This window comes from Actinomadura hibisca NBRC 15177, assembly GCF_001552635.1.
Classification (GTDB): Bacteria; Actinomycetota; Actinomycetes; order Streptosporangiales; family Streptosporangiaceae; genus Spirillospora; species Spirillospora hibisca.
In genome coordinates, this window is the sequence record NZ_BCRO01000060.1 from 1 (window position 1) to 88,978 (window position 88,978).

Genomic DNA, 88,978 nt, shown 5'->3' on the forward strand with positions numbered 1-88,978 from the left:
CCGGCAGGGGGCCCACCCCCTACATCCCCGGAACAGCAGAAGGGCGAAGCCCTGCTGTGTTTACTTACCGAGGCGGGGGCTCCGCCCCCACACCCCCGGAACCGGCTCCGCCACACAACCACGTCACGGTGGCGCGGGAACAACCGGGTTCTAGGGACGTGAACTGTGCAAGGTCTATAGAAGACGAACCGTGCAAGCTCTGTAGGCATGGTGTTGTGTGGGCTGGTAGGGCGGGCGGAGCCGGGGTGGCCTTGAGGGGTGCAGGGGGCGGAGCTCTCTGTCAGGGGGTTGTAGGGGGACGGCGTCCCCCTGCCGGGGTTCTAGCGAAGGCGCTTATCCCTCCGGTAGTCGCTCCAGCACCACCAAAGGAATCTCCCGCCCCGCCTTGGCCTGATAGGCGTTGTACTGCGGGAAGATCTCCGCCATCGTGCGCCACAGCTCCGGTCGCTCCGCCGCCGTCGCGTCGCGTGCCCGCGCGCGGAACTTGTCGGCCCCGACCTGTAGGTGCACTTCCGGATTCTCGGACAGGTTCAGGTACCACGCCGGGTGCCGGGGCGCGCCGCCGTTCGAGGCGACCAGCAGGAGCCGGTCGCCGTCGCGGCCGTAGATCAGCGCGGTGCGCCGCAGCTTGCCGGACCGGCGGCCCCGCGTGGTGAGCAGCAGCGACGGCAGGCCCTGGTACATGTGGCCCTTCGCGCCGTCGCTCTCGACGTAGGTGCGGATGTGCGCGGCGACCCAGCCGGTGGTGTTGTCGATGACCTCTTCGTCGTGCGTCGTCACGGGCGCTCCTTCGCGGTCAATCGGAAGACGGGGATCAGGACGGCCGCGACCGCCACGTGTGCGAGCGCCAGTACGGCCTTGCTCCCGCCGGTCGCCTCCACGGTGAACAGTGGCACGAACGACAGCAGCAGGAAAAGTGAGGCGACGACCGTCCAGATCGTGGCGGCGCGGCGCGCCACCCGCTCCAGCACGGCGAGCAGGCCCCAGCCCAGCAGCGAGAACGCCAGGGCCATCACGATGAACGCGGCCGCTCCCAGGTCCTGCGGGTCCTGGCCGGGCGAGGAGACGACCAGGTCGTTGCCGAGCAGCGGTTCGCCGACCGCCCATACGACGGCGCTCGCCACGGTCGCCCCGGCCACGGCGAGCGCGCGTCGGCCGCGGCGGGCGCTCGTGCCGATGCCGGTGGTGCTGAGTGTTGCGGACACGGCTCCTCCTTGAGTGACTACATAGTTGGGGTTCTCAAGTTTTTGAGGAGCGTAACCCACATACTTGAGAACCTCAATAATCAAGTGGGTGAAGGAGAACGTAGGATCGGGGCATGAGCGTTACGCCGATCGTCGCCGAGCTGACCGACCTCGTCTTCCAGGTCGCCGGGCGGCTGAGCGCGGAGTTCAACGCGGCGGCGGCCGAGCTGGACCTGCCGCCCGCCCAGGCCCTGGCCCTGTCCACGCTGTGCGAGCCGGTCCCGATGCGCGAGATGGCCGACCGCCTGCACTGCGACGCCTCGAACGTGACCGGCATCGTGGACGGCCTGGAGCGCCGCGGCCTGGTCACACGGCAGCCCGCCCCGCACGACCGGCGGGTCAAGCACCTGGTGCTCACCGAGGAAGGCGCGCGGCGGCGGGACCTGCTGCTGGAGCGCAGCCAGGCCGAGGCCGCCGAACTGTTCGCCTTCCCCGACGCCGACCGGCGCCACCTGCGCGACCTGCTCGCCCGCGTCGTGGATGCCCGTGCCTGAACGCCATATCCGGCCGCTTGCACCTGAACGCCGTCCCTGGACGCTCGCGCCCGAACGCCGTCTCTGGACGTCGGCGCCTGCAGGCCGTCACAACGCAGGAAGTCCCTCGCAATGCAGAAAGCCCCCGGACCCACACGGATCCGGGAGCCTCCCCCTAAGCCCTACCTACAACGGAATGTTGCCGTGCGTCCCCCGCGCCGGGATCGCCTCGGCGATGGCGCGCGCCAGCGCCATGCGCGTCTCCGTCGGGCTCACCATCTCGTCGATGACGCCCAGCTCGCGGGCCCGCTCCAGCCCCCCGGAGAGCTTCTCGTGCTCGGCGGCCAGTTCCGCCTCCAGCGCCGGGCGCTCCTCCTCCGAGACGGCCGCGAGCTTGCGCCGGTGCAGCACCCGCACCGCCGCGACCGCGCCCATCACGCCGAACTCCGCGCTCGGCCAGGTGAACACCTTGGTCGCGCCCAGCGAGCGCGAGTTCATCGCGATGTACGCGCCGCCGTACGCCTTGCGCGTCACCAGCGTGACCCGCGGGACCGTCGCCGCCGCGAACGCGTGCAGCAGCTTCGCCCCGCGCCGCACCACGCCGTCGTGCTCCTGGCCCACGCCCGGCAGGTAGCCGGGCACGTCCACCAGCACCACCAGCGGCACGCCGAACGCGTCGCACATCCGCACGAACCGCGCCGACTTCTCCGCCGACGTGGCGTCCAGGCAGCCGCCCAACCGCAGCGGGTTGTTGGCGATGATCCCGACCGTGCGGCCGCCGAGGCGGCCCAGCGAGGTCACGATGTTGGGCGCCCACTTGGGGTGCAGCTCGACGTAGGAGTCCTCGCTGTCCACCACGCCCTTGACCAGCGGCATCACGCTGTAGGCGCGGCGCGGGTTGTCCGGCAGCAGCGTGGAGAAGTCGCGCTCGACGACCTCGTCGGTGCGCAGCCGCCCCTGGTGGCCGAGCAGCACCGCGAGCTTGCGGCCCTGCGCGATCGCCTCGGTGTCGTCCTTGGCGACCACGTGCACCACGCCGGACTTGCGGGAGTGCGGCTCGTGGCCGCCCAGGCCCGCCATGTCGATCTCCTCGCCGGTGACCGAGCGGACCACGTCCGGGCCGGTGACGAAGATCTTGCCGCCCTGGGACAACACCACGATGTCGGTGAGCGCCGGGCCGTAGGCGGCGCCGCCCGCGGCCGCGCCGAGCACCACCGAGATCTGCGGGACGATGCCGGACGCCCGCGTCATCGCCGCGAACACCTGGCCGACGGCGTGCAGCGACTCCACGCCCTCGGCCAGGCGCGCGCCGCCCGAGTGCCACAGCCCGATGATGGGCAGCCGCTCGCGGACGGCGTGGTCGTAGGCCGCCACCATCGCCTCGCAGCCCGCCGCGCCCATCGCGCCGCCCTGGATGCGCGGGTCGGAGGCGAACGCCACCACCGGCAGGCCCTCGACCCGCCCGACGCCGGCGAGCGCGCCGCTGCCGTCGTTCTCGTCGTTGATCGGCCGGAAGCTGCCCTGGTCGAACAGCGCGACGAGCCGGAGCCGCGGGTGCCGCGGGTCGAGGTCGGCCTGCTGGTCGGTGGCCGGGGTCAGCGGCCGGTTGTCGAGAACGGTCACGGTCGGAAGCTCCTTAGGTCACTGCGCGCACGGCGGAGCGGGTCTCGCTCAGACGGCGCGGCGGAAGGCGACCGACACGTTGTGGCCGCCGAAGCCGAACGAGTTGTTGAGGGCGGCGAGCGGGCCGTCGGGCAGCTTGCGCGGCTCGCCGCGCACGATGTCCAGGTCGACCTCGTCGTCCAGGTCCTCCAGGTTGGCGGTGGCGGGCACCAGGCCCTCCCGCAGCGTCAGGATGGTGATCACCGACTCCAGCGCGCCCGCGCCGCCCAGCAGGTGGCCGGTCATCGACTTGGTGGCGGTGACGTTGATGCGGGCGGCGGCGTCCTCGCCGAGCGCGGCCTTGATGGAGTTCAGCTCGGGGACGTCGCCGGCGGGCGTGGAGGTGGCGTGCGCGTTGACGTGCACGATCTCCTCGGGCCGCAGGCCCGCGTCGGTCAGCGCCCGGCGCATCGCCTTGGCCTGGCCGCCGCCGCTCGGGTCGGGCAGCACGATGTCGTAGGCGTCGCCGGAGTAGCCGGCGCCGGCCGCGATCGCGTGGATGCGGGCGCCGCGCGCGCGGGCGTGCTCCTCGGACTCCAGGATCATCACGGCCGCGCCCTCGCCGAGCACGAACCCGTCGCGGTTCTTGTCGTAGGGCCGGGACGCGCGCTCGGGCTCGTCGTTGCGGGTCGACATCGCGCGCATCGCGCCGAAGGACGCCATCTGCAACGGGTGGATGCACGACTCGGTGCCGCCGCAGATCACGACGTCGGCGCGGCCCGCGCGGATCATGTCGATGGCGTAGCCGACGGCCTCGCCGCTGGAGGCGCAGGCGCTCACCAGGGCGTGCGAACCGGCCATCGCGCCGAACTCGATGCCGACGTGCCCGGAGGCGCCGTTGGGCATCAGCATCGGCACGGTGAAGGGCGAGACCCGCGACCAGCCCTTCTCGCGGAACACGTCGTAGCTGTTGAGGGCGGTGTGCAGGCCGCCGATGCCGCTGGACAGCACCACGCCGAGCCGGTCGCCGTCCACGGTGGCGCCCTCGGGCGCGGCCGCGGCCTCCTCGGCGGCCTTGCGGCCCTTCTTGGCGGCGGGCGGCGCGTACCCGGCGTCCGCCCACGCCTCCCGCGCGGCGATCAAAGCGATGGCCTGGTTGCGGTCCAGGCGGCGCAGCTGCGGGCGCGGGATGCTCTCGGCCGGGTCGACCTTGAGCTGCGCGGCGAACCGCACCGGCAGCTCCTCGACGCCTTCCCAGTCAAGGTTGCGCACCCCGGACTCGCCGGCGAGCAGCGCGGACCAGGTCGACGGCACGTCTCCGCCGAGCGGTGTCGTGGCGCCGAGTCCGGTCACGACGACAGTGGTCGGGCTGTTGCTCATAGTGAGTGCTCCTCGCAAACTGGGGGGTGCGGTGGCGGCGCGCCGTCGGACCGGGGCGGGGCCCGGTGGGCCCGCGCTGGGGGTCGGCGGCGCGCCGCTCCTGCGGCTAGCCCTGCTGCTGCAGGTTCTGGACGAAGTTGATGACGTCCTTGACCGTCTTCAGGTTGCGCAGCTCGTCGTCGGGGATCTCGACACCGAACTGGTCCTGCGCGGCCACCGCGATCTCTACCATCGACAGGGAGTCGATGTCGAGGTCGTCGATGAAGTTCTTCTCCGGGGTGACCTCGGACTTGTCGATGCCGACGATCTCGTCGATGATCGCGGCCAGGCCGTCGAGGATCTCCTGCTCGGTGGCAACTGCCATGGTGTTTCCGTTCTCCTTCGTGGGTTGGTCCAGAGCCGGCGCGGACGGCGCTAGGGGATCTGGATGACTTGGGCAGCGTAGGCCAATCCGGCGCCGAACCCGATCAGCAGGGCCGGGGCGCCGGACGGCACGTCGCCGCGTTCGATCATGCGGGCCAGCGCCATCGGGATCGAGGCGCCCGAGGTGTTGCCCGAGCGCACGATGTCGTGGGCGACCACCGCGTTGACGGCCTTCACCTTGCGGGCGATGGCGTCGATGATGCGCAGGTTGGCCTGGTGCGGCACCAGCGCCGCCAGGTCCTCGGGGGCCACCCCGGCGCGCTCGCACGCCTCCAGCGCGACGGGCGCGATGGCGGTGGTGGCCCAGCGGAAGACCGCCTGGCCGTCCTGCAGGATGAACGACTGCCGGTTCTTGACCTGGATGCGGTCGGACTGGTCGCCGGCGCTGCCCCACACCACCGGGCCGACGCCCGGCTCGGCGCTGCGGCCGACGACCGCGGCGCCCGCGCCGTCGGCGAAGATGATGCTGGTGGAGCGGTCGGTCCAGTCCAGCCACTGCGACATCTTCTCGGCGCCGATCACCAGCACGTTGCGGGCGGCGCCGGTGCGGATCGCCGAGTCGGCGGCCGACAGCGCGTAGCAGAAGCCCGAGCAGGCGGCGTTGAGGTCGTAGGCGCCGGGGGCGGGGATGCCCAGCCGGTGCGCGACGGTGGCGGCGTTGTTGGGCAGCGGCGTCTCGTTGGAGCAGGTCGCCAGGATGACCAGGTCGACGTCCTCGGCCGGGAGCCCGGCCGCCGCCAGCGCCTTGCCGCCGGCGTGCACGGCCATGTCGGCGATGGTCTCCTCGGGGCCGGCGATCCGGCGCTCCTCGATGCCGACGCGGCTGCGGATCCACTCGTCGTTGGTGTCCATCAGCTTGGCCAGGTCGTCGTTGGTGACGACGTTGGCGGGCTGGTAGTCGCCGAAGGCCAGGACGCGGGAGCCGGGCGCGAGCTCGGGCATGCGCAGCCGGAGCGGTCTGGGGGCGCTCACGAGGTGTGCGCCTTGATCAGCTCGCGGGCCTTGTCGAGGTCCTCGGGGCTCTTCAGGGCGAGCAGCTCCACGCCCTTCAGCTCGCGGCGGGCGAGGCCCACCAGCGTGCCCGCGGGCGGCAGCTCGATGATCGCGGTGACGCCCAGCTCGCGGATGGTCGCCATGCAGGCGTCCCAGCGGACCGGGGCGCTGACCTGGGCGACCAGCCGCGCCAGGTAGTCGCGGCCGGAGTCGACGACCGCGCCGTCGCGGTTGGACAGCAGCGTGATCGCCGGGTCGGCGACCGGCGCGCCGGGGGCCAGCCGCTCCAGCGTCGCCACGGCGGGGGCCATGTGCTCGGTGTGGAAGGCGCCCGCGACCGACAGGGACCGCAGCCGCGCCTTGGCGGGCGGCTCGTCGGCGAACCCGGCGAGCTGCGCCATGGTCCCGGCGGCGACGACCTGGCCCGCGCCGTTGACGTTGGCGGGGGTGAGGCCGTGCTTCTCGATGGCGGCGAGGACCTCGTCGGCGTCGCCGCCCAGCACGGCGGTCATGCCGGTCTCGGTGACGGCGGCGGCCTCGGCCATGGCGCGGCCGCGCTCGCGGACCAGCACCAGCGCGGCCTCGGGGGACAGCACCCCGGAGATCGCGGCGGCGGCCAGCTCGCCGACGCTGTGCCCGGCGACGGCGTCGGGCCGCCCGCCGTCGGGGTAGAGGGCCTCGTAGGCCGCCAGCGCCGCGCCGACCAGCAGGGGCTGCGCGACGGCGGTGTCGCGGATCTCCTCGGCGTCGGCGGTGGTGCCGTAGCGGACCAGGTCCAGGCCCGTGACCGCCGACCACCAGGCGAGCCGGTCGGCGACTCCGGGTACCTCAAGCCACGGCTGCAGGAATCCGGGGGACTGGGCGCCCTGGCCGGGCGATGCGAGGAGAATCACAGCGATAAGCCTGCCCGTTGCGGGCGGGCCCTGCCGATGCGGATCGGTACGAAGTTTCGCCGGAGGGGTTTGTACGACCTCTACAAGGCGGGAGAAGGGGACATTCCGTGGCGCGGATGGCCCGCGGGCCCCGGGAGGCGCGCGTCAGGTGCGCGGGAGGCGGGCGGCGAACCGTCCCAGGACCAGCGCGATCCGCAGCGTGAAGGCGTTGCGGCCGTCGGTGGGGGCGAGGCCCGTCAGCTCGGTGACCCGGCGCAGCCGGTAACGCACCGTGTTGGGGTGGACGAACAGCAGCCGCGCGGTCGCCTCCAGTGACGAACCCTGCTCCAGGTAGGTGGCCAGGGTGTCCAGCAGCGGGGCCCCGGCGGCCTTCATCGGGTTGTAGACGTGCTCGACCAGGTAGCGGCGGGCGGCGTCGTCGCCGTCCAGGGCCCGTTCGGGCAGCAGTTCCGAGGCCAGCACCGGGCGCGGCGCGTCCGGCCAGCCGGCGGCGGCGCGCAGCCCGGCCATCGCGGCGCGGGCCGAGACGGTGGAGTCGTACAGGTCGTCGACCGGGGGGCCGACCACGACGGGGCCGGGCCCGCACTTGGCGGCGATGGGGCGGGCGGCCTCCAGCGGGTCGTCGGCCCCGCCGACGATCACCACGACGCGGCGGCCCTGCACCCCGGCCAGCACGTCCACCCGCGCGCGGCGGGCGGCCAGCTGCATCTGGTCGATGCTGACCTCGGGCTCCTCGTCCTCGGAGGTGTACCCGGCGATCACGGTGACGGGCTTGGAGGTCCAGCCGAGCGCGGCGGCCCAGGAGTGCATGCCGTCGTCGACCTCGCCGCGCAGCACGGCGTTGACCACCAGGGCCTCCAGCCGGGCGTCCCAGGCGGCGCGCGTCTCGGCGGCCTGGGCGTAGACCTGGGCGGCGCCGAACGCCACGTCCCGGGTGTAGCGCAGGATCGCCTCGCGGAGCTGGGGCTCGCCGCCGGGCGCGGCCAGCTCGCCCAGCCGGGTCTCCACCACGTCGATGATCACCCGGACCATGTCGATGGTGTGCTTGAGCTTGATCGCCCGCATCAGCTCCCGGGGCGCGGTGCCGAACACCTCCCCGGCGATCGCCGGTTTCGACTGCTCGGCGCTCTTGAACCACTCGACGAACGCGGCGATGCCCGCCTGGGCGACCAGGCCGATCCAGGAGCGCTGCTCCGGCGGCATCCGCCGGAACCAGGGGAGCTGCTCCTCCATGCTGGCCAGCGCTGCGGTGCCGAAGGTGCCCATGGCCTTCTCCAGGCGGGCGGTCGTCTGCTCGCGGATGGCGGCCTCGTTCGCGGTGTCCACCCGACCAAGGGTGCCATCACCCGGGCGATGGCCCGGCACGACGGGCCCGGACGCGCCGCCGGGAAAGGGCGGGAGCGACGGCCGCCGTGGGGCTCCGGCGGACCGGTGGCCGGTCCCGGTCAGTGCCGGGACACCTCGGCGGAGTGGCCGAGGGCGATGGCGGTGAGGTTGCGCAGCGACGTCGATCCGGGGGCCAGGTAGTCGCTGTGACCTGCGGTCCCGGCGTCGAAGACGCGGGCGCCGAACGGTCCGGAGACCGGGTCGGCGCCCAGGCCGAGGCCGAGGAACCGCACGTGCGGGACGCCCTCCATCCAGTCGCCGCTGCCGCGCCCGGCCCAGACGCGGGCGGTGCGGCCGAGCTGGGAGGCGCGCACGGCGGTGGTGCCGGGGCTGCCGAACAGGGCGATGTCGGTGACCGCGCGCCAGGCCGCCCCGTCCGGCCCGCGGCCCTCCAGCGCGGCGCGGCCGCACACCACCGAGCCGTAGCTGTGGCACAGCAGCCCGAAGCGGGCGCCGGGGTTGACGCCGTGCACGCCCACCAGGAAGCGGCGCAGTTCGGCCGCGCCCTGCTGGGCGCGCTCGTCGGTCAGCACGTCGCTGCTGAAAGTTTTGGGGGAGGCGTAGCCGAGCCAGGCGACGACGGCGAGGTCGGTGGCGGGGTCGGTGCCGGGGGAGGAGCGGCGCGCCTGATCGTAGACGGCGCGGATGCCGCCGCCGGGCGCGGCCCAGGGCCGTCCGGCCTTGAAGTCGAAGCCGCTGAGGGTGGTGTCGGCGCCGGGCACCAGCAGCGCCACCCGGCGGGCGCGGGTCAGGTCGCCGACCACCTCGACGGCCTGGCCTCGGCCGCGCGCGTCGAACGACAGGAACCGGCGGCCCGGCTGGAGGAACGCGCCGAGCGCCTTGGCGCGGTCGCGGTCGTGCACCTTGTGGGCGGTCTCCAGCGCCAGCTCGATCGAGCGGCGCTCGGCGGCGTACCGGGCGTCCAGGGTGGACGGCGCCAGCGTCGGCACGGGCCCGGGGGCCGCGTACGGGTCGGCGTGGCCGGTCCCGGCGGTCGTCAGCAGCACGCCGCCGATGGTGACCGCGCACGCCAGGAACCGGCGCAGGCGGCGGGCGCGGCGCGGCGGGGAGGCGGGGCGGGCCGGCAGGCGTGCTGGGAGGCGGCTCGGCAGGTGGGGCGGCATGGCCTGTCTTTCTACCGGATGTCCTGGGGTGCTCCGGGAAACCGGGGGTCGGGCAGCGTGTTCGGGGACGCGGCTCCTCCATGAGATGTACGGAGCGGCCCGGAAGTTTGGCTCAAGATCGTTCCGATCGGCGGCGGCCGTGCGCTAGGGCGGCGAGGCCCGCCAGCGCGAGCGCGAGCGCGAACGCGGGCAGCCACAGCAGCCTCGCCAGGGGCCATCCCGGGTCGTCGGGGCAGTCGTGCAGGCCCGGCAGCGGCCCGGCGGCCAGCAGCAGGACGACGGTGACCGACATCATGGCGGTCTGGTGCCACAGGAAGACGGTCATCGCGCCCAGGTTGGCGGCCGCGACCGTCGCCCAGGCGCGCGGGCGGCGCGTCCAGCGGGTGAGCGGTCCGCGCAGCAGCAGAGCGAGGCCGGTCTGCGCGAGCCCGAACGCCACGGCCGCCAGCGTCGGCGGGTTGAGGTTGGAGACCTCCGCGCCCGGCACCCCGACCATGCTGGCGGGATATCCGGCCCACAACACCAGACCGACGGTGGCGAGCGCGCCGCCCACCAGCAGGAAGGCGGCGGCGCGGACGCCCGCGAACGCGCCGTGCGCCCACGCCACGCCCAGCGAGAACGGCACCAGCCAGCCGGTCAGGACCGTCGCCCAGCCGAGCCAGGCCGGGCCGTCCAGCCCGAAGCGGACCACGTCCACCAGCGCCGTCGCCGCCACGGCCGCGACGGGGAGCCGCCACCGGTACCGGAACCAGGCCACTGAGACGAGCGGGGCCAGCGCCGTCAGCACGCCGTAGACGATCAGGAACCACAGGGGGCTGAGCACGAGCTTCACCAGAGTCCGGACCGTGCCGGGCGGGAAGCCGCCCAGCCACAGGGCGAGCGCCGCCGGAACCCAGACGATCAGCAGCAGCGGCACCGGCCGCCACAGCCGCGCCAGGCGTTGCTTCGCCCAGGCGAAGGGGGCCACACCCGGCCGCAGGCCCTTGGCGGCCCCGTATCCGCCGACCAGGAAGAAGACCGCCAGGGTCTGGAGCACCCAGGAGACGGGCGTGAGCGCGGGCCGCTCGGCCAGCGGGCTGACGGTGCGCAGCCCGCCGCCGGTGGCGGTGAGCGCGGTGATCAGCCAGTGGCCGAGGACGACGCCGAGGATCGCCAGGGCGCGCAGGGCGTCCACGGCCCGGTCGCGGTGGGCGGGGGTGGCGGCGTCGACGCGCGCGGCGAAGCGGTCGAACGCGCTCGCCGGGCGGTACCCATTCGGGTGGGGCTCGTTCGGGCAGGACTCGTTCGAGCGGGGTTCGCTCAGGCGCTGGTAGCGGGCGGCGTGCCAGGCGGGCAAGCCGAGGACCTTGGCGGCGCGGGGGCTCTCGTGGTCAGCCATGCCGCACCTCCGCGTCCCGGCCGAGCGCGATCAGGGCGAGGTTGCGCAGCGCGGTCGATCCGGGCTTGAGGTAGGCGCTGTGCGGACCGGCCCCGGCGTCGAAACGGCGCGCGCCGAAAGCGGGGGAGAGCGGGTCACGGCCGAAGCCCAGCCCGGCCATCCGGACTTTCGGGATGTACTGCATCCAGTCGCCTCGGGCGCGGCCCGCCCAGACCTTGGCGGTCGTCCTCAGGTCGGCGACCGATCCGGCGGTGGTGCCGGGGCTGCCGTAGAGGGCGATCTCGTCCACCGGCAGGCCCTTGGCGCGGCCGCACACCACCGAGCCGTAACTGTGGCACAGCAGGCCGATCCTCGCGCCCGGACTGGTCCTGCCGAACCCGGCGATCAGGGTGCGCAGGTCGCGGGCCGCGTCGTCGGCGTGCCCGGTGCCTAGGACGGCCGGGCTGAGCGTGGACGGGGAGTCGTAGCCGAGCCAGGCCACTACCGTCAGCCGCGTGCCGGGCGCGGTGCGGCGGGCCTGCTCCTGGAGGGCGCGTGCGCCTCCGCCCGCCCACTTCCAGGAGTCGAAGTTGGTGAGGTTGCCGTCCGCGCCGGGGACCACGACCGCGATCCGGTCGGCGCGTCCGAGGTCGCCCAGGACCTCCACGACGCGGCCGTGGCCGCGCGCGTCGAACGACAGGAACCGGCGGCCCGGCTTCAGGAAGGCCCCGAGGGCGCGGGCGCGGCCGGTGTCGCCGACGCGCTCGGCGGTCGCGCGGGCCCGCCCGATGTCGTGCCGGACGGCGTTGTAACGGGCCGCCAGCGCGGACGACGACAGCTCCGGCAGCGCGGCGGGCGCGGCGTAGGGACCCGACCCGGCCTGCGCGGAGGTGACCGAGGCCGTCACCGCCAGAACCGCCGATACCGCCGCGTACCTGTGCATCAGGGGGCCTTCCTGGTCAGCGGAGTGCGTTCACCAGGAAGCTAGAAATCGGGACCCCTCGTGCAGATCAACCGGCGGTGCCGTCTTCGGACGTACCACCGGGGTATGACGCGGTCTACCGGCAGGCGTCAATCGCCGGGTCGCACCAGCCCCACCTCGTACGCGTAGACGATCGCCTGCGGCCGGTCGCGCAGGCCCAGCTTCATCAGGATGCGGCCGAAGTGCGTCTTGACGGTCTGCTCGGCCACCACCAGCTCGGCGGCGATCTCGCCGTTGGACAACCCGCGCGCCACCAGCGCCAGCACCTCGGTCTCCCGCTCGGTCAGCGCCTCCAGCCGCTCGCGGGACGGGGCGCGCGGCGCGCCCAGCCGGGAGAACTCCGCGATCAGCCGCCTGGTGATCGACGGCGACAACAACGCGTCGCCCGCCGCCACCACCCGCACCGCCTCGGCCAGCTCCCCGGCCGAGGCGTCCTTGAGCAGGAACCCGCTGGCCCCGGCGCGCAGCGCCTCGTAGACGTAGTCGTCCAGGTCGAAGGTGGTGAGCATCAGGACCTTGGGGCGCTCGGCGTCGCCGGGCTCCGACAGCAGGGCGCGGGTGGCGGCCAGGCCGTCCATGACCGGCATCCGCACGTCCATCAGCACCACGTCGGGCCGCAGTTCGGCGATCACGCGCAGGCCCTCGGCACCGTTGACGGCCTCGCCCACCACCTCGATGTCGGGCTGGGCGTTCAGCAGCACGCCGAAGCCGGTGCGCACCATGCCCTGGTCGTCCACGATCACCACGCGCACGCTCATCGGGGGTCCTTCACGGGCAGGGCGGCGGTCACGGCGAATCCCCCTTCTGGCGTGGGCCCGGCGGCCAGCGTGCCGCCCAGCATCGCGGCCCGCTCGCGCATCCCGACCAGGCCGTGCCCGCCGCCGGGGGGCGAGGGGGTCGGCCGCCGGCCGGGCGGGGCGGGCCCGTTGACGATCTCCAGCCGAAGTATGCCGCCCGCGCGCTCGGCGTTGAGCCGGACCCGGCTGCCGGGGGCGTGCCGCATCGCGTTGCTCAGCGCCTCCTGGACGATCCGGTAGGCGGTCAGGGCGACGCCCGGCGGCAGCCGGTCCAGGTCGCCCGCCCGGTGCTCGGTGACGGCGAGGCCGGTGCCGCGGGCGTGCGCGACCAGCTCGTCCAGCCGGTCGAGGCCGGGCTGCGGCGCGGTCTCGGCGCCGTCGGCCGAGCGGAGCACGCCGAGGACGCGGCGCAGCTCGGTGAGGGCGTCCAGCGCGGTCGCGCGGATCTCGGCGAGGTCGGTCCGGGTCTCGTCGGGCAGCTCGGCGACCTTGTAGGGGGCGGCCTCGGCCTGGATGGCGATCATCGACATGTGGTGCGCGACCACGTCGTGCAGCTCGCGGGCGATGCGCTGGCGCTCGGTCAGCACGGCCTCGGCGTCCTGGTGCCGCTTCTCCTGCTCCGCCAGCGCGCGCCGGGCGGAGGTGCGCAGCCGGACGGTGTAGCCGACCAGCAGCGCGAGCAGCAGCAGCAGGATCGCGCCGGGCGCGCTCTGCGCGTCCTTGATCAACGCTCCCGCCAGCGAGATCAGCCCCGCCCCGACCGTGACGTTCCGGGGGCAGCGCACCGCCACCGTGTACAGGCAGGCCATCGCGACGAACGACCCGGCGGGGACGTAGGGGACCGTCAGCCAGTCGCCGACGTCGACCAGCGCCATCGCCAGGAAGCTCAGCCGCCAGGCGGCCAGCGGATGCCGGTCGCGCAGCAGCAGCGGCAGGCACACCAGGGCCGCCGAGAACAGCAGGGTGCGGTCGCCGGGGTGCAGACCGCGCCTGGCGGTCTCGGTCTGGAGCAGCGAGTACGAACCGGCGGTCAGGGCGACGGTGAGCCCGATGCCGACGAGGGCGACCACCAGGCCGTAGGGCAGGCGGCCGACGCCGATCCAGCGTGTCCAGGCCAGCCAGCGGGGCCAGGGCCGGTGCGCGGGGACGGGATCGGCCCTCCCGGTCACGGCGGCGTCCAGCACGCCCACCAGCAGGGTGCGCAACCTGCCCGTTTCGTCGGAGTTCTCGCCGGTCATGGTCACAGGGTAGGGACCGGGCGGGCGCCGCCGGATGACACCGGGGAGCCAGGTGGCGTCATACCGGGGTAGGGGGTCGCCGCTTCGCCCACCGCCGGTCGAAGGGCGTGCATCCGGGCGGACTAGCGTGGACCGACCGCCACCGGGAGGAAACGATGACCGAGATCACGCACCGCTCCGTCACGTCGGCCAGCGGGCTGACCATGCATGTGGCCGAAGCCGGGCAGGGGCCCCTGGTCCTGCTGCTGCACGGTTTCCCCGAGTGCTGGTACTCCTGGCGGCACCAGCTCACCGCCCTGGCCGAGGCCGGTTTCCACGCCGTCGCGCCCGACCAGCGCGGCTACGGGCGGACCGGCGGGCCCGACGCGGTGGACCAGTACTCGATCCTGCACCTGGCGGGCGACGCCGTCGGGCTGATCGACGCGCTCGGCGAGGAGCGGGCCGTGGTCGTCGGCCACGACTGGGGCGCGCCGGTGGCCTGGGCGGTCGCGCAGCTGCGGCCCGACAAGGTCAGGGGAGTGGCGGCGCTGTCGGTGCCGCACCGGCCGCGCTCGTCCAGGCCGCCGGTGGAGACGATGCGCCGGGTGTTCGGCGACGGGTTCTACATGGTGCACTTCCAGCGGCCGGACGTCCCCGAGGCGGAGCTGGAGCGGGACCCGGCGGCGACGTTCCGGGGCCTGCTGTACGCCGCGTCCGGCGACGCGCCCGACTTCCTGCCGTTCATCCCCGAAGGCGGCGGCTTCCTGGACGTGTGCCCGCAGCCCGCCGAGCTCCCGCCGTGGCTGACCGAGGACGACATCGCCGCCTACGTGGCCGAATACGCCGACAGCGGCTTCACCGGCCCCCTCAACTGGTACCGGAACCTGGACCGCAACTGGGACCTGACGGCCGCCTGGCACCGCGCCCCGATCACCCCGCCCGCCCTCTACATCACCGGCGACCGCGACATGGTGGCGGTCGGCGCGCGGGACGCCATCGACCGGCTGAAGACCTTCGTGCCGGACCTGCGCGACACCGTCTGGCTGCCCGGCTGCGGCCACTGGACGCAGCAGGAGCGGCCCGCCGAGGTCAACCGGGCGCTGCTGGAGTTCCTGCGCTCGCTCTGAGAAATGTCGGAGGCGGCGCGTACGGTCGCGGCGTGAACCGCACCGACCGGTTGTACGCGCTGGTGGAGGAGCTGCGCGCCTGCGCGCCCCGCCGCCGGACCGCCCGCGAGCTGGCCGCCCGCTACGAGGTCAGCGTCCGCACGATCGAGCGCGACATCGGCGCGCTCCAGCAGGCGGGCGTGCCGATCTACTCCGACGTCGGCCGCAGCGGCGGCTACACGCTGGACAAGAGCCGCACGCTGCCGCCGCTGAACTTCACCCCGGCCGAGGCCGTCGCCGTCGCGATCACGCTGGGCCGCGCGCAGGGCTCGCCGTTCTCGCGCAGCGCCCGCACCGCCCTGCACAAGATCGTCGCGGCGATGTCGGCGGCCGACGGCGCGACCGCGCGGCGGCTGGCCGGGCGCATCCGCTTCGTGGAGGCGCCGGACGAGCCCGCCCCGGGCTCGGTGCCCGCGGTGCTGGAGGAGGCGATGGCGGCCCGGCGCGTGGTGCGGCTGACCTACGTCGACGGCTCCGGCGCCGAGACCGAGCGCGACGTCGAGCCGGTGGCCTTCACGGCGGCGTCGCTGCGCTGGTACCTGATCGGCTGGTGCCGGCTGCGCGGCGAGGGACGGATGTTCCGGATCGACCGTGTGCGCCGGGCCGTCCTGCTGGAGGAGCCCGCGCCCGAGCGCGCCTTCGAGGACGTGGCCGACGGGCCGGCCGCGCTCAGCATCCGCGCGCTGGAATTCGTCTGAGAAACACCGACACAGGGTTGTCGCCCACCTGTTCGACCCTGAGGGGGAAGGCACACCCACCCGAACGGAGCGACCCATGACCACCCCCGCCTACGACACCGTCAACTGGTTCCAGATCGGCACCGACGACTCGGCGACGGCCCAGCGCTTCTACAGCGAGCTGTTCGGCTGGAAGTTCACCCTGGACCCGAAGGACGCCTACTCGCTGATCAGCTTCCGGGGCGACGAGCAGCCCAGCGGCGGCATGACGGCCACCGACCCCGAGAGCAACCACGCCAACTTCCTGGTCGTGGTGCGCGACGTGGCGGCGGCCTGCGCCAAGGCGGAGGCGGCGGGCGGCAAGGTCGTCGTGCCCGCGATCACCGCGCCGAGCGGCCTGGTGTTCGCCACGATCGCCGACCCGGCGGGCAACGAGTTCGGCGTCTACTCCCCGCCCCCGTCCCCCTGACGGACCGCCACCCACCCCCTTCACCTTCACCGGCTTCATTGCCTCCGTCGTGCGGTGGCCCCGGACATGCGGAAGGGCCCTCCGAAGGCTTCGGAGGGCCCTTCCCGGGGCGGGTCACCAGATCACGGCCTACACCTCCGTGATCCCGGCGGCCTGCCCCGGTGTCAGCACGCGCCGCCGGTCAGGACTCGCCGCCGGTGTTGCTCTCGGCGGTCTGCACGCCGCCGGCGAACACGGTGCTCACGTCGGCGTCGAGGCGGTAGCGCTCGATCGCCTGCTGGAGCACCTCGTGCTTGACGTCGCCCTGCGCCGCCAGGCGGGTGAGCACGGCCAGCACGATCGAGGCCGAGTCCACGTGGAAGAAGCGGCGGGCGGCGGCGCGGGTGTCGGAGAACCCGTACCCGTCGGTGCCGAGCGAGGAGTAGTCCCCGGGCACCCACTGGGCGATCTGGTCCGGGACGGCCCGCATGAAGTCCGACACCGCGACGATCGGCCCCTGCGCGTCGGCCAGCTTCTGCGTGACGTACGGGGTGCGCGGCTCGGCGTCGGGGTTGAGCAGGTTCCAGCGGTCGGTCGCGGCCGCGTCGCGGGCCAGCTCGTTCCACGAGGTCGCCGACCACACGTCGGCGGCCACGCCCCAGTCCTCGGCCAGCAGGCGCTGCGCCTCCAGCGCCCAGCGGCCCGCCACGCCCGAGGCCAGGATCTGCGCCCTGGGCGCGTCGCCGTTGCCCTCGACCGACCCCTCCTGGAAGCGGTACAGGCCCCTGACGATGCCCTCGGCGTCCATGTTCTCCGGCTCGGCCGGCTGCTGGTACGGCTCGTTGTAGACGGTGAGGTAGTAGAACACGTCCTCGCCGTGCGGGTGCTCCTCGGTGGAGCCGTACATGCGGCGCAGCGCGTCCTGGGTGATGTGCGCCAGCTCGAACGCCCAGGTCGGGTCGTAGTGCACGCAGGCGGGGTTGGTCGCCGCGATCAGCGGGGAGTGCCCGTCGGCGTGCTGCAGGCCCTCGCCGGTCAGCGTGGTGCGGCCCGCGGTCGCGCCGAGCAGGAAGCCGCGGCCCATCTGGTCGCCCAGCGCCCACATCTGGTCGCCGGTGCGCTGGAACCCGAACATCGAATAGAAGATGTAGACCGGGATCATGTGCTCGCTGTGCGTGGCGTAGGCGGTGCCGGCGGCGATCATCGACGCCATCGAGCCGGCCTCGCTGATGCCCTCGTGCAACATCTGGCCCTGCTCGGACTCCTTGTACGACAGCAGCAGCTTGCGGTCCACCGCGTCGTAGGTCTGCCCGTGCGGCGAGTAGATCTTCGACGTGGGGAACATCGCGTCCATGCCGAAGGTGCGGTACTCGTCCGGCGCGATCGGCACGAAGCGGGCGCCGATGTTCCCGTCCTTGATCAGGTCCTTGAGCAGCCGGACGAACGCCATGGTGGTGGCGACGTTCTGCTTGCCCGAGCCCTTCTTCAGCTCGCTGTACACCGCGTCGCCGGGCAGCTTCAGCGGCTTGGCGCGCACCACGCGCTTGGGCAGGAACCCGCCCAGCGCGGCCCGCCGCTCGCGCATGTACTGGATCTCGTCGGAGTCCTCGCCCGGGTGGTAGTAGGGCGGCAGGTCGCCTTCGAGGGCGGAGTCGGGGATGTCCAGATACAGACGGTCCCGGAACTCCTTCAGCTCGGCCTTGGTGAGCTTCTTCATCTGGTGGGTGGCGTTGCGCGCCTCGAAGTCCGAGCCGAGCGTCCAGCCCTTGATGGTGTGCGCCAGGATCACCGTCGGCTGGCCCACGTGCTCGCGGGCGGCCTTGAACGCCGCGTACACCTTGCGGTAGTCGTGCCCGCCGCGCGACAGCTTGCGCAGCTCGTCGTCGGACAGGTGCGCGACGATCTTGCGCAGCCGCGGGTCGTCGCCGAAGAACTTGTCGCGGATGTACTCGCCCGACTCGACGGTGAAGGTCTGGAACTGGCCGTCGGGGGTGGTGTTCATCTTGTTGACCAGCGCGCCGTCGGCGTCCTGCGCCAGCAGCGGGTCCCAGTCCCGGCCCCAGACGACCTTGATCACGTTCCAGCCGGCGCCGCGGAAGAACGACTCCAGCTCCTGGATGATCTTGCCGTTGCCGCGCACCGGGCCGTCGAGCTGCTGGAGGTTGCAGTTGACCACGAAGGTCAGGTTGTCCAGCTCCTCGCGGGCGGCCAGGCCGATGGCGCCCAGCGACTCGGGCTCGCCCATCTCGCCGTCGCCCAGGAACGCCCACACGTGCGAGCGGGAGGTGTCCTTGATCTTGCGGTTGTACAGGTACCGGTTGAACCGGGCCTGGTACACCGAGTCGATCGCGGTGAGGCCCATGGACACCGTGGGGAACTCCCAGAAGTCCGGCATCAGCCGCGGGTGCGGGTAGGACGACAGCCCGCCGCCCGGGTGCGAGATCTCCTGGCGGAACCCGTCCAGCTTGTCCTCGGGGAGGCGGCCCTCCAGGAACGCGCGCGCGTAGATGCCCGGCGCGGCGTGGCCCTGGAGGAACACCTGGTCGCCGGACTCGCCGTGGTCCTTGCCGCGGAAGAAGTGGTTGAAGCCCACCTCGTACAACGAGGCGGCCGAGGCGTAGGTGGCGATGTGGCCGCCCACGCCCAGGTTCGGGCGGTTGGCCCGGGACACCATGATCGCCGCGTTCCACCGGATGTAGGCGCGGATGCGGCGCTCGACGTGCTCGTCTCCGGGGAACCAGGGCTCGCGCTCGGGCGGGATGGTGTTGATGAAATCGGTGCTGCGCAGGCTGGGCACGCCGACCTGCTGCTCGCGCGCGCGCTCCAGCAGGCGCAACATCACGTAGCGGGCCCTGCCGCGGCCCTCGGTCTTGATGACCGTGTCCAGCGACTCCAGCCACTCCCGGGTCTCGTCCGGGTTGATGTCGGGCAGCTGGCTCGGCAGGCCGTCGCTGATGATCGAAAAGCGTTGACGTCCGGAAGCCACGGGGTCCCCTCTGTCCTTACCGTCTTCTGCAAAACGACTGTTCGTCGCCATGGTTCGTGATCCATCGTCGCCGTTCGTGGCGGCTAACGCATCTCTACCAACCGGTAACCATTCTCGCCGGTCAGCCCCGATGAGCGAACCGGCGGGCCCGGAATTTTCGGGGAGTTTCGTGTGGATCGTCCCGCTGCCCCGCCACTACCCCTCGACGCCGCCCCCGAACCGTACGAGGGTGGAGTCCTCGACACGCCCGGACGGCCTCCCGGGAGGCCCGCGCGCCTGGGGAGGACGGCGATGAACGCATCGGTCGGCGACCGGCTGCACGTGCACGGCAACACGGTGGGGCAGCCCGATCGGGCGGGGGAGATCGTCGAGGTGCGCGGCGCGGGCGGCGGCCCGCCGTTCGTGGTGCGCTTCGACGACGGCCGCACGGCCCTGGTCTTCCCGGGCCCGGACGCGGTGGTGGAGGAGGGCCCGAGGAATCTCGGCCGCACGATCGGGTAGACACCCGATCATGAAGAGCGTCGTGGTCCAGGTGACCACCGGGAACCGGGAGGTCGTGCACGACCTGACCGCCGAGTGCGGGCGGTTCGCCGCCGAGGCCGGCGGGGACGGGCTGCTGCACGTGTTCGTGCCGCACGCCACCGCGGGCGTGGCGATCCTGGAGCTGGGGGCGGGCAGCGACGACGACCTGCTGGCCGCCCTCGGCGACCTGCTGCCCGCCGACGACCGCTGGCGGCACCGGCACGGCTCGCGCGGGCACGGCCGCTCGCACGTCATGCCGGCGCTGATCCCGCCCTACGCCACCGTGCCGGTGCTGGACGGGGAGCTGGCCCTCGGCACCTGGCAGTCGATCGCCCTGGTCGACCTCAACGTGGACAACCCCGAGCGCCAGGTGCGCTTGTCCTTCCTCGCGGGATGAGCGTGGGTTGTTACGCTCTGGTGGTGTCCGATGACGCGGGACCGTGCGATCGGGCCAATGAGGCCACCAAATGCCGGGAAGACACTTGCGCTAGGGGCCCTTACTTGTGTGGACTGTCCCGCAAACCACGCGGTGATGCCGGAGCGGGCCGCCCCGGACCGGGGCCGTACCAGGGTCCGGCGCACCGCGGACTATCGACCATGGGAGGACTTTCGTGAGCGCGACCGCGGGCCAGGCGCAGTCTGAGCGCAGCCTGGCCGATCGGCTCGGTCTCAAACCGGGCCAGGTGGTGCAGGAGATCGGCTACGACGACGACGTCGACGAGGAGCTCCGGGAGGCCATCGAGGCCGTCACCGGGACCGAGCTCGTCGACGAGGACTACGAGGAAGTGGTCGACGTCGTCCTGCTGTGGTGGCGGGAAGAGGACGGCGACCTGTTCGACGAACTCACCAACGCCATGGGCGCCCTGACCGACGGTGGCCACATCTGGCTGCTGACGCCCAAGGCGGGCCGGGACGGGCACGTCGAGCCGAGCGACATCGGCGAGGCCGCCCAGACGGCCGGGCTGTCCCAGACCAGCAGCGTCAGCGCCGCCCAGGAGTGGTCCGGCACGCGCCTGGTCGCACCGAAGGTTCGCAAGTAGGCCGACCGGTCCCGGTCCCACGTTCGCGGGCTCCGGGGCCGGTCCGGCCACGACCGCGCGACCGCCCGGCGCGCGGCCGGTGCCCCGCTCGACGGCCACCGGCCCGTGACGGCGGCGCGCCCACCGCGCCCCACGGCGACGTCCTGACGTCCGCCAAGGGGCCTGTTCTGCATGGGGTGAAGGCGGTTCCCCGCACCGCCGCTCCACCCTGACGCCTCGCGACCGTCCTACGGCCGCCCAGCGCCGCCTGGCACTACCCCACGGCGGCTCCCGCCCACCGGCGCGGCTTCCCGCTCTGCTGGCACGCTTCCCGCCCTACTGACGGGGCCTCCCGCTCTACCGGCACGCTTCCCGCCCCACCGGCGGAGCCTCCCGCCCCACCGGCGCGTTCGCCTTCCTGCGGTGGGTGGCAGACTGACCGCCGTGCCCACGCCCGTGGGCGCGCACGTTCCCGCCTCCGGGGCGGGATCTCTTAACGCGGGAGAGGCATTGGCGGTCAACGTAGGCGACCTCGCGCCGGACTTCGAGCTGAAGGACCAGCACGGCACGCCGGTCAAGTTGTCGGACTTCCGGGGCGACAAGACCGTCGTCCTGGTCTTCTACCCCCTGGCGTTCAGCGGCGTGTGCACCGGTGAGCTGTGCGCCATCCGGGACGAGCTGCCCACGCTCGGCGGGGACGACGTGCAGGTGCTGGCGGTCTCGGTCGACTCGGTGTTCGCGCTGCGGGCCTGGGCCGACCAGGAGAAGTACCAGTTCCCGCTGCTGTCGGACTTCTGGCCGCACGGCGGCGTGGCGCAGAGCTACGGGGTGTTCGACGAGACGAAGGGCCTGGCCACGCGCGGCACCTTCATCATCGACACCGAGGGCGTCGTCCGCTGGAAGGTCGAGAACGCCATCCCGGACGCCCGCGACCTCGACGAGTACCGCAAGGCCCTCGCGGCCCTGTGATCCCGGGCCTTCCGGCCGTCCCCGCCCCCGAAACAGCGGGCGCGGGGCGGCCGGAAGGATCCGCCGGTCTTGACGATTGATGTCCGTTTTGTCAAGCTGCGACGCACCTTCCGCACGCACCCGACAGGACGGCCGCCGATGCCGTATCTCCTCCTGCGGCTGGCCCATCGGATCGCCGCGCGCTCCTGGCGCGCGCCCGCGCTGGTCCTGCTGCTCGCCGGCCTGCTCGGCTGGCTGCTGATCGCCGCGTTCGAGCCTCCCGGCTCGGAGCTCAAACAGCCGCTGCACTACCTCTGGTACTTCTTCGTCAGCGGCACCACCACCGGCTACGGCGACCTGTCGCCCACCACGCCCGGCGGCCGGATCGGCGGCGCGATCGTCATCGGCGCCGGGCTCACCGCGGGGCTGATGTTGTTCGCGGAACTCACGCTCTGGATGGCGAAGGGCAGGACCATGAAGGCGACGGGCCGGGCTCGGCTGCACCACGAACGGCACCTGGTGGTCGTCGGCTACGAGCGCGCGGGGTTGCGCGCGGTCATCGGCCAGCTCCGCGCCGACCCCGCCTACGCCCGCACGCCGGTGGTCGCCGTCTTCTGGCCGGACCAGCTGTCCGGTGAGAATCCCGACCCTGACCTGTACGACGTCGTCGCGCACGACGACGGCGCCTACGACCGGGCCTGCCTGGCGGCGGCCCGCACCGTGCTGGTCATCGGCCGCACCGACGACGAGACCGTCCGCGTCATGCTCGGCGTGCAGGCCCACCTGCGCCGCGCCGGGTCCGCCCGGCCGCACCTGCTGGCGGGCGTGCACGACGGCGGCCACCGCGCCGAGATCGCCGAGGCGCTCGGCCTGATCGACCCCGACATCGAGCCGGTGGACGTGGACGACCCGGCCGTGATCGCCGTCGCCGTCCGCAACCCGGGCGTCGCCTCGATCTACCACAACCTGGCCAGCACGCTGGACTCCGACTCGACGTTGTTCCGGGTGGACGTGCCCGAGGGCGCGGGGGAGTGGGCCCGCCTGGACGTGGCCGTCTTCCTGCTGCACCGGGGGAGCACGCTGCTGGCGGTCGGCGACTCGCACCGTCCCAACGCCCACTTCCGGCTGGCGGCCGAGCCCGGCGAGACGGTGCGCGGCGGCCAGTCCCTGGCGATCGTGGCGCCGGACCGTCCCGAGATCGACTGGCGGTCCCTCGCGGCCGGATAGGAGCTTTTGCGGCCCGGCCCGTTGGGCGATGGCCGGGCCGCAAAAGCCCTGGAAGGGAACGCGCGGCCCGGGAACCGGGGCCTCCCCGCGCGAACCGTGGTCTGTCAGGCGGCCTGCCGCCGGTCGGCGTCGAGCAGGTGGTACAGCAGCAACAGCTGGGTGATGGCGAGCGGGTCGCTGGTGTCCGACTCGCCGAAGCGGCCCAGCGAGTCGGGGCTCAGCAGGCCGTTGCCGGTCCGCGTGCCCAGGCGCTCCCAGATGGCCTTCTTGACGACCTGCGACTCCTCCGGCGACACGTAGCCGTGCACGTGCAGCGCGTCCACCGGACGGCCGTCGGTGTCGCGGTGCAGCCGCAGGTGCATCGCGGTGTCGCCGCCGCCCGGCGCCGCCCCGTCCAGGACGGTGCTGAGTTCCGGATGGTCGATCGTGGGGCGCAGCAGCAGCTCCGCCGACAGCGGCGTCCCCGGCGGGTCGACGCGGCCCGCCACCGGCGCGAACCGCACCACGATGTCGGCCCAGCGGCGCTGCGGCCGGATGTAGGCGGCGCTCTCCGGCTCGCGCCGGTCCAGCTCGGCCATGACCTGCTCGGGCGTGTAGCCCCGCTTGTCGCAGTCGCGCTTGACCTTCCACGAGTGCCGCAGCGGCTCGGGCGGGTCGAGGTAGACGGTGATGTCGAAGCAGGCGCGCGCCAGCCGGGTGTGCAGGGGCAGCAGCCCCTCCACGATCACGAAGTCCTTGGGCTTGACCAGCTCGGGCCGGACCAGCTCCCCCGTGGAGTGGTCGTAGACCGGCTTGAGGATGGGCTCGCCCATCGACAGCAGTTGCAGGTGCTGCTCCATGATGTCGATGTGGTTGCAGTCGGGGTGCAGCGCCGTGAACGGCCTGCCCGCCCGTTCCGCGCGGTCGTAGCGGTGGTAGTCGTCCACGCAGACCGCGGTCATCCGGTCCGCCCCCAGACACTGCACGAGCCCCCTGGTCAGTGTCGTCTTGCCCGCCGCGCTGTCCCCGGCGATAGCGAGCATGACGGGGCGGCGTCCCGAGCCGCGCGCCCGGAGCATATGCACGATCCGATGGGGCACCTGGCCTCCTAGCGTGCCGACGGCATGTCCGAACGGACGGTAGGACGGCCCGCCCGCCGGGGCGTCCCCCGATTGGGTGACGCGCGGGGTGAATCGCCGCGAAGCCCGGCACCACCGGGGCTACTGGTGAGTAGCTTGCGGTTGTTATCGTGCCGGGATGAGCGTGCCGGTGCGCGTCGTCCTGGTGGACGACCACGAGATGATCCTCGCCGGGCTGCAGGCGATGCTGGCCGGGTTCGCCGGGCGCGTGCGGGTGGTGGGGCAGGCCGGGACCTCGGCCGAGGCCACCCGGCTGGTGACCTCGTTGCGGCCGGACGTGGTCCTGCTGGACGTGCGGCTCGGGCCCGAGAGCGGCCTGGACCTGTGCCGCGCGCTGACCGGGAGCGTGCCCGAGACGCGGGTGGTGTTCCTGTCGGTCTACGACGACGAGCAGTACGTCTTCGAGGCGCTGCGCGCGGGCGCGGGCGGCTACCTGCTCAAGCGCGTGGACGGCCCGGAGCTGGTGCGGCGGCTGGAGGAGGTCGCGCGCGGCGAGACCGTCGTCGATCCCACGCTGGCCGGGCGGATGGCGGTCACCGCCGCCCGCCTGACCCGCGGCGAGTTCTGGCCGGGCGCCAACCGGGGGCTCACCCAGCGCGAGAGCGAGGTGTTGTCGCTGCTGGTGGGCGGCCTGTCCAACAAGGCGATCGCGGCCCGGCTCGTGCTCAGCGAGGAGACGGTGAAGAGCCACCTGCGCGCCCTCTACCGCAAGCTGGAGGTGACCGACCGGTCGGCGGCCATCGCCGTCGCCCTGCGCGAGGGGTTGTTTCGGTGACGCCCGCCGCGCTGGAGCTGCTGGCCGGGCGCGGCCCCGACCTGCTGCTGCGCGTGATCACGGTGGCCTGCGCCGACCGGGAGCTGCCCCGGCTGGCCGAGGAGCTGGCGGGGCTGGTGGTGCGGTCGGCCGAGCGCCTGGTGTTCTGCGACGTGTACGTCCTGGACGAGGACGAGCGCGCTCTGGCCGGTACCGGCCCGCCGGTCGCGCTGGGGGAGGGCGACGTGGGGTGGGTCGCCGCGCACGGCCGTCCCCGCGAGCACGCCGACGGGCGCGGCGTCGCCGTCCCGGTGCACAGCGGCAACGCCACCGTCGCCGTGCTGGACGTGCGCGCCGCCGGGCCGTGCCCGCCCGGGGACATCGCGCTGGTCACCGCGCTGGCGGAGCTGTTCGCGCCGGTGCTCTGCTCGTGCCGCCGGCTGCGCACCGCGCAGGAACGCGAGCTGGCCGCAGAACGATTCGCCGAGCGCGCCGTCCAGGCCCAGGAAGCCGAGCGGTCGCGGCTCAGCCGGGAGATCCACGACGGCATCGCCCAGCGCCTGGCCGGGCTCGGCTTCCACCTGTCGGCGGCCCTGGCGGCGCTGCCCGCCCACCATCCCGAGGCGCTGGCGCAGATCGTGCACGCCCGCGAGCTGTGCGACCTGGCCGCCGCCGAGTCGCGCGCGGCGATCGGCGGCCTGCGCCCGCCGGTGCTGGACGACCTCGGCCTGTCGGCGGCCCTGGCCACCCTCGCGCGCGAGGCGGGCGGCCCGGCCGCCGGGCCGCTGGACGTCGGCGTCACGGTCACCGGCGAGCTGGACGCGGCCCTTCCCGACCACGTGCAGACCGCCCTGTACCGGATCGCGCAGGAGGCGGTCGGCAACTGCCTGCGGCACGCCCGCGCGGGCTACGTGGACCTGCTGCTGGAGCACGACCGCGACCGGGTGCGGCTGACGGTCACCGACGACGGCGACGGCTTCAGCATCGCCGACGTGCTGGCCCCGGGCCGCCGCCCCGACTCCTACGGCCTGCGCGGCATGGCCGAACGCGCCGAGCTGCTGGGCGGCCGCGTGACCATCACCAGCAGACCCGGCGTCGGCACCACCGTCGAGGCGGTCATCCCCATTCCCAAGGCCTAGGAGTGGATCACCCGGAAGGTGAGGCCCGCCTTCTGGAGGCGGTCGATCAGGGCGTCGCCCATCGCGGTGGCCGTGGTGACCTGGCCGGCGGTGTCGGGCAGGTCGTCCTGCGCCAGGCACAGCGCCGACTCGGCCAGCATCACGGCGGTGCCGCCGTAGCCCGGGTCGCGGCCCGCCACCTCGGTGACCACGCGCTTGCCGCCGCCCTCGCCGACGAATTTCACGCTGAACCAGTGCTTGGCGCGCTTCTCCGCCGACGGCCCCTCGCCGGGCGTGCGCAGCCGCAGCAGCAACGACCGGGTCGGCGGGAGCTGGGCCAGCGCGATGGCGGCCACGGACCCGGCGGCCATGCCGACCGCGACCGGCAGCCGCTTGAGCGCCACGTAGGCGCCGTAGCTGAAGTCCGGGCCGTACCGGTCCAGGGCCAGCGCCGACCGCTCGACGATCTGCGGGTCGACGGTCGGCAGCGGCAACGTCCAGCCCGACACCCCGGCCTTCGGCACCGGCCGCCGCGAGATGCGCGCCCGCCGCCCCTCCGGGCGCGGCTCGACCGCGCGGCGGTCGCGCTCGGCGCGGTACAGGCCGGGCAGGTCGGCGAAGATCCCGACCGCCGAGTGCAGCGTGCCGCCGGAGGCGTCGCCGCTGGCCCGCACGAACGCCTCCACGTGCAGCGGCACGCCCTCGGGGAGCTGCTTGACGGTGTAGTAGGCGCCGAGGTCCTGCGGGATCGAGTCGAACCCGCAGGCGTGCACGATGCGCGCTCCGGTCCGGACGGCCTGCTCGTGGTGGCGCAGGTACATCCGGTCCACGAAGGTGGGCTCGCCGGTGAGGTCCACGTAGTCGGTCCCGGCCCGTGCGCACGCGGCCACCAGCGGCTCGCCGTACTGCACGTACGGGCCGACGGTGGTGATGACGACGCGGGCGGCGGTGGCGACGGCCTCGATCGAGGCGGTGTCGTCGGTGTCGGCGTGCAGCAGCGGCAGCTCGGCGCAGGCGGGGTCGATGGCGGCCAGCCGGTCGCGGACGGCGGCGAGCTTGGCCTGGTTGCGGCCGGCCAGCGCCCAGCGCAGGCCCGCGCCGGCGTGCCGGGCCAGATACTCGGCGGTCAGCCCGCCGGTGAACCCGGTGGCCCCGAACAGGACGATGTCGTACGGCCGCTCGGCGGTCATAGGTGCCCCTTTCGCTGTAGAACCCGATTCTGTCGCGTCCCCGATCCGAAGGCATCCACCCGCGCCGGACGTGTGACCGAGGCCACGCCGGGCTGCCGCCGCGCCGCCATCGTGCCGCCACCGGGTCACCGCCGGGGCCGCGCCGTCCGGACCGTGTCAGGGCGCCGACCAGCCCGGCGCCTCCAGCAGGTGCGCCACGAACAACATCGTCGTCGCCGTCGGGGCCGCGCCCGCCACCGCGTGCCAGGGCCGGTGCAGCGGCGCGCCCGGCGCGTCGATCACCACCAGGCGGCCGTCGTCCAGGTGCGCGCCCACCGCGTCCCGCGACAGCAGCGCGACCCCGAGCCCGGCCGCCGCGCCTGCGACGACCGCGCCGTTGGAGCCCAGCACCAGGCGGGGCGGCGCGACGTCGTGCTCGGTCAGGTACGCCTCGGCGGTCGCGCGCGTGCCCGAGCCGGGCTCGCGCATCACCCACGGCGTCGAGCCGAGCGCGAACCCCTCCGCCAGCGCGGGCGCGCCCACCACCACCAGGTCGTTGGGCCGCACCGCCAGCACGGTCGCGGCGGCCTCGGCGGGCGGGCGTCCCGCCAGCACGAGGTCGGCCTCGTGCGCGGCCAGGCTGCTCCACACCTGGCGGCGCGGCCCCACCTCCAGCGCCAGTTCCACCTCCGGCCAGCGCGCCCGAAATGAGGCCAGCAGGTCAGGCAGGATCTGGTCGGCGGCCGTGGTCACCGCCGCCAGCCGCAGCGGCCCCCGTCCCGGGTCGGCCGCGCCGCGCGCCGCCGCCCGTCCCTGCTCCAGCAGGCCGAGCACCTGCCGCGCGTACCCGGCGTACACCGCGCCGGACGGCGTCAGCTCCAGCCCGCGCCCGGCCCGCCGCACCAGCGGCACGCCCAGCTCCCGCGTCAGCGCCGCGACCGCCGCCGACACCGCCGACTCCGTCACGTACAACCGCCGCGCCGCCTCCCGCACCGAGCCGGTGTCGGCGAGCGTGACGAGGGTGCGCAGCCGCGCCTCGGTCATGATGGTTCAACCATTCGTTTGAGGGTCGCCCCGAAACACTTGATGGACAGTGCAAGTATCGCCGGGGCACGCTCGAACCGTCCACGGACCAACGTGGCCGGAACCCGGCGCGCCGTCCCCAGGCCCCCTGGGACATGCCGTCCTTCTCGGGACGGCGCGCCGCGGGCCCGGCCGGACAGGAGACGGCGATGAGCGCGGGCAGATGGTCGGCGGGCGTGATCCCCTACGCCGAGATGGGCTACTGGCGGCCGGACTACCAGCCCAAGGACAGCGACATCCTGGCGGCCTTCCGGATCACGCCGCAGCCCGGCGTGCCGCCGGAGGAGGCGGGCGCGGCCGTGGCCGGCGAGTCGTCCACCGCCACCTGGACGGTGGTGTGGACCGACCGGCTCACCTCCTACGAGAACTACCAGGCCAAGTGCTACCGCGTGGAGCCGGTCCCCGGGCAGGAGGGCCAGTTCATCGCCTACATCGCCTACGACCTGGACCTGTTCGAGGAGGGGTCGATCGCGAACCTGACCTCGTCCATCATCGGCAACGTCTTCGGGTTCAAGGCGCTGAAGGCGCTGCGGCTGGAGGACATGCGCATCCCGCCGCACTACGTGAAGACCTTCCAGGGCCCCGCGCACGGCGTGGTGATGGAGCGCGAGTACCTCGGCAAGTTCGGGCGGCCGCTGCTCGGCGCGACCGTCAAGCCCAAGCTGGGGTTGTCGGCGCGCAACTACGGCCGGGTGGTGTACGAGGCGCTGCGCGGCGGCCTGGACTTCACCAAGGACGACGAGAACATCAACTCCCAGCCGTTCATGCGCTGGCGCGACCGGTTCCTGTACTGCATGGAGGGCGTCAACAAGGCGCAGGCGGCCTCCGGCGAGATCAAGGGCCACTACCTGAACGTGACCGCCGGGACGATGGAGGACATGTACGAGCGCGCGGAGTTCGCCCGCGACCTCGGCAGCGTCATCGTCATGATCGACCTGACCATCGGCTACACGGCGATCCAGTCGATGGCGAAGTGGGCGCGCGCCAACGGCGTCCTGCTGCACCTGCACCGCGCCGGGCATTCCACCTACACCCGGCAGAAGACCCACGGCGTCAGCTTCCGGGTGATCGCCAAGTGGATGCGGCTGGCCGGGGTGGACCACATCCACGCCGGGACCGTCGTCGGCAAGCTGGAGGGCGACCCCAACAGCGTCGCCGGGTTCTACGACACCCTGCGCCAGGACAAGATCGCCGCCGACCCGGTCAAGGGCCTGTACTTCGACCAGGACTGGGCGTCGATGCCGGGCGTCATGCCGGTGGCCTCCGGCGGCATCCACGCCGGGCAGATGCACCAGCTGCTGCACTACCTGGACGAGGACGTGATTCTCCAGTTCGGCGGCGGCACCATCGGCCACCCCATGGGCATCGCGGCCGGGGCCGCCGCCAACCGCGTCGCGCTGGAGGCGATGATCAAGGCGCGCAACGAGGGCCGCGACTTCCTGGCCGAGGGCTCCGACATCCTGCGCGCCGCCGCCAAGCACAGCCGCGAGCTGGACGTGGCCCTGGCCACCTGGGGCGACATCACCTTCACCTACGAGTCCACCGACACCCCCGACGTCGTCGAGACCCCTGTGAGCGTCTGATGCGAGTCACCCAAGGCACCTTCTCCCACCTGCCCGACCTCACCGACGACGAGATCACCAAGCAGATCGCCTACGCGCTGGAGCGCGGCTGGCCGTGCTCGGTCGAGTTCACCGACGACCCGCACCCGCGCAACTCCTACTGGGAGATGTGGGGCCTGCCGATGTTCGACCTCACCGACCCGGCCGGGGTGCTGTACGAGGTGAACGAGTGCCGCAAGGCGTACCCGAGCCTGTATGTCCGGCTGAACGCCTACGACGCCCGCTACGGGCGGCAGACGACCGCGCTCCAGTTCATCGTGCAGCGGCCCGCCGAGGAGCCGGGCTTCCGCCTGGAGCGCGAGGAGACCTCCGACCGGCGCGTCCGCTACCGGATCCACCCGTACGCCCTCGACCGTCCCCAGGGTGAACGCTACTCATGAGCCAACGGTCCGGATTCGGGATGCGTCCCGCCCCGAACGGCGCGCCGGAGGAGGAGGCCCCCTCCTCCGGCGCGCCGCCCCTGCCGCCCGACGCGAGCGTCGACCTGGCCAAGGAGCGCGCCGACTCCCAGGTGGACGGGGTGCTGGACGCCCTGGACGCCGAGCTGGTCGGCCTCGCCCCGGTCAAGACGCGCATCCGGGAGATCGCGGCGCTGCTGCTGATCGACCGCGTCCGGGCGCGCTTCGGCATCGACTCGGCGCGTCCCAACCTGCACATGTCCTTCACCGGCAGCCCCGGCACGGGCAAGACGACAGTGGCGCTGCGGCTGGCCGAGCTGCTGCACCGGCTCGGCTACGTGCGCAAGGGCCACCTGGTGTCGGTGACGCGCGACGACCTGGTCGGCCAGTACGTCGGCCACACCGCGCCCAAGACCAAGGAGGTCCTGAAGCGCGCGATGGGCGGCGTCCTGTTCATCGACGAGGCGTACTACCTCTACCGGGCCGAGAACGAACGCGACTACGGCCAGGAGGCCATCGAGATCCTGCTGCAGGTCATGGAGAACCAGCGAGACGACCTCGTCGTCGTCCTCGCCGGCTACAAGGACCGGATGGACTCCTTCTTCGCGTCCAACCCCGGCATGAGCTCGCGCATCGCCCACCACATCGACTTCCCCGACTACGACACCGCCGAGCTGGAGGCCATCGGCCACCTGATGCTGGCGCGGGAGGGCTACCGGCTGGCCCCCGAGACCGAGCAGATCTTCCGCGACTACCTGGAACGCCGCCAGGCCCAGCCCCGTTTCGCGAACGCGCGCTCGGTGCGCAATGCCATCGAAAGGGCCCGCCTGCGGCACGCCAACCGGCTGCTCGCCGGGTCCGCCACCGTCGATCGTGCCGCCCTGACCACGCTGCTGCCCGACGACTTCCTGGCCAGCCGCGTCTTCGGAGTGCGACCCTGATCACATCCGATCCAAGGAAGGGACCCGTCATGTCCTAGGGTTAAGGAGAGCGACATGTAGAGGTGGGGGAGACGGTGCTTAACCCTGAGGATCTGTACCAGCTCGACGCCGACCTGCCGGAGCTGAGCGGGCCGGTCATGCTGCACAGCCTCGACGGCTTCGTGGACGCGGGCTCGGTCGGGCGCCTGGTCCGCGAGCACCTGCTGGAGACGCTGGAGCACCGCGTGGTGGCCCGCTTCGACGTGGACGCGCTGATCGACTACCGGGCCCGGCGGCCGATGATGACCTACGACCGCGACCACTGGTCCTCCTACGAGGCGCCCGAACTCGTGGTGCACCTGATGCGCGACGACATCGGCACCCCGTTCCTGTTCCTGACCGGCCCCGAGCCCGACCGGCTCTGGGAGGGCTTCACCGCCGCTGTCCGCGACCTGGTGGAGGACCTGGACGTGGGCCTGGTGGTGGGCTTCCACGGCATCCCGATGGGCGTGCCGCACACCCGCCCGGTCGGCATGACGTCCCACGCGACCCGCCCCGAACTGATCACCCGCTCCTCATGGTTCGACAAGGTGCAGGTGCCGGGAAGCGCGGCGGGCCTGATGGAACTGCGCCTGGGCGAGGCGGGCCACGACGCGCTGGGCTTCGCGGTGCACGTCCCGCACTACCTGGCGCAGGCGGCCTACCCGGCGGCGGCGGTGGCGGCCCTGGAATCAGTGGTGGGAGCCACGGGCCTAGTCCTCCCGACGGACAAGCTGCGCGCGGCGGCGGCCGAGACCGACGCCGAGATAGCCGAACAGGTGAGCGGCAACGACGAGGTGGAAAAGGTCGTCCGGGCCCTGGAGCAGCAGTACGACGCCTTCGCCGGAGCAGCGGAACGTGACAGCCTCCTAGCAGAAGCTCAGGAGATGCCGACCGCCGAGGAGATCGGCGCGCAGTTCGAGCGCTTCCTGGCGGAACAGGAAGGCCCCGACACCCAGCCCTGAGCCGACGAAAACCCGCACCCGGCTGCGTAATCCGTTTCGCGAACCCCCCGGGGAACCAGGTACGCTTGCCCGGTCACCGGGGGCGTGTAGCTCAGGGGTAGAGCACTCGCCTTACAAGCGAGTGGCCGCTGGTTCGAAACCAGCCACGCCCACCTCCGAGAAGACCCCGTTTCCGACCAAGGAAACGGGGTCTTCGCATTCCAGCAGCTCACAAAGCTCCTAGGGCAGCCCCACCATCAGCGAGCACGCCCTCGCAGCAGCCGGACCCAAAGATCCTCGACAGAGCGCAGCCGGTTACGTGGCGACTCCCATACCTCGTCATCCACCGGCCCGCGCACCGTGCGCCGGATGAAGTACACCCCGCCCACCGCGCACAACTCGTACAGCGTCGCCAGGCATTCACAGGTATGAGAGACCACCCGGAACCGTTCCTTGGACCCCAGCACCGGCGCCTCTGCCCCTCGCACCCGCCGCCACTGGATCGCCTCAAAGCCAGGCCGCCGCATCGCCACATGCGGCCCGTGGAACTCCTGGTCCTGCTCGCTAGTCCACGGCACCTCGGCGAAGAACCCAGAACGCCACAGCCGGTACTCAGCCGCGGCGGCAGATTCAGCCTTCGCCGCTCGCTCAGGCCGCTCCGGGACAGGCGTCTGTTGCGGCGCGGTCACGATGACACCCGCCACGCAGACCCATCACACGACCCCGCCCGGTTCGGCCACATCCGTGCCTGGACGATGACCTGCTCCAACTCCTCAGCGTCGCAGGCTTCGACCAGGCACCAGCGGCCGCACCACACCAGCGCCCACCAGGACCCGGTATAGAGCCCGTACCAGACCCGGACGCCCGGATACCGACGCTCGATCTGTTGAGCAGGCGACAGCCGAACCACTGCCACCACCTCCGCCGTTGGAAGCGGAACTGGGGACGCGAGGCCATGACCGCCCATCCCATGCAGCCCAACGGGGGAAGGACCGCGCTGTTCAGCCACCCACACCACGTCACTGGCCCCGCAGTTCATCACGCAGCCCGCAGTCGGCCAGGCGGCGTACGCGCCAGACAAGCCGAACGCTGAGGCCCCGGCCCGCTCTCGGCACGAGGCAGGCCCACCAGAACAGCCCGCCGAGGATGGTTGAACTTCCAGACCCGCCCGCCGCAGGACTCGCACTTGGTCTCGCCCGCCGGTTGCCGCTGCGTCATGACACCAAGATCTGAGATCCGCCGCCTGGCTCCCATTCCCCGGAGATATCCCGCCAGGGGATATACGCTCAGCCAAGACGGCACACGCGCACCAGACGCGGAGGGAGAGCCGATGCCGGGACGGGCCTCAGACCCGATCGTCATCCCGGAGTCTTTGTGGCAGCGCCCGCAGGTGATCCAAGCTCTTCAAGACCGCGACATCCGATCTGTCTTCCTGTTGCTGCGCCAGTACGCGGGCGCAAGTCAGACACAGATCGCGATCGCCTGCGGCATGACCCAGGGCAAGGTCAGCGAGACCATGAAGCAGGGCGGCCGCCAGGTCTCCACCCTGGAGGTCTTCGAGCGCATCGCCGACGGTTTGCAGATGCCCGACCCTGCCCGCATGACGCTCGGCCTGGCCCCCAAGAACTTCACCTCTACCGAGCCACCAGCGTCGGCCAGGGCGGTTATCACATCGCGGGATGAGCCCGCGGGTTTGGCTCCAGCCCCATCACCGAGTTCTCTGGACACAGATCTAGAGCTATCTGGGGAAGGGGACGCGGTGCGCAGAAGGACGCTCGGCAAGCTGGCCGGAGCAAGCGTGTTCAGCGCGATCCTTGCCGACCTGCCCACCAGCGGCGCGCCCTTGCAAGGCGTCGAAGCCTTCGCCGCCGCCCTCGCCGACTACCCGGGCACCGGTGCAAACCCGAGCCCGACAGACCTCAGCCTGCCCCGACTGTCCAAGGCCGTCGCCACCGCCAAACGCAACTACCAGGACTGCCGATACTCCACCGTCATCGACGCCCTACCGGCACTGCTGGGCGACCTACGCGCAGCGTCTGGCACTCATAAAGGCGACGACCGGCTACGCGCCGAAGCACTCTCGGCCGAAGCCCATCACGTCGCCGCAAGCATCCTGCTTAAGCTCGACCACGAGGGCTTGGCATGGATCGCCGCCGACCGCAGTATGCAAGCCGCGCACAACAGCCAAGACCTGACCATCATCGGCTCCAGCGCCCGCATCATCACCCACGCTCTGATGAACGACGGCCATTGCGCCGCCGCCAACACCGCCAGCAGCTACGCCCAGCGCATCGACCACGAAGTAGACGAGCGCACCCCCGACTTCCTGTCGGTCTACGGCGCGCTGCTTCTGCGGGGAGCCGTGGCCGCAGGCCAACGCAGCGACCGCCACACCGCCGCCACCCTCTTGGACGAGGCCCAGGCCGCCGGCCAACAACTCGGCGGAGACTACAACCTTCGCTGGACAGCATTCGGCCCCACCAACGTCCAACTCCACCGCGTCAACATCGCGCTCCAACTCGGCGACGCCGGAGCCGCCATCCAGCAAGCCCGCACCATCGACCTAGACCGCGTCCCCTTGACCGAACGCAAGGCAACGCTCCTGATGGACACCTCCCGTGCTCTCGCCCAGTGGGGCAAGCACGATAAGGCGTACGAGGTTCTGCGCGTCGCCCACCAGCTGGCACCCGAAGAGGTCGCATCCCGCCCGTCAGCTCACCGAATGCTGGCCAACCTTATGACCACAGCCCCGCCTAGCGTCCAAAGGCAGGTCCGAGAGTTCTCAACAGATATCGGAGTGACCTGGTGACCAAGTCCGAGGAAGGAAAGGTCCTCTACCTCATCATCTGCGCTGCGGGCCCCGCAGGAGGCGCCAACGAACTGGTCGATCTCGCACAACAAGCGGGCTGGGCAGTTCAGGTGATCGCAACACCGGCCGCACTGGACTTCATCGACACCGAAGCCCTGGAGGAGCAGACAGGCCGCCCGGTCCGCAGCCAGTACCGCAAACCCGGCGAACCGCGCTCGCCCAAAGCCAACGCCATCATCGTCGCCCCGGCGACCTTCAACACCATCAACAAGTGGGCCGCAGGGATAAGTGACACCTACGCCCTAGGAGTCCTAGCCGAAGCATTGGGCCTGAATATTCCAGTCGTAGTACTGCCCTTCGTGAACACAATATTGGCAAACCGCACCCCATATCGAAATAGCGTTAGATCGCTAATCGCCGAAGGTGCCGTGATACTCCAAGAGGATTCAGATAATAGCCCTCATTGGCCGGGCAGTGGAGGCAGTGTAGTATTCCCGTGGGGCCAAGTTCTTCTTCATCTCTAGGGTGATGGCATAAGTTCCGTTGAGGCTGGGGTAATCATCGTTCTATATACAGCAATTGGCACCATGGAGAAACCGGGATGCTGGGGGAGATCGGTCAAGCCAGTTACGCCCATTACTTTCATGAACGAATTGACTGTACTGGCGGCCTTTCCTCTTTTGAGTCCTTCGTCATTCGCGAAATCTTCAAAAGAGGGTGTCGTGCTCGCCGGGGCCGCGTGGTGCCCAACAAGACCAACCATGGTCCACTCTTGGACATCTAGGCCATAGCGAGCGAAGAGTACATCCGGTTCACTGTCCAAAAACTGCCTTCCCTCTTGAAGCCGAGCGCTAATAACTATTTCGTCGTCATCGGTAGGGGTGAGGTTCATGTGCAGGCCGGGACTAAACAGCCCTCTGGCCACTCTAATCAGAGCTCGGAGTTGACTGGAAGGAAGGAATTCCATTTCCGAGCTGATCTGATAGTCGGGAATCAGGTCCTCTAGATTTTGCGTACCGTCTCCTTCGGAACTTCTAGAACCTTGGGACCGGCGATTATTGCCGCCTCGGGATGCGCCCTGTCGGGACTGCCCTTCGTCAAGAAGCCCCTGTAGGCCCATGTAAGTAGCTGCTGTACCAGCAAGACTTGAAGCTACAAATCGTGAATCAAAAAGCGAGCCAGGTGAGGTGATCCTCACCATTGATCCAGCAGGCCAAGAGTCTGCAATAGTGCCTGATCTCCACAGTTCAACATCAGTTAGCTGATCGGATATATCGGCCAGCAAGTTATGAACCTCTAGGCTCTGCTCTAGGACAGGAAATAGGGCATCTCCGAAGGACTTGTTTACATAGCGCTCATCCGCCCAATTTTGATAATGACTTGCAAAGCCTCGCACGCCTCCTTCCGTTCTCTTGTCCGTTCTGACGGTATTTCTTTCATCTTCCTCTATTCCGCCCTCTATTTGTGCCAGCATTGACCTAACCTTTTCGGTGTCCACATAAAGAAATTCGCGGAGATGCATATTTTTTCTCCTTTGTGGCTGGGTGGTGTGCTGTAGCTCCATAATACTCTTGCGTGATACGCCATGTAATTCAAAACGTCAAAACTGCCTAAAACCTTCTTTTCGTTCCCCTTGAGCGGTAAGGGACCTCGCAGTGATCATGTCTAGTTTGTTGCCGAATTCAGCCGTTTGGTGTCAAGCGTGGCGGCGCTCGCGCTACGGCGCGGCCCACCGCTCGCGCCGTCCGGCGCGTGCGGTGTGGGCGCCGTTCCCCGAACGGCGCGCGGTGGGCCGCGCGTAGGCGGCACCCCTGCCGGCCCTTCGGCGAACGGCGGTCACCGAGTCGCGCCGCCGCGTGCAGCTCTGCGGTCAGGCCGATTAATCGTGCCCGAATCAGGAGGCGCGCCGCCCCCTGGCCCTTAGCGAGCCGGAGCACTTATCGCGTGAAACGCCCTGTCACACATGACGGTCGTTCGCGCGAACCAACGCCGATCTCCTCGTACACGCAGCAGTGATCTTCGGTGACGTCGATCTTGACGGTCACGCCGAGCGGTACAGCACCATCGCGCTCATGCTCGCCCGAGAGGGTGGGATTAACGAGTCGTACGCATGGTACGCCCAAGCTAAGACGGCACGCTGGCAAAACCGCTTCATCAAAGCCGCTGACCTCTCCCGACAGGGCTTCGAGATCAGCCATCCCCGCTACCGGACAGCTCTCTCGCAACCCAACTCCGACAGTAGATCCACGACTTCAACGCCGCCGCCCTGACTGACAGCTCCTACCAGGAGAGTTGATGAGTCCTCTGCCCACGCAGATGATCAATCGTTGGCAGAACCGAGAGGAGCCCAGCCCGGGTCAGGGCATGGTCTACTGGCACATCCTTCTGGGCGATCAACCTGAAGCCCGCAACGCCGCCCAGGTTGTTCAACAGCGACTCGTCAGCAGTTCCGGTCTCCACATGCCTCCGCTCGAATGGCTTCACATCACCATTCTCGTGGTCGGCCCCACCGGAGAGATCACCACTGATCAGCAACGGGACCTGCTCGCCGAGGCATCTGTACTTCTCGCCGAACTCCCTCCCGCCGACGTGAAGCTCGGCCGAATCCTCTATCACCCCGAGGCGATCGCCGCAGAGGTCCAGCCCGTCGGCCCTTTGAGCCAGATCCGCAAGGCCGTCCAGACGGCCACCCTCAAAGTGACCGGCCACGAAGGTCACACCGAAGGCCCCGCCCAGTGGATCCCACACATGACACTCGCCTACAGCGAGACCGAACAACCGGCCGAACCACTCATCACAGCACTTGGCCGAGAACTTCCAACTAACGAGTTCGCGATCAATGCTGTAACCCTCGTCGTACAACAGGGCCCCGAACGCCTTTGGGATTGGCACATCGTAGGACAGGCATCTCTCCTGGACCGCTGCTGAAGAAGCCACCGCAAGGATCACAGGGCAAAACAAGGCCCCGTCTCCAGCAAGGAAACGGGGCCTTCTTGTTATGGGAGGCGCGCTCCCGGTCATTGTCAGCCGTTGACGCGGTCCAGCGGGGCCGGGCCGACCGGTGGGTGGGCCTTCAGGTAGGCGACGAACGCTTCGTGGTCGGCGGGCTGGTTGCGGTACGCCTGCCGGAAGCCGGTGAATGCCGAGTACCCGTCCGCCCCGATCAGCGTGTACGCCAGGGTCGCCAGGCGGTAGTCGCGGCTGGTGTCGAGGGGGCGGCCGTTGATGATTACGTCCTTCGGGTCCACCCGGTCGCCCTCGGGGTGGGTGGCGTCGTAGCGGTAGCGCACGTTCCGCGACACTGCCAGCGGGCCGAAGCGGCCGCCCTGCCACTGCTGTTCGAGGGCCTGGTGGATCTGCTCGCCGGTCACGGTGACGGTGAGGATCGGGTTGCCGTAGCCGTAGGCCGACCATGCTTCGCCGAAGGTGATCGTCCCGTCGGCGTCGCCCGGTGAGGTGCCCTTGGCGAACGGCAGGTCGCGGGCGAGTGCCGTCGAGCCCTTGAGCGGCTTGGTCGAGATCAGGGCGAGGTCGGCGCGGCCCTTGCGGTTCTGCTGGGCGGTCCAGAGTTGCACGTCGGCGGCCAGGTCACCGAGGGTGCTCTCGCCATGGGCGTTGGGGGTGCGGGCCAGGTCGCCGGTCTGCTTGGCCAGTGGCTCGGCGGCGCGCTTGTCGCCGCGCACCCGCCAGTAGTCCACCGTCTTCGCGACGGCCGGGTCGGGCGCGATGTCGCGGGTGACCGGGTGGTTGACGGCCGTGGTGTGCTCGCGCAGGACCTCCCGCGTGCGGGGGTCGATCTTCAACCCGAGCTCGCTGATCAGGCGGCCGTGGTTGAGGCCCTCGATCACCGGGCGGGGGTTGCCGGCCGGGTCGGGGATCGAGCAGTTGAAGCCCGCGTGCCAGTGGCCGGTGACGATCGCGTCGATGTCGGGCGTGGCGGCCCGCGCGAAGTCGATCACCGGGCCGGACGGCTTGTTGCAGCCGTTGAAGCCCGCGCCGTCGGCCTGGCCGCCCTCGTGGACGTTGGCGACGATCGCTTTGACGCCCTTGCGCCGCAGCTCGGCGGCGTACTTGGCGGCGGTCTCCACCAGCGGCAGCGCCTTCAGGCCGGGCTGGTAGGAGGTGGAGCCCGTCGGCGTCTCGACGGCGGTGAGGTTGATGAACCCGACCGGGACGCGGCGGCCTCCGCTCCCGCGCACCCACTCGACGTTGTAGGGCTTGAGGATGGGACGGCTCGTCCGCGCGTCCACGATGTTGGCGCTGAGGAAGGGGAACTTCGCGCCCTTGAAGCGCCGCCCGGTGGAGTCGGTGAAGCAGCTGTCCACGTCCACCTTGCCGAAGCAGCGGCCCCGCTCCATGTGGTCCTTGAGGAACTCCGACGAGACGTCCAGCTCGTGGTTGCCCGCGGCGGAGAACTGGACGCCGAGCGCGTTGAGGACCTCGACGGTGGGCTCGTCCTGGAAGGCGTCCACTTCGAACGGCCACCCGCTGAAGTTGTCGCCCGCCGAGAAGGTGATCGAGTTCTGCTTGCCCTCGCGGAGCTTCTTGAGGTGCGCGGCGTTGTAGGCGGCCCCGCCGACCTTGAGCACCGTGCCGTCGGGCAGCTTGACCTGCCCGTTGGCGGCGTCGTCGTAGGGGCGCAGGTACCCGTGGAAGTCGGTGATCGCCAGCAGTTGCACGTCCACCGGCGCGGGCGCGGCCGTCGCCGTCCCGCCGAACCCCGCCACCACGGCCCCCGCCGCGAGCACGGCCACCGCCGCACGTCTCACCATCACGCCTCTTCCTTCGCACCTGTCACGGTCGAAGGAAGAAGATCATTGTGGGATGTCCGTTCGGCGACCTTCCGGTGAGCGAAAGATGCCGGGGAGGGGAGCGCCCGATCTTCCAGGGTGGTGCAAATGCCGTGGGGCGCGACGCTCGGGGGCAGAGGCGGATGAGGGTGGGGCGAGCGTCCGGCCGTTCGTTGAGGGGCTTGAGGAAACAGGGCGGCCGAGCTGATCTGCTGCCCTTGTAAGAAAGCTGACCAGCGACGACGGCCTGTGCCTACTCTGGGATTGCGACCTACCGGAGGGCATGGCTGATGCTTGGTCGGGATGTGTGGGATGCGGACACGGTCGGTACGCGGTTGCGGGTGTTGCGCAAGTGGCGCGGGTTGACGCTGGTCGAGTTGGCCGGGTTGTCGGGGCTCAGTCCGTCGTTCCTGTCGATGGCAGAGCGGGGGCAGCGGTCGTTGGATCGGCGCAGTCACCTTGCTGCGCTGGCCAGTGCGTTGTGCGTCTCTGAGACTGATCTGGTCGGTGGTCCGCACTTGTCGTCGGATCCTTTGCAGGCTAATCCGCATGAGGCCATTCCCCGGCTTCGGGTGGCGCTCCAGACCAACACGCTGACCTCTCCGGCGGTGGAGCGTGCGCGTCCTCTGGACGAGTTGGTCGCCGAGATGGCGCGCATCGAGCCCTATCACCAGGCATGTGACTACGTGCGGGTGGGCGTCGGCCTGCCGGATCTACTCGATGAGTTGCACCTGCACGCTGCGGCTCCGATCGATGAGGCCGCCTACCGTCTGGCGCTGTCCACGCTGGTGGAAGCGTGTACGGCGGCGGTCTTCACGGCCAAGGACCTCGGATATCAGGACCTTGCGCACCTGGCCGCCGTACGGGCCGAAGAGGCTGCGGCCATTCTGGACGATCCGGTGCGTCAGGGCCAGGTCGACTTCCTGCGCATCCACACCATGCCGCGTGCGGGGTCCTGGTCGCGCACCTTGAACATGGCCGAACGGTCGGCCGCGCGCCTCCAGCCGTATGCCAGGGACAAGCGTGGACACGAGGTTCTGGGGATGCTCACCCTGACGGCCTCGCTCGCCGCCGCCGTGGTGCATGACGGCGTCAACGCCCAGCACTGGATGGACGAGGCCGTCGATCTGGCGGATTCCCTTCCCGACACTCCTGACGCGAACTGGATGTCCTTTTCCACCACCAACGCCCGTGTCTGGGACGTGGCGGTGAGCGTGGAGCGAGGCGTCAGTGGCGGGGCGGTCCTGGAGTTGGCGCGGGCCGTGGACGAGGGCAAACTCGCCGACAAGCCAGGCAGGCACGCCGCGTTCCTGGCGGATGTGGGCAGAGGATTGGCGCGAGAGCCCAAGCACAGGGACACCGCCATCGGCTGGCTGCGCCGGGCCGAGGACACCGCCCCTCAGTGGATACGCAACAGCCCGCCGGTACGCGAAACCGTGGCCGTTATGCTTCAGCAGGCCACAGCCCAGGCCGGGGGACGGGAGTTGCGCGGTATGGCAGCTCGCATGAGTGTTCCGCATTGATGGGGCGCTGCTTTCCGTGGCTCGTGTAGGGCTCCTTCTGTTGTGGGGTTGGCTGTTCAGTGCATCTCGCATGTGCGGGCTGCCCAGATGTTGCAGTCCTGAGGCGGGCCCGGCGTTTGGCCGGGCCCGCCTTCTTTCAACGCAGGAAGCCCTCGTAGTTGCGTTGTTGTAGTTGCGACTCGATCTGCTTCACGGTGTCCAGCCCCACCCCCACCACGATCAGGATGCCCGTGCCGCCGAACGGGAACTGCTCGCCCACGCCCAGCAGCGCCAGTGCCAGCAGCGGGATCAGCGCCACCACCCCCAGGTACAACGAGCCCGGCGCCGTGATCCGCGTCAGCACGTGGTCCAGGTACTCCGCCGTCGCGCGGCCCGGTCTGATCCCCGGCACGAAGCCCCCGTACTTCGTCATGTTGTCCGCCACTTCGGTCGGGTTGAACGTGATCGCCACGTAGAAGTACGTGAACGCCACGATCAGCACGAAGAACGCCGCCATGTGCCACGGGTCGTCCTGCCGCAGGTGCGGGGCGAGGCGGTTCAGCCAGGGCAGGTCCGGGCGCAGTTGCGTCGCCAGCGCCGGCAGGTACAGCAGCGACGACGCGAAGATCACCGGGATGATGCCCGCCTGGTTCACCTTCAGCGGGATGTAGGTCGAGGTGCCGCCGTACATCCGGCGCCCCACCATCCGCTTGGCGTACTGCACCGGGATACGGCGTTGCGCCTGCTCCACGCACACGACGCCCGCCATGATCGCCAGCCCCACCAGCACGACCAGGACCAGCACGAACGTGCCTTTGGTCTTGTAGATGGCCCAGAACTGCGCCGGGAAGACCGCCACCACCTGGGTGAAGATCAGGATCGACATGCCGTTGCCGACGCCCCGTTCCGTGATCAGCTCGCCCAGCCACATGACCGCCGCCGTCCCGGCCACCATGCACGCCACCATGGTCGCCACCGGCAGCGGCCCCGCCTCGTGCAGGACGCGAGCTCCGCCCGGCACGCCGCGGAACAGTTGGCCCGACGACGCCATCGCCACCAGGCCCGTGCCCTCCAGGACCGCCAGCGCCACCGTCAGGTAGCGGGTGTACTGGGTGATTTTGGTGGTACCGGCCTGGCCTTCCTTCTTGAGGGCCTCCAGGCGCGGGATCACCACCGTCAGCAATTGCAGGATGATGCTCGCCGTGATGTAGGGGTACACCCCCAGCGCGAACACCGACAGCTTCAGCAATGCCCCGCCGCTGAACATGTCGATCAGCGAGTAGGCGCCGTTGTTGTTACGGGCGGCGTCGGCGGTCTCCCGCAGCACCGCCACGTCCACGTTGGGCGCTGGCACGTTCTGGCCCAGCCGGAACAGCACGATGACGAACAGGGTGAAAAGCAGCTTCTTGCGCAGGTCGGGCGTGCGGAACGCCCGCGCGAACGTGGTCAGCACGGCCGCTCCAGGGCAGCCGGGCACGCTCGCGCCACGATGACGCGGTAGATGACGAGCCTCCATACGGGTACGCCGCAGCGCGCCCCAGAGGCACGCCGCGATCAGTGACTGGGAACGTCGGAACCCGTGTCGGAAGGCGGTCCGCGCACCGGCGCGGTCGACGGCCGCACCGAGGGCGGCGCGATGTGCCGCGTCTTGGCCAGCACCCGGCAACGGTCGGGTGCGGAGAGTGCCGCCGGTGGCTTGATGCAGGCGTGCTCGGACGCGTGCGCGGTATGGCGCGGCCGCTCGTCGGGCTGATGCGGTCGGACGGCCGCGGGCGCGCTTGCCGTGGCGCCCGCCCGGATGACCTCCGCGACGCCCTGTTCCGGCACCGCCGACAACGTCGCGGTGACGGCCAGGCCGAAGAAGCCCGCCAGGACGAGCAGGAGGCGGCGGCGTGTCGAGAGCGCCTCATGCGTCCCCGTCATCGCCCCGCCTCCCATGCCGTTGCCAGCACGCTACCCCGGGATCAGCCGTTCCCGTGGTCGTTGATGCGCCAAGGTCCGGTCAGGGATTCGCGGACCAGCAGGTATCCCCAGGCCGTGGGCCCGTTGGGCATCGACACCTCGGTCTTCTGCTTCAAATCGAAGGTCACCGGCACCTTGACGACCTGCGCGTACTGCTTGCCGTCCGGCGACTCGTAGCCCTGCTCGGGGATCGGCGCGCTGACCTTCAGGTCGCTGAGCTTCGCGTCGTTGAACAGGCTGTCGGCGACCTCGGTGGTCTCCAGCTTGCCGAAGTGCGCCGTGGACAGCGCCCGGCCCGTCTTCTTGTCGTGCGCGTTGATCGCCGCCACGTAGGCGGTGACCACCTCCTGCGGCGGTGCGCCCGCCGGGGGGAGCTTCACATGGGTCTGCCCGTCCCCGCCGCACCCGGCGAGCAGGGACGCCGACAGCAGGAGGGGAACGCCGCCGCGCACGATGATCTTCACGTCGGTAATTTACCGGAACGCTCCATTGTTAGGTTGGGCGAATGGGGTTCCTCAAGGCGTTGCGCGCGGTCGTGCCCACCGAGACCGACGGCGACGTCGTCGCCGCCTACTCGGCCGACCAGGCCGCCTGGGCGCCGGTCGGCGAAGCCCTCGCCGTCGTCCGCCCCGCCGACGCCGAGCAGGTCCGGCAGGTCGTCGCGCTCTGCGTCGAGCACCGCGTCCCGCTCGTGCCGCGCGGCGCGGGCACGGGTCTGTCGGGCGGGGCCAACGCCGTGGACGGCTGTGTCGTGCTGGACATGTCCGGCATGGACCGGGTCCTCGCGGTGGACGCCGACGAGCAGCTCGCCGTCGTCCAGCCCGGCGTCGTCAACGACGACCTGCGCCGTGCCGTCGCCGAGCACGGCCTCTGGTACCCGCCGGACCCCGCCAGCTCGCCCTGGTCCACCATCGGCGGCAACGTCGCCACCAACGCGGGCGGCATCTGCTGCGTCAAGTACGGCGTCACCCGCGACTACGTGCTGGGCCTCCAGGCCGTCACCGGCACCGGCGAGCTGGTCCGGGTCGGGCGGCGCACCCGCAAGGGCGTGGCGGGCTACGACCTGACCGGCCTGCTGGTCGGCTCCGAGGGCACGCTCGGCGTGATCACCGAGGTGACGGTGCGGCTGCTTCCGCTGCCCGCCGCCGCGCCGCGCACGATCGTGGGCGCGTTCGACGAGCTGGTGGACGCCGGGCGCGCCGTCGCCGCGATCGCCGCCTCCGGCGTCACGCCCGCCGCCCTGGAGCTGGTGGACCGCTACTGCTTGCGCGCCGTGGACGACTGGAAGAACATGGGCCTGGCCGATCTCGGCGACGTCCTGCTCCTGGCTCGTGTGGATACCGTCGACGACCAGGACGCCGCCCGCATCCAGGAGTTCTTCGACGCGGCGGGCGCGGGCTGGAGCACCCGTTCCACCGACGACGCCGAGGCCGAGGCGCTGTTCGCCGCCCGCCGCCTGGCCTACCCCGCCCTCGAACGCCTCGGCCCCGCCCTCACCGAGGACGTGTGCGTGCCGCGCGGCGCGGTGCCCGAGATGCTCGGCCGCATCGAGCGCACCGCCGCCGCCCACGGCGTGCGCATCGCCAACATCGCGCACGCGGGCGACGGCAACCTGCACCCGCTGATCACCGTCCCGGCGGGCGACGAAGCGGCCCGCGAGCGCGCGGAACGCGCCTTCGAGGAGATCCTCGACGACGCCATCGCGCTCGGCGGCACCGTCACCGGCGAACACGGCGTCGGCCTGCTCAAACGGCGCGGGATGCGCGCCGAGCTGGGCCCGGAGGTGCTCGCCCTGCACCGGGCGGTCAAGCGGGCGCTGGACCCGGCCGGGGTGCTCAACCCCGGCAAGGTCATCTAGGGCTCGGGCCGAAAAGCCGGGGTTGTGATCGGTCTCTCACTTCGTCCCGGCAGGTCAGGACGCGCGTTACATGCCGTTCACATTTGGGCAACAGGTCCGAAATGCCGGATTGTCACTCTCTGGGTGGCCCGAACGACAGGCCGGCGCATGACGAAGGGACCGACGTTGAGCTACAAGGCCGAGTACATCTGGATCGACGGCACCGAGCCCTCGGCGCGGCTCCGGTCCAAGACCAGGATCCTGCCCGACGGCGCGGACCTGCCGGACTGGGGCTTCGACGGCTCCAGCACCAACCAGGCGCCCGGCGACAACTCCGACTGCGTGCTCAAGCCGGTCTTCTGCTGTCCCGACCCCATCCGCGGCGGCGACCACAAGCTGGTGCTGTGCGAGGTCTACCTGGTGGACGGCACCCCGCACCCCACCAACAACCGCGCCAAGCTGCGCCCGGTGGCCGACAAGTACGCCGCGCAGGAGTCCTGGTTCGGCATCGAGCAGGAGTACACCTTCTTCCAGGCCGGCCGCCCGCTCGGCTTCCCCGAGACCGGCTTCCCCGCCCCGCAGGGCCCCTACTACTGCGGCGTCGGCGCCGACGAGGTCTTCGGCCGCGAGATCGTCGAGAAGCACATGGACGCCTGCCTGGACGCCGGCCTCGCGCTCTCGGGCATCAACGCCGAGGTCATGCCGGGCCAGTGGGAGTTCCAGATCGGCCCGGCCGGGCCGCTGGACGTCTCCGACCACATGTGGGTCGCCCGCTGGCTGCTCTACCGCATCGCCGAGGACTACGACGTCGCCGCCACCCTGCACCCCAAGCCCGCCAAGGGCGACTGGAACGGCGCGGGCGCGCACACCAACTTCTCCACCAAGGCCATGCGCGAGGGCTACGACGCCATCGTCACCGCCTGCGAGTCGCTGGGCGCGCCGGGCAAGGTCGAGGAGCACATCGCCGAGTACGGGCACGGCATCTCCGAGCGCCTCACCGGCCAGCACGAGACCGCCCCGCACGACGTCTACAGCTACGGCGTCTCCGACCGCGGCTCCTCGGTGCGCATCCCGTGGCAGGTCGAGGTGGACAAGAAGGGCTACATCGAGGACCGGCGCCCCAACGCCAACATCGACCCCTACAACGTCACCCGCGTGCTGGTGAACACCTGCTGCGAGGCGCTGGAGAAGGCCGGCCAGGTCTGATCCCGCCTGTTCAGGGCCAAGGGCCCGGCGTCGTTCCCGCTGACGGGACGGCGCCGGGCCCTTCTCACGTCGCGCCGGTGCCGCTGCTGACGTCGTTGGCGGCGCTCAGCATCGCCAGCACCGGGAACACCACCCGGCCGGGCACCCGGTAGACCGCGCGCTCAGTCTGCTCGACCAAGCCCGCGCCGCTCAACGCCTTCAGGTGGTGGTAGAGCTGGCCGGTCGAGCCGAGCCCCAGCTCGGACTGGAGGTCGGCGACGGTGCGGGGCCCGGTGAGCAGCAGCCGCAGCACCTCCAGCCGGGCGGGCTGGCCCGCCGCCTGGAGGACGGCCGCCAGCGGCGCGGCGGGCCGCTCCAGCAGCCAGCCCGGCGCGCGGGTGACCTGCCAGCTCCACTCGTGGCCGCCCAGCCGGGCCGCGCCGCCGTAGACGATGTGGCCGGTGTCCTCGTGGGCGGCGTCGTCGGCGGCTGGATCTTCGGGCGGAGCGGCGGCGAGGCGCTCTTCCAGCTCGGTCACCCGCGCCTCCAGGGCGCGCAGCCGTTCCTCGGTGGTGCTCAGGGCGGTGCCTTCCTACGCTGGCCGGGCCGGTACGACGTCACCGTACTCGGTAATCCGTAATTGCGGACGAGCGTAACCGTGCCGCTCGCGGAGAGTTGCCAAGCGGACGCAAAGTGTTGAAGCGGGTGGAGTCCTCCCGAACCCCGCCGGGTAGCACTCAGGTGTTCACACCGGGGGAGGGGACCATGGCCGAGACGCCGTTCGAGCCGTTCTTCGACGGCGGGCCGGGCCGGGACTCCGGCCGCCGGGGCGGGGCCGGCCGCGTCCGCCCCTACCAGCGGTCCTTCCGCTGCCGCACGGCGCTGCGCCGCCGTCCGGACGAGCGTGTCATGGACCGTTACGCGGGCTTCGTCGCCCTGCACGAGGCGATCTCCGAGCCGCCCGTCACGGACCTGCGCCGCCTGTGGTGGTGCGGGCTGGCCGCGGCGGTCGCGGCGGGGGGCCTGGCCGCCATCGCGGTGCTGATGTTGCGCGGGCTGCTGGGACTGCCGATCCCGGTCTTCGTCAGCGGCGCCGCGGGCACCGGTTCGGCGGCCGTGTCGTACGCGGTGTGCGCCGCCGCCATGACCGTCCAGGCGACCGCCCTGCTGCACGTGCTGGTGGCCACCGCCGCCCGGCCGCTGCGCGCGTTCTGCTGGATCGGCGGCATCGTGGTCGGGCTGGTCGCGCTGCTGCCGCTGCTGCTGGACGCGCCGCTGGGCGCGCTGCTGGCCACCTCGGGGATCAACCTGGTGGGCGGCACGGCCGTCGTCACCGTGCTGGCCCTGGTCGCCGCCGAGACGCAGGGCTGGGACGAGCCGCCGTTCCCGGGCGCGCGCGACCTCTGAGCCAGGCCGGGCCGGTCAGGAGCGGCCGGGTCAGGACCGGCCGACGATGATGGCCAGCGGTTCGGGCGCCTTCGTCGTCCCCACCTTCACCGGACGCAGCCGCCGCCGCACGTGCAGCTCCACCGGATCGGCCGGGGCCAGCACCCGCAGCTCACGGTGCATCCCGGAGAAGCCCAGCACCAGGAACGCGTCCCAGGTGCCGCGCGGCAACGGGTCGTCGATGAACGCGCGCGTCATCGGCACCGAGGCGGTGTAGCCGAGCCGGGTGGGCTCGGCGTCCAGCCTGGCGATCACCTCGTAGACGCGGTCGGAGCCGCGCTCGCGCAGCGTCAGCGTCGCCGAGACCGGCGTGGTGATGTCGCGGACGTCCACGTGGCCGCACACCACCAGCTCGTCGTCCTCGTCGTTCCAGGCCAGCGCGTCGGCGGTGGTGGAACCGGCGGGGTGCGGGTCGCCGCCGACGTCGAGCGCCAGCGTGCCGCCGGGCACGGTGAAGTAGGCGCTGACCATGGTGGAGTCGGGCAGGAAGAGCCGCTGCGGGGAGCCGTCCAGCTCGGGACCGCGCTCCCGGCCCAGCGAGGCCCTGTATGAGCCCCGGCGCAGGATGATGTCCCAGAGGCCGTGCGGCAGGGGGCCGCCGTCGGCGGCGGTCAGCACGTCGACGTCGGCGGAGAAGCGCTCGCTGCCGTTGTCGCCGGGCTCGACGGCGACGGGCAGCGCGCAGGAACGGGGGCCATCGCGCTCGCACAGCTCCAGCTTGAGCGCGCCGTCCGGGCCGGCGTCCAGGCGGCCGCGCACCCGCAGGACCGTGCCCGCCCACCGGGCCTCGGTCAGGTAAGGATCAGACACCGGCGTCCCCCCGCTTGTCGCGGCGGCGCGTCCGGCCGCTGCTCCTGGACCGTCAGTCTGCCCGACCGGCCGCCGCCGAACCACCGGCCACGCTCAGGGCACCACGCTCAGGGCACCACGCTCAGGGCACCACGGTCACCGGCCAGCGGCCCGCGCGCACCAGCCGCACCGCCACCGAGCCGATCAGCCGGTGCCCGGCCTGGGCGGACGCGCCGACCACCACGGCGTCGGCGCGCTCGGCGTCGGCGACGCGGGCCAGCACCGTGTAGGGGTCCCCGGCCTCGTTCACCAGCTCGTAGCGGACCGGGGCCTGCGCGGCGGCGCGCTCCAGCTCGCCGCGCAGCTCGGCGGAGATCTGCTCGGCGGCCTCGCGCAGCACCGCCGCGCCGCCCGGCGTCAGCGTGGACAGCGCCGCCACCGGCGTGACGTGCACCAGCACCAGCCGCGCGTCGCTGCGCCGCGCCAGCCCCCAGGCGTAGGCGGCGGCGCGCAGCGAGGTGTCCGAGCCGTCCACCCCGGCCACGATCACGCGCGGCCCGTCCACGACCCGCCCCAGCGGATGCCCGCCGCTCATACGATCACCACGCCACCAGCGTAGGCGGCCAGGGCGGGCGGACTTCGCACGCCCCCGCAGCAGGTCAGGCGCAGGGTAGGGACGGCACGGGAAGGTTCCATCCGACCGCCCGGCCCCCACAGCAGATCAGGCGCGGGGCGGGGGATGGAAGGTTCCGCCCGGCCCCCACAGCAGGTCAGGCGCAGAGGCGGGTCAGGGGCGGGTGAAGTGGGCCAGCAGGTCGTCCAGGCGCAGCGTGCCGACGCCCACCGCCGCGTACATCTCGTCGATCTCGGCGTAGCCCAGCTCCCGCGCCACCGCCAGCGAGTCGCCGTGCGCCTCGACGGCCAGCAGGTCCAGGCGGCGGTCGGCCAGCGCGCGCACCAGGCGGCGGCGTCCGGCGTCGGCCGCCTCCTCGGTGCGCCGCCCGGCCAGCCAGCGCTGCACGTGCACCCGGGGCGCGGCGGTGACCGCGTAGTCCAGCCACTCGGCCGACGGCACGCCCTCGGGGTCGGTGATGACCTCCACCACGTTGCCGCTGCGCAGCTCGGCCGACAGCGGCGCGAGCCGCCCGTTGACCAGCGCGCCGATGCTGCGCCCGCCGGTCGCGGTGCCCAGCGCGTAGGCGAAGTCCAGCGCGGTCGCCCCCTCCGGGAGCGTGATCAGCTCGCCGGACGGGGTGAGCACCGCCACCGTGCCCTCGGCGAGGTCGGCGCGCAGGCCGTCCAGGAACTCCGCCGACGGCGCGCCCGACTGCCAGGCCAGCAGGCGGCTCAGCCACACCAGGTCGCGCCGCCCGGTGACGGTCCCGGCGGGCCCGGCGGAGCGGATGTGCTCGACGATGCCGTACTCGGCGACCGGGTGCATCGCGCGGGTGCGGATGATGACCTCGACCGCGTCGCCGTCGGGGGTGATGACCCGGGTGTGCAGCGACCGGTACATGTTGTCCTTGGGCAGCGCGATGAAGTCGCGGACCTGGCCGGGGATCGGGTGCAGCGCGGCGTGCACCGCCCCGAGCGCGACGTAGCAGTCCTGGTCGGTGCCGTCCACGACCACCAGCAGCCGGGCCGCCTCGCACGGCCGCAGCCCCGCCACGTCGCCCTCCAGCGCGCGGTGCACCGCGTACAGGTGGGAGGCCCGGATCGTCACCCGGCCGGTGATGTCGTGCCGGGCCAGCGACGGGCGCAGCCGCGCCAGGGCCGGGCCGAAGGCCGCCTCGGCTCCGGCGAGGGCGGCGCGCACCGCGCGGCCGGTGACGGCGTGCGCCTCGGGGTCGCTGGCGGCGAACGCCAGGTCGTCCATCTCCCGCTTGAGCGCGTGGATGCCCAGTCGTTCGGCGAACGGCACCAGCAGCTCGTGGCTGGCCTTGGCGATGCGCCGCCGCTTGTGCGGCGGCTGGAAGCCCAGCGTGCGCAGGTTGTGCAGCCGGTCGGCGAGCTTGACCACCAGGACGCGCAGGTCGTCGGCGGCGGCCAGCACGATCTTGCGGAAGGTCTCGGCCTCGGCGCGGTCGCCCCACCGGCCGCCGTCCAGCTTGGTCACCCCGTCCACCAGCACCGCGATCTCGTCGCCGAAGTCGGCGCGCAGCTCGTCCAGGGTGTAGGGGGTGTCCTCCACTGTGTCGTGCAGCAGCGCCGCCACCAGCGTGGTGGTGTCCATGCCGAGCCCGGCCAGGATCATCGCCACCGCCAGCGGGTGGGTGATGTAGGGCGCGCCGGACTTGCGGAACTGGCCGCGGTGCAGCCGCTCGGCGACCTCGTAGCCGCGCAGCAGCGCGGCCTCGTCGCCGCCGGGATGGGCGGCCCGGTGCGCGACCAGCAGCGGCGCGACGGCCGGGCCGACCGCGTCGAGGGCCGGGGCGCGCCGCCGCAGGGGCAGCGGGAGGCGTCGGCGCGGGGCCCGGAGGGCCACCGTGGCCGTGCCTTTCACGTTCGCCGGATCGAGGGTCGTCATCGCGCCCGCCATGCGGTCTGCCCGGTAGCGCTACTGCTACGGGGTGTAATCACCATTATGCGGGATGTCCCCTGGCGGGCGCGAGGGCGGGGGTGGGGTGACAGGTCCGGGAGGTCCGCGCCGCCGGGGTTGTCGCGGGTGCGCGGGGGGTTGCGGCGGGGTGCCGGAGAAGGGGGCGGCGGCGGGCCGCGCCGCCGATTGCGGTGACGTTCCGTGATGACCGGCCGATCGTTTCGGCGTGCCCAATGTCCGGTCGCGGCGGCGGCGCGGTCAAGGTGATTTAACGCGCGCTTCACGTGCCTGTGATATCGGTCTCACCGTGACCGGTGTAGGAATGCTCTTGTGCGAGCTAGACCGGCATTGGTCAATATCCCGCGCACGCCGAGACCCGAATGGAGATGGATAATAAAGAAATGATTCCCTCGCCCCGCAACCTGCGCGCCGCCGCCGCCAACGCCGCCCACAAGCTGCTCTACGGCCACCTGGCCGACCTGCGCCCGATGCCCACCGAGATGATCGACGACGGGCCCAAGCGCTCGGTCTACCGCTACCGGCCGCCCGAGGGCCTGGTGCCCGCCGGGCCGCCGGTGTTGTTCGTGCCGCCGCTGGCCGCCCCGGCGCGCTGCTACGACCTGCGCCGCGGGTGCAGCCTGGCCGAGCACGTGGTCAACACCGGCCGCCGCGCCTACCTGCTCGACTACGGCCCCATCGGGTACGCCGACCGGGATCTCGGCTTCGAGGAGTGGGTGCGCGAGGTGCTGCCGGGCGCGATCCGCACCGTCAGCGCGGACGCGGGCGGGCAGCCGGTGCAGCTGGTCGGCTGGTGCCTGGGCGGGATCTTCTCGTTGCTGGCGGCCGCCGCCGATCCGGGCCTGCCGATCGCCTCGGTGGCGGCGATCGCGACGCCGGTCGACACCCGCGCGGTGCGGCTGGCCGCGCCGCTGCGGCCGCTGACCCGGCTGACCGGCGGGGTGGAGGCGAGCGTGGTCAACGCGGTGTTCGGCGGGCTGCCGCAACCGGTCGTCAAACGCGCCTACCAGCTCATCGGGATCGACAAATACCTGCTGCGCCCTTACAAGACGCTTGTCAACCTTGACAATGCCGAGTTCCTGGCGCAGATTGAAGCCGTCGACCATTTCACCGACTCCATGCTGGCCTATCCCGGCCGCACCGCCGAGCAGATTTACCGTTCCCTTTTCCGGGACAACGCGCTGGCCGGTGAAGGCGTGGAGATCGGCGGCGAGCGGGTGCGGCTGAGCGAGGTCCGGGTGCCGGTTCTGGCCATCGCCGGACGCGGCGACGGCCTCGCCCCCGTCGCGGCGGTCCGGCCGCTGACCCGGCTGCTGGAGAAGGCCCCGGAGGTCCGGTTCGAGATCGCGTCCGGCGGCCACCTCGGGGTGCTCACCGGCCGGTCGGCGATGACCACCACGTGGGTCCACCTCGACCGCTGGCTGGACGAGGGCACCGTGCGGCACGGGCTGCGCGCCCCGCGCCGGGAGGCGCTCGTCCAAGCTTGATCGACTTGTGAACCGCGCCTGATCCACTTCCCCCACACGCCCGCGCGCCGGTCAAGGAAACCCCTGGAAATCCCCCAGGGATCCTCTGGAGACCCCGCAAGACGGCCTTTCCTGGTGTGTCCGCCGGTGGTCGGAGCGTCACCGACCGTAGTGTGGCGCAGCGCCGTGGGCCCAGAACCGCGGCCAGGGTTTCGCCGGCCGGGCGCCGGCCAGGTTTCGAGCCGCGCGGATCGGCAGGGTCGGCCGCCGCGCGGGAGGTCGGGGGGCAGTGCATGGCGGCTGAGGCGGGTTCGGGCGGCGCGGGGAGCACGACCGGGCGGGCGGCGGGGCCGGGGGCGTCGCGGCGGCGCCCGCGCACCGAGATCATCGGGGTCGGGCCGTTCGGCCGCCCCGCCCCGCACCTGGCGGTCGCCGTCGCGCGCGCGGGCGGCCTCGGCGTGCTGGACCTCGGCGTCGACCGCTCCGCCGCACTCGCCGCGCTGTCGGACGTGCGCCGCTGGTGGCGCGAGGAGTTCGGCGTCCGGGTGCAGGCCGGATGCGAGGTGCGGCCCGAGGAGCTGCCCGACGCCGCGCGCACCGTCCTGGTGGACGTGGCCGCCGTCGCGGGCGGCCTGGTGGACGTCGCCGCCTACGCGCGCGGGCGTCGCCTGCTGGTGGAGGTCACCGGCCCCGAGGAGGCGGCCCAGGCCGTCGCGATGGGCGCGCGGATCGCCGCAGCGCACGGCGGCGCGGGCCTGCACGGGCTGATCGCGCGCGGCTGCGAGGCGGGCGGCCGCGTCGGCGACCTCACCACGTTCGTGCTGCTCCAGCACCTGCTGGCGGACCGCCGGATCGACGTCCCGGTGTACGCGGCCGGGGGCATCGGCCCGCACACCGCGGCCGCCGCCGTCGCGGGCGGCGCGGCGGGGGTGGTGCTGGACACCCAGCTCGCGCTGGTCCGCGAGACCGACCTGCCCGCCGACGTGTCCGCCGCGCTGGCCGCCATGGACGGCGGCGAGACCCGCGTCGTCGAGACCGGCCCGACCGCCGCCGGACCGGGCCACCGCTACCGCGTCTACACCCGCCCCGACCTGCCCGACCCCGGCCTGGCCGGGCTGGACCAGGCCCGGGTCAACGCCCGGCTCGGCGCGACCGGCCTGCACGCCCGGCCGCTGCCGGTCGGCCAGGACGGCGCGCTGGCCGCCGCGCTCGCGGGCCGCCACAAGACCGCGGGCGGCGTCGTGCAGGCCGTCCGCGCGCAGATCGAGACGAGCATCCGCGCCGCCCTGCGCGCCGAGCCGCTCGCCCCGGTGGACAACCGGCCGGGCGCGCCGATCAGCCGCGACTACCCGGTGGTGCAGGGCCCGATGACGCGGGTCAGCGACCGTTCGGCGTTCGCCGCCGCCATCGCCCAGGACGGCGGGCTGCCGTTCCTGGCGCTGGCGCTGATGAGCGGCTCGGAGGTGCGCGAGCTGCTGACCGACACCGCCGACCGGCTCGGCGACCGGCCGTGGGGCGTGGGCGTGCTGGGGTTCGCGCCGCCGGAGGTGCGCGAGGCGCAGCTCGCGGCCGTCCTGGAGGTCCGCCCGCCGTACGCGCTGATCGCCGGGGGGCGTCCCGCCCAGGCCGCGCCGCTGGAGGAGGCGGGCATCAGCACCTACCTGCACGTGCCGTCGCCGGGCCTGCTGGAGCGGTTCCTGGCCGAGGGCGCGCGCAAGTTCGTGTTCGAGGGCCTGGAGTGCGGCGGTCACGTCGGGCCGCGCGCCAGCTTCCCGCTGTGGGAGGCCCAGCTCCAGCGGCTGCTGGACTTCACCGACGCCCACCCCGAGGCCGCCGCCGAGCTGTCGGTGCTGTTCGCCGGGGGCGTGCACGACGAGCGCTCGGCCGCGATGGTCGCCGCGCTCGCCGGGCCGCTGGCCGAGCGCGGCGCGGACGTGCGGGTGCTGATGGGCACCGCCTACCTGTTCACCTACGAGGCCGTCGCGGCGGGCGCGATCCTGCCCGGCTTCCAGCGCGCCGCCGTCGAGTGCGACGGCACCACGCTGCTGGAGACCTCGCCCGGCCACGCCACGCGCTGCGCCCGCACCCCCTACGTCGAGGCGTTCGAGGAGGCCCGCCGCGAGCTGGAGCGGGCCGGGACGCCGCGCCAGGAGATGTGGCGCAGGCTGGAGGAGCTGAACCTCGGGCGGCTGCGCGTCGCCGCCAAGGGCCTGCGGCGCGGCCCCGCGCCCGAGGTCGGCCGCGCCGCGCTGGAGCCGGTCGAGGCCGACGAGCAGCGCCGCCAGGGCATGTACATGATCGGGCAGGTCGCGGCGCTGCGGTCGGCGACCACCAGCATCACCGGCCTGCACGAGCAGGTCACCACCGGCGCGACCTGCTTCCTCGCCGCCCGCGCCGCCGCCCTCGGCCTGACCGCGGGCACCGGCCCCCGCGACGGCGCGGAGCCGATGGACATCGCGATCGTCGGCATCGGCTGCGTGTTCCCCGGCTCCCGCGACGCCGACGAGTACTGGTCCACGATCGTGTCCGGTGCCGACGCCGTCACCGAGGTTCCGGCCGACCGCTGGGACCCGGCCGTCTACTACGACCCCGAATCCACTCGCGCGGGCGCGGGGGAGAAGACCCCCTCCAAGTGGGGCGGATTCCTGCCCGACGTCCCGTTCGACGCCCTCGCCTACGGCATCCCGCCCAACTCCCTGGCGGGCATCGAGCCGATGCAGTTGTTGTCTCTGGAGGTCGCCGCCCGCGCGCTGCGCGACGCCGGATACGAGGACCGCCCCTTCGACCGGTCGCGCACCTCGGTGTTCTTCGGCGCGGAGGCGGGCACCGACCTCGGCACCGCCTACAGCACCCGCGCGGTGCTGCCCCGCTACTTCGGCGAGGTGCCCGAGGGCCTGGACGCGCAGCTGCCCAAGCTGACCGAGGACTCCTTCCCCGGCGTGCTCACCAACGTCATCGCCGGGCGCATCGCCAACCGCCTGGACCTGGGCGGCGCGAACTACACCGTGGACGCCGCGTGCGCCGCCTCCCTGGCCGCGCTCGACGCCGCCTGCAAGGAACTGGCCGCGGGCACCAGCGACATGGTGCTGTGCGGCGGCGCGGACCTGCACAACGGCATCTACGACTACCTGCTGTTCTCCTCGGTGCACGCGCTGTCCCCGACGGGCCGCTGCGCCACCTTCGACTCCTCCGCCGACGGCATCGCGCTCGGCGAGGGCGTGGCGTGCGTGGTGCTCAAGCGGCTCGCCGACGCCGAACGCGACGGCGACCGCGTCTACGCCGTCGTCAAGTCGGTCGCCGGGTCCAGCGACGGCCGCTCCCTCGGCCTCACCGCGCCGCGCGTGGCCGGTCAGAAGCTGGCCCTGGAGCGCGCCTACGAGCGCGCCGGGATCTCCCCGGCCGAGGTCGGCCTCGTTGAGGCGCACGGCACCGGCACCGAGGTCGGCGACCGCACCGAGCTGACCACCCTCACCGAGACCTTCACCGCCGCCGGGGCCGCGCCCGGCAGCGTCACGCTCGGCTCGGTGAAGTCGCAGATCGGCCACACCAAGTGCGCCGCCGGGCTCGCCGGGCTGGTCAAGGCCGCCTACGCGCTGCACACCGGCGTGCTGCCGGGCACCCTGCACCTGAACGAGCCCAACGAGGCGTGGGACGAGCGGACCAGCCCCTTCGCGTTCGGCCGGGGCGCGCGCCCGTGGGCCGTCGAGCCGGGACGGCGCTACGCCGGGCTGAGCGGCTTCGGATTCGGCGGCGCGAACTTCCACGCGGTGCTCGCCGGGTACGACGGCGCGCCCGAGCCGGTGTCGGGGCTGGCCGACTGGCCCGCCGAACTGTTCCTGATCCGGGGCGCGGACCGCGCCGCCGCCCGCGCCGAGCTGGACCGCCTCGCGGCGCTGGCCGCGCAGGGCCCGCACCGGGTGCGGCTGCGTGACCTGGCCCGCACCTTCGCGGTCGCCGAAGGACCGGTGCAGGTGTCGCTGGTGGCCACCGGCCTCGACGACCTCACCGCCAAGATCGCCGACGCGCGCGAGTTCCGTACCGCGCCCGGCGTGTTCGTCCGCGACCCCGACGCCGGGACCGGCCAGGTCGCCTTCCTCTACCCGGGGCAGGGCAGCCAGCGGCCGGGGATGCTCGCCGACCTGTTCGTGGCGTTCCCGCGCCTGCAACGCCTGCTGCGCCTGGCGGGGGACCGCTACACCGCCGCGATGTTCCCGCCCGCCGGGTTCACCCGCGAGGACGGCGAGCGCCGCCGCGCCGCCCTCACCGACACCCGCGTCGCCCAGCCGACCCTCGGCGTCGCCGGGTTGGCGATGCACCGGCTGCTGACCGAACTGGGCGTGCGGCCCGACCTGGCCGCCGGGCACAGCTATGGCGAGCTGGTCGCGCTGTGCGCGGCCGGGGTGTTCGGCGAAGAGGACCTGGTCGCGCTCAGCGCCGTCCGCGCCGAGGCGATCCTGACCGCCGCCCGCTCGGGCAACGTCGCCGACCCCGGCACGATGGCGGCGGTCGCCGGATCTCTGGACGAGGTGCGCGCCGCGCTGTCGGGCATCTCCGAGGTCGTCATCGCCAACCACAACGCGCCCCGCCAAGTGGTGATCTCCGGGTCCACGGCGGGCCTGGACAACGCGCTGGCCGCCCTGCGCGAGCGCGGCATCCCGACCCAGCCGATCCCGGTGGCCTGCGCCTTCCACAGCCCGCTGGTCGCCGGGGCCGCCGCGCCGCTGCGCGCCGAGCTGGCCGCGCGCGACCTGCGCTCGCCCGCGTTCCCGGTGTGGTCCAACACCACGGCCGCGCCTTACGACACCGAGCCCGCCGAGCTGGGCGCGACGCTGGCGGGGCAGGTCGCCGCGCCGGTGCGGTTCGTCGAGCAGATCGAGGCGATGTACGCGGCGGGTGCGCGCACCTTCGTGGAGGCGGGGCCGGGCCAGGTGCTCGGCCGGCTCGTCGCGAAGATCCTCGGCGACCGCCCGCACACCGTCGTGAGCTGCGACGTTCCCGGCGAGAACGGCCTGAAGCAGTTGCTGCTGGCGCTGGCAGAGCTGGCGGCGGCGGGCGTCGGGGTGGACGCGCTGCCGCTGTTCGCGGGGCGCGACGCCCGCGTGGTGACGGGCGCGGAGCTGCGACCTGCGCCGGGCTGGATCGTCAACGGACATCTCGTTCGCACCGCTGACGGGGAGTACCTGCCCAACGGGTTGCGCCCCGCCGAGCGGATCGCGCTGCCTGTTGAGACGGCTCCGGCCGCGGCTCCGGACGTCGAGGCGCAGAATGCGCGCGCGGCGGCCGCTGAGCAGGCGGTGCTGGAGTACCTGCGCACCAGCCGGGACCTGGTCGCGGCGCAGCGGGACGTGGTGCTGGGCTTCCTCGGCGCTTCTGGGGGGGCTGCCCTGCCGCCGGTGTCCCCGCCCGTCCCCGCGCCGCGCCCGATGTTGGCGGGCGAAGTGGTGCCTCCGGCACGGAACGGCGCCGAGCCCGCCGCGCAGCCGCAGCCCGCCGTGCCCGCCCAGGCCACGGCCCCGGAGGCGCTGGGCCCCGACGGCATCCGCGCCGCCGTCCTGGCGGTGATCAGCTCCCGGACGGGCTACCCGGAGACGATGCTCGGCCCGGACCTGGACCTGGAGGCCGACCTGTCGATCGACTCCATCAAGCGCACCGAGATCATCGGTGAGCTGGCGGAGCGGGTGGGCTTGGCCGCCGCCGGAAGCCGCCTGGACGAGTCGGCGGTGGAGCAACTGGCCCGCGTGAAGACCATCGGCGGGATCGTGACCTGGATCGGCGAACGCGTCGGCACGCCGTCCGCTGGGGAAGCGCCCGCCGGGGCAGCGCCCGGATCGGCACCCGTCGAAGCGCCTGCTGGGGGAGCGCCCGCCGAAGCCGCGCCCGCCGCAGGAACGTCTGAAGCGACGCCCGACGAGGCGCGCGCCGAGGTAGCGCCTGCCGGGGCAGCGCCCTCTGAAGCAGCGCCTGGAGCGGGGTCCGCCGGGATAGCGCCCGCCGAAGCGCCATCTGCCGAAGCACCTGCTGGGGGTGCGCCCAGTGGGGTAGTGCCCGCCGCAGCATCGTCCGCTGGGAGAGGGGCTGCGCCTGGACGGCATGCTGCGCGGGATGCGGTGACCGAGCCGCTCGCCCTGCCCGCCATCCTGCCCACTCTCCTGACCACGGCCCAGGCCGCCGGGGCGGCTGACGCTCCTGCTGGCACGCCCATTGGTGCGCCTGCTGACACGCTGGCTGCACCCGCCGCACCCGCCGCACCCGCCGCTGCGCCCGCCGCCCCGGTGGGCGACGAGCCTGCCGTTGTCGCGCCTCGGCGGCAGGTCGTCCGTGTCACCGATCTGCCCGCACTGCCCGCCGTCGAGCTTCGCCCCGACGCCTTCGCCGGGCGTCGCTTCGTCATCGTGGACGACGGCTGCGGCGTCGCCCTGGAGCTGGCCGCTCTCCTAGAGCAGCAAGGCGCGCAGGTCCGTGCCCCGCTGGAGCCCGACGGCCCCTGCGACGGCCTCATCCACCTCGCCGCCCTCCGGCCCGGCGGCGGCCCCGTCCTCCCCACGGCCTACGCGGGCGTCCGTGACGCGCTGGCGGGCGGGCTGCGCTGGCTGCTGCTGGCCACCGGCTCCGGCGGCACCTTCGGCCACGACTACGACGGCGGCGTCGGCGACCCCACCCCCGGCGCGGGCCTGCGCGGCCTCGCCCGCACCATCGCCCGGGAGTACCCCGAGACGCTGGTGCGCGCCGTGGACGTGGACGTCAAGGAGAGCCCGCGCATCCTCGCCCTGCGCCTGCTGGCCGAACTCACGGCCGACGGCCCCGTCGAGGTCGGCTACGAGGGCGAGCTACGCCGCACCCTGGAGGTCGTGCCCGCCCCGCCCCTCGCTCCCGGCGCGAACCTCGGCCTGGACGCCACCGGCGTGGTGCTGCTGACCGGCGGCGCGCGCGGCATCACCGCCCGCGTCGCCCGCGAGCTGGCCCGCACCACCGGCTGCCACATCGAGCTGCTGGGCCGCACGCCCGAACCCGCCGCCGAAGATCCCACGCTGGCCGAAGCCGCCGACGAGGCCGCGCTACGCCGCGCCCTGATCGCCCAAGGCGGCCGAACGCCCGCCGAGATCGAGGGCGTCGTCCGGCGCGTGCTGGCCGAACGCGAGGTCCGCGCCACCCTGGCCGGGCTGTCCGGCACCGCCGCCTCGGTCCGCTACCACGCGGCGGACGTGCGCGACCCGCACGCCGTGCGCGCCGTCGTCGAGGACGTCTACGCCCGGCACGGCCGCCTGGACGGCGTCGTGCACGGCGCGGGCCTGCTGGAGGACCGGCTGATCCGCGACAAGGTGCCCGACTCCTTCGACCGCGTCTACCGCACCAAGGTGGACGGCGCGTGCGCGCTGGCCGGAGCCGTCCGCCCCGACACCTCGTTCTTCGTGGTGTTCGGCAGCGTGTCGGGCGTCCACGGCAACCGGGGCCAGGCCGACTACGCCGCCGCCAACGACGCCTGCGACACCCTCGCCCGCGTCTGGCGCACCACGCTGCGCGGCCGCGTCCTGGTCGCCGACTGGGGTCCGTGGGCCGGGGGCGGCATGGTCTCGCCGGGCCTGGCCCGCGAGTACGCCCGGCGCGGCGTCGCGCTGATCGACCCGGACGCCGCCGTCGCCGCCCTACTGGACGAGATCGCCACCGGCGACCAGGTGCAGGTCGTGTTCGCCGGGGCCGCCGAGTGAGCGTCGGCGCACCGGTCGCCATCGTCGGCGTCGGGGCGGTCTTCCCCGGCGCGGGCACGGCGGCGGAACTGTGGCGCAACATCCGGGCCGGGGTGGACGCCATCACCGAGGTGCCCGCCGACCGGTGGGACCCCGCGCTGTACTACGACCCGCAGGCGTACGGCCGGCCGCCCGAGAGCGACCGCTTCTACTGCCGTCGCGGCGGCTTCGTGGACGGCCTGGCGACCTTCGACCCGGCGCGGTTCGGCATCATGCCCGCCGCCGTCGCGGGCATGGAGCCCGACCAGCTCCTCGCGCTGCGCACCGCCGCCGAGGCCATCGCCGACGCGGGCGGCCCCGACCGGCTGCCCGACCGGTCCCGGATCGGCGTGGTGATCGGCCGGGGCGGCTACATCACCCCGGGCGTGGCGCGCTTCGACCAGCGGGTGCGCACCTCCCACCAGCTCGCGGCGGTCCTCGGCGAGCTGCTGCCCGACCTCGGCGCCGACCGCGTCGAGGAGGTCCGCCGCGCGTTCTGCGACCGGCTCGGCCCCGACGGCCCGGACGCGTCGGTCGGGCTGGTGCCGAACTTCGCCGCCTCCCGCATCGCCAACCGCTTCGACCTGCGCGGCCCCGCCTACACGCTGGACGCGGCGTGCGCGTCGTCGCTGCTGGCGGTCGAGCACGCGGTGCGGATGTTGCGCTCCGGGCAGTGCGACGCGATGCTCGCCGGAGCCGTGCACCACGCCCACCACGCGACGGTCTGGAGCGTGTTCAGCCAGCTCAGGGCGCTGAGCCCGAGCGAGCGCATCCGGCCGTTCGACGCCGCCGCCGACGGCACGCTCCTGGCGGAGGGCACCGGCGTGGTGCTGCTCAAGCGCCTCGCCGACGCCGAACGCGACGGCGACCGCGTCTACGCGGTGGTCCGCGGCGTCGGCTCCTCCAGCGACGGCCGCGCCGCCAGCATCATGAGCCCGCTGGTGGACGGCCAGGTCCTCGCCGTCGAGCGCGCCTGGGCCGACGCCGGGCTGGACCCCTCGGCCGCCGACGCCGTCGGGCTGGTGGAGGCGCACGGCACCGCGACCCCGGCCGGGGACGAGGCGGAGCTCGCCACGCTGCGCCGGGTGTTCGGCACCGCCGGGCCGCCGCTGCCGCTGGGCAGCGTCAAGTCGATGATCGGGCACGCGATGCCCGCCGCCGGGATCGCCGGGCTGATCAAGGCCGCGTGCGCGCTGCGCGACGGCGTCCTGCCGCCGACCCTGCACGTCGCCGAGCCGCACGCGGCGCTCGCGGGGACCCGTCTGCAACCGGTCGGCGCGCTGGCCGACTGGGAGCGCCCCGCCGGAGCCCCCCGCCGCGCGGTGGTGAACGCCTTCGGCTTCGGCGGCGCGAACGCCCACGTCATCCTCGAAGAGGCGCCCGCCGCCACCATGATCCCGGCCGGAGCGCCCGCCCTGGAACGCGTCGCCGGAGACGAGCCGGTGTTGCGCCTGACCGCCGACGACGAGCACGCCTTGGCCCGCCTGCTGGCCGCCCCCGACGCCGACCTGCTGGCGCGGGCCGGCGTAGAGCCCCCCGACCTGCCCTGTCGCCTCGCCATCGTCGGCCCCACGCCCCGCAAGCTGGACCTCGCCCGCGCCGTCGTGCGGCGCGGCACCCCGTGGCGTGGCCGTAGCGACATCTGGTTCACGCCCCGGCCGCTGCTGGCGACCGGCGGGCGGCTGGCCTTCCTGTTCCCCGGCTTCGAGCCCGCGTTCGCGCCGCGCGCCGACGACGTCGCCGACCACTTCGGCATGCCCCGGCCCGCGCTGACCGGCCGCACCGACCTGCTCGGTCACGCCGCCGACGTGATGGCCGTCGGCCGCCTGCTGGCCGGTGCGCTCGACGCGCTGGGCGTGCGGCCCGACCTGGTCGCCGGGCACAGCCTCGGCGAGTGGACCGCGATGATCGTGGCGGGCGTGTACCCGGGCGACGCCGTCGCGTCGTTCATGGCGGCGGCCGAGCACGAGACCCTGGACGTGCCCGACGTCGCCTACGCCGCGCTGGGCTGCGGAGCGCACCGCGCCATGGAAGCGGTCGCTGAGACGCCGGACGTGGTGGTCTCGCACGACAACTGCCCGCACCAGTCGGTGGTCTGCGGGCCACCCCGGCAGGTCCGCGAGATCCTGGCGCGGCTGGCCGGGGAGGGCGTGCTGGGCCAGGAGTTGCCGTTCCGGTCGGGGTTCCACACCCCCATGGCCGAGGCGTACCTGGGGCCGGTGCACCGCTCGTTCGAGGCGCTGCCGATCCGCGCGCCGCGCGTGCCGCTGTGGTCGGCGACGACCGTCGCGCCGTTCCCCGCCGAACCCGCGCGCGTGCGCGAGCTGGTGGTGCGGCACCTGCTGGAGCCGGTGCGGTTCAGCGAGCTGACCGAGGAACTGTACGCGGCGGGCGTGCGCGCGTTCGTGCAGGTAGGGCCGGGCAGCCTCACCGGGTTCGTCGGCGACCGGCTCGGCGACCGCGACCACCTGGCGATGGCCGTCAACGTGCCCAAACGCACCGGCATGGAGCAGCTGCGGCGCGTCGTGGCAGCGCTGTGGGCAGAGGGCTACGGATCGTCGGCGCGGCCCGTCCCGGCGGCCGGGCATTCGGTGCGGCTCGACCTCGGCACGCCGCTGGTCCGGCTGGACGGCGCGGTGCCGCCGCTGCGCCCGCCGTCCGGCGTTGCCGAGCGTCCGGCCCTGCCCGCCGACCCGGTGTCGGCGGAGCTGGACGCGCTGCTGCGCGACGCCGCCGACAGCGCCCAGACCGTCCTGGACACGATGCGGCACGGCGTGCGGGCCCCCGCCGCGCCGCCCGCGCCCGCACCCCCCGCCGCAGTGCCCGCCGCCGTGCCCCAGGAGACCGAGCGGACCACCACCCGCACCTTCTCGCTGGAGGCCATGCCCTACGTCGCCGACCACTGCCTGATCCCGCAGCGGGCGGGCTGGCCGGACGTCTCCGACCGCTTCCCCGTCGTGCCGCTGACCACCCTGCTGGAGGTCATGGCCGACGCGGCGCGCGAGCTGCTCCCCGGCCTGACGGTGGTCGGGTTCGAGCGTGTCCAGGCGCTGCGCTGGGTGATCGCCGAACCCGCCACCACCACCGAGGTGCGCGCCCGCCTGGACGAGCCCGGCGGGCCGGTGCCGGGCGAGCCGCGCCGCGTCAAGGTCGTCATCGAGGGCCACACCGACGGCACCGTGCTGCTGGCCGCCCACCACCCGATCCCGCCCGCGCCCGACCGCGCGCCGCTGACCGTCGAGCGGCCGCCCGTCGTCACCGGCGAGCGCTTCTACACCGAGCGCTGGATGTTCCACGGCCCCCTGTACCGGGGCGTCACCGGCATCTCCGCGCTCGCGGGCGACGGGCTGCGCGCCGAGCTGGCGTCCCTGCCCACGCCCGGCGCGCTCATGGACAGCGCCGGGCAGCTCTGCGGCCACTGGATCCAGGTCTACGGCGACAAGGACCAGACCGTCTTCCCGATCGGCATCGAGCGCGTCACCTGGTACGCGCCGCCGCCGCCCGTCGGGGCGCGCCTGGAGGCGACCGTCCGGAACCGTGCCGTCACCGGCGCGTCCGTCAAGTGCGACCTGGAGATGGTCGGCGCGGACGGCCGGCTGTGGGGCCGCATCGAGGGCTGGACCACCCACCGCTTCTACACCGACGAGCCGCTGTGGCGGATGCGCTTCACCCCCGAGGTGTCGGGCGTCGGCGAGCCGCAGCCCGGCGGGTGGACGCTGGCCCGCAAGCGCTGGGACGGCGCGTCCTCCCGCGACCTGCTGATGCGCCAGTACCTGAACGCCGCCGAACGCACCGCGTACCAGGGCCTCGCGCCCCGCGCGCAGGGGCCGTGGCTGCTGGGCCGGATCGCGGTCAAGGACGCGGTGCGGCACTGGTTGTGGGACCGGGGCCACGGCCCGCTGTTCCCGGCCGAGCTGACCGTGAGCAACGACGCGGCCGGGCGGCCCGAGGTGACCGGGCCGTTCAAGGAGCCGGTGGCGGTGTCGATCGCGCACACCCCGGAGCTGGGCGTGGCGCTGGTCCGCCCCGCCGGGTGGGCCGCCGGGATCGACGCCGAGACCGTCGCCGAGCACGGCCGGGGCTTCGAGGAGGTCGCGCTGACCGACGGCGAGCGCGACCTGCTGGCCCGGCTGCCCGGCGACCGCGCCACCGCGCTGACCCGGCTGTGGACGGCCAAGGAGGCCGTCGCCAAGGCCGCCGGGACCGGGCTGCGCGGGCGGCCCCGCGACTTCGTCGTCACCGCCGCCGACGCCGACCGGCTGCTGGTCGCGGCCGGGGGCGCGGTGACGGTCGTGCGGTCGCGACTGCTGGACGGCCACGTGGTGACCTGGACCGACGCCGCGCCGGACGCCCGCCCTGACGACGACGACACCGATGACAGCGACGCCGGCGGCGACGCCGGCGAGGACACGGGGGAGAAGAGGACATGACGCAGTCGAGCGACGTGCTGGGCGAGGTCGTCGGGATGCTGGTCGAGGTGGTCGGCGAGGACTTCCTGCTGGACACCGAGATCGGCCCCGACACGACCTTCAACGACGAGCTGGCGCTGGAGAGCATCGAGTTCGTCGCGCTGGCCGAGAAGCTCCAGGACCGCTACGGCGGCCGGGTGGACTTCGCCGCCTTCATCGCGGGCCTGGGCCTGGACGAGATCATGAACATGACGGTCGGCGACCTGGTCCGGCACATCGAGGCGCGCCTCCAGCCCGCGGCCGTCTGAGCCGGGATCGGAGACCCGACCATGGCCTACGTGTGCGCGCGCGGCGTCCGCTTCAACGTGGTGGACCTCCCCGGCGCGCCCGCCGCCCGGCGGCGCGAGCCGGTGGTGATGCTGCACGGGCTGTTCACCGGCAGCGCGGCGTCCTGGTTCTTCACCGTCGCGCCCGCGCTGGCCCGCACCCGCCCGGTGCGGCTGATCGACTGGCGCGGGCACGGGATGAGCGAGCGCACCCCGACCGGCTACGGCACCGCGACCATGGTCGCCGACCTCGCCGAACTGACCGCCGACCTGCCGCCGTTCGCGGTGGTGGGCCACAGCTACGGCGCGACGGTCGGCCTGCGCTTCGCCCGCGCCCACCCGGGCCGGACGACCCGGCTGGCGTTGGTCGACCCGCCGTTCATACGGCTCGACCAGGCAGCCGACGACCTGCTGCCCGCCGACGGCCTTTCCGCCCGCGCCGGGCGGCGCGCGGCCGCGCTGGCCGCCGAGACCAGCGTGCTGGCCGACCTCGCCGCCGAACCCCCGGTCACCGCCGCCGAGCTGCGCGCGCTGGCCGGGCTGCCCGTCCTGGCGGTGACCGGCGACGGCTCGCCGTTCCGCGCCGCGGGCGAGCTGGTGGGCCGGGCGCTGCCGGGCGCGCGCCGGCACGTCCTGGCGGGCGGCCACGACCTGCACGTCACCGCGCGCGCCCGGCTGACGCCCCTGTTGAACAGCTTCCTGGAGGACGCACATGCCTGAGGTGACCGCACGCGGGGTGCGGTTCCACGTCCAGACGATGGAACCGTCCGGGACCGGCTTCCCGGACCCGCCCGTGGTGGTGTTCGTCCACGGCCTGGTCCTGGACAACCTGTCCAGCTTCTACTACACCCTGGCCGGGCCGGTCGCCGCCGCCGGGGCCCGCGCGGTGCTGTACGACCTGCGCGGCCACGGCCGCAGCGAGCGCACCGCCACCGGCTACGGCGCGGCCGACGCCGTCGCCGACCTGTTCGCGCTGCTGGACGGGCTCGGCCACTCCGGCCGGGTGTTCCTGGTCGCCAACAGCTTCGGCGGCGTGGTCGCGCTGAACGCCGCGCTGGCCCGCCCCGACCGCGTCGCGGGCCTGGTGCTGGTGGAGGCGTACGGCCCCGCCGAGCAGGCCGGGGAGTGGACCGAGGACATGCTCAACACCCTCGGCAAGTCCGCGCTCGCGCTGGAGTACGAGCGGCTGGCCGACCAGCTGCTGGAGATCGGCTGGCGGCAGCGCGGCCGCCAGGCCGCCACCGCCGACGCCCTGATCAACGGCACCAGCCTGCTGGACGACCTGGCCGCGGTGGAGCCGGTGCGGCCCGCCGACCTGGCCGCGGTGGCGTGCCCGGTGCTGGCGGTGTACGGGGAGCACTCCGACGTCGCGGAGGCCGGGCGCCTGCTGCTGCGATCGGTCCCCGACTGCACCCTGCACGTCATGGCGGGCCACGCGCACACCGTGCTGCGCGAGGGCACCGCGGAGCTGCTGGAGGTCGTGCTGCCATGGCTGTCCCACCACACGGGCACGAAGGTCCCCGTCGCGGCTGCGGGAGGTGCGCTGTGAGCCGGGGCCGCCGCGTCCAGGTGCCGTCGCTGCTCGGCGCCATGCCCAGCGCGTTCACGCAGGAGCCGGTCCGCCGCGCCGACAGCGGCCGCCGCCGCTTCCTGTTCGCGGTGCCGCCGCTGGCCGGGCACGTCAACCCGACCGTCGCGGTCGCCGCCGAGCTGACCCGGCGCGGCCACCGGGTCGCCTGGGTCGGGCACCCGCCCTCGCTGGAGGGCCTGCTGAAGCCCGGCTCCAAGGTGTACCCCGCCGAGGACCCCGAGTTCACCGCCGGGCTGGAGCAGGCGCGCCGGGACTGGTTGTCGCTGCGCGGCCCGGCGGCGCTGAAGTTCCTGTGGGAGGAGTTCATCGTCCCGCTCGGGCACGCGATGATGCCCGGCGTCGAGGACGCCGTCGAGCGGTTCCGGCCCGACGTGATCGTCTCCGACCAGCAGGTGCTGGCCGGGCCGGTCGCCGCCCGCCTGCACGACATCCCGTGGGCGACCTCGGCCACCACCTCGGCCGAGTTCACCCGGCCGCTGGCGGGCATGCCGCTGGTGGAGGAGTGGGTGCGCGAGCAGATCGGCGACTTCCAGCTCGACTACGACATCGACGACCTGCTGGACCTGCGCTTCTCCGACCACCTGGTGCTGATCTTCTCCACCGGGGCGCTGATCGGCGACACCTCCTTCTTCCCCGACCACTTCGCGTTCGTCGGCCCGGCGCTCGGCCGCCCGCCCGGCAGCGACTTCCCGTGGGAGTGGCTGGAGGAGGACAAGCCCGCGGTGCTGGTGTCGCTCGGCACCGTCAACGGCGAGGCCGGGCGGCGCTTCTTCCAGATCGCCGCCGAGGCCGTGCGGGACATGGACGTGCAGGCGGTGTTCGTCACCCCGCCCGGCACGCTGCCCGACCCGCCGCCCAACCTGCTGGTGCGCGGGCACGTCCCGCAACTGGAGCTGCTGCCGCGCATGTCGGCGGTGATCACCCACGGCGGGCACAACACCGTCTGCGAGTCGCTGGCGCACGGGCTGCCGCTGGTGGTCGCGCCGATCCGCGACGACCAGCCGGTCATCGCGCGGCAGGTCACGGCCGCCGGGGCGGGCCTGGCGGTGCGGTTCGCGCGCGTGCGCGAGCAGGAGTTGCAGGACGCGCTGGGCGAGGTCCTGACCGACGACCGCTACCGCCAGGCGGCCTGCCGGGTGCGCGAGTCGTTCGAGAACGCGGGCGGGGCCGTGGAGGCCGCCGACCGCCTGGAGAAAATGACGTGACCGTGCTGTCCCTGCTGGTCACCGCCGCGGTGCTGGGCGGCGCGGTGCGGCTGCGCCGCCGCCTGGCCAGGCTGTACCGCCCCGTGCCCGGCCGCAGGGCCGCCCGCGTGCCCGCGCACGGGGCGGCCCCCTCCGGCGGCGAGGACGTCGCGCACGGCCTGGTCGCGGTCGAGGGCGCGGTGGTGTCGGGCCAGATCCGGCGCGCCGCGCAGGCGTGCGCGCGCGACGGCGGCTTCCAGGTGCTCGACCTCGTCCCGGCCGACCTGCCGGTGGAACGCGCGCTGGACCTCGCCCGGAGCGTGGACCCGGCCCGCTACCGGACCGATCCGCTGGCGCTCGGCCGGGGCGCGGGCTTCGCCACGTTCGCCTCCGAGGACGTGCTGCGGCGCGTCGGCGTCCGGCCCGGGACGCTGGACGTCGGCGCGTTCGGCGAGCTGACGGCGCGGCTGCGGCAGTACGCGCGCACCGCCGACCTCGTCGTGGTGCCCTGCCGCACCACGCCGCGCGTCCCCGCCTGCCGGGGCCGCCGCGCGTGGTTGCGCGGGCTGGGCGTGCCGGTGCCGCTGGTGATCGCCCGGTCGGCGCTGGGCTGGCTGGCGGTCGTCGCGGTGCTGCTCGCCGACCCGCGCTGGGGACCAGTGGCGGCGCTGGCGTACTGCGCCGTCCCGTATGTGGTGTTCGCCGGGACGCCGCTGTCGCCGCGCGACCTGCACCGGGTGGCGCTGCTGCGGCTGGTCGTCACGCCGTGGAGCTGGTGGCGGACGCTCACCGACCCGCCGTCGGCGTGGGAGGGACGGCACGCCCGCCGCGAGGAGCGGGCGCGCGAGCACTACCGCGACGAGTACGTGCAGGGCGTGCGGCGCTTCCTGGAGCCGCGCCGCCCGGACTGCCCCTGGTGCGGGTCGCGCTCGCTGATCGAGCACGTGACCAGCGGCGACGTCCTCCAGCGCAAGCCCGGCACGTTCATCCTGGAACGTTGCCGCGACTGCGGGCACATCTTCCAGAACCCGCGCCTGACCAGCGAGGGGCTCGACTTCTACTACCGCGACGCCTGCGACGGGCTGGGATCCGCGTTCAGCGAGCGCGTGTTCGCCCGGCAAGGCGGCTCCTACCGGGCCCGCGCCGAGCTGGTCGCCGCGCACGCCGAGCCCCGCGCCTGGCTGGACGTCGGCACCGGCCACGGCCACTTCTGCCGCGCCGCCCGCGCCGTGCTGCCCGACACCGCCTTCGACGGCCTGGACATGGGCGCCGGGGTGCGGGAGGCGGAGCGGCGCGGCTGGCTGCGGAACGCCTACCAGGGCCAGTTCCCCGACCTGCTGGACCGGCTCACCGACCGCTACGACGTCGTGAGCATGCACCACTACCTGGAGCACACCCGCGACCCGCAGGCCGAGCTGGACGCGGCCGTCAAGCTGCTCGAACCGGGCGGCCACCTGCTGATCGAGCTGCCCGACCCCGAAAGCCGCCTGAGCCGGCTGCTGGGCCGCCACTGGGTGGGCTGGCTCCAGCCCCAGCACCTGAACATGATGCCGATCGGCAACCTGGAAGGGGCGCTGGCGGCGCGCGGGATGCAGGTCGTGGCGCGCGAGCGCCGCGCCGCCCACCAGCGGCACGACCTCGTCTGCGCGGCGCTGCTCGCGATCACCGCGTTCGGCCCGCGCCCGGACCGGCCCTGGGCCCCGCACGCGGCGACCGCCGCAGACAGGGCGCGGCGGGCGCTGGCGCTGACAGTGGGCGCGCCGTTCATAGCGGCGGCCCTGCTGCTGGACCGATGGCTGGTGCCGCTTGTCCCGGGCACCTCCAACGCCTACCGGGTGCTGGCACGGAAGGACGAGGGATGACCGGCGGGATCGCGGGCGCGCCCGCCGCCGACCCGGAGATGCGGATCACCGCCCACGTCTTCGAGCGGGCGCACGGCGCGCCGTGCACGACGCTGCGCCGCGCGCACGGCGCCCTGACGCTGCTGGCGGGGCCGGGGACGGCGCTGGCGGTGGCGCTGCCGTGGGGCACGATCGTCGCGGCGGGTCCCGGCGAGGACGGGACGGCCGGGCTGTACTCGATGAACCGGCACGCCGACGCGTTCTCGATGGACCAGGAACGGCTGGCGGCGGCGCTGGCCGCCGGGACGATGCCGCCATGGGCCGTCCCCGCCGTGAGGGCGCTGCTGGCGCACGCCGACCCCATGCCCGGGGCGCGGCTGGTGGTCAACCGGGAGCTGCCGGTGGAGACGGGGCTGCTGAGCGGGGCGGAGACGGCATGCGCGGCGACCGCGACGCTGGGCGACCTGTACGGGGCCGCGCGGGCGGCGACGTCCTACGAGACCGAACGGGACCCGTCGCATCTGGCGTCCCTGCACGCACGCGACGGCCACGCGGCGCTGGTCACGGACGGGACGGTGCGGCACCTGCCCTGCGACCTGCTCACGGCGGGCCTGCGCCTGCTGATCATGGACGTGGGCCTGGGCGGGGAGAACGCCACCCCCGCGATCTCGGCCGACCTCGTGGAACAGGCCGCCGGAGTGCTCCAGACAGGCGACCTGGACGCGCTAGGCCCGCTGCTCACCCAGAGCCACATACGCGGCGAACCACTGCTGGACGAGGCGCTGGACATCGCCCGCTCGGCGGGCGCGCTGGGCGGCCTGGCGCTGGGCCGGTGCGGGCTGGCGCTGGTGCCGGTGGCGGCGGTGCCGGACGTGCGGACGCGGGTCGTCGGGCGGCTGGCGGGCCGGGCGCGGCGGCGTCCGCGCTTCCTGACCGTCGTCCCGTCTGGCGTCTAGGGCCTGTTCGCGGGACGGTCCTGGCCGCGCAGCGCGGTGTCGACCAGGTCGATGGACTCCAGCAGGGCGACCAGCCGGGCGCCCTCCTGGCGGTAGGTCTCCAGCACGGCGTCGATGCCGTGCGGGGGGACCAGGCCGCCCAGCTCGACGCGGGCCGAGCGGAAACCCTCCCGGGCCGCCTCCACGGCCGCGTTCACGTGGTGGCGCGCCATCCGCGCCAGGGCGATGGGGTAGCGGCGCAGCACGCCGTAGCGCCGGTACTCGGGCGGGACCAGCTCCAGGAGCCAGGCCAGCGCGGTGTCCTCGAAGTGCTCGGCGCCCGGCGGGTGCACCTGGGCGGGCCAGCCGGGCGGGACGTAGGTGCTCACCCGTCCACGATAACCGGAACGTCGAACATCTGTTCGACCGGAGTCGTCCGGGTCACGCCGGGCCGTTCTGCTCCCGCCGGATGCGGATCTTGCCGCTGGTCAGGTCGTCGCGCACGCCGCCCCGGTCGCCGGCCTGCTGGAGGTCGTCGTGCTTGCGCAGCTTCTGCTGCTCCTGCTCCTCGACCTTGACCTTCTTGGAGCCCTCGAACGCCGAGGCGAGGTCCTCGAACATGCCGCCGCCGAACCCGGCGCCGGTCTCCCCGTCACCGCGGATCGCGCCCATCAGCGACGTGCGGCCGGTGCCTTCCTGGGGCCACTCCACGACCTCCTGCTCGGCCTGCCGCTGCGGGCGGACCGGGCTCTTGCTCTTGGGCTTGAGGCGCCTGCGGCGGCGAAAGGGTGACTTCACGTGATCTCTTCCGACGGACATCGACCCCGGCCGGAACGGCGATGTCCCGCCGGGCCGAGGAACCTACACACACTCCAACGCGGAGGGTACTCCCGATTGATCCCGCCCGAGCGGACCGGACCCGGCCCGCCCCCCGCACCGCTGGGATGCCCCGTTCCGGCCCCCGCCAACCCGCCGGACGGGGCACGGAACGGCCGGTGACTCGGCTGGGACGCTCCGGGGCGGTAGCCTGCGGGACGTGCGTCTCTCCCATGTCATCGCCGCTCTCGAAGCGCTGTACCCGCCCGCCTGGGCCGAGTCGTGGGACGCCGTCGGCCTGGTCTGCGGGGATCCCGACCAGGAGGTCGGCCGCGTGCTGCTGGCGGTGGACCCGGTCACGGCCGTCGTGGACGAGGCCCTGGAGTGGGGGGCCGACCTGCTGATCACCCACCACCCGCTGCTGCTGCGCCCGGTCAACGGCGTGCCCGCCACCACCCCGAAGGGGCGGCTGGTGCACCGGCTGATCAGGGGCGGCACCGCGCTCTACACCGCCCACACCAACGCCGACGTGGCCGACCCGGGCGTGTCGGACGCGCTGGCGCGCGCCGTCGGCGTCACCGGGCCGCTGCGCCCGCTCGCGCCGTCGCCCGACGACCCGCGCCGGGGCCTCGGCCGGATCGGCGACCTGCCCGAGGCGGTCACGCTGAAGGAGTTCACCGCCCAGGTGGCCGCCGGGCTGCCCGCGACGGCCTGGGGCGTGCGGGCGGCGGGCGACCCCGACCGCATGGTGCGGAGCGTGGCGGTGTGCGGCGGGTCGGGCGACTCGCTGCTGGAGACCGCCCGCACCTCGGGCGCGGACGTCTACCTGACCGCCGACCTGCGGCACCACCCCGCCTCGGAGTACCTGGAACGGCCGGGCCCGGCGCTGCTGGACGCGGCGCACTGGGCGACCGAGCACCCCTGGCTGGCCGACGCCGAGCGCGCGCTGCGCGCCGCGCTCCCGGCCGCCGAACCGCTACAGACCCGGGTGTCCACGCTCGTGACCGACGCGTGGCGCCTGCACCACGAAGGAGTGAAGTGAAAGCCGCACCGCAAGCCCAGCAGCGACTGATCGACCTGCAGGAGCTGGACAGCTCGCTGGACCGGCTGGCGCACCGCCGCCGCACCCTGCCCGAGCTGGCCGAGATCCAGCGCCTGGAAGGCCGGCTGACCGAGCTGCGCGACGCCATCGTGGCCGCCGAGACCGCCGTCGGCGACCTGGACCGCGAGCAGCGCAAGGCCGAGCAGGACGTCGACCAGGTGCGCACCCGGGCCGACCGCGACCAGAAGCGGCTGGACTCGGGCCAGGTGACCTCCGCCAAGGACCTGAGCGGCCTGCAGACCGAGATCGTCTCGCTCCAGCGCCGCCAGGGCGACCTGGAGGAGGTCGTGCTGGAGATCATGGAGCGCCGCGAGGAGGCCGACGCGAAGGTGACCGGGCTGCGCGACGAGCAGACCTCGACCGGCGCCGACCTGACCGAGCTGACCGCCAAGCGCGACTCGGCCCTCCAGAAGATCGACGAGGAGGCCGGGACGACGAGCGCGGCCCGCACGGCCGTGGCCAAGGACGTGCCCGAGGACCTGCTGGCGCTGTACGAGAAGTTGCGGGGCCAGTTCGGCGGCGTCGGGGCGGCGGTGTTGTACCGGGGCTCGTGCCAGGGCTGCCACCTGGCGCTGAACACGGTGGACCTGAACCGGATCCGGGCGGCGGCCGAGGACGAGGTGGTGCGCTGCGAGGAGTGCCGCCGGATCCTGGTGCGCACGGCGGAATCGGGTCTGTGAGCAGCCGCGCGCCGTCTGGACCGAGGAGCCTGCGACGAGGGAAGACGGCGCGTGGAGCGGAGGCGAGGCCATGAGCGCTGTGAAGGAGTTGGTCGTCGAGGCGGACGGGGGCTCCCGGGGCAACCCGGGCCCCGCCGGCTACGGCGCGGTGGTGCGCGACGCGGCGTCGGGGGAGACGCTGGCCGAGATCGCCGAGGCGATCGGGCACGCGACCAACAACGTGGCCGAGTACCGGGGCCTGATCGCGGGCCTGCGGGTGGCGGCCGAGGTGGACCCGGCGGCCCGGGTGCGGGTGCGGATGGACTCCAAGCTGGTGGTCGAGCAGATGTCGGGCCGCTGGAAGATCAAGCACCCGGACATGATCCCGCTGGCCCGCGAGGCGGAGGGCTGGGCGGCGCGCCTGGGTTCGGTGACCTACGAGTGGATCCCGCGCGCCCAGAACTCGCACGCCGACCGCCTGGCGAACGAGGCGATGGACGCGGCCGCGCGGGGCGAGGAGTGGGAGCCCAGCGCTCCGGAGACCCCCGCCTGGTCCGCGGCCACCACCAAACCGCTGACCACGATCCTGTTGCGTCACGGCGAGACACCTCTGTCCGTCGAGAAGCGCTTCGCGGGCACGGGTGACCACCCCCTGACCGAGAACGGCCTGGCCCAGGCCCAGGCCGCCGCCCTGGCCCTCAAGGACCGGGGCATAGAGGCGATCATCACCTCCCCCCTGAGCCGCTGCCGGGCGACAGCCGCCGAAGTGTCAGCGGTGACGGGCCTGGACATCCAAGTCGAAGAGGACCTGCGGGAGACCGACTTCGGCGAGTGGGAGGGCCTGACCTTCAAGGAGGCAGGCGAGCGGTGGCCGGCCGAAATGAAGGCGTGGCTGGCCGACCCGTCCGCCGCCCCGCCCGGCGGTGAGAGCTTCGCGTCCGTCTCCCGCCGCGTCCGCAAGGCCCTGGACCGGATCAAAAAGCGTCACCCCGAGGGCAGGGTGCTGCTGGTGTCCCACGTGACGCCGATCAAGCTGCTGGTGAAGGACGCGCTCGGCGCGCCCATGGCGTCCCTGTACCGGATGCACCTGGACGTGGCGGCGCTCTCGACGGTGGCGTGGTACGCCGACGGCCCGGCGACGCTGCGCTCGTTCAACGACACCCACCACCTGGCCTGACCGCTTCCGGCCGCCCACGTCACACCCTCCTCGATTACGGTAAGTGCATAACCCGTTACCGAGGAGGGTGTATGGCCTCGCCGCCGACCCGCTGGTACAACATCGTCCCGGACCTGCCGGAACCACCCCCGCCGCCGCTGCACCCGGGCACCCACCGCCCCGTGGGCCCGGAGGACCTGGCCCCGCTCTTCCCGGAAGAGCTGATCGCGCAAGAGGTCAGCACGGCCCCCTTCCTGGAGATTCCAGAAGAGGTCAGAGAGGTCTACCGCCTCTGGCGCCCAACCCCCCTGATCCGAGCCAGCCGCCTGGAAAAGGCCCTGCGCACACCCGCCCGCATCTACCTGAAATACGAGGGAGTCTCCCCAGCAGGCTCACACAAGCCGAACACCGCCGTCCCCCAGGCGTACTACAACGCCCGCCAGGGAATCCGACGCCTGGTGACGGAAACGGGCGCGGGCCAATGGGGAAGCGCCCTGGCGTTCGCCTGTGCGCAGTTCGACCTGTCCTGCGAGATCTGGATGGTGCGAACGTCGTACGACCAGAAGCCCTACCGCCGCTCGATGATGTCCCTGTACGGCGCGACGGTGCATGCGAGCCCGTCCCCACTCACCACGTCAGGCGCAAAGATCCTGGCAGAGAATCCAACGTCCCCAGGTTCCCTGGGCATCGCCATCAGCGAAGCAGTCGAATCAGCAACCCCAGAAGACACCCGCTACGCCCTGGGCAGCGTCCTCAACCACGTCCTGATGCACCAAACGGTCATCGGTGAAGAAGCCCTAGAACAACTCACCGAACTCGACGAAACCCCAGACCTGATAGTGGGCTGCACAGGCGGAGGCTCAAACTTCGCAGGCCTGGCGTTCCCGTTCCTCCGCGAGAAACTGAAAGGCCGCATCAACCCCCGAATCCTGGCCGTAGAGCCCGCCTCCTGTCCGTCCTTCACCAGAGGCCGTTACGCCTACGACTATGGCGACACGGCAGGCTTCACACCCCTGCTGAAGATGCACACCCTGGGGCACGACTTCGTCCCCGACCCGATCCACGCGGGCGGCCTGCGCTACCACGGGATGGCCCCCCTCCTGTCCCACATGTACGAGCTGGGCCTGTTCGAGGCAGTAGCGAAACCCCAACGCGAATGCTTCGAAGCAGGCGTCCTGTTCGCGCGCACCCAAGGCATCGTCCCGGCCCCAGAACCGACCCACGCCCTCGCGGCGGCCGTCGAGGAGGCCCGCCGCTGTGCCACGACAGGCGAGCCCAAGGTGATCGTGACGGCCCTATGCGGCCACGGCCACCTGGACATGGCGGCCTACGACCGTTACCTGTCAGGCGAGATGGAGGACCACGACCTGCCCCAGGAGCGCCTGGACGCGTCCCTGACCGGCCTCCCGCACCCGGTAGAGTGACCAGCACGGCGGACGAGCCGGCCGGACGGCCGCGTCGGGGAGCGATCCCCGCCGAGGAAAGTCCGGGCTCCACAGGGCAGGGTGGTCGGTAACGCCGACCCGGGGCGACCCGCGGGACAGTGCCACAGAAAACAGACCGCCACCGGTCCGCCGGTGGTAAGGGTGAAACGGTGAGGTAAGAGCTCACCAGCGCCCACGGTGACGTGGGCGGCTGGGTAAACCCCACCCGGAGCAAGGTCAAGAAGGGAAGCGACGCTTCCTGCGCAGGCGTTCGAGGGCGGCCCGCCCGAGCCTGCGGGTAGACCGCTGGAGACCGCCGGCAACGGCGGCCCGAGATGGATGGCCGTCCCCGCCCGCAAGGGCGGGCACAGAACCCGGCTTACAGGCCGACTCGTCCGCCCCACCTCACACGGCCCGACCAGGCAACAATTCCTACTTGTGGGTTAGGTCAGGAAGTCTGTGGCGGCTCTCGTTAGTTCTGCTTCGTTCAGGGTGTAGCCGTCTTTGGTTCGGGTTGATACGTCGCGGCCTATCCATGTCTCGTTTGCGAAGCTTGCTTCTAGGGCTATGCGGGTCGGGTGTGGCTCGCGTAGTGGCTTTGTCAGGCGCGTCAGGGTGGGGCGGCGTTCGCCCGCTTTCCAGATTACGGCGGGGGAGTTGTTCTGCCAGGCGTCCACTACGCCTACCTCCAGCGCCCTGGGCGGGTCTGGTGACAGCAGTGGGGTGCCGTTTGGGAGGCGCCAGAAGGCTCTTGCGAAGGCCAGGGTTTGGTTTTTCAGGGATGCCAGCAGGGCGCGCACGAAGTCGGGGCGGGTGGGTGGTGGCAGCTTGGTCAGGTGGACGCCTAGGAAGATGCTTTCGGTGAAGAACACTTCCAAGGACACCTTGCCCTGGTGCTCTGCCAGCCACTCGTCTGCGCCTGACGGTGGTACCTCGTAGGCGTTCTCCCAGTCACTGTTCGCTGCCAGCTGGACGCGCGTCGGTGGTAGCGCCGACCAGGGGCGCCGGTCGATCAGCATGGTGTGGCCTCCTGTCCCCCCGGGCTCCTACCTGGTGGGCAGGGGCCATGATCGAACGTATCCGGTAGCCCTCTTCTGCCTGGTCAGCGGGGTCAGGCGGCCGTGGTCGTGTCGCAGGCGTATTGCGGTGACATGCCCTGTTCGGCCGTCTCGATGTAGGTGCGCAGGGCGTCTCGGGAGCGGGTCAAGGTGTCGATGTGCTCCTCCAGGCCGCCCAGGCGTGCTCGCAGGACGTCCAGCAGTTCGGGGCAGGACACCAGGTCGGGCGTCGTCCCCGTCGCGCAGGGCAGCAGGTATTCGATCGTCTGCGTGGACAGGCCCGCTTCCAGCAGGTTCCTGATCTGCCGCACGGTCAGGATCGCGTCCTCGCCGTACTCGCGGTAGCCGTTGAGCCCGCGGTCGGGTTCCAGCAGGCCCTGCGACTCGTAGTACCGCAGCTGGTGGGTGTTGACGCCGGTCCTCCGGCTCAGTTCGCCGATCAGCATGTCCGCTCCCTCTTGACCTTCATACCGGTGTGAAGGTCGATGATCCCGACATGATCAGTGAACCCGCCAAGCGGCACCACGATTCCTCCGCCGTCTCGGTCATCGGGCTCGGGCTCATGGGCCGGGCGCTCGCCGAGACCTTCCTGCGCGCCGGGCACGCCACGACCGTCTGGAACCGCACCGCAGTCAAGGCCGAACCCCTCGTCGCCCAGGGCGCGACGCTCGCCGGGTCGGTGGACGACGCGGTCGCGGCCTCTCCGCTCGTCGTCGTCTGCCTCACCGGCTACGACGCCGTCCATGAACTCCTTGGCTCGCTCGACCTGAACGGGCGCGTCCTGGTGAACCTCACCTCCGGCACTTCGGAGCAGGCCCGTACCGCTGCCGAGTGGGCGACGGGACAAGGCGCCGCCTACCTTGACGGCGCCATCCTCGCCGCCCCGCAGGGCATCGGCACCGCCGACGCCGTCGTCCTCTACAGCGGGCCGCGCGCCGCTTTCGACGCGCACGAGCCGGTCCTCAAGAGCCTCACCGACGCCACCCTCCACCTCGGCGACGACCACGTCCTCTCTTCTTTGCACGACGCCGCCATCCTCGGCCTCATGTGGGGCATCCTGAACGGCTTCCTCCACGGCGCCGCCCTCCTCGGCGCGGCGGGCGTCAACGCCACCGCGTTCGCCGAGCTCGCCAAGGTCAGCATCGGCACCGTCGCCGACTGGGTGCCCGGCTACGCCCAGCAGATCGACGACGGCGTCTACCCCGCCCCCGACTCCACCATCGGCACCCACCTCGCCGCCATGGAGCACCTCGTCCACGAGAGCGAGGCCCTCGGCGTCGACGCCGGGCAGCCCCGGTTCTACAAGGCTCTCGCCGACCGCGCCGTCGCCGAGGGGCGCGAGGACGACGGCTATGCCGCGCTGATCGAGCAGTTCCGCAAGCCGTAACGATGGTCTCCGGACGCCGTCCCCGCGAGGGCGGCGTCCGGAGCCGGTCGTGTGAGCCGGGCCCGTCCGGGGCATCAAGATCGGTGTCATGCCGCCGACCCGTTGATGAGTGATCATGAGACTTCTGGCCCGTCCGCACCAGCTGCCCGCCCGCCTCGCCACCGGCGCGTTCATCCTCAACTCCGGCCTCGGCAAGGCCAAGGCCGACAAGGACACCGCCGCCGGCATCCACGGCATGGCCTCGGGCACCTACCCGTTCCTCAAGGGGCAGGACCCCGAGCGCTTCACCGCGCTGCTGTCCAAGGCCGAGATCGGCATCGGGGCCGCGCTGCTGCTCCCGTTCGTGCCCTCGGCGCTCGCCGGGGCCGCGCTCACCGGATTCGCGGGCGGGCTCCTCGGCCTCTACCTCCGCACGCCCGGGATGCGGCAGCCGGGCAGCCTGAAGCCCACCGAGCAGGGCATCGCCATCGCCAAGGACGTCTGGATGCTGGGTATCGGCCTCTCCCTGGTCGCCGAAGAGCTGGGCCGTAAGGACTGATCGGGCGGAAAGACCCACGAGGCCGCTCGCGGGGACTTACGGTGCGGATACGGGCCACTACGCATGGAGGCGATCCGTGTCCTTCTCCACCGATCCCCATTCCACCCCCGTGGGCGACGTGGGTACGGCGATGTTCCTCATCGACGCCCGGCTGAAGGGGTTCCGCGACGACATCCGCCCCGACCCCGAGGAGCAGCAGGCGCTGGACGACTTCCTCGCCTCGCTCGGGCCGCAGGGCGCCGCCGACGTCCTGGACGGCGCCTGCACGCTGATCTACCTGTTCACGCAGTGGCTCCGCCAGGCCCACGAGGCGCAGGACAAGGACGTCCTGGAGTACGTGCTGCCCTTCCTCGTCGGCACCCTCGGCGCGATGCGCCGCAGCGTCAGCCCCGAGGCCGTGCCCACGATGGCGGCGATGGTCGTGGCCTCCGCGCTCGGCCAGAGCCCCACGCTGTGGCGCAGGCGGCACGGGCCCTGGCACCCCGAGGAGATGGCGGCGCTGGAGGCCACCGCGTTCCTGCTGGCCTACCACATCAACGACCTGACGCAGGACGCCGACGCCGCCACCCGCATGATCATGGAGGCGCTGTCGGTCGCCGAGGAGAACGGGATCGCCTGACCGCTCAGCCCCGGAAGATCGTGAACAGCACCCGCAATACCAGCACCGACCCGATCCCGAACATCGTGTAGCCGAACACTTGGTACAACCCGGCCGACGGCGTCACCGCCGGTCCGCCGGTCGTGCCCAGCAGCAGCACGCCCGCCAGCACGGCCGTCGCGCCGAGCACCGTCAGCAACGTCTGGTGCAGCAGCGCCGTCACCAGCCGCCGGTCGTCGGCGTCGGCGAACAGCCGCACGTTGACGCCCAGGTCCCCGCGCTCCAGCGCGTGCGTGATCCGGTCGAACCGCCGGGGCAGCCGCCGCAGGACGGGCAGCGCGCCCAGCAGCTCGTCGGCCGCCGCCTCCTTCAACGTCTGCGGCCCCGGCGTTCCGGTGGCGTGCTCCCGCGCCTCGGTGACGATGTCGAACGCCGGGTCCAGCCGCGTGAGCGTGCCCTCCAGCGTCGCCAGCGCCCGGAACACCGCCGCGATCTCCGGGTGCACCGCCAGCCCGTGCTCGGCCACCAGCCCGAACAGGCCGGTGAACATCTCCACCGCCGACGCCGGTCCCGCGTTCAGGTGCCGCGCCGCGAACCGGCTGAGCCCGCGTTCCAGGCGCGGCCGGTCCACCCGCTCGGGAGACGCCACGACCTCCAGCAGCGCGTCGCCCATCGCCGCCGCGTCCCCGCGCCCCACGGCGATCAGCAGGTGCTCCAGCGCGGCGCGCGACCGGCCGTCCAGCCGCCCGACCGAGCCGAAATCCAGCAGCGCGAGGCTCCCATCGCGCAGCAGCATGATGTTGCCCGGGTGCGGGTCGGCGTGGAAGACGCCGTCCCGCATGATCTGCGTGAGCAGCGCCCCCAGCAGCTCCCGGGCAAGGTGGGCGCGGTCCAGGCCGTGCGCGGCGATGATCGGGTCGGCCTGGGCGAGCGGCACGCCGTCCAGCCACTCCTGCACCAGGACCCGTTCGGTGCTCAGCTCCGGATGCGCGGCCGGGACGCGCAGGCCCCGCCCGGCGGCGACGGCGGCCATGTTGCGGGCTTCGACGCGGAAGTCCAGCTCCTCGCGCAGCGCCGTCGCGAAACCCTCGGCCAGCTCCACCACACCCAGCGCACGCCCCCAGCGAGTACGACGCTCCAAGGAGACCGCCAGGCGGCCCAGGATGTCCAGGTCACGTTCGACCAGCGGCCGGACGCCGGGACGCTGCACCTTCACCACCACCTCAGCGCCCGACCGCAGCCGCGCGCGGTGCACCTGCCCGACGGACGCCGCCGCCAGCGGCACCGGGTCGAACTCCGCGAACACCGCGTGCGGCGACGCGCCCAGCTCCTCGGTCAGCACCCGCTCGACGTCGGCGGCGGGCGCGGGCGCCACCTGGTCCTGGAGCCGGGCCAGCTCGGCGGCGGACTCCTCCGACAGCAGGTCCCGCCGCGTGGACAACACCTGCCCGAACTTGACGAAGGTGACGCCGCCCTCCTGCAACGCCAGCCGCAACGACCGCGCGGGCACCCCGTCCCGGCGGCGTCCGCGCAGGTAGGGGCCCAGGCCGTGCCGGACGGCGATGCGCACGATCTGCGAGTAGCGGCGGCTGCGCGCCGCGCGCCGCACCAGCGCGGGCACGATCTCCAGCGGGCGCGGCAACGTCCCGGTCGGCGCGAGCGCCTCGGCCACCACCACGAACGTCATCGCCACCAGCACCGCCGACGCCAGCGCCAGCCCCAGGTACAACCCCGGGCTCTCCCGCTGGAGGTCGCGGGCCAGCGCGCCGGTCAGCGAGTACCCGGCGAGCGCGCCGACCATCGCCCGTCCGGTGCCGACCGGCAGGCCGAGCAGCCGCCGGATCGCCCACGCCAGCCCGCCGACGAGCGCGAAACCGGTCAGCAGGCCCAGCAGGATCAGGGCGGGGGAGGACAGGGGGTCGCCGGACACGGGATCTCCTCGCCTGGGGGACGGCGGAACGGAGACCATGGTGGCGCGGCCGGTCACGGGGCCGGATCACCCGCGCGGGGGAGCGGACGGCACCGGCCTGGCCCGCCGGAGGGAGCCCCGGTTCCCGGCTGGCCGGACCCTGCCAAGAGCGTGCGATCTTCACCCGGGGGGTGGCCGGGGCGCGTCCAAGGCGAAAATTGCACCGTATCTCTCTGAATTCGGGTCACACGACACAAACGATCGCCGCCGCCGCGCCTACCGTCGAGGTACGGCCGGTCCGCTCGATGGACCGGCGGTGGAGCGGGGCGCTCGGTGCTGGGCCCCGCGGAGAGGAGAGCCGATGGCCGTCCTGGTTTCGGTGATCTTGGTTGTGGTGCTGGCCTCCCTACTGGTGACCCTGGTCCTGCTCACGGCGTTCGCGTCCGCCAGCCGCCGCGACGCGCTGTTCCTCCAGCCGAGCTCGACGCAGACGCGCTGGGCGCGTCGGGTCACCGGCATGTACACCCGGGGCAACGACGACGAGCTGATCGGCCGGTGAACGCGACGCGGGGCCTCCCTCGGGGGGAGGCCCCGCATCCGACCAGGCCGTTGACGTCGCGGGGACGGACGATGCCCGTTCCCGCGACGTCCCACTGGCGCGGCGGGGGCGGACGACGCCCGTCCCCGCCGCACCGGCCCGCGTCACCTCAGGTCAGGGCCTCGACGTCGCTCGGGTCGTCGTCCGGCGTCTCCGCGGGCACCGGCGTGAACGTCTCCGCCGACTGGTCCAGGACCTGCACCTTCGCCGTCTCCAGGTCCAGGTAGAGCCCCACCAGCTCCAGCCGCCCCGATTCCACGCGCTCGCGCAGCCACGGGTAGGTCATCAGGTTGTCGAGCTGCTGCATCACGTTGATCTGGCACAGCCGGGTGAGCGGCGCCTGCCCGTCGCCGGGGTCGGCGGCCAGGAAGCGCGCCAGGCTGTGGTTGCCGTGCTTCAGCCAGCGCGACAGGCTGCGCAGGTGCTCGACCTCGGTGCCGCCCGCCAGCAGCGCCGCCATCGCGCCGCAGTTGGAGTGGCCGCAGACCGTGATGGTGCGGATGCCCAGCACGTTGATGGCGTACTCGACGGTCGCGGCCACCGAGTCGTCGTGGGTGCGCGAGCCGTGCCGCGGCACCAGGTTGCCCACGTTCCGGTTGATGAACAGGTCGCCCGGACCGCTGGCGGTGATGATGTTGGGCACCACGCGCGAGTCCACGCAGGTGATGAACAGATGCTCGGGTTTCTGCTCGAAGGCCAGCTCGGCCATGATCGGCCGGACCAGCCGCGCCGTGCGCCCGTGGTACTCACGGACCCCGGCCAGCAGGAGGGCGCTCGGCGACACCTCGGGTGCGTCGAGTTCGGACGTCTCGGCCCGCCTGCGCCTGTTCCCCCACGGAGCCCACCAGCGGGCCGACGAGGACGACTTGCGGGGCTGCGGCATGTCACCGGTCACCGCTCTTTCATACCAAGACTCGTGCACCTCATCGATGTCGACCCTCCCCCCTTGGCGTTCGTGGGAGAGCCGCCACTGGTGGATGGCGTCGAAGGCCGCGTGGTCCATGAAGTCCACGTCGAGGTCTATGTCGACGGCCGCCCCGGCCGGGATCTGCTGGAGCGCCCGGGTCACCTTCGGCACCCCGAGGAAGGTCAGCGTGCCCACCACGACGACATGCCATCCGGCCAGGTCAGGGGCGCTGTGGGCGGTCGGGATCGCCTCCTCCACCCGCACCGACAGCCGGGTCAGCCGGCGCAGCGCCAGCACCGCCATCACGCCGATGCCGAGCAGCACGCCCTCGCCCAGCCCGAGCACGACGACGCCCAGCAGCGTCGCGAAGTACGCCGGGGCCTCGCGGTGGTGACGGAGATCACGGATGCGGGTCATGTCGAGCGTCTTCACGCCCAGCACCACCAGCAGCGCCGCCAGTGCCGCCAGCGGCACCTGCTCGATGATCGGGCCGCACGACAGCGCCAGCACCAGCACCCACACGCCGTGCAGGATCGCCGACAGCCGGGTGCGCGCGCCCGCCTCCAGGTTGGCGGTGCTGCGGACGATCACCCCGGCGATCGGCAGGCCGCCCAGCAGCCCCGACACCATGTTGCTCGCGCCCTGGCCGAGCAGGTCGCGGTCCAGGTCGGCGCGCGGCACCCCGGCCGGGCGCCGCTGGTCGATGGTGACGCTGCACAGCAGCGACTCCACCGCCGCCACCAGGCCGACCGACACCGCCGCGCCGAACACCGACGGCAGCGGGCCCTCCGGCAGGACCGGCGCGTGCCAGTCGCCCAGCAGCGTGTCGGGCAGGTCGACGCGCGGCGCGTCCCAGCCCAGGAACCACGCGGTCAGCGTCGCCAGCGCGATCGCGGGCAGCGGGCCGGGCACCCAGCGTCCCAGCGCCGCGAGCCCGCGGCGGTCGGTGTTGCGGGCCAGCCGGGACCACAACAACATCACGCCTATGGTCAGCACGCCGAGCAGCGCCGGATGCGAGTGCGGGTGGAGCAGCTGGCTGGGCAGCTCGCTCAGGTTCTCCAGCGCGGAGTGTTGCGGCTTGCCGCCCAGCACGATGTGCACCTGCGCCAGTATCAGCACCACGCCGACGCCGGCGAGCATCCCGTGCACGACGGCGGGGGAGACGGCCAGCGCGGTCCGGGCGACCCGGCACGCGCCCAGCACCACCTGCAGCAGCCCGCCCATGAGGGTGATGGCGCAGGTGGCGCGCCATCCGTAGGTCTGGATCAGGTCGGCGACGATCACGGTCAGGCCGGCCGTGGGCCCGCTCACCTGGAGGGGGGAGCCGCCGAGCGCACCGGCCACGACGCCGCCGACGATGGCGGCGATCAGCCCGGCCGCGATGGGGGCCCCGGAGGCCACCGCCACGCCGAGCGACAGCGGGATCGCGACGAGGAACACCACGAACGACGCGAGGACGTCCCGCCGCAAAGTCGATACGTTGAGTGGCTTTGAAGTCACCTAGCGTATATAACCATCGTTTGCCGTCCCTGCGTCGGCTGCGACACAAACGGCACGGGGCCGCCACTTCGTGTGGCGGCCCCGTGCCGTGCGGTGCGGTCGGCGTTCAGCGCCGGTAGTCGCGGTGGCTCTCCCAGTCGTCGGGCTGCTGCCGGTCCTGGTGACGGTCCTGGTCGGAGCGGCCGGGATAGGACGATCCGTAGCCGCCCGTCGGGTTCTCGCCGGTCCCTCCGCCGGACGCACCCGGGTAGCCCGGCTGTGACCCGTAGTAACCGGATCCTCCCCCGTAGGCTTGGGTGGCGTTGGGGTCCTGGCCACCGCCGTTCAGCGGGTCGGCGTTGCCGTTGTAGCTGCTGCCGCTGAAGTCGCTGTAGCGGCCCGGCTCGCCGCCGCCCTGCTGCTCGTTGCCGTAGCCACCGTAGTCGGCGCGGCCGGGGCCGGGGCCGTTCAGCGGGTCGTCGTAGCGGGAGGAGTCGCCGTAGGCGGGCGCGGTCGGGTAGCCGTCGTTCTGACCGGGGCCGGTCTGGCCGCCGTAACCGCCGTACCCGCCGCCCTGGTCGGCGTCGTAGGAGGTGGTCGAGGGCGATCCGGCGGGCCAGCCGCCGGTGGGGCCACCGCCGTTGAAGCCAGAGCTGGAACCACCGGAGCCGGAGCCGCCGAGCGGGTCGTTCAGCGGGTCGTTCAGCGAGTTGCCGAACGACTGGCCCTGCGACGGCTCGGACGAGCCCGGACCCCCGGACGACCGCTGCCGGTCGGTCTGGATGCGCTGGAGTAGCTCGTCCACCGTGGGCAGTTTGTGGTTGTCGGTGTCGCTCGGCGACCCCGCGGCGGGCTGGGCGGGCGGAGCGGGCTGCGCGGGCGGCTGCGCGCCGGTGTCCCAGAGGGGCGCGGCGGGCGCGGGCTCGGCGGGCTCGCCGTAACCGCGCACCGGGTGCTCGTCGGTGCGGCCGAGCGGCAGGCCCAGCGCGTCGGACGCGCGCGGGTCGGCGGGCGGCGACGGCATCTCGAAGCCCTGGTCGGGACGGCCCTGGGCCGCCGGGCGCATGCCCAGCGGGTCGCCCCCGTACAGCGGCTGGTCATGGGCGGGCTGCTCGTGCGACGGCTGGTCGCCGTAGGGCTGCTCGTTGTAGGGCTGCTCACCGTAGGGCGCCTGGTCGTATCCGGACTGGTCGCCGTAGGAGGGCTGCTCGCCGTACGGGGACTGGTCGTAGGACGGCTGGTCGCCGTAGGGGGACTGCTCGGCGGCGTTGCCGTACACGGGCTGGTCGCCGTACGGCGAGTGCGAGCCGGTGTTGCCCGGGGCGGCCGGGATGGCGTCGGTGGCGGTGGCGCCCGGGTCGCCGCCCAGGGGGTTGGACGGGTCGTTGAACGCGGCGGGCGCGAAGTTGCCGGGCGGCGACTGCTGCGGGCCGGTGGGCTGGGGACCGGTGTGCTGCGGGCCCGTGTGCTGGGGACCCGGGTGTTGCGGACCGGTCGCGGCTCGGCCGCCCCCGAGGCCGCCCAGCGCGCCGAGGTCGGCGTTCATCGGGGCGGGCTGGGTCATGCCGGGCTGCTCGACGGGCATGGGCTGCTGCTCGGCGGTCGGCTGTGACGCCTGCTGCCGCTCGGTCAGCGGGTCGGGGGAACCGGGCTCACCGCGCTCCCCGGCGTTGTCGTGCTGCCAGGGGAACTTCGGCTTGTCGAAGGTGATGGTGGCCCAGTAGTCGTCGTCCTCCATCTCGTCGCTGGCCTGGCCCGCGGGGGCCGGGGGCGGCGGGGCGGCGGCGGGCGGCGGCGAGGTGGGCGCGGCCAGCGGACCGCCGGCGACGCGGCGGTCGTAGCCCTGCTCCTCGCGGGCGTCCCGGGCGTCACGGCCGTCCCGGGCGTCGCGGGGATCGCGGCCGGGCGGCTGTCCCTGGCCGGGGCCGTAGGAGGCGTTGTCGTAACCGCCGTCGTAGGCACCGTCGTAACCGGGGCCGTAGCCGTCGTCGACGGCCTCCTCCACCGGCTGCTGCGCGCCGCGGCGGCGGCCGCCGCGCTTGGCCGGTGGCGGCTGCTCGTCGGCCATCCACTCGTCTTCGTCGTCGCCCGTGGCCCGGCTGGCCCGCAGGCCGAGGACCACCAGGACGACCACCAGGACCACGACCACAAGAAGGCCGAAGACCACGATTGCAGAAGTCATGCCACCACCCAATGCCTTGGCCCGGTGAGAGTCGCCAGCGCGGACCGCGGGTTCGTCCCGTTATTCGCTAGCGGCCGGTTCCCGACGGACCTTGAACGATTCTGGCCGACCGCTATGACCGTTGTCACACCCTTCGCGCACATACACCCTCACACGGCGCGCACCTAACGGCCAATCCGGCCGGTCCGAACGCCCCTGCCGACGCGTGTCCCGTGAACCACGGGAGCCCGTCCCGTGACCCGTGCCCTCCGTCGTCCGGCCCCACGGTCAACGCACCTACCCGTCGCCCAGGTTCCCGGTGATGCGGCCCCGGCCGACGGTGTGCTTGGCGATGGCGCCGAGCGAGTCCTTCAGCGCGGCCCCGCTCGGGAACGGGGCCGCGACGTCCAGGGCGTAGACGGTGAACCGGTACCGGTGCCGCTCGCCCTTGGGCGGGCACGGCGCCAGGTAGCCCACCTTCTTGCCGGTGTTGAGCCCCTCGACCATCTTGTCCAGCCGACCGCCCTCGACCAGCTCGCGCTGGCTGACGTCGATGCCCGCGACCACCCAGTGGACGTAGGCGCCGTCGTCGGCGTCCGGGTCGTCCATGACGATGGCGTACGACCTGGTCACCGACGGGGCTCCCGACCAGAACAGCGGCGGGGTCTTGCCCTGCCCGCCGCTGCCAGAGTACGTCGTGCACCCGAATCGTGTGGGCAAGTCACCGCCATCACGGAACGCCGGGCTGTTCACGGTGAACCACTCCGACAGTTCCGCGCTGCTGTTCTGAGGCTGGCCGATCAGGCCGCAGCCGCTCAGCGCGCCGGTGAGCGCGAGGGCGCCTGCCGCGGCCAGGATCGGACGCCGCCGGTCTTTGCTCATCATCGCTACGCTCCCGGCCGAGATCGTACGCCGCGCGCCGCCCGATTCCCTTCATCTGGCGATGCGCGCTCCGCCGGTGGCGCCCCCTTCCTCAGTCCGACCCAACCTTAGGGGTTGGGCGGGGGTGGAACGGGCTTTTCCTCCCGCCGGGTGGCGGACCCTCCGGAGAAGGCCGCTGTGATGTTCATCATGTGATGTTCATCCCAGGGTGACCGAATTTGCAGGAAGGACGGGCGAAGTTTCATGAGACGCAACGGTCCAGTTTGCCCTGTTGGAAACTTCTGGAGATCTTTCGTGGGCTCCGGTTGGCATTTGGTCCAGACCATCGGCTAGCTTGTGAATACCTTCACAAGCCGACCGTGACATTGGAGGCCGCAATGGCCAGGACCGCCGAGGGGACCCCTGGCGCTCCCCACATCCTGATCGTGGGTGGCGGCTATGTGGGCATGTACACCGCGCTCCGCCTGCAGAAGAAGCTGAAGCGCGAGCTGCGCCGCGGCGAGGTCAAGGTGACCATCGTCGATCCGAACTCGTACATGACGTACCAGCCGTTCCTCCCCGAGGCCGCCGCCGGGAACATCTCCCCGCGGCACGTCGTGGTGCCGCTGCGCCGGGTGCTCCAGAGGTGCACCGTGCGCAACGCCCGCGTCACCGAGCTCAACCATGACGAGGGATGGGCCATCCTGCAGCCGCTGGCCGGCCCGCCGGAGCGGATCTCCTACGACTACCTGGTGATGGCCGCCGGCGCGGTGCCCCGCATCCTGCCGATCCCCGGCCTGGCCGAGAACGGCATCAGCCTCAAGACCGTCGGCGAGGCGATCCACCTGCGCAACCACGTGCTGGAGCAGCTGGAGATCGCCGAGTCCACCAACGACCAGGAGATCCGCCGCAAGGCGCTGACCTTCGTGTTCGTCGGCGGCGGCTTCGCGGGCGTGGAGGCGGTGGCCGAGCTGGAGGACATGACCCGCGACGCCACCAAGTACATGCGCAAGGTGAGCCCCCAGGACCTGCGCTTCGTGCTGGTGGAGGCGGCCGACCGCATCCTCCCCGAGGTCGGGCCCGACATGGGCAAGTGGACGGCCGAGCAGCTGCGCGGCCGCGGCATCGACGTCAAGATGAAGACGTTCCTGCAGTCGGCGGTGGACGGCGTCATCGAGCTGTCGGACGGCAGCCGCTTCCCGGCCGGGACGCTGGTGTGGAACGCGGGCGTGAAGGCGGCCCCCGTCGTCAAGCACACCGACCTGCCGCTGACCGAGCGCGGCCAGGTGAAGGGCACCGAGTACCTCACGATCGAGGGCATGGTGCGGGCGTTCACCGCGGGCGACAACGCGGCGATCCCGGACCTGACGCAGGAGGGCGCGTTCTGCCCGCCGAACGCGCAGCACGCCGTCCGCCAGTCCAAGGTGCTGGCCGACAACGTGGTGCGCTCGCTGCGCGGCAAGTCGCTCAAGCCGTACGTGCACAACAACCTGGGCGCGGTGGCGGGCCTCGGCCTGCACAAGGGCGTGGCGAACCCGATGGGCCTGAAGCTGAAGGGCTGGCCCGCGTGGTTCTTCCACCGGACCTACCACGGCATGATGGTCCCGACCTTCAACCGGAAGGCGCGAGTGCTGGCGGACTGGACGCTGGCGCTGGTGTTCAAGCGGGAGACGGTGTCGCTGGGCTCGGTGGAGCAGCCGCGCGCGGACTTCCAGCTGGCGGCGATCGACGACAGCAAGCCGAGGCAGAGGGCGGCCTCGTAGGGCTGGTCGTAGGGCTTGTTCCTGTGCGGCTTTCTGCGTGACTTGCCGTGCGACGCGCTTAGAGCGTTGTGGTGCCTGACGTGTGATGCCCGGTGCCCCGAAAGGGGCACCGGGCATCACACGTTCCGGGGGCGCAGCCCCCGCGACCAGCGGGGGTGCAGGGGGCGCAGCCCCCGCGCG

76 protein-coding genes, 1 tRNA gene and 1 other RNA gene are annotated in these 88,978 nt (G+C 72.7%); 42 read left to right on the forward strand and 36 right to left on the reverse strand.

All coding sequences use genetic code 11. The features are described 5' to 3' along the window. Positions 1–333 precede the first annotated feature (333 nt). Together AH6_RS44105 and AH6_RS44110 are read right to left on the reverse strand one after the other, a co-directional pair. Positions 334–780, reverse strand: coding sequence for a nitroreductase family deazaflavin-dependent oxidoreductase (locus AH6_RS44105; RefSeq protein WP_067485081.1), 447 nt, complete (start codon positions 778–780; stop codon positions 334–336). After that, a complete protein-coding gene (locus AH6_RS44110) occupies positions 777–1,205 on the reverse strand; it encodes a DUF6069 family protein (protein WP_067485084.1) in 429 nt (142 codons plus the stop codon). The genes AH6_RS44105 and AH6_RS44110 overlap by 4 nt, the downstream gene beginning before the upstream one ends. Positions 1,206–1,318: 113 nt before the next feature. Between AH6_RS44110 and AH6_RS26560 the strand changes: the two genes are divergently transcribed. Continuing rightward, positions 1,319–1,738: a MarR family winged helix-turn-helix transcriptional regulator gene (locus tag AH6_RS26560; RefSeq protein ID WP_067485087.1), complete on the forward strand. Its 420-nt coding sequence runs from the start codon at positions 1,319–1,321 to the stop codon at positions 1,736–1,738. A gap of 165 nt (positions 1,739–1,903) precedes the next feature. Here the strand turns inward: AH6_RS26560 and AH6_RS26565 are convergent, their stop codons facing one another. The 11 genes from AH6_RS26565 to AH6_RS26615 all read right to left on the reverse strand — a co-directional run bounded on the left by AH6_RS26565 (position 1,904) and on the right by AH6_RS26615 (position 13,892). After that, positions 1,904–3,340, reverse strand: a complete 1,437-nt coding sequence (locus tag AH6_RS26565) for an acyl-CoA carboxylase subunit beta (protein WP_067485090.1) — start codon at positions 3,338–3,340, stop codon at positions 1,904–1,906. A gap of 48 nt (positions 3,341–3,388) precedes the next feature. Continuing rightward, complete coding sequence (locus AH6_RS26570; protein ID WP_067485093.1) at positions 3,389–4,699, reverse strand: beta-ketoacyl-[acyl-carrier-protein] synthase family protein; 1,311 nt, start codon at positions 4,697–4,699, stop codon at positions 3,389–3,391. A gap of 106 nt (positions 4,700–4,805) precedes the next feature. Next, the gene (locus AH6_RS26575; protein WP_067485096.1) at positions 4,806–5,063 is read right to left on the reverse strand and encodes an acyl carrier protein; all 258 of its coding nucleotides are present in this window, start codon (positions 5,061–5,063) and stop codon (positions 4,806–4,808) included. A gap of 50 nt (positions 5,064–5,113) precedes the next feature. Continuing rightward, positions 5,114–6,064 (reverse strand): beta-ketoacyl-ACP synthase III, encoded by a 951-nt coding sequence (locus tag AH6_RS26580; protein WP_157431739.1) that lies wholly within the window; start codon positions 6,062–6,064, stop codon positions 5,114–5,116. A gap of 26 nt (positions 6,065–6,090) precedes the next feature. Next, positions 6,091–7,008: an ACP S-malonyltransferase gene (locus AH6_RS26585; RefSeq protein ID WP_067485099.1), complete on the reverse strand. Its 918-nt coding sequence runs from the start codon at positions 7,006–7,008 to the stop codon at positions 6,091–6,093. Positions 7,009–7,152: 144 nt separating this feature from the next. Beyond that, positions 7,153–8,334 (reverse strand): PucR family transcriptional regulator, encoded by a 1,182-nt coding sequence (locus AH6_RS26590; protein WP_067485103.1) that lies wholly within the window; start codon positions 8,332–8,334, stop codon positions 7,153–7,155. Positions 8,335–8,453: 119 nt separating this feature from the next. Continuing rightward, positions 8,454–9,518, reverse strand: a complete 1,065-nt coding sequence (locus AH6_RS26595; protein ID WP_083983484.1) for an alpha/beta hydrolase — start codon at positions 9,516–9,518, stop codon at positions 8,454–8,456. 112 nt (positions 9,519–9,630) lie between these two features. Then, entirely contained in the window at positions 9,631–10,896 is a 1,266-nt protein-coding gene (locus AH6_RS26600; protein ID WP_083983485.1) for an acyltransferase family protein, read from the reverse strand. Continuing rightward, entirely contained in the window at positions 10,889–11,818 is a 930-nt protein-coding gene (locus AH6_RS26605) for an alpha/beta hydrolase (RefSeq protein WP_067485106.1), read from the reverse strand. The genes AH6_RS26600 and AH6_RS26605 overlap by 8 nt, the downstream gene beginning before the upstream one ends. A gap of 128 nt (positions 11,819–11,946) precedes the next feature. Next, positions 11,947–12,615, reverse strand: coding sequence for a response regulator (locus AH6_RS26610; protein ID WP_067485108.1), 669 nt, complete (start codon positions 12,613–12,615; stop codon positions 11,947–11,949). Continuing rightward, positions 12,612–13,892 carry a sensor histidine kinase gene (locus tag AH6_RS26615; protein WP_083983492.1) on the reverse strand — a complete coding sequence of 427 codons (1,281 nt, stop codon included), beginning with the start codon at positions 13,890–13,892 and terminating at the stop codon, positions 12,612–12,614. The genes AH6_RS26610 and AH6_RS26615 overlap by 4 nt, the downstream gene beginning before the upstream one ends. Positions 13,893–14,047: 155 nt before the next feature. Between AH6_RS26615 and AH6_RS26620 the strand changes: the two genes are divergently transcribed. The 3 genes from AH6_RS26620 (at position 14,048) to AH6_RS26630 (ending at position 16,183) form a co-directional block, all read left to right on the forward strand. Further along, positions 14,048–14,998, forward strand: a complete 951-nt coding sequence (locus tag AH6_RS26620; RefSeq protein ID WP_067485111.1) for an alpha/beta fold hydrolase — start codon at positions 14,048–14,050, stop codon at positions 14,996–14,998. Between the two features lie 32 nt (positions 14,999–15,030). Further along, complete coding sequence (locus AH6_RS26625; RefSeq protein WP_067485114.1) at positions 15,031–15,735, forward strand: helix-turn-helix transcriptional regulator; 705 nt, start codon at positions 15,031–15,033, stop codon at positions 15,733–15,735. 76 nt (positions 15,736–15,811) lie between these two features. Further along, a complete protein-coding gene (locus AH6_RS26630; RefSeq protein WP_067485116.1) occupies positions 15,812–16,183 on the forward strand; it encodes a VOC family protein in 372 nt (123 codons plus the stop codon). Positions 16,184–16,364: 181 nt separating this feature from the next. Here AH6_RS26630 and aceE read toward each other — a convergent pair whose 3' ends face one another. Further along, a complete protein-coding gene (gene aceE, locus AH6_RS26635; RefSeq protein ID WP_067485119.1) occupies positions 16,365–19,148 on the reverse strand; it encodes a pyruvate dehydrogenase (acetyl-transferring), homodimeric type in 2,784 nt (927 codons plus the stop codon). A gap of 291 nt (positions 19,149–19,439) precedes the next feature. Between aceE and AH6_RS26640 the strand changes: the two genes are divergently transcribed. The 5 genes from AH6_RS26640 (at position 19,440) to AH6_RS26660 (ending at position 22,864) form a co-directional block, all read left to right on the forward strand. Continuing rightward, entirely contained in the window at positions 19,440–19,649 is a 210-nt protein-coding gene (locus AH6_RS26640; protein ID WP_067485122.1) for a DUF1918 domain-containing protein, read from the forward strand. Positions 19,650–19,659: 10 nt separating this feature from the next. Next, positions 19,660–20,067 carry a YjbQ family protein gene (locus tag AH6_RS26645; protein WP_067485125.1) on the forward strand — a complete coding sequence of 136 codons (408 nt, stop codon included), beginning with the start codon at positions 19,660–19,662 and terminating at the stop codon, positions 20,065–20,067. 214 nt (positions 20,068–20,281) lie between these two features. Next, entirely contained in the window at positions 20,282–20,710 is a 429-nt protein-coding gene (locus AH6_RS26650) for a DUF3052 domain-containing protein (protein WP_067485128.1), read from the forward strand. Positions 20,711–21,199: 489 nt separating this feature from the next. Beyond that, the gene (locus AH6_RS26655) at positions 21,200–21,658 is read left to right on the forward strand and encodes a peroxiredoxin (RefSeq protein WP_067485130.1); all 459 of its coding nucleotides are present in this window, start codon (positions 21,200–21,202) and stop codon (positions 21,656–21,658) included. A 138-nt stretch (positions 21,659–21,796) separates the two neighbouring features. Next, positions 21,797–22,864: a potassium channel family protein gene (locus AH6_RS26660; protein WP_067485134.1), complete on the forward strand. Its 1,068-nt coding sequence runs from the start codon at positions 21,797–21,799 to the stop codon at positions 22,862–22,864. Between the two features lie 104 nt (positions 22,865–22,968). On the opposite strand, the gene AH6_RS26665 is transcribed toward AH6_RS26660, so the two are convergent. Further along, on the reverse strand, positions 22,969–23,922 hold the full coding sequence (locus tag AH6_RS26665; protein WP_083983486.1) for a phosphoribulokinase: 954 nt from the start codon (positions 23,920–23,922) through the stop codon (positions 22,969–22,971). Between the two features lie 178 nt (positions 23,923–24,100). On the opposite strand from AH6_RS26665, the gene AH6_RS26670 reads away from it, so the two are divergent. Beyond that, positions 24,101–24,757, forward strand: coding sequence for a response regulator (locus AH6_RS26670; RefSeq protein WP_174555124.1), 657 nt, complete (start codon positions 24,101–24,103; stop codon positions 24,755–24,757). After that, complete coding sequence (locus AH6_RS26675) at positions 24,754–25,875, forward strand: GAF domain-containing sensor histidine kinase (protein WP_067485140.1); 1,122 nt, start codon at positions 24,754–24,756, stop codon at positions 25,873–25,875. The genes AH6_RS26670 and AH6_RS26675 overlap by 4 nt, the downstream gene beginning before the upstream one ends. Here AH6_RS26675 and AH6_RS26680 read toward each other — a convergent pair. Both AH6_RS26680 and AH6_RS26685 read right to left on the reverse strand, forming a co-directional pair. Next, entirely contained in the window at positions 25,872–27,044 is a 1,173-nt protein-coding gene (locus AH6_RS26680) for a saccharopine dehydrogenase family protein (RefSeq protein WP_067485143.1), read from the reverse strand. The genes AH6_RS26675 and AH6_RS26680 overlap by 4 nt on opposite strands. Positions 27,045–27,200: 156 nt before the next feature. Further along, positions 27,201–28,067 (reverse strand): LysR substrate-binding domain-containing protein, encoded by an 867-nt coding sequence (locus AH6_RS26685; protein WP_067485146.1) that lies wholly within the window; start codon positions 28,065–28,067, stop codon positions 27,201–27,203. A gap of 188 nt (positions 28,068–28,255) precedes the next feature. Here AH6_RS26685 and AH6_RS26690 point away from each other — a divergent pair, with 188 nt between their 5' ends. From AH6_RS26690 to AH6_RS26710, 5 genes are all read left to right on the forward strand, one after another. Further along, the gene (locus AH6_RS26690; protein WP_067485149.1) at positions 28,256–29,689 is read left to right on the forward strand and encodes a form I ribulose bisphosphate carboxylase large subunit; all 1,434 of its coding nucleotides are present in this window, start codon (positions 28,256–28,258) and stop codon (positions 29,687–29,689) included. Further along, positions 29,689–30,108 carry a ribulose bisphosphate carboxylase small subunit gene (locus tag AH6_RS26695; protein ID WP_067485152.1) on the forward strand — a complete coding sequence of 140 codons (420 nt, stop codon included), beginning with the start codon at positions 29,689–29,691 and terminating at the stop codon, positions 30,106–30,108. The genes AH6_RS26690 and AH6_RS26695 overlap by 1 nt, the downstream gene beginning before the upstream one ends. Next, on the forward strand, positions 30,105–31,067 hold the full coding sequence (cbbX, locus tag AH6_RS26700; protein WP_067485155.1) for a CbbX protein: 963 nt from the start codon (positions 30,105–30,107) through the stop codon (positions 31,065–31,067). Before AH6_RS26695 ends, cbbX begins: the two co-directional genes overlap by 4 nt. 74 nt (positions 31,068–31,141) lie before the next feature. Then, on the forward strand, positions 31,142–32,050 hold the full coding sequence (locus AH6_RS26705; RefSeq protein ID WP_067485266.1) for a proteasome assembly chaperone family protein: 909 nt from the start codon (positions 31,142–31,144) through the stop codon (positions 32,048–32,050). Between the two features lie 80 nt (positions 32,051–32,130). Then, positions 32,131–32,202, forward strand: a tRNA-Val gene (locus AH6_RS26710). Between the two features lie 84 nt (positions 32,203–32,286). Here AH6_RS26710 and AH6_RS26715 read toward each other — a convergent pair. Continuing rightward, a complete protein-coding gene (locus AH6_RS26715) occupies positions 32,287–32,733 on the reverse strand; it encodes a hypothetical protein (RefSeq protein WP_245679479.1) in 447 nt (148 codons plus the stop codon). 626 nt (positions 32,734–33,359) lie between these two features. Between AH6_RS26715 and AH6_RS26720 the strand changes: the two genes are divergently transcribed. Together AH6_RS26720 and AH6_RS42795 are read left to right on the forward strand one after the other, a co-directional pair. Beyond that, positions 33,360–34,838, forward strand: a complete 1,479-nt coding sequence (locus AH6_RS26720; RefSeq protein ID WP_067485158.1) for a helix-turn-helix domain-containing protein — start codon at positions 33,360–33,362, stop codon at positions 34,836–34,838. Further along, the gene (locus AH6_RS42795) at positions 34,835–35,362 is read left to right on the forward strand and encodes a flavoprotein (protein ID WP_083983487.1); all 528 of its coding nucleotides are present in this window, start codon (positions 34,835–34,837) and stop codon (positions 35,360–35,362) included. The genes AH6_RS26720 and AH6_RS42795 overlap by 4 nt, the downstream gene beginning before the upstream one ends. On the opposite strand, the gene AH6_RS44115 is transcribed toward AH6_RS42795, so the two are convergent. Both AH6_RS44115 and AH6_RS44120 read right to left on the reverse strand, forming a co-directional pair. Continuing rightward, positions 35,359–36,360 (reverse strand): DUF6414 family protein, encoded by a 1,002-nt coding sequence (locus AH6_RS44115; protein ID WP_157431734.1) that lies wholly within the window; start codon positions 36,358–36,360, stop codon positions 35,359–35,361. The two genes, AH6_RS42795 and AH6_RS44115, sit on opposite strands and share 4 nt — an antisense overlap. A gap of 415 nt (positions 36,361–36,775) precedes the next feature. After that, positions 36,776–37,036, reverse strand: a complete 261-nt coding sequence (locus tag AH6_RS44120; protein WP_157431735.1) for a hypothetical protein — start codon at positions 37,034–37,036, stop codon at positions 36,776–36,778. Between the two features lie 97 nt (positions 37,037–37,133). Here AH6_RS44120 and AH6_RS42800 point away from each other — a divergent pair, with 97 nt between their 5' ends. Beyond that, positions 37,134–37,766, forward strand: coding sequence for a 2'-5' RNA ligase family protein (locus AH6_RS42800; RefSeq protein ID WP_083983488.1), 633 nt, complete (start codon positions 37,134–37,136; stop codon positions 37,764–37,766). A 95-nt stretch (positions 37,767–37,861) separates the two neighbouring features. On the opposite strand, the gene AH6_RS26735 is transcribed toward AH6_RS42800, so the two are convergent. Continuing rightward, the gene (locus AH6_RS26735; RefSeq protein WP_067485167.1) at positions 37,862–39,610 is read right to left on the reverse strand and encodes a bifunctional metallophosphatase/5'-nucleotidase; all 1,749 of its coding nucleotides are present in this window, start codon (positions 39,608–39,610) and stop codon (positions 37,862–37,864) included. 308 nt (positions 39,611–39,918) lie between these two features. Here AH6_RS26735 and AH6_RS26740 point away from each other — a divergent pair, with 308 nt between their 5' ends. Beyond that, on the forward strand, positions 39,919–41,151 hold the full coding sequence (locus AH6_RS26740; RefSeq protein WP_067485170.1) for a helix-turn-helix domain-containing protein: 1,233 nt from the start codon (positions 39,919–39,921) through the stop codon (positions 41,149–41,151). Between the two features lie 136 nt (positions 41,152–41,287). Here the strand turns inward: AH6_RS26740 and secY are convergent, their stop codons facing one another. From secY to AH6_RS26755, 3 genes are all read right to left on the reverse strand, one after another. Beyond that, the gene (gene secY / locus AH6_RS26745) at positions 41,288–42,583 is read right to left on the reverse strand and encodes a preprotein translocase subunit SecY (protein WP_067485173.1); all 1,296 of its coding nucleotides are present in this window, start codon (positions 42,581–42,583) and stop codon (positions 41,288–41,290) included. A gap of 101 nt (positions 42,584–42,684) precedes the next feature. Beyond that, positions 42,685–43,053: a hypothetical protein gene (locus AH6_RS26750; RefSeq protein ID WP_067485176.1), complete on the reverse strand. Its 369-nt coding sequence runs from the start codon at positions 43,051–43,053 to the stop codon at positions 42,685–42,687. Positions 43,054–43,094: 41 nt separating this feature from the next. Then, entirely contained in the window at positions 43,095–43,556 is a 462-nt protein-coding gene (locus tag AH6_RS26755) for a DUF4829 domain-containing protein (RefSeq protein ID WP_067485179.1), read from the reverse strand. Positions 43,557–43,597: 41 nt separating this feature from the next. Between AH6_RS26755 and AH6_RS26760 the strand changes: the two genes are divergently transcribed. Continuing rightward, positions 43,598–44,950 carry an FAD-binding oxidoreductase gene (locus AH6_RS26760; RefSeq protein ID WP_067485181.1) on the forward strand — a complete coding sequence of 451 codons (1,353 nt, stop codon included), beginning with the start codon at positions 43,598–43,600 and terminating at the stop codon, positions 44,948–44,950. Positions 44,951–45,097: 147 nt separating this feature from the next. After that, a complete protein-coding gene (gene glnII, locus AH6_RS26765) occupies positions 45,098–46,135 on the forward strand; it encodes a glutamine synthetase (protein ID WP_245679480.1) in 1,038 nt (345 codons plus the stop codon). A gap of 64 nt (positions 46,136–46,199) precedes the next feature. On the opposite strand, the gene AH6_RS26770 is transcribed toward glnII, so the two are convergent. Beyond that, on the reverse strand, positions 46,200–46,652 hold the full coding sequence (locus AH6_RS26770; protein ID WP_169807913.1) for an ArsR/SmtB family transcription factor: 453 nt from the start codon (positions 46,650–46,652) through the stop codon (positions 46,200–46,202). A 227-nt stretch (positions 46,653–46,879) separates the two neighbouring features. Between AH6_RS26770 and AH6_RS26775 the strand changes: the two genes are divergently transcribed. After that, on the forward strand, positions 46,880–47,521 hold the full coding sequence (locus AH6_RS26775; RefSeq protein WP_083983490.1) for a hypothetical protein: 642 nt from the start codon (positions 46,880–46,882) through the stop codon (positions 47,519–47,521). 30 nt (positions 47,522–47,551) lie between these two features. Here AH6_RS26775 and AH6_RS26780 read toward each other — a convergent pair whose 3' ends face one another. The 3 genes from AH6_RS26780 to AH6_RS26790 form a co-directional block, all read right to left on the reverse strand. Beyond that, positions 47,552–48,370, reverse strand: a complete 819-nt coding sequence (locus AH6_RS26780) for a hypothetical protein (protein WP_067485187.1) — start codon at positions 48,368–48,370, stop codon at positions 47,552–47,554. Positions 48,371–48,491: 121 nt separating this feature from the next. Further along, a complete protein-coding gene (locus AH6_RS26785; RefSeq protein ID WP_067485190.1) occupies positions 48,492–48,944 on the reverse strand; it encodes a universal stress protein in 453 nt (150 codons plus the stop codon). Between the two features lie 192 nt (positions 48,945–49,136). Continuing rightward, a complete protein-coding gene (locus tag AH6_RS26790; RefSeq protein WP_067485278.1) occupies positions 49,137–50,876 on the reverse strand; it encodes a RelA/SpoT family protein in 1,740 nt (579 codons plus the stop codon). Between the two features lie 413 nt (positions 50,877–51,289). Between AH6_RS26790 and AH6_RS26795 the strand changes: the two genes are divergently transcribed. From AH6_RS26795 to AH6_RS26835, 9 genes are all read left to right on the forward strand, one after another. Continuing rightward, positions 51,290–52,393 carry a polyhydroxyalkanoate synthase family protein gene (locus AH6_RS26795; protein WP_067485192.1) on the forward strand — a complete coding sequence of 368 codons (1,104 nt, stop codon included), beginning with the start codon at positions 51,290–51,292 and terminating at the stop codon, positions 52,391–52,393. Positions 52,394–52,665: 272 nt separating this feature from the next. Beyond that, entirely contained in the window at positions 52,666–60,078 is a 7,413-nt protein-coding gene (locus tag AH6_RS26800; protein ID WP_083983491.1) for a type I polyketide synthase, read from the forward strand. Then, entirely contained in the window at positions 60,075–64,526 is a 4,452-nt protein-coding gene (locus AH6_RS26805; protein ID WP_067485194.1) for a type I polyketide synthase, read from the forward strand. Before AH6_RS26800 ends, AH6_RS26805 begins: the two co-directional genes overlap by 4 nt. After that, positions 64,523–64,813 (forward strand): acyl carrier protein, encoded by a 291-nt coding sequence (locus AH6_RS26810; protein WP_067485196.1) that lies wholly within the window; start codon positions 64,523–64,525, stop codon positions 64,811–64,813. Before AH6_RS26805 ends, AH6_RS26810 begins: the two co-directional genes overlap by 4 nt. A 21-nt stretch (positions 64,814–64,834) precedes the next feature. Next, complete coding sequence (locus tag AH6_RS26815) at positions 64,835–65,551, forward strand: alpha/beta fold hydrolase (protein WP_067485199.1); 717 nt, start codon at positions 64,835–64,837, stop codon at positions 65,549–65,551. Beyond that, entirely contained in the window at positions 65,544–66,380 is an 837-nt protein-coding gene (locus tag AH6_RS26820; protein ID WP_067485202.1) for an alpha/beta fold hydrolase, read from the forward strand. The genes AH6_RS26815 and AH6_RS26820 overlap by 8 nt, the downstream gene beginning before the upstream one ends. Beyond that, entirely contained in the window at positions 66,377–67,627 is a 1,251-nt protein-coding gene (locus AH6_RS26825; RefSeq protein ID WP_245679481.1) for a glycosyltransferase, read from the forward strand. The genes AH6_RS26820 and AH6_RS26825 overlap by 4 nt, the downstream gene beginning before the upstream one ends. Beyond that, positions 67,624–69,468 (forward strand): class I SAM-dependent methyltransferase, encoded by a 1,845-nt coding sequence (locus tag AH6_RS26830; RefSeq protein ID WP_218005939.1) that lies wholly within the window; start codon positions 67,624–67,626, stop codon positions 69,466–69,468. The genes AH6_RS26825 and AH6_RS26830 overlap by 4 nt, the downstream gene beginning before the upstream one ends. Continuing rightward, positions 69,465–70,403 (forward strand): hypothetical protein, encoded by a 939-nt coding sequence (locus tag AH6_RS26835; protein WP_067485205.1) that lies wholly within the window; start codon positions 69,465–69,467, stop codon positions 70,401–70,403. Before AH6_RS26830 ends, AH6_RS26835 begins: the two co-directional genes overlap by 4 nt. Here the strand turns inward: AH6_RS26835 and AH6_RS26840 are convergent. Together AH6_RS26840 and AH6_RS26845 are read right to left on the reverse strand one after the other, a co-directional pair. Further along, positions 70,400–70,771, reverse strand: a complete 372-nt coding sequence (locus tag AH6_RS26840; RefSeq protein WP_067485210.1) for a hypothetical protein — start codon at positions 70,769–70,771, stop codon at positions 70,400–70,402. The genes AH6_RS26835 and AH6_RS26840 overlap by 4 nt on opposite strands. Positions 70,772–70,823: 52 nt before the next feature. Beyond that, complete coding sequence (locus tag AH6_RS26845; protein WP_067485213.1) at positions 70,824–71,180, reverse strand: DUF6191 domain-containing protein; 357 nt, start codon at positions 71,178–71,180, stop codon at positions 70,824–70,826. Positions 71,181–71,418: 238 nt separating this feature from the next. Between AH6_RS26845 and AH6_RS26850 the strand changes: the two genes are divergently transcribed. From AH6_RS26850 to rnpB, 5 genes are all read left to right on the forward strand, one after another. Beyond that, complete coding sequence (locus tag AH6_RS26850) at positions 71,419–72,240, forward strand: Nif3-like dinuclear metal center hexameric protein (protein ID WP_067485216.1); 822 nt, start codon at positions 71,419–71,421, stop codon at positions 72,238–72,240. Next, entirely contained in the window at positions 72,237–72,980 is a 744-nt protein-coding gene (locus AH6_RS26855) for a zinc ribbon domain-containing protein (protein WP_067485220.1), read from the forward strand. Before AH6_RS26850 ends, AH6_RS26855 begins: the two co-directional genes overlap by 4 nt. Before the next feature lie 70 nt (positions 72,981–73,050). Then, entirely contained in the window at positions 73,051–74,136 is a 1,086-nt protein-coding gene (locus AH6_RS26860; protein ID WP_067485224.1) for a bifunctional RNase H/acid phosphatase, read from the forward strand. A 71-nt stretch (positions 74,137–74,207) separates the two neighbouring features. Continuing rightward, positions 74,208–75,539 carry a TrpB-like pyridoxal phosphate-dependent enzyme gene (locus tag AH6_RS26865; RefSeq protein ID WP_067485227.1) on the forward strand — a complete coding sequence of 444 codons (1,332 nt, stop codon included), beginning with the start codon at positions 74,208–74,210 and terminating at the stop codon, positions 75,537–75,539. 13 nt (positions 75,540–75,552) lie between these two features. Further along, positions 75,553–75,937: RNase P RNA component class A (gene rnpB, locus AH6_RS26870), an RNA gene on the forward strand. 45 nt (positions 75,938–75,982) lie between these two features. Here the strand turns inward: rnpB and AH6_RS44125 are convergent. Then, complete coding sequence (locus AH6_RS44125; RefSeq protein WP_157431736.1) at positions 75,983–76,558, reverse strand: hypothetical protein; 576 nt, start codon at positions 76,556–76,558, stop codon at positions 75,983–75,985. A gap of 92 nt (positions 76,559–76,650) precedes the next feature. Then, positions 76,651–77,043: a MerR family transcriptional regulator gene (locus AH6_RS26875; protein ID WP_067485230.1), complete on the reverse strand. Its 393-nt coding sequence runs from the start codon at positions 77,041–77,043 to the stop codon at positions 76,651–76,653. A gap of 50 nt (positions 77,044–77,093) precedes the next feature. Here AH6_RS26875 and AH6_RS26880 point away from each other — a divergent pair, with 50 nt between their 5' ends. The 3 genes from AH6_RS26880 (at position 77,094) to AH6_RS26890 (ending at position 79,141) form a co-directional block, all read left to right on the forward strand. Further along, entirely contained in the window at positions 77,094–77,984 is an 891-nt protein-coding gene (locus AH6_RS26880) for an NAD(P)-dependent oxidoreductase (RefSeq protein ID WP_067485233.1), read from the forward strand. Positions 77,985–78,099: 115 nt separating this feature from the next. Then, positions 78,100–78,522 carry a hypothetical protein gene (locus AH6_RS26885; protein WP_067485235.1) on the forward strand — a complete coding sequence of 141 codons (423 nt, stop codon included), beginning with the start codon at positions 78,100–78,102 and terminating at the stop codon, positions 78,520–78,522. Positions 78,523–78,598: 76 nt separating this feature from the next. After that, positions 78,599–79,141, forward strand: a complete 543-nt coding sequence (locus AH6_RS26890; protein WP_067485238.1) for a hypothetical protein — start codon at positions 78,599–78,601, stop codon at positions 79,139–79,141. 4 nt (positions 79,142–79,145) lie between these two features. On the opposite strand, the gene AH6_RS26895 is transcribed toward AH6_RS26890, so the two are convergent. After that, the gene (locus tag AH6_RS26895) at positions 79,146–81,050 is read right to left on the reverse strand and encodes an ABC1 kinase family protein (RefSeq protein ID WP_245679482.1); all 1,905 of its coding nucleotides are present in this window, start codon (positions 81,048–81,050) and stop codon (positions 79,146–79,148) included. 340 nt (positions 81,051–81,390) lie between these two features. Between AH6_RS26895 and AH6_RS26900 the strand changes: the two genes are divergently transcribed. Beyond that, on the forward strand, positions 81,391–81,588 hold the full coding sequence (locus AH6_RS26900; protein WP_157431737.1) for a hypothetical protein: 198 nt from the start codon (positions 81,391–81,393) through the stop codon (positions 81,586–81,588). A 148-nt stretch (positions 81,589–81,736) separates the two neighbouring features. Here AH6_RS26900 and AH6_RS26905 read toward each other — a convergent pair whose 3' ends face one another. The 3 genes from AH6_RS26905 to AH6_RS26915 form a co-directional block, all read right to left on the reverse strand. Further along, positions 81,737–84,004: a SulP family inorganic anion transporter gene (locus AH6_RS26905; RefSeq protein WP_245679483.1), complete on the reverse strand. Its 2,268-nt coding sequence runs from the start codon at positions 84,002–84,004 to the stop codon at positions 81,737–81,739. Positions 84,005–84,140: 136 nt separating this feature from the next. Next, positions 84,141–86,195 carry a hypothetical protein gene (locus tag AH6_RS26910; protein ID WP_157431738.1) on the reverse strand — a complete coding sequence of 685 codons (2,055 nt, stop codon included), beginning with the start codon at positions 86,193–86,195 and terminating at the stop codon, positions 84,141–84,143. Between the two features lie 276 nt (positions 86,196–86,471). Continuing rightward, positions 86,472–87,059 (reverse strand): YbhB/YbcL family Raf kinase inhibitor-like protein, encoded by a 588-nt coding sequence (locus tag AH6_RS26915; RefSeq protein ID WP_245679484.1) that lies wholly within the window; start codon positions 87,057–87,059, stop codon positions 86,472–86,474. 374 nt (positions 87,060–87,433) lie between these two features. On the opposite strand from AH6_RS26915, the gene AH6_RS26920 reads away from it, so the two are divergent. After that, positions 87,434–88,798 carry an NAD(P)/FAD-dependent oxidoreductase gene (locus AH6_RS26920; protein WP_067485247.1) on the forward strand — a complete coding sequence of 455 codons (1,365 nt, stop codon included), beginning with the start codon at positions 87,434–87,436 and terminating at the stop codon, positions 88,796–88,798. Positions 88,799–88,978 lie beyond the last annotated feature (180 nt).

Excerpts from the sequence above, each read along its gene's own strand:
- AH6_RS26560 (WP_067485087.1), top strand. The coding sequence starts at position 1,319 with ATGAGCGTTACGCCGATCGTCGCCGAGCTGACCGACCTCGTCTTCCAG.
- AH6_RS26570 (WP_067485093.1), bottom strand. The coding sequence starts at position 4,699 with ATGAGCAACAGCCCGACCACTGTCGTCGTGACCGGACTCGGCGCCACG.
- AH6_RS26575 (WP_067485096.1), bottom strand. The coding sequence starts at position 5,063 with ATGGCAGTTGCCACCGAGCAGGAGATCCTCGACGGCCTGGCCGCGATC.
- AH6_RS26580 (WP_157431739.1), bottom strand. The coding sequence starts at position 6,064 with ATGCCCGAGCTCGCGCCCGGCTCCCGCGTCCTGGCCTTCGGCGACTAC.
- AH6_RS26595 (WP_083983484.1), bottom strand. The coding sequence starts at position 9,518 with ATGCCGCCCCACCTGCCGAGCCGCCTCCCAGCACGCCTGCCGGCCCGC.
- AH6_RS26600 (WP_083983485.1), bottom strand. The coding sequence starts at position 10,896 with ATGGCTGACCACGAGAGCCCCCGCGCCGCCAAGGTCCTCGGCTTGCCC.
- AH6_RS26605 (WP_067485106.1), bottom strand. The coding sequence starts at position 11,818 with ATGCACAGGTACGCGGCGGTATCGGCGGTTCTGGCGGTGACGGCCTCG.
- AH6_RS26610 (WP_067485108.1), bottom strand. The coding sequence starts at position 12,615 with ATGAGCGTGCGCGTGGTGATCGTGGACGACCAGGGCATGGTGCGCACC.
- AH6_RS26615 (WP_083983492.1), bottom strand. The coding sequence starts at position 13,892 with ATGACCGGCGAGAACTCCGACGAAACGGGCAGGTTGCGCACCCTGCTG.
- AH6_RS26620 (WP_067485111.1), top strand. The coding sequence starts at position 14,048 with ATGACCGAGATCACGCACCGCTCCGTCACGTCGGCCAGCGGGCTGACC.
- AH6_RS26630 (WP_067485116.1), top strand. The coding sequence starts at position 15,812 with ATGACCACCCCCGCCTACGACACCGTCAACTGGTTCCAGATCGGCACC.
- AH6_RS26640 (WP_067485122.1), top strand. The coding sequence starts at position 19,440 with ATGAACGCATCGGTCGGCGACCGGCTGCACGTGCACGGCAACACGGTG.
- AH6_RS26645 (WP_067485125.1), top strand. The coding sequence starts at position 19,660 with ATGAAGAGCGTCGTGGTCCAGGTGACCACCGGGAACCGGGAGGTCGTG.
- AH6_RS26660 (WP_067485134.1), top strand. The coding sequence starts at position 21,797 with ATGCCGTATCTCCTCCTGCGGCTGGCCCATCGGATCGCCGCGCGCTCC.
- AH6_RS26665 (WP_083983486.1), bottom strand. The coding sequence starts at position 23,922 with ATGCTCCGGGCGCGCGGCTCGGGACGCCGCCCCGTCATGCTCGCTATC.
- AH6_RS26670 (WP_174555124.1), top strand. The coding sequence starts at position 24,101 with ATGAGCGTGCCGGTGCGCGTCGTCCTGGTGGACGACCACGAGATGATC.
- AH6_RS26680 (WP_067485143.1), bottom strand. The coding sequence starts at position 27,044 with ATGACCGCCGAGCGGCCGTACGACATCGTCCTGTTCGGGGCCACCGGG.
- AH6_RS26685 (WP_067485146.1), bottom strand. The coding sequence starts at position 28,067 with ATGACCGAGGCGCGGCTGCGCACCCTCGTCACGCTCGCCGACACCGGC.
- AH6_RS26690 (WP_067485149.1), top strand. The coding sequence starts at position 28,256 with ATGAGCGCGGGCAGATGGTCGGCGGGCGTGATCCCCTACGCCGAGATG.
- AH6_RS26695 (WP_067485152.1), top strand. The coding sequence starts at position 29,689 with ATGCGAGTCACCCAAGGCACCTTCTCCCACCTGCCCGACCTCACCGAC.
- cbbX (WP_067485155.1), top strand. The coding sequence starts at position 30,105 with ATGAGCCAACGGTCCGGATTCGGGATGCGTCCCGCCCCGAACGGCGCG.
- AH6_RS26720 (WP_067485158.1), top strand. The coding sequence starts at position 33,360 with ATGCCGGGACGGGCCTCAGACCCGATCGTCATCCCGGAGTCTTTGTGG.
- AH6_RS44115 (WP_157431734.1), bottom strand. The coding sequence starts at position 36,360 with ATGCATCTCCGCGAATTTCTTTATGTGGACACCGAAAAGGTTAGGTCA.
- AH6_RS44120 (WP_157431735.1), bottom strand. The coding sequence starts at position 37,036 with ATGGCTGATCTCGAAGCCCTGTCGGGAGAGGTCAGCGGCTTTGATGAA.
- AH6_RS42800 (WP_083983488.1), top strand. The coding sequence starts at position 37,134 with ATGAGTCCTCTGCCCACGCAGATGATCAATCGTTGGCAGAACCGAGAG.
- AH6_RS26735 (WP_067485167.1), bottom strand. The coding sequence starts at position 39,610 with ATGGTGAGACGTGCGGCGGTGGCCGTGCTCGCGGCGGGGGCCGTGGTG.
- AH6_RS26740 (WP_067485170.1), top strand. The coding sequence starts at position 39,919 with ATGCTTGGTCGGGATGTGTGGGATGCGGACACGGTCGGTACGCGGTTG.
- AH6_RS26750 (WP_067485176.1), bottom strand. The coding sequence starts at position 43,053 with ATGACGGGGACGCATGAGGCGCTCTCGACACGCCGCCGCCTCCTGCTC.
- AH6_RS26760 (WP_067485181.1), top strand. The coding sequence starts at position 43,598 with ATGGGGTTCCTCAAGGCGTTGCGCGCGGTCGTGCCCACCGAGACCGAC.
- glnII (WP_245679480.1), top strand. The coding sequence starts at position 45,098 with ATGACGAAGGGACCGACGTTGAGCTACAAGGCCGAGTACATCTGGATC.
- AH6_RS26775 (WP_083983490.1), top strand. The coding sequence starts at position 46,880 with ATGGCCGAGACGCCGTTCGAGCCGTTCTTCGACGGCGGGCCGGGCCGG.
- AH6_RS26785 (WP_067485190.1), bottom strand. The coding sequence starts at position 48,944 with ATGAGCGGCGGGCATCCGCTGGGGCGGGTCGTGGACGGGCCGCGCGTG.
- AH6_RS26790 (WP_067485278.1), bottom strand. The coding sequence starts at position 50,876 with ATGACGACCCTCGATCCGGCGAACGTGAAAGGCACGGCCACGGTGGCC.
- AH6_RS26795 (WP_067485192.1), top strand. The coding sequence starts at position 51,290 with ATGATTCCCTCGCCCCGCAACCTGCGCGCCGCCGCCGCCAACGCCGCC.
- AH6_RS26800 (WP_083983491.1), top strand. The coding sequence starts at position 52,666 with ATGGCGGCTGAGGCGGGTTCGGGCGGCGCGGGGAGCACGACCGGGCGG.
- AH6_RS26810 (WP_067485196.1), top strand. The coding sequence starts at position 64,523 with ATGACGCAGTCGAGCGACGTGCTGGGCGAGGTCGTCGGGATGCTGGTC.
- AH6_RS26815 (WP_067485199.1), top strand. The coding sequence starts at position 64,835 with ATGGCCTACGTGTGCGCGCGCGGCGTCCGCTTCAACGTGGTGGACCTC.
- AH6_RS26820 (WP_067485202.1), top strand. The coding sequence starts at position 65,544 with ATGCCTGAGGTGACCGCACGCGGGGTGCGGTTCCACGTCCAGACGATG.
- AH6_RS26835 (WP_067485205.1), top strand. The coding sequence starts at position 69,465 with ATGACCGGCGGGATCGCGGGCGCGCCCGCCGCCGACCCGGAGATGCGG.
- AH6_RS26860 (WP_067485224.1), top strand. The coding sequence starts at position 73,051 with ATGAGCGCTGTGAAGGAGTTGGTCGTCGAGGCGGACGGGGGCTCCCGG.
- AH6_RS26865 (WP_067485227.1), top strand. The coding sequence starts at position 74,208 with ATGGCCTCGCCGCCGACCCGCTGGTACAACATCGTCCCGGACCTGCCG.
- AH6_RS44125 (WP_157431736.1), bottom strand. The coding sequence starts at position 76,558 with ATGCTGATCGACCGGCGCCCCTGGTCGGCGCTACCACCGACGCGCGTC.
- AH6_RS26875 (WP_067485230.1), bottom strand. The coding sequence starts at position 77,043 with ATGCTGATCGGCGAACTGAGCCGGAGGACCGGCGTCAACACCCACCAG.
- AH6_RS26880 (WP_067485233.1), top strand. The coding sequence starts at position 77,094 with ATGATCAGTGAACCCGCCAAGCGGCACCACGATTCCTCCGCCGTCTCG.
- AH6_RS26885 (WP_067485235.1), top strand. The coding sequence starts at position 78,100 with ATGAGACTTCTGGCCCGTCCGCACCAGCTGCCCGCCCGCCTCGCCACC.
- AH6_RS26900 (WP_157431737.1), top strand. The coding sequence starts at position 81,391 with ATGGCCGTCCTGGTTTCGGTGATCTTGGTTGTGGTGCTGGCCTCCCTA.
- AH6_RS26910 (WP_157431738.1), bottom strand. The coding sequence starts at position 86,195 with ATGACTTCTGCAATCGTGGTCTTCGGCCTTCTTGTGGTCGTGGTCCTG.
- AH6_RS26915 (WP_245679484.1), bottom strand. The coding sequence starts at position 87,059 with ATGATGAGCAAAGACCGGCGGCGTCCGATCCTGGCCGCGGCAGGCGCC.
- AH6_RS26920 (WP_067485247.1), top strand. The coding sequence starts at position 87,434 with ATGGCCAGGACCGCCGAGGGGACCCCTGGCGCTCCCCACATCCTGATC.